The organism is Chryseobacterium sp. T16E-39, assembly GCF_002216065.1.
GTDB lineage: Bacteria > Bacteroidota > Bacteroidia > Flavobacteriales > Weeksellaceae > Chryseobacterium.
Map to the genome: position 1 here is coordinate 4,151,533 of NZ_CP022282.1, position 115,343 is coordinate 4,266,875.

General features: G+C 35.8%; 118 protein-coding genes, 1 tRNA gene and 1 riboswitch (2 of these 120 only partly in view). Of the genes, 44 read left to right on the forward strand and 75 right to left on the reverse strand.

Annotated elements, in window-relative coordinates:
- Positions 1–23: the 3' portion of a hypothetical protein gene (locus CEY12_RS18855; protein ID WP_089029142.1), read on the forward strand. Its footprint begins 310 nt before the window's first position; 23 of the gene's 333 nt are visible here — the last part of the coding sequence; the start codon falls outside the window, past its left edge; it ends in the stop codon at positions 21–23.
- 184 nt (positions 24–207) lie between these two features.
- Here CEY12_RS18855 and CEY12_RS18860 read toward each other — a convergent pair.
- Both CEY12_RS18860 and CEY12_RS18865 read right to left on the reverse strand, forming a co-directional pair.
- Positions 208–294 (reverse strand) — tRNA-Ser (locus tag CEY12_RS18860).
- Between the two features lie 55 nt (positions 295–349).
- A complete protein-coding gene (locus tag CEY12_RS18865) occupies positions 350–1,366 on the reverse strand; it encodes an asparaginase (protein ID WP_089029143.1) in 1,017 nt (338 codons plus the stop codon).
- Positions 1,367–1,534: 168 nt separating this feature from the next.
- Here CEY12_RS18865 and CEY12_RS18870 point away from each other — a divergent pair, with 168 nt between their 5' ends.
- Positions 1,535–2,191 carry a TrmH family RNA methyltransferase gene (locus CEY12_RS18870; RefSeq protein ID WP_089029929.1) on the forward strand — a complete coding sequence of 219 codons (657 nt, stop codon included), beginning with the start codon at positions 1,535–1,537 and terminating at the stop codon, positions 2,189–2,191.
- Positions 2,192–2,214: 23 nt separating this feature from the next.
- On the opposite strand, the gene CEY12_RS18875 is transcribed toward CEY12_RS18870, so the two are convergent.
- Genes CEY12_RS18875 through tsaD form a run of 3 tightly spaced genes read right to left on the reverse strand, consistent with a single transcriptional unit; the run spans position 2,215 to position 4,394 of the window.
- Positions 2,215–2,913: an RsmE family RNA methyltransferase gene (locus tag CEY12_RS18875; protein WP_089029144.1), complete on the reverse strand. Its 699-nt coding sequence runs from the start codon at positions 2,911–2,913 to the stop codon at positions 2,215–2,217.
- A 53-nt stretch (positions 2,914–2,966) separates the two neighbouring features.
- On the reverse strand, positions 2,967–3,332 hold the full coding sequence (locus CEY12_RS18880) for a four helix bundle protein (RefSeq protein WP_089029145.1): 366 nt from the start codon (positions 3,330–3,332) through the stop codon (positions 2,967–2,969).
- A gap of 45 nt (positions 3,333–3,377) precedes the next feature.
- The gene (tsaD, locus tag CEY12_RS18885; protein WP_089029146.1) at positions 3,378–4,394 is read right to left on the reverse strand and encodes a tRNA (adenosine(37)-N6)-threonylcarbamoyltransferase complex transferase subunit TsaD; all 1,017 of its coding nucleotides are present in this window, start codon (positions 4,392–4,394) and stop codon (positions 3,378–3,380) included.
- Positions 4,395–4,398: 4 nt separating this feature from the next.
- Between tsaD and CEY12_RS18890 the strand changes: the two genes are divergently transcribed.
- The 5 genes from CEY12_RS18890 to CEY12_RS18910 all read left to right on the forward strand — a co-directional run bounded on the left by CEY12_RS18890 (position 4,399) and on the right by CEY12_RS18910 (position 11,302).
- The gene (locus CEY12_RS18890) at positions 4,399–9,201 is read left to right on the forward strand and encodes a translocation/assembly module TamB (protein WP_089029147.1); all 4,803 of its coding nucleotides are present in this window, start codon (positions 4,399–4,401) and stop codon (positions 9,199–9,201) included.
- 134 nt (positions 9,202–9,335) lie between these two features.
- Positions 9,336–9,806 (forward strand): Lrp/AsnC family transcriptional regulator, encoded by a 471-nt coding sequence (locus CEY12_RS18895; protein ID WP_089029148.1) that lies wholly within the window; start codon positions 9,336–9,338, stop codon positions 9,804–9,806.
- A 68-nt stretch (positions 9,807–9,874) separates the two neighbouring features.
- Positions 9,875–10,252 (forward strand): hypothetical protein, encoded by a 378-nt coding sequence (locus CEY12_RS18900; RefSeq protein ID WP_089029149.1) that lies wholly within the window; start codon positions 9,875–9,877, stop codon positions 10,250–10,252.
- Between the two features lie 109 nt (positions 10,253–10,361).
- Positions 10,362–10,886: a TetR/AcrR family transcriptional regulator gene (locus tag CEY12_RS18905; RefSeq protein ID WP_089029150.1), complete on the forward strand. Its 525-nt coding sequence runs from the start codon at positions 10,362–10,364 to the stop codon at positions 10,884–10,886.
- A gap of 2 nt (positions 10,887–10,888) precedes the next feature.
- On the forward strand, positions 10,889–11,302 hold the full coding sequence (locus CEY12_RS18910) for a nuclear transport factor 2 family protein (protein WP_089029151.1): 414 nt from the start codon (positions 10,889–10,891) through the stop codon (positions 11,300–11,302).
- Between the two features lie 76 nt (positions 11,303–11,378).
- On the opposite strand, the gene CEY12_RS18915 is transcribed toward CEY12_RS18910, so the two are convergent.
- The 18 genes from CEY12_RS18915 to CEY12_RS19000 all read right to left on the reverse strand — a co-directional run bounded on the left by CEY12_RS18915 (position 11,379) and on the right by CEY12_RS19000 (position 28,818).
- Positions 11,379–12,326 (reverse strand): transketolase family protein, encoded by a 948-nt coding sequence (locus tag CEY12_RS18915; RefSeq protein ID WP_089029152.1) that lies wholly within the window; start codon positions 12,324–12,326, stop codon positions 11,379–11,381.
- 10 nt (positions 12,327–12,336) lie between these two features.
- Complete coding sequence (locus CEY12_RS18920; RefSeq protein ID WP_157676854.1) at positions 12,337–13,506, reverse strand: hypothetical protein; 1,170 nt, start codon at positions 13,504–13,506, stop codon at positions 12,337–12,339.
- Positions 13,507–13,538: 32 nt separating this feature from the next.
- The gene (locus tag CEY12_RS18925) at positions 13,539–14,393 is read right to left on the reverse strand and encodes a transketolase (protein WP_410493971.1); all 855 of its coding nucleotides are present in this window, start codon (positions 14,391–14,393) and stop codon (positions 13,539–13,541) included.
- Positions 14,394–14,498: 105 nt separating this feature from the next.
- The gene (locus CEY12_RS18930) at positions 14,499–15,020 is read right to left on the reverse strand and encodes a hypothetical protein (protein WP_089029155.1); all 522 of its coding nucleotides are present in this window, start codon (positions 15,018–15,020) and stop codon (positions 14,499–14,501) included.
- A 33-nt stretch (positions 15,021–15,053) separates the two neighbouring features.
- Entirely contained in the window at positions 15,054–16,553 is a 1,500-nt protein-coding gene (locus CEY12_RS18935) for a sodium:solute symporter (RefSeq protein ID WP_089029156.1), read from the reverse strand.
- Between the two features lie 109 nt (positions 16,554–16,662).
- Positions 16,663–16,947, reverse strand: coding sequence for a GNAT family N-acetyltransferase (locus tag CEY12_RS18940; RefSeq protein ID WP_172821049.1), 285 nt, complete (start codon positions 16,945–16,947; stop codon positions 16,663–16,665).
- Between the two features lies 1 nt (position 16,948).
- Positions 16,949–17,347: an OsmC family protein gene (locus CEY12_RS18945; protein ID WP_089029157.1), complete on the reverse strand. Its 399-nt coding sequence runs from the start codon at positions 17,345–17,347 to the stop codon at positions 16,949–16,951.
- Complete coding sequence (locus CEY12_RS18950) at positions 17,347–17,565, reverse strand: (4Fe-4S)-binding protein (protein ID WP_089029158.1); 219 nt, start codon at positions 17,563–17,565, stop codon at positions 17,347–17,349. Before CEY12_RS18950 ends, CEY12_RS18945 begins: the two co-directional genes overlap by 1 nt.
- A 1-nt stretch (position 17,566) precedes the next feature.
- Complete coding sequence (locus CEY12_RS18955) at positions 17,567–18,145, reverse strand: TMEM175 family protein (protein ID WP_089029159.1); 579 nt, start codon at positions 18,143–18,145, stop codon at positions 17,567–17,569.
- A complete protein-coding gene (locus tag CEY12_RS18960; protein ID WP_089029160.1) occupies positions 18,145–18,678 on the reverse strand; it encodes an NADPH-dependent FMN reductase in 534 nt (177 codons plus the stop codon). The genes CEY12_RS18955 and CEY12_RS18960 overlap by 1 nt, the downstream gene beginning before the upstream one ends.
- A 33-nt stretch (positions 18,679–18,711) precedes the next feature.
- Positions 18,712–19,611, reverse strand: coding sequence for a pirin family protein (locus tag CEY12_RS18965; protein ID WP_089029161.1), 900 nt, complete (start codon positions 19,609–19,611; stop codon positions 18,712–18,714).
- A gap of 62 nt (positions 19,612–19,673) precedes the next feature.
- Complete coding sequence (locus CEY12_RS18970) at positions 19,674–19,991, reverse strand: GNAT family N-acetyltransferase (RefSeq protein WP_089029162.1); 318 nt, start codon at positions 19,989–19,991, stop codon at positions 19,674–19,676.
- A gap of 112 nt (positions 19,992–20,103) precedes the next feature.
- A complete protein-coding gene (locus tag CEY12_RS18975; RefSeq protein ID WP_089029163.1) occupies positions 20,104–20,979 on the reverse strand; it encodes a pirin family protein in 876 nt (291 codons plus the stop codon).
- A 119-nt stretch (positions 20,980–21,098) separates the two neighbouring features.
- Positions 21,099–22,499 carry an MFS transporter gene (locus tag CEY12_RS18980; RefSeq protein ID WP_089029164.1) on the reverse strand — a complete coding sequence of 467 codons (1,401 nt, stop codon included), beginning with the start codon at positions 22,497–22,499 and terminating at the stop codon, positions 21,099–21,101.
- 182 nt (positions 22,500–22,681) lie between these two features.
- The gene (locus tag CEY12_RS18985) at positions 22,682–23,491 is read right to left on the reverse strand and encodes a hypothetical protein (protein ID WP_089029165.1); all 810 of its coding nucleotides are present in this window, start codon (positions 23,489–23,491) and stop codon (positions 22,682–22,684) included.
- Positions 23,492–23,719: 228 nt separating this feature from the next.
- Positions 23,720–25,393, reverse strand: coding sequence for an asparagine synthase B (asnB, locus tag CEY12_RS18990; protein ID WP_089029166.1), 1,674 nt, complete (start codon positions 25,391–25,393; stop codon positions 23,720–23,722).
- Positions 25,394–25,714: 321 nt separating this feature from the next.
- Entirely contained in the window at positions 25,715–27,379 is a 1,665-nt protein-coding gene (locus CEY12_RS18995) for a GLPGLI family protein (RefSeq protein WP_089029167.1), read from the reverse strand.
- 233 nt (positions 27,380–27,612) lie between these two features.
- On the reverse strand, positions 27,613–28,818 hold the full coding sequence (locus tag CEY12_RS19000; RefSeq protein ID WP_089029168.1) for an RsmB/NOP family class I SAM-dependent RNA methyltransferase: 1,206 nt from the start codon (positions 28,816–28,818) through the stop codon (positions 27,613–27,615).
- Positions 28,819–29,113: 295 nt separating this feature from the next.
- Between CEY12_RS19000 and CEY12_RS19005 the strand changes: the two genes are divergently transcribed.
- The gene (locus CEY12_RS19005; RefSeq protein ID WP_089029169.1) at positions 29,114–29,458 is read left to right on the forward strand and encodes a zinc ribbon domain-containing protein YjdM; all 345 of its coding nucleotides are present in this window, start codon (positions 29,114–29,116) and stop codon (positions 29,456–29,458) included.
- Between the two features lie 418 nt (positions 29,459–29,876).
- Here CEY12_RS19005 and CEY12_RS19015 read toward each other — a convergent pair whose 3' ends face one another.
- Positions 29,877–30,812, reverse strand: coding sequence for a sulfate/molybdate ABC transporter ATP-binding protein (locus CEY12_RS19015; RefSeq protein WP_089029171.1), 936 nt, complete (start codon positions 30,810–30,812; stop codon positions 29,877–29,879).
- A gap of 75 nt (positions 30,813–30,887) precedes the next feature.
- Between CEY12_RS19015 and CEY12_RS19020 the strand changes: the two genes are divergently transcribed.
- Together CEY12_RS19020 and pheS are read left to right on the forward strand one after the other, a co-directional pair.
- A complete protein-coding gene (locus CEY12_RS19020; protein WP_089029172.1) occupies positions 30,888–31,547 on the forward strand; it encodes a YceI family protein in 660 nt (219 codons plus the stop codon).
- Positions 31,548–31,678: 131 nt separating this feature from the next.
- Complete coding sequence (gene pheS, locus CEY12_RS19025) at positions 31,679–32,689, forward strand: phenylalanine--tRNA ligase subunit alpha (protein WP_089029173.1); 1,011 nt, start codon at positions 31,679–31,681, stop codon at positions 32,687–32,689.
- A gap of 64 nt (positions 32,690–32,753) precedes the next feature.
- Here pheS and CEY12_RS19030 read toward each other — a convergent pair whose 3' ends face one another.
- A complete protein-coding gene (locus CEY12_RS19030; protein WP_089029174.1) occupies positions 32,754–33,524 on the reverse strand; it encodes a DUF3108 domain-containing protein in 771 nt (256 codons plus the stop codon).
- Positions 33,525–33,674: 150 nt separating this feature from the next.
- On the opposite strand from CEY12_RS19030, the gene CEY12_RS19035 reads away from it, so the two are divergent.
- Together CEY12_RS19035 and CEY12_RS19040 are read left to right on the forward strand one after the other, a co-directional pair.
- On the forward strand, positions 33,675–34,730 hold the full coding sequence (locus CEY12_RS19035) for an NAD(P)/FAD-dependent oxidoreductase (protein ID WP_089029175.1): 1,056 nt from the start codon (positions 33,675–33,677) through the stop codon (positions 34,728–34,730).
- A 12-nt stretch (positions 34,731–34,742) separates the two neighbouring features.
- Complete coding sequence (locus CEY12_RS19040; RefSeq protein ID WP_089029176.1) at positions 34,743–35,072, forward strand: 2Fe-2S iron-sulfur cluster-binding protein; 330 nt, start codon at positions 34,743–34,745, stop codon at positions 35,070–35,072.
- An 81-nt stretch (positions 35,073–35,153) separates the two neighbouring features.
- On the opposite strand, the gene CEY12_RS22770 is transcribed toward CEY12_RS19040, so the two are convergent.
- The 5 genes from CEY12_RS22770 to CEY12_RS19060 form a co-directional block, all read right to left on the reverse strand.
- The gene (locus CEY12_RS22770; protein WP_262484857.1) at positions 35,154–35,429 is read right to left on the reverse strand and encodes a prolyl oligopeptidase family serine peptidase; all 276 of its coding nucleotides are present in this window, start codon (positions 35,427–35,429) and stop codon (positions 35,154–35,156) included.
- A 5-nt stretch (positions 35,430–35,434) separates the two neighbouring features.
- A complete protein-coding gene (locus CEY12_RS19045; RefSeq protein ID WP_262484858.1) occupies positions 35,435–37,300 on the reverse strand; it encodes a prolyl oligopeptidase family serine peptidase in 1,866 nt (621 codons plus the stop codon).
- A 225-nt stretch (positions 37,301–37,525) separates the two neighbouring features.
- A complete protein-coding gene (locus CEY12_RS19050; protein WP_089029177.1) occupies positions 37,526–38,971 on the reverse strand; it encodes an aminoacyl-histidine dipeptidase in 1,446 nt (481 codons plus the stop codon).
- Positions 38,972–39,184: 213 nt separating this feature from the next.
- Positions 39,185–39,673, reverse strand: a complete 489-nt coding sequence (locus CEY12_RS19055) for a hypothetical protein (protein WP_089029178.1) — start codon at positions 39,671–39,673, stop codon at positions 39,185–39,187.
- A 19-nt stretch (positions 39,674–39,692) separates the two neighbouring features.
- Positions 39,693–40,298 (reverse strand): hypothetical protein, encoded by a 606-nt coding sequence (locus CEY12_RS19060; protein ID WP_089029179.1) that lies wholly within the window; start codon positions 40,296–40,298, stop codon positions 39,693–39,695.
- A 111-nt stretch (positions 40,299–40,409) separates the two neighbouring features.
- On the opposite strand from CEY12_RS19060, the gene recR reads away from it, so the two are divergent.
- Complete coding sequence (recR, locus tag CEY12_RS19065) at positions 40,410–41,021, forward strand: recombination mediator RecR (protein WP_089029180.1); 612 nt, start codon at positions 40,410–40,412, stop codon at positions 41,019–41,021.
- Between the two features lies 1 nt (position 41,022).
- Entirely contained in the window at positions 41,023–41,862 is an 840-nt protein-coding gene (locus tag CEY12_RS19070) for a glycosyltransferase family 2 protein (RefSeq protein ID WP_089029181.1), read from the forward strand.
- A gap of 54 nt (positions 41,863–41,916) precedes the next feature.
- Here the strand turns inward: CEY12_RS19070 and secG are convergent, their stop codons facing one another.
- From secG to CEY12_RS22375, 5 genes are all read right to left on the reverse strand, one after another.
- Positions 41,917–42,264, reverse strand: coding sequence for a preprotein translocase subunit SecG (gene secG / locus CEY12_RS19075; protein ID WP_089029931.1), 348 nt, complete (start codon positions 42,262–42,264; stop codon positions 41,917–41,919).
- Positions 42,265–42,386: 122 nt separating this feature from the next.
- A complete protein-coding gene (locus CEY12_RS19080; RefSeq protein WP_089029182.1) occupies positions 42,387–44,405 on the reverse strand; it encodes a M16 family metallopeptidase in 2,019 nt (672 codons plus the stop codon).
- Positions 44,406–44,456: 51 nt separating this feature from the next.
- Entirely contained in the window at positions 44,457–45,770 is a 1,314-nt protein-coding gene (locus CEY12_RS19085) for a M16 family metallopeptidase (protein WP_089029183.1), read from the reverse strand.
- 159 nt (positions 45,771–45,929) lie between these two features.
- Positions 45,930–46,082 carry a bacteriocin-like protein gene (locus CEY12_RS22895; protein WP_410493868.1) on the reverse strand — a complete coding sequence of 51 codons (153 nt, stop codon included), beginning with the start codon at positions 46,080–46,082 and terminating at the stop codon, positions 45,930–45,932.
- A 50-nt stretch (positions 46,083–46,132) separates the two neighbouring features.
- Positions 46,133–46,297 carry a hypothetical protein gene (locus CEY12_RS22375; RefSeq protein ID WP_157676855.1) on the reverse strand — a complete coding sequence of 55 codons (165 nt, stop codon included), beginning with the start codon at positions 46,295–46,297 and terminating at the stop codon, positions 46,133–46,135.
- Positions 46,298–46,554: 257 nt separating this feature from the next.
- On the opposite strand from CEY12_RS22375, the gene CEY12_RS19090 reads away from it, so the two are divergent.
- The gene (locus tag CEY12_RS19090) at positions 46,555–48,885 is read left to right on the forward strand and encodes an ATP-dependent helicase (RefSeq protein WP_089029184.1); all 2,331 of its coding nucleotides are present in this window, start codon (positions 46,555–46,557) and stop codon (positions 48,883–48,885) included.
- A 120-nt stretch (positions 48,886–49,005) separates the two neighbouring features.
- Complete coding sequence (locus tag CEY12_RS19095) at positions 49,006–51,738, forward strand: TonB-dependent receptor plug domain-containing protein (protein ID WP_089029932.1); 2,733 nt, start codon at positions 49,006–49,008, stop codon at positions 51,736–51,738.
- A gap of 10 nt (positions 51,739–51,748) precedes the next feature.
- Here CEY12_RS19095 and hxpB read toward each other — a convergent pair whose 3' ends face one another.
- The 9 genes from hxpB to CEY12_RS19140 all read right to left on the reverse strand — a co-directional run bounded on the left by hxpB (position 51,749) and on the right by CEY12_RS19140 (position 59,784).
- Entirely contained in the window at positions 51,749–52,402 is a 654-nt protein-coding gene (gene hxpB / locus CEY12_RS19100; protein ID WP_089029185.1) for a hexitol phosphatase HxpB, read from the reverse strand.
- The gene (gene tenA / locus CEY12_RS19105; protein WP_089029186.1) at positions 52,393–53,043 is read right to left on the reverse strand and encodes a thiaminase II; all 651 of its coding nucleotides are present in this window, start codon (positions 53,041–53,043) and stop codon (positions 52,393–52,395) included. Before tenA ends, hxpB begins: the two co-directional genes overlap by 10 nt.
- Entirely contained in the window at positions 53,030–53,863 is an 834-nt protein-coding gene (gene thiD / locus CEY12_RS19110) for a bifunctional hydroxymethylpyrimidine kinase/phosphomethylpyrimidine kinase (RefSeq protein ID WP_089029187.1), read from the reverse strand. The genes tenA and thiD overlap by 14 nt, the downstream gene beginning before the upstream one ends.
- Entirely contained in the window at positions 53,860–54,495 is a 636-nt protein-coding gene (thiE, locus tag CEY12_RS19115) for a thiamine phosphate synthase (protein WP_089029188.1), read from the reverse strand. Before thiE ends, thiD begins: the two co-directional genes overlap by 4 nt.
- Complete coding sequence (gene thiM / locus CEY12_RS19120) at positions 54,492–55,289, reverse strand: hydroxyethylthiazole kinase (protein WP_172821050.1); 798 nt, start codon at positions 55,287–55,289, stop codon at positions 54,492–54,494. Before thiM ends, thiE begins: the two co-directional genes overlap by 4 nt.
- Positions 55,290–55,349: 60 nt before the next feature.
- Positions 55,350–55,443: riboswitch (TPP riboswitch) on the reverse strand.
- 60 nt (positions 55,444–55,503) lie between these two features.
- Positions 55,504–57,345, reverse strand: a complete 1,842-nt coding sequence (locus CEY12_RS19125; protein WP_172821051.1) for a carbon starvation protein A — start codon at positions 57,343–57,345, stop codon at positions 55,504–55,506.
- A gap of 254 nt (positions 57,346–57,599) precedes the next feature.
- Positions 57,600–58,619 (reverse strand): alpha/beta hydrolase, encoded by a 1,020-nt coding sequence (locus CEY12_RS19130; protein ID WP_089029190.1) that lies wholly within the window; start codon positions 58,617–58,619, stop codon positions 57,600–57,602.
- A 21-nt stretch (positions 58,620–58,640) separates the two neighbouring features.
- Positions 58,641–59,024 carry a DUF3037 domain-containing protein gene (locus tag CEY12_RS19135; protein WP_089029191.1) on the reverse strand — a complete coding sequence of 128 codons (384 nt, stop codon included), beginning with the start codon at positions 59,022–59,024 and terminating at the stop codon, positions 58,641–58,643.
- Positions 59,011–59,784: a HipA family kinase gene (locus CEY12_RS19140; RefSeq protein ID WP_089029192.1), complete on the reverse strand. Its 774-nt coding sequence runs from the start codon at positions 59,782–59,784 to the stop codon at positions 59,011–59,013. The genes CEY12_RS19135 and CEY12_RS19140 overlap by 14 nt, the downstream gene beginning before the upstream one ends.
- 129 nt (positions 59,785–59,913) lie before the next feature.
- Between CEY12_RS19140 and CEY12_RS19145 the strand changes: the two genes are divergently transcribed.
- The 4 genes from CEY12_RS19145 (at position 59,914) to CEY12_RS19160 (ending at position 63,253) form a co-directional block, all read left to right on the forward strand.
- Positions 59,914–60,756, forward strand: coding sequence for an alpha/beta hydrolase family protein (locus tag CEY12_RS19145; protein WP_089029193.1), 843 nt, complete (start codon positions 59,914–59,916; stop codon positions 60,754–60,756).
- Between the two features lie 22 nt (positions 60,757–60,778).
- The gene (locus tag CEY12_RS19150) at positions 60,779–61,675 is read left to right on the forward strand and encodes a helix-turn-helix domain-containing protein (RefSeq protein WP_089029194.1); all 897 of its coding nucleotides are present in this window, start codon (positions 60,779–60,781) and stop codon (positions 61,673–61,675) included.
- A 67-nt stretch (positions 61,676–61,742) separates the two neighbouring features.
- A complete protein-coding gene (locus CEY12_RS19155) occupies positions 61,743–62,405 on the forward strand; it encodes a hypothetical protein (RefSeq protein ID WP_228409732.1) in 663 nt (220 codons plus the stop codon).
- Between the two features lie 23 nt (positions 62,406–62,428).
- On the forward strand, positions 62,429–63,253 hold the full coding sequence (locus CEY12_RS19160) for an arylamine N-acetyltransferase family protein (RefSeq protein WP_089029195.1): 825 nt from the start codon (positions 62,429–62,431) through the stop codon (positions 63,251–63,253).
- A 65-nt stretch (positions 63,254–63,318) separates the two neighbouring features.
- Here CEY12_RS19160 and CEY12_RS19165 read toward each other — a convergent pair whose 3' ends face one another.
- The 8 genes from CEY12_RS19165 to CEY12_RS19200 form a co-directional block, all read right to left on the reverse strand.
- A complete protein-coding gene (locus tag CEY12_RS19165) occupies positions 63,319–64,140 on the reverse strand; it encodes a flavin reductase family protein (protein ID WP_089029196.1) in 822 nt (273 codons plus the stop codon).
- A gap of 66 nt (positions 64,141–64,206) precedes the next feature.
- Complete coding sequence (locus CEY12_RS19170; protein WP_089029197.1) at positions 64,207–64,614, reverse strand: GxxExxY protein; 408 nt, start codon at positions 64,612–64,614, stop codon at positions 64,207–64,209.
- 30 nt (positions 64,615–64,644) lie between these two features.
- Positions 64,645–65,892, reverse strand: coding sequence for a fumarylacetoacetase (gene fahA / locus CEY12_RS19175; RefSeq protein WP_089029198.1), 1,248 nt, complete (start codon positions 65,890–65,892; stop codon positions 64,645–64,647).
- Positions 65,893–66,117: 225 nt separating this feature from the next.
- On the reverse strand, positions 66,118–66,573 hold the full coding sequence (locus tag CEY12_RS19180) for a hypothetical protein (protein ID WP_089029199.1): 456 nt from the start codon (positions 66,571–66,573) through the stop codon (positions 66,118–66,120).
- A 70-nt stretch (positions 66,574–66,643) separates the two neighbouring features.
- On the reverse strand, positions 66,644–67,774 hold the full coding sequence (hppD, locus tag CEY12_RS19185; RefSeq protein WP_089029200.1) for a 4-hydroxyphenylpyruvate dioxygenase: 1,131 nt from the start codon (positions 67,772–67,774) through the stop codon (positions 66,644–66,646).
- A gap of 229 nt (positions 67,775–68,003) precedes the next feature.
- Positions 68,004–68,783: a hypothetical protein gene (locus CEY12_RS19190; RefSeq protein WP_089029201.1), complete on the reverse strand. Its 780-nt coding sequence runs from the start codon at positions 68,781–68,783 to the stop codon at positions 68,004–68,006.
- Positions 68,784–68,893: 110 nt separating this feature from the next.
- A complete protein-coding gene (locus CEY12_RS19195) occupies positions 68,894–70,168 on the reverse strand; it encodes an acetyl-CoA hydrolase/transferase family protein (protein ID WP_089029202.1) in 1,275 nt (424 codons plus the stop codon).
- 64 nt (positions 70,169–70,232) lie between these two features.
- Positions 70,233–71,384, reverse strand: coding sequence for a homogentisate 1,2-dioxygenase (locus CEY12_RS19200; protein ID WP_089029203.1), 1,152 nt, complete (start codon positions 71,382–71,384; stop codon positions 70,233–70,235).
- Between the two features lie 117 nt (positions 71,385–71,501).
- Here CEY12_RS19200 and CEY12_RS19205 point away from each other — a divergent pair, with 117 nt between their 5' ends.
- Positions 71,502–73,571 carry a TonB-dependent receptor plug domain-containing protein gene (locus CEY12_RS19205; protein ID WP_089029204.1) on the forward strand — a complete coding sequence of 690 codons (2,070 nt, stop codon included), beginning with the start codon at positions 71,502–71,504 and terminating at the stop codon, positions 73,569–73,571.
- Positions 73,572–73,627: 56 nt separating this feature from the next.
- Positions 73,628–74,041, forward strand: coding sequence for a thiol:disulfide interchange protein (locus CEY12_RS19210; RefSeq protein WP_228409733.1), 414 nt, complete (start codon positions 73,628–73,630; stop codon positions 74,039–74,041).
- 94 nt (positions 74,042–74,135) lie between these two features.
- Here the strand turns inward: CEY12_RS19210 and CEY12_RS19215 are convergent, their stop codons facing one another.
- Positions 74,136–74,609: a cupin domain-containing protein gene (locus CEY12_RS19215; RefSeq protein WP_089029206.1), complete on the reverse strand. Its 474-nt coding sequence runs from the start codon at positions 74,607–74,609 to the stop codon at positions 74,136–74,138.
- A 2-nt stretch (positions 74,610–74,611) separates the two neighbouring features.
- Positions 74,612–75,601 (reverse strand): zinc-binding alcohol dehydrogenase family protein, encoded by a 990-nt coding sequence (locus tag CEY12_RS19220; protein WP_089029207.1) that lies wholly within the window; start codon positions 75,599–75,601, stop codon positions 74,612–74,614.
- Between the two features lie 92 nt (positions 75,602–75,693).
- Here CEY12_RS19220 and CEY12_RS19225 point away from each other — a divergent pair, with 92 nt between their 5' ends.
- Complete coding sequence (locus CEY12_RS19225; protein ID WP_089029208.1) at positions 75,694–76,089, forward strand: winged helix-turn-helix transcriptional regulator; 396 nt, start codon at positions 75,694–75,696, stop codon at positions 76,087–76,089.
- Positions 76,090–76,210: 121 nt separating this feature from the next.
- Here the strand turns inward: CEY12_RS19225 and CEY12_RS19230 are convergent, their stop codons facing one another.
- Positions 76,211–76,576, reverse strand: coding sequence for a DUF1304 domain-containing protein (locus CEY12_RS19230; protein ID WP_089029209.1), 366 nt, complete (start codon positions 76,574–76,576; stop codon positions 76,211–76,213).
- 65 nt (positions 76,577–76,641) lie between these two features.
- Here CEY12_RS19230 and CEY12_RS19235 point away from each other — a divergent pair, with 65 nt between their 5' ends.
- From CEY12_RS19235 to CEY12_RS19245, 3 genes are all read left to right on the forward strand, one after another.
- Entirely contained in the window at positions 76,642–77,214 is a 573-nt protein-coding gene (locus CEY12_RS19235) for a Crp/Fnr family transcriptional regulator (protein WP_089029210.1), read from the forward strand.
- Positions 77,215–77,277: 63 nt separating this feature from the next.
- Complete coding sequence (locus CEY12_RS19240; protein ID WP_228409734.1) at positions 77,278–77,709, forward strand: DoxX family protein; 432 nt, start codon at positions 77,278–77,280, stop codon at positions 77,707–77,709.
- Positions 77,710–77,713: 4 nt separating this feature from the next.
- Positions 77,714–78,157: a carboxymuconolactone decarboxylase family protein gene (locus CEY12_RS19245; protein WP_089029212.1), complete on the forward strand. Its 444-nt coding sequence runs from the start codon at positions 77,714–77,716 to the stop codon at positions 78,155–78,157.
- 104 nt (positions 78,158–78,261) lie between these two features.
- On the opposite strand, the gene CEY12_RS19250 is transcribed toward CEY12_RS19245, so the two are convergent.
- The 6 genes from CEY12_RS19250 to CEY12_RS19275 all read right to left on the reverse strand — a co-directional run bounded on the left by CEY12_RS19250 (position 78,262) and on the right by CEY12_RS19275 (position 83,010).
- Entirely contained in the window at positions 78,262–79,233 is a 972-nt protein-coding gene (locus tag CEY12_RS19250; RefSeq protein WP_089029213.1) for a cyclase family protein, read from the reverse strand.
- 218 nt (positions 79,234–79,451) lie between these two features.
- Positions 79,452–80,435 carry an aldo/keto reductase gene (locus CEY12_RS19255; protein ID WP_089029214.1) on the reverse strand — a complete coding sequence of 328 codons (984 nt, stop codon included), beginning with the start codon at positions 80,433–80,435 and terminating at the stop codon, positions 79,452–79,454.
- A 21-nt stretch (positions 80,436–80,456) separates the two neighbouring features.
- Positions 80,457–81,131: a type 1 glutamine amidotransferase domain-containing protein gene (locus CEY12_RS19260; protein WP_089029935.1), complete on the reverse strand. Its 675-nt coding sequence runs from the start codon at positions 81,129–81,131 to the stop codon at positions 80,457–80,459.
- Between the two features lie 80 nt (positions 81,132–81,211).
- Positions 81,212–81,499, reverse strand: coding sequence for a putative quinol monooxygenase (locus CEY12_RS19265; RefSeq protein WP_089029215.1), 288 nt, complete (start codon positions 81,497–81,499; stop codon positions 81,212–81,214).
- A 12-nt stretch (positions 81,500–81,511) separates the two neighbouring features.
- Positions 81,512–82,396 (reverse strand): NAD-dependent epimerase/dehydratase family protein, encoded by an 885-nt coding sequence (locus CEY12_RS19270; RefSeq protein ID WP_089029216.1) that lies wholly within the window; start codon positions 82,394–82,396, stop codon positions 81,512–81,514.
- Complete coding sequence (locus tag CEY12_RS19275) at positions 82,396–83,010, reverse strand: NAD(P)H-dependent oxidoreductase (RefSeq protein WP_089029217.1); 615 nt, start codon at positions 83,008–83,010, stop codon at positions 82,396–82,398. Before CEY12_RS19275 ends, CEY12_RS19270 begins: the two co-directional genes overlap by 1 nt.
- Positions 83,011–83,202: 192 nt before the next feature.
- Between CEY12_RS19275 and CEY12_RS19280 the strand changes: the two genes are divergently transcribed.
- Positions 83,203–83,952: a metallophosphoesterase family protein gene (locus tag CEY12_RS19280; RefSeq protein ID WP_089029218.1), complete on the forward strand. Its 750-nt coding sequence runs from the start codon at positions 83,203–83,205 to the stop codon at positions 83,950–83,952.
- 84 nt (positions 83,953–84,036) lie between these two features.
- Here the strand turns inward: CEY12_RS19280 and CEY12_RS19285 are convergent, their stop codons facing one another.
- The 3 genes from CEY12_RS19285 to CEY12_RS19295 form a co-directional block, all read right to left on the reverse strand.
- Positions 84,037–84,822 (reverse strand): alpha/beta hydrolase, encoded by a 786-nt coding sequence (locus CEY12_RS19285; protein WP_089029936.1) that lies wholly within the window; start codon positions 84,820–84,822, stop codon positions 84,037–84,039.
- A 214-nt stretch (positions 84,823–85,036) separates the two neighbouring features.
- Positions 85,037–85,903, reverse strand: coding sequence for a helix-turn-helix domain-containing protein (locus tag CEY12_RS19290; RefSeq protein ID WP_089029219.1), 867 nt, complete (start codon positions 85,901–85,903; stop codon positions 85,037–85,039).
- 77 nt (positions 85,904–85,980) lie between these two features.
- Positions 85,981–86,565 carry a Crp/Fnr family transcriptional regulator gene (locus CEY12_RS19295; protein WP_089029220.1) on the reverse strand — a complete coding sequence of 195 codons (585 nt, stop codon included), beginning with the start codon at positions 86,563–86,565 and terminating at the stop codon, positions 85,981–85,983.
- 118 nt (positions 86,566–86,683) lie between these two features.
- Between CEY12_RS19295 and CEY12_RS19300 the strand changes: the two genes are divergently transcribed.
- Entirely contained in the window at positions 86,684–87,580 is an 897-nt protein-coding gene (locus tag CEY12_RS19300; RefSeq protein ID WP_089029221.1) for a LysR family transcriptional regulator, read from the forward strand.
- On the opposite strand, the gene CEY12_RS19305 is transcribed toward CEY12_RS19300, so the two are convergent.
- Both CEY12_RS19305 and CEY12_RS19310 read right to left on the reverse strand, forming a co-directional pair.
- Positions 87,557–88,030 carry a GNAT family N-acetyltransferase gene (locus CEY12_RS19305; protein ID WP_089029222.1) on the reverse strand — a complete coding sequence of 158 codons (474 nt, stop codon included), beginning with the start codon at positions 88,028–88,030 and terminating at the stop codon, positions 87,557–87,559. The two genes, CEY12_RS19300 and CEY12_RS19305, sit on opposite strands and share 24 nt — an antisense overlap.
- Positions 88,030–88,464: a GNAT family N-acetyltransferase gene (locus tag CEY12_RS19310; RefSeq protein WP_089029223.1), complete on the reverse strand. Its 435-nt coding sequence runs from the start codon at positions 88,462–88,464 to the stop codon at positions 88,030–88,032. Before CEY12_RS19310 ends, CEY12_RS19305 begins: the two co-directional genes overlap by 1 nt.
- A 126-nt stretch (positions 88,465–88,590) precedes the next feature.
- On the opposite strand from CEY12_RS19310, the gene CEY12_RS19315 reads away from it, so the two are divergent.
- Positions 88,591–89,466, forward strand: coding sequence for an aldo/keto reductase (locus tag CEY12_RS19315; protein WP_089029224.1), 876 nt, complete (start codon positions 88,591–88,593; stop codon positions 89,464–89,466).
- 176 nt (positions 89,467–89,642) lie between these two features.
- Positions 89,643–90,707: an NAD(P)H-dependent flavin oxidoreductase gene (locus tag CEY12_RS19320; protein ID WP_089029225.1), complete on the forward strand. Its 1,065-nt coding sequence runs from the start codon at positions 89,643–89,645 to the stop codon at positions 90,705–90,707.
- 77 nt (positions 90,708–90,784) lie between these two features.
- On the opposite strand, the gene CEY12_RS19325 is transcribed toward CEY12_RS19320, so the two are convergent.
- The 9 genes from CEY12_RS19325 to CEY12_RS19365 form a co-directional block, all read right to left on the reverse strand.
- Positions 90,785–91,567 (reverse strand): C-type lectin domain-containing protein, encoded by a 783-nt coding sequence (locus CEY12_RS19325; RefSeq protein WP_157676856.1) that lies wholly within the window; start codon positions 91,565–91,567, stop codon positions 90,785–90,787.
- 364 nt (positions 91,568–91,931) lie between these two features.
- A complete protein-coding gene (locus CEY12_RS19330) occupies positions 91,932–93,269 on the reverse strand; it encodes a UDP-N-acetylmuramate--L-alanine ligase (RefSeq protein WP_089029227.1) in 1,338 nt (445 codons plus the stop codon).
- Between the two features lie 2 nt (positions 93,270–93,271).
- Complete coding sequence (locus CEY12_RS19335) at positions 93,272–93,712, reverse strand: hypothetical protein (protein ID WP_089029228.1); 441 nt, start codon at positions 93,710–93,712, stop codon at positions 93,272–93,274.
- A 16-nt stretch (positions 93,713–93,728) separates the two neighbouring features.
- A complete protein-coding gene (locus CEY12_RS19340) occupies positions 93,729–94,535 on the reverse strand; it encodes a lysophospholipid acyltransferase family protein (RefSeq protein ID WP_089029229.1) in 807 nt (268 codons plus the stop codon).
- A gap of 27 nt (positions 94,536–94,562) precedes the next feature.
- Positions 94,563–95,192, reverse strand: coding sequence for an NUDIX hydrolase (locus CEY12_RS19345; RefSeq protein ID WP_089029230.1), 630 nt, complete (start codon positions 95,190–95,192; stop codon positions 94,563–94,565).
- Positions 95,193–95,367: 175 nt separating this feature from the next.
- A complete protein-coding gene (locus tag CEY12_RS19350; RefSeq protein WP_089029231.1) occupies positions 95,368–95,844 on the reverse strand; it encodes an OsmC family protein in 477 nt (158 codons plus the stop codon).
- Positions 95,845–95,930: 86 nt separating this feature from the next.
- On the reverse strand, positions 95,931–97,490 hold the full coding sequence (locus CEY12_RS19355) for an Rne/Rng family ribonuclease (RefSeq protein ID WP_089029232.1): 1,560 nt from the start codon (positions 97,488–97,490) through the stop codon (positions 95,931–95,933).
- Between the two features lie 362 nt (positions 97,491–97,852).
- A complete protein-coding gene (locus CEY12_RS19360; protein WP_002984212.1) occupies positions 97,853–98,143 on the reverse strand; it encodes an HU family DNA-binding protein in 291 nt (96 codons plus the stop codon).
- A 138-nt stretch (positions 98,144–98,281) separates the two neighbouring features.
- Positions 98,282–98,953 carry a response regulator transcription factor gene (locus tag CEY12_RS19365; RefSeq protein WP_089029233.1) on the reverse strand — a complete coding sequence of 224 codons (672 nt, stop codon included), beginning with the start codon at positions 98,951–98,953 and terminating at the stop codon, positions 98,282–98,284.
- Between the two features lie 186 nt (positions 98,954–99,139).
- Here CEY12_RS19365 and tssO (CEY12_RS19370) point away from each other — a divergent pair, with 186 nt between their 5' ends.
- From tssO (CEY12_RS19370) to CEY12_RS19435, 14 genes are all read left to right on the forward strand, one after another.
- Complete coding sequence (gene tssO, locus CEY12_RS19370) at positions 99,140–99,670, forward strand: type VI secretion system TssO (protein ID WP_089029234.1); 531 nt, start codon at positions 99,140–99,142, stop codon at positions 99,668–99,670.
- A gap of 3 nt (positions 99,671–99,673) precedes the next feature.
- Complete coding sequence (gene tssO / locus CEY12_RS19375; protein ID WP_089029235.1) at positions 99,674–100,195, forward strand: type VI secretion system TssO; 522 nt, start codon at positions 99,674–99,676, stop codon at positions 100,193–100,195.
- Positions 100,196–100,238: 43 nt separating this feature from the next.
- A complete protein-coding gene (locus CEY12_RS19380) occupies positions 100,239–101,150 on the forward strand; it encodes a PKD domain-containing protein (protein ID WP_089029236.1) in 912 nt (303 codons plus the stop codon).
- A 48-nt stretch (positions 101,151–101,198) separates the two neighbouring features.
- Positions 101,199–103,598 carry a type VI secretion system protein TssR domain-containing protein gene (gene tssR / locus CEY12_RS19385; RefSeq protein ID WP_089029237.1) on the forward strand — a complete coding sequence of 800 codons (2,400 nt, stop codon included), beginning with the start codon at positions 101,199–101,201 and terminating at the stop codon, positions 103,596–103,598.
- Between the two features lie 313 nt (positions 103,599–103,911).
- Positions 103,912–104,313, forward strand: coding sequence for a type VI secretion system tube protein TssD (gene tssD, locus CEY12_RS19390; protein WP_172821052.1), 402 nt, complete (start codon positions 103,912–103,914; stop codon positions 104,311–104,313).
- 427 nt (positions 104,314–104,740) lie between these two features.
- Complete coding sequence (locus tag CEY12_RS19395) at positions 104,741–107,236, forward strand: ATP-dependent Clp protease ATP-binding subunit (RefSeq protein ID WP_089029239.1); 2,496 nt, start codon at positions 104,741–104,743, stop codon at positions 107,234–107,236.
- 42 nt (positions 107,237–107,278) lie between these two features.
- Positions 107,279–108,145, forward strand: a complete 867-nt coding sequence (locus tag CEY12_RS19400; RefSeq protein ID WP_089029240.1) for a lytic transglycosylase domain-containing protein — start codon at positions 107,279–107,281, stop codon at positions 108,143–108,145.
- 454 nt (positions 108,146–108,599) lie between these two features.
- A complete protein-coding gene (gene tssD, locus CEY12_RS19405) occupies positions 108,600–109,013 on the forward strand; it encodes a type VI secretion system tube protein TssD (protein WP_172821053.1) in 414 nt (137 codons plus the stop codon).
- A gap of 226 nt (positions 109,014–109,239) precedes the next feature.
- Positions 109,240–111,432: a type VI secretion system Vgr family protein gene (locus tag CEY12_RS19410; RefSeq protein WP_089029937.1), complete on the forward strand. Its 2,193-nt coding sequence runs from the start codon at positions 109,240–109,242 to the stop codon at positions 111,430–111,432.
- A gap of 8 nt (positions 111,433–111,440) precedes the next feature.
- Entirely contained in the window at positions 111,441–112,331 is an 891-nt protein-coding gene (locus CEY12_RS19415) for a hypothetical protein (RefSeq protein ID WP_089029242.1), read from the forward strand.
- Entirely contained in the window at positions 112,306–112,563 is a 258-nt protein-coding gene (locus CEY12_RS19420; RefSeq protein ID WP_089029243.1) for a hypothetical protein, read from the forward strand. Before CEY12_RS19415 ends, CEY12_RS19420 begins: the two co-directional genes overlap by 26 nt.
- 1 nt (position 112,564) lies before the next feature.
- Entirely contained in the window at positions 112,565–114,166 is a 1,602-nt protein-coding gene (locus CEY12_RS19425; protein WP_089029244.1) for a hypothetical protein, read from the forward strand.
- Between the two features lie 7 nt (positions 114,167–114,173).
- Positions 114,174–114,569: a hypothetical protein gene (locus tag CEY12_RS19430; protein ID WP_089029245.1), complete on the forward strand. Its 396-nt coding sequence runs from the start codon at positions 114,174–114,176 to the stop codon at positions 114,567–114,569.
- A 44-nt stretch (positions 114,570–114,613) separates the two neighbouring features.
- Positions 114,614–115,343 carry the 5' end (the start) of a hypothetical protein gene (locus CEY12_RS19435; protein WP_089029246.1) on the forward strand. 851 nt of this gene lie beyond the right edge of the window, so only the first 730 of its 1,581 coding nucleotides appear in the window; it begins with the start codon at positions 114,614–114,616; its stop codon lies off the right edge, out of view.

The window sequence follows — 115,343 nt, forward strand, 5'->3', positions numbered from 1 at the left end:
TAAAAGCAGATTTAAAAAAATAATTTTCAGAAAAATATCTAAAACGACTTCAACTACAGAAGTCGTTTTTTTATTTCATTATGTATCGGGCAGCTTTATTTAAAGTTCTTCCAATTGGAATTGTATAGAAAAATATTTGAAAACGAAGCATAAAAAAACACCCAACTTGTTGGGTGTAAATGTTTTAATTGATTACAATTATTTTTGCAGAGAGGAAGGGATTCGAACCCTCGATACAGTTACCCGTATACTACCTTTCCAGGGTAGCTCCTTCAACCACTCGGACACCTCTCTATTTCGAGATTGCAAAAGTAATCTATTTTCTTGAATTAACAAATATTTAGAGCAATTAGTCTGTAATTTCTCCACAAAGACTTTTAGAGAAGTTATCAGCAAAATTCCCAGAGTAGTTTGGGTTATCCACTAAATGCATTGCTTTTGTTATCGCAGTTTCTGCCGTCATATCTTTGCCACTGATCGCTCCGATTCTGGAGAAAATATTACTGTTTTCATATTTCCCAAACGAAATACCGCCTGATATACACTGACTTACCACTACGATTTCAGTTCCGTTATTTCGGATTTCTTCCAGAGTTTGTTGGGTTTTTTCGCTGCTGAAAATGGTTCCCGAACCAAAAACCTGGAGAATAAGAACTTTCATTTTAGGGATTTCTTTAAAATAGCTAAGATGCATTCCCGGAAAAATTCTCCAGAATAAGATATCTTCTGAAATGTGATCATCAACATGAAATTCTACGTTGGGATCACAACGATATAGATTATCTTTTATAATATTCAGATGTACTCCCGATTGTCCGAGGATAGGATAGTTCGGACTCGAATACGCATCGAAATATTCAGCAGAATATTTCAAAGTTCTGTTTCCTCTTAGTAATTTATATTCGAAATAGATGGCAACCTCCTGAATAACCGCTTCGTCATTTTCGTACAGACTGGCATAATATAAACTTGTGAGAAGATTTTCTTTTGCATCCGTCCTCAAATCACCTATTGGCAGTTGGGAACCTGTAAAAATAACGGGTTTCTTTAGCCCTTTTAACATGAAACTTAAAGCAGAAGCGGTATAAGACATAGTATCTGTTCCGTGAAGAACCAAAAAGCCGTCATAATTATCGTAATTTTTATGAATGTAATGGGCGATAATTTTCCATTCTTCTGGCCCCATATCTGAAGAATCAAGTGGTTTGGCAAAAGGATGAACAAAAACTTCACATTCCATTAGTTTCATTTCGGGCATTTTTTCAAAGATATTTCCAAAATCAAACGCACGAAGGCTTCCGGTTTCATAATCTTTCTCCATACCAATAGTACCACCAGTATATATCAACAGAACTTTTCGTTTCATGTATTACTTTTTATTAAGAAGTTGAACCCTGTTCAGGTTTATAAACTCAAAATTACGTTAATTTGCAAAGATTTGAAAATGAATGAACGTTTATGGAAGAATTTTATAAAAATAAAGTTATTATTCCAGGCGTTATATTGGGCCATCGAAAAAAATAACTGAATGCAGATGAAAGATTTAGGACAAACTTTTGAATATTTAAAACAGTTCTTAACGGATGAAAGATTAAGGAAAATAGAACATTTTTCTCAGGATAGCTCTGATTTTGTACTTCCAGTCATGGAAGATATTTATCAGTTTAGGAATGCTGCGGCGATTGTAAGGTCAGTAGAAGCATGTGGATTCCATAAAGTAGTGGCTATGGAAGAGGAAAATATTTTTAACCCTAATCTTACCGTTACAAAAGGGGCCGAAACATGGGTAGAGGTAAAAAAGATGCCTAAAAATATCTCTTCCCTTCAGGAAATTAAAAATAGCGGGTATAAGATCCTTGCCGTTTCACCGGAAAAGAATGCGGTGATGCTTCCGGATTATCAGATCACAGAGCCTATTGCTTTAGTTTTTGGAACTGAGCTGGAGGGAGTTTCAGAAGAAGTTTTGGATTTTGCTGATGAAACATTGGCCATTCCCATGTATGGCTTCACGAAAAGTTTTAATGTATCGGTAGCTGCAGGAATCTGCATGTATGAGCTGAAACAGAAACTTCTTAAATCCGGTATTGAATATAAGCTTACTGAAGAAAAGCTCTTACAAATGAAAATACGTTGGGCAGTAAACTCCATCAGAAGTGGAAGTGAAATTCTGGAACATTATTTAAAGGCCTGATCCTGTTTTAATAATATATAATATTATGTTGTTAAATGGAGATAATTCCATGATGCTACAAATATCCCTGCCGTTTCTGTTCTGAGTCTTTGATTTCCCAGGGAAACCGCTCTTACTTTGTGGTCTGCCAGATATTGAATTTCTTTTTCAGAAAAATCTCCTTCGGGGCCAATTAAAAATGTGTACTGATCTGATTGGGGAATTTTTGTAAGCTCAATTCTTTCCAGGTTTTCATGACAATGGGCTACAAAAGTATTTTCAGGATTTATAACTTTAATAAAATCTGAAAATTTTACAGAATCATTGATCTTAGGAAAATGAAATCTTAAGCTCTGCTTGGAGGCTGCAATGCTCTGTTTTCTTATTTTTTCAATATTGGTATTTTTTCGCTCCGTTTTTTCTGTCACTAATAGTGTAATCTCCGAAACACCCATTTCTACAGCTTTCTCTACAAAAAATTCTATTCTATCTATGTTTTTCGTAGGAGCAATAGCAATGTGGAGTTTTGGATTGAAGTCGGCAATACCTGTTTTAATCTCCGAAACATCAAGGCTCGCCTTTTTTCCTTCTAAAATCAGTTTTCCGGAAGCAAGATTACCATTACCATCAGTTACATGAATTTCTTCTCCATTCCTCATTCGAAGAACTTTAACAATATGTTGCTGCTCTTCATCATTAATAGTAACTGTGTTATCTTCTATGTGTCCGTAAAATAATTTCATTTTTTTGTTAAATTGTTAAATTGTGGATTCGTTAAACTGCAACGAAAATAAATTTAAGATTCAGTATTTATAGTCTTGTACAATGAATTGATCTGATTTGAAATATGTTCTGATTTTTCTCTTAAACTTTTGTAGTCTGTGTCATTCAAAAAACTGAGATCGTTTAAAAGGATCAGGAAATTAATTACCTCTATTGTTGAACCAAAAGCAACATTTAAAAAACGGGATTTATCTTTATTTGATTTTCTTGATAAACCTTCTGCGATATTTGCTGTGATACTTGTGCTTGCTCTTCTTATCTGATTAGTAATACCAAACTTTTCGTTTTCAGGAAAAGATTGTGTGATAAGATAAACTTCTTTAACCAATTTTCTGGCATTTTGCCATACTTCTAATTTTTCAAAATAAAACTGATACACCTTTTACGATTTTTCAAATTTGCAGTTTTACAATTTAGCAAAAAATCACAAATCATATTTCGATGTTGCACTCGTTCTTAAATCTGTAAACTCTCCTCTTTCAAATTTTAATTGTGCCACCATAGCGATCATTGCGGCATTATCGGTTGTATATTCAAATTTTGGAATGTAAATATTCCAGCCCAACTTTTTATGGTTAGCCTGCATTACATTTCTTAATTCAGAATTGGCTGAAACTCCACCTGCAATAGCGACTTCTGTGATATTAAGTTCACTTGCTGCCTTTTCCAGCTTATCCATCAATATCTCAATAATCGTTTTTTGTACCGATGCACAGAGGTCATTAAGGTTTTCTTTGATAAAATCAGGGTTCTTTTTCACTTCTTTCTGAATGAAATACAATACAGAAGTTTTTATCCCACTGAAAGAATAATTATACCCTTCCATTTTGGGTTTATTGAATTTAAAAGCATCAGGATTTCCTTCTTTTGACAGTCTGTCAATAATAGGTCCGGCAGGGTAATCGAGATCAAAGATTTTTCCAATTTTATCAAATGCTTCTCCGGCTGCATCATCAATAGTTTTTCCAATTATTTCCATGTCAAAATAATCTTTTACCAAAACGATCATGGTATGACCACCACTTACGGTAAGGCATAAAAAAGGAAAGTTAGGCGGCATAGGATTTGCATCGTCAATAAAATGGGCTAAAATGTGGGCCTGGAGATGATTTACTTCAATTAAAGGAACATCCAGGCTCATAGCCAGAGATTTAGCAAAAGACGTCCCTACAAGAAGTGAACCTAAAAGTCCCGGTCCGCGAGTAAATCCTATCGCCGAAATAGCATTTTGTTGTATATTTGCTTTGGTGAAGGATTTTTCAACAACAGGGATAATGTTTTGCTGGTGGGCTCTTGATGCCAACTCAGGAACTACACCTCCATATTCTTTATGAATTGCTTGATTTGCAGCAATATTGGAAAGAATGGTGTTTCCCTTGATGATAGCTGCTGATGTGTCGTCACAAGACGATTCGATACCTAAAATTATAGACTCGCTCATAATAATGGCAAAGTTAGAGAATAATAACGAAAATGAGAATAAAAAATCTGTAACTGAAAACTTAAGTGATCAGGTACATAAAACCGTAGAGAATGTAGAGGAAAAGGTAAAGGAAACAGTAAAGGAAGCATCTGAACTTGCTTCGGATGCAGTGCATCACCCTGTAGAAACTGTTCAGGAATTTGGAAAGCAGGCTGCTAAAGATGTAACCAGCTATTCCTGGTGGGCAAGACTTTTATTGATCTTATTCTGGCTCGGTTTTTCACTTATTGTGGCAATCATAGTTATTGTTAATCTTCCCGTTACTAAACAATGGGCTGCCGATCAGGCGTTACAAATTGTTAATAAAGACTTCAAAGCAGATATGTCCACAGAAAGTGTGGAAGTGAATTATTTCGGAAATGTTACCATAAAAGGCTTAAGAGTTAAAGATTATAAAGGACTTGAATTTATTAAAGCACGTGAATTCCGTGCAAATTCTGACTGGTTATCCCTGGCGAGTGGAGCGATTTCAGGAAAGAGCAATTCCCTGAGCTTTAATTCACTTACAATGGTCAATGCTGATGTTAAAGTAATTACTTACAAAGGCGACAGTATTTCTAACTTCATACGGTTTACTCAATTGTTTGATAATGGAAAGAAAAGAGACCCTAAAAAGCCTGCTTTTCAATTGAATTCAAGAGTACAGATCATTGATTCCAAAGTTTCGATTGTTAATCAAAATTCACCTGGAGAAGCCGGCAAATGGCTGACCGCTACGAAATTTAATTTAAAGGCGCCTAACCTTAAAGTTAATGGGCCAGATGTCTCAGCACTGATCAACAATTTATCATTTGTAACCACAAGATGGGGGAAGTCTCATTTTGTAGATACCTTTTCCACAGAATTATCTCTTACTCATAAACATCTTTCGCTTAAAGATCTTACGTTAAATACTGACCATACACTCTTACAGGGAGACATTAAATTTAATCTCAATAATGGGTCATGGGCAGGTTTTGAAGATAAAGTACGCTGGGATATGAATCTTCAGCAAGGAAGTCAACTGAGTGGGTATGATATCAGCTATTTTGTAACGAACTGGGATAATTTTAAACCATTTAATGTTTCAGGAAAAATGACTGGCCCATTAAATAAATTTTATCTGGAGAATTTTCTTATCAGAAATCCTGATGTGAATATTGCTACGAAAACGATGAAAGTGAATAACCTTTTAAAGGGTAAATTCCTTATTGAAACCAATAACCTTTCTACTGATTTCACGTATAAAGATCTGAAAGCAATGATGCCTTCATTCATTTCTAGAAAAATGAAGAACTTTGCTGATGATTTTGGAAAACTAAAATATAATGGCGCTGCAAGGGTTAATCCGGATCAGATTTTTATTCCTAATGGAAGTTTGATAACAGGGATTGGACAGGCTAAAATTTCTAAACTTTCTCTTACCGGGTACAGTACGGCAATGCCAAAATACTCAGGATATGTGGAAGCAACTGATTTAAATGTTTCTGTCATTACGAAAAATAAATCGGTAGGTTTAATTTCAGGAAAATTTGATCTTGACGGACAGAGTTTTGATGTGAATACCATGCGGCTAACTACAAAATCTCAAATTTCAAGTGTTGAGATTATGAATAAAGAGATTAACAATCTTTATCTTGATGGCTTACTGGATCATAAAAAATATAATGGGATCATTACAGTAAATGATGAACAGGCAAAAGCCACTGTGAAAGGGCTTATTGACTTCAGTACTTCAAGAATTACTATGGATGTCAATGCTGATGTTGGTTACCTGAACATGAATTACTTCACCAATAAACCTGGAAATCAAATTGTCAGTGGTCAGGTAAATGGGAAAATGGCGATGTCATCTATTAACGACTTAACCTTAGATGTTGAAGCTAATAATGTGAACTTTGCGACAGCCACTCAAAAATATATTATTCCCAATGCGAAGCTGAAAACTTTTGTGGAATCCGGAAACCGGGTTATTTCTGTAGATGCACCTGGTGCCGCCAATGGAAAGATATCAGGGAAATATAGTTTGGCCGATTTAGCTGGAATGGTAGAGAATGGAATAGGGAAAATTCTGGTAGGTCCACCACCAAGAAAGTTATATCGCGGTCAGAACTTTACGATGAATTTTGATGTTCAACAGGGATTGGTAAGTTATTTTCTTCCTGACTTGAAACTGCCTCAGGGTGCTGTAGTAGAAGGGCAATATGACGGAGATGCAAATAATCTTATTCTGAATGTTGATGCAGCTTCGTTGAAGTATATGATGACCAAAGAAGTTGAGATCACAGAAGCGGACAAGGCATTAGCAGAAGCGAATCCTGCTTATAAAATTAATGACAGGGAGAATATGTCGAGAGATAGTGCAATGGTTGATAGTGTCATGGTGAGGATAAACACTGCCAATCTTGAACAACAGCTGTATGCCAAAATAAATAAAGTACAGTATAATAAAAATATTATTAAGGATATTACGCTTAGTGGAAAGAATGAAAATAATACGGTTCTGCATCTGGCTACCCAGTTCAAGTATGGAAGCCCTGAAGATGAACTCGAAGATAAGCTAAAAGAATATGCGATCAATGTAAGTCAATCTACAAATGCTTCCGGAGATTTTGTGTTCAAATTCGATCCTACTGAGGTAAAGTTTAATGATGTCGTTTGGGCTATTGACACCAGTCCGGAACTTGATCATTCTATTACCTACAGGAAAAATACAAGTGACTTTGAAATAAGAAACCTTAAGATCTTTTCTGATAAAAGTGTTTTATTTATCAAGGAATCAACATTTAAATCGGCTAAAGATTTTTATGTAGATGCAGATATTACCGACTTTTCTATTGAAAAACTTCTGGAAATGCAGTCCGGTGGAAATTCTATGGATATCACAGGACTTGCGAACGGAAGTGTAAAGATAAAAATGGATAAAAGTACCTTGCAGCCTTTGGTTGATTTAACGGTAGATGATATTCAGATGAACGGAACCGATATGGGGGATCTTACCATATCTGCCACCAATGGTTTCTCCCTTAATGTTTATGACATTGATGTAAAGGTTACTTCTGCGGGAGTTCTTGGAAATAATAATTTAAATCTAACCGGAACTGTTAATAATAATACTCCTTCTCCAACTATTGATCTTGTCGCAGAAATGCGTGATTTTAATATCTCGTTTGCGCAGCAGTTTGTACGGACTATATTTGGAAATTTAAGAGGGAAAGCAACAGGAGATCTCAAAATAACCGGAACCCTAAAAAATCTGGATTACAGTGGTGATATTGCCTTAAAAGAATTTGGATTAAAGCTTTTATTTACGGGAGTGGATTATTCTTTTGATGATACTGTAATTCCATTATCAAAAGGCTTGGCCATTTTGAATAATATTGAAGTTCACGATGGAAGATCAAATTCTAAAGGTAACATATCAGGGGCGATCCAGTTTGAAACACTTTCTTCGATGGGGGTCAACCTGGTAATGAGGGCAGATAATTTGTTGGTATTAAACAGTACACAAAAAGATCTCGATTTGTTTTGGGGTAGAGTGTACGGACAGGGTGATTTGTATATCGATGGTCCCGTTTCTGGCTTAAGCATCTCAACACCAAATATGAAGGCCCTTTCCGGAAGTACTTTTACTTTTAATTCGAGTTCGACTTCCAATGTTGAGGAATTTAAAATGTTGAGGTTCCTGAAAGAAGGTAAAGATGGATTGGTAACGCTTGAAGAAAAGAAAAAAACCGGAGCCAATATGAATATTGACTTCTCTCTTGATGTTGATAAAGGAACTACTGTGAATGTCCTGGTTGGAGATGATGTTGGGAATATTACGGTAAAAGGTGAGGCTAAAAATTTAAAATTTCTGATGAATAGGCAAGGAGCCATTGCCATGGGAGGAACATATAAAGTCGAAAATGGAACCTTTATTTCAAAAGCGATTCTTAATAAAACATTCCAGATAGAAAAAGGAAGCAGCATCCGTTGGGATGGGGACGCTATGAAACCAGCATTAAGTATTTCAGCCAATTATGTAAGGATGGTGTCTAATGCGGGGCAATATTTAAATATGGGTAATCTTCAGCCTATTAGTATTTTGCTGCAGGCCAATATTACGCAATCTCTTGTCGATCCAAAGATTGATTTGGATGTTTCTGCTCTGGATGTTTCAAGCCAGGTAAAAGAGACCCTGGCGGCTAAAATGAGTCAGGAAGGAGAGAAGGTTCTCCAGTTTGGTTCTATATTATTGCTGAATAGTTTTAATATTTCAAATACAGGAGGAGTAGGAGTAGATGTAGCTGGAGTAGCAGAATCTTCAGGATATAATATGCTTTTAAAGCAATTAGGGTCTGTTCTTAATACGATGAGTAATGAATTTCAGATCGACTTAAATTACGTTAAGGGAGATCAGAATTCGAATACAGGGGACAGGGCAAATGCCGGGGTAAGTTTTGCACTTTCTCCGAGGATAAAAGTGAAGACCGGTTTAGGTATTCCATTAACCAAAACTGAAAGTACTGAGGCAAATTATCTCTCCGGTGAGGGATCTATTGAATATGATATTTCTAAGAAAAATGACGGAAGTTTAGTTTTGAGGGGATACTCTAAACCTACGAATATCGGAATGGGAATGGCCGGTGCAGGGACTAACGGATCTGCAAATCAAGCCTATGGAGGCGGTGTTGTGTGGAGTAAAAGCTTTAATTCTTTATTTAAAAGAAGGAAAAAAGATAAAAAACAACCAGATGTAACAAAAGAAATAAAAACAGATTCCCTAAAAGCAGAGGGTAAATAATTTGAATATTTTAATGATTTTTATCATCTGTGTTAATTATTGTTAATTATTGTTATAATTTTTATAGTTAAATTATTTTTTATAGATTTGCAAAAAATACATAGATTTTTTAAGAAAATTGTAATTTAACTAATATGAACTATCAACTGGACGAAATAGACAAAAAGATTCTTGATTTCTTAGTAGAAAACACAAGAATGCCTTTTACTGAAATTGCTAAACAGATGGATGTGTCTGCGGGTACAATTCACGTAAGAGTGAAAAAAATGGAAGATGCAGGTATTATTTTGGGATCATCCCTTAATATCGATTATGGGAAATTGGATTATCACTTCACTGCCTTTATCGGGATCCTTTTAACTAAATCAAACCGTACTCAGGAAGTTTTAAAAGAGTTATCAACTCTTCCTAACGTAATTGAGGCAAGTGTGATTTCCGGAAAGTATAACATTTTCTGTAAAGTAAGAGCGAAGAATACTGAAGATGCGAAAAGAATTATCTATCAAATTGATGATATTCAGGACGTAATGAGAACAGAAAGTATGATTTCTATGGAAGAATACTTAAGTGATAAAAATAGATTGATCAACGCTATTTCTATTTAATCAAATTCTAAACGAATAATTATAGAAGAACTTATGAAATTACTCATAAGTTCTTTATTTTTGTACCTATGGAAGAATACAGTTATTTTGATGAGGATCCAAAGAAAGGATGGGGTTTTATTTTAGCATTTGCTTCTTTAATGTTGTTTACAATCATGGGATTGGGGATAGATGTTGATGAGTATTTGCAGCATGAATATCTTAATATTCCGAGGTGGTATTTCTATATTATCTTCTCATTAGATATTTTGATGATGGTGAGTCTTATTCTTATGTTTTTTTATAAAAAGATAGGGATCTTTACTTTTCCGGTACTGCTGGTATTGCATTTCTTTATGCATAATTATTATCTGTCTACTTTTCTATATACAGATGTTACCAATCTTTTCCTCTTTACAGGCTTTGGTATGCTTGCCATAATTCCGAAATGGAAATTCTTTAAATAATAAATATAAAGTCTTCTTCGCGAAGGCTTTTTTTATTTAAAATTTACAGACAGACTTGTCTGTATGTGATTAATTTTTTTTAAATTTGTTACGTAATAAATTTATTGCTATGAAATCTCCAAAAGACAGAATCGTCGCAACGACCATGAAATTATTTTCCATGCAGGGATACAACTCTACAGGAATCAATCAGATTATTTCGGAGGCAAATGTAGCCAAAGCCAGTTTCTATGTACATTTTAAATCTAAGGAAGATCTCTGTGTTGAATTTCTTAATGTGAGACATGAGTATTGGTTTAAGGAGTTAGAGGATTTTATCGCTTTGAAAAGTGGATATAAGGCCAAAGTAATTGCAGCATTTGATTTTCTGATTTATATGAATCAGAAAGAGAACTTCAGAGGGTGCAGCTTTCTCAATATTTTATCGGAGATTCCTATGGATAATATTAAAATATTGGATGTGATTCAACATCATAAATTGGACCTTCGAAATTATTTCCGGGAGCTTTTAAGTAAGAATGAAATAAGTGATCACATCTATATGCTTTTTGAAAGCTGTATCATAGAGAGCCAGCTATTTAAATCAAACGAACTAATAGAGAAGTCAAAAAAAATAATTACCAAATTAATATAAAAATGGAACAGAAACATCCGCTTCCGCCTTTCACTCTTGAAACGGCAAAAGAAAAAATCCAATTAGCAGAAGATGCCTGGAACAGTCAGGATCCTGAAAGAGTTTCCAAAGCTTATACCGAAGACAGTGAGTGGAGAAACAGGGACCGATTTGTGAATGGGAGAGAGGAGATCGTAGAATTTCTTCGTCAAAAGTGGGCAAAAGAACTTAATTACAAACTTAAGAAAGAATATTGGGCACATGCGGACAATCGAATAGCAGTCCGTTTTGAATATGAGTATCAGACAAAAGATGGAGAATGGTTCAGGGCTTATGGCAATGAAAACTGGGAGTTTGATGAGAATGGGCTGATGAAGAAAAGATATGCAAGCATTAATGACTTGGCAATAAAAGAAGAAGAACGTAAATTCAGGTAATAGCCAATATTTTTCATAGTGGCTACAATGATAAAAGCATCCCATTGGGATGCTTTTACAATATATTGTAAGAAAATTACTTGTCTAAAATTCTTTTTACTGCCTCTTTTACTGCTGCAGAATCAATCTTATATTTCTTCATAAGCTCAGCCGGAGTAGCAGATTCTCCGAAAGTATCGTTTACGGCAACAAACTCTTGTCTTGTTGGTCTTTTTCTTGCCAGCATTCCTGCAACAGATTCTCCTAAACCTCCTAAATAGTTGTGCTCTTCAGCAGTTACAATTTTACCAGTTTTCTCTACTGATTTTAAGATGATTTCTTCGTCTAACGGCTTAATAGTATGGATATTGATCACTTCGCAAGAGATCCCCTCTTTTTCAAGCTCATCTGCAGCTACAAGAGATTCCCAAACCAGGTGTCCTGTTGCAACAATGGTTACATCTGTTCCTTCTTGTAACATAATTCCTTTTCCAATTTCGAAAGGCATGTCTTCAGGAATGAATACAGGAACCACAGGTCTTCCGAATCTTAAATATACCGGACCTTCAAAATCAGCAATAGCGAGAGTTGCTGCTTTTGTCTGATTGTAATCACAGGTGTTGATTACCGTCATTCCCGGTAGCATTTTCATCATACCGATATCTTCCAATACCTGGTGAGTCGCTCCATCTTCTCCTAATGTAAGACCAGCATGCGAAGCACAGATCTTTACATTTTTCCCTGAATAAGCTACGGACTGACGAATCTGATCATATACTCTTGAAGTAGAGAAATTCGCAAAAGTTCCTGTGAAAGGAATTTTTCCTGTGATACTAAGACCTGCAGCAATACCAATCATGTTGGCTTCTGCAATTCCTATCTGGAAGAATCTTTCCGGTGCTTTTTCAATGAATTTCTCCATTTTCAAAGAACCGATAAGGTCTGCGCAAAGCGCTACAACATTTGGATTTTTATCAGCAAGTTCAGCTAATCCGGCTCCGAATCCTGAACGTGTATCCTTTTTTTCTGTATATGTATATTTCATTTTTATTTTTTTAATCTAGATTTTTTAAATAATTATTTAATTTCTTTTTATCAGATTGATCGAGTTTTTCCTGAATGGTATTGAGATAAAGAACCTCACGTCTTATTTCGTCCAGGGTTAATTTAATGCCTACATTATGACCAGCGGATTGTGTAAGGTACATATCACACATCTGGCCTACATAATTTCGCAAATGTCCTCTTACTTCTTTAAGCTTAAAAATGGGAAGATCCTTTTCGAAATTTTTGCAGTGTTTAGGCAATCCTTTCCAAAGATTTTCACTGGGGATATTGGTAATTGCTAAACTGCCATCCTCGTCATGAGCTTTTTTATATTCAGAGGTATAATCCGGAATATAATAATAGGTTTGATCTGAATATGGATCTATAGCAGCTGTTGCTGCAGAATCGGCTACCACTGCTGTAGCATCGGTTGCTGCATATACAGAGTCATTTTTTGCATATTCCTCTTCCTGTTTTTTATAGGCAATCATGATAGAATCCTGTTTTCTTTGCTGGTCTGTCATTGCTTTTTTATGATCAAAAAATACCTGATCCTTGGAGTCTTTTATAGATTCCAGTATAAAATATTCTTTATCATAAGTTTTCTCGGGACCTGCTTTTAAAATAAGACCGCTTAAACCTGAGCTTTTCATTTTGATACCCGGAAGGTATTGATTCAAAAGTCCGCTAAATACAAACATATTATTAATTGATGAGCGATCATCAATACACAGCTTCAAATCCTCATTTTCCTTTTTTGTGCCATCTTTTGACCGGTAATTGATCATGTAATGAGAACATGGAATGCCTAGAATGGTTTCTTTTGTATCCAGTTTTTTTGCCTCAAGGGTATACTCTTCCTTTTCTCCATACCCGCCATAGCTATTATAGCCCAAATACATTAATGCGCTCAAACCTGAACCGGCAAGACGGCTGTTCATTTCTAATGAAACAGCTGTTGTTCCTAATGCATCAGTATAGTAATACATTGGAACATCCTTGATGTTCAAACGGGTAAGAAATTCATTATTGTTACTTGCAAACATCTTCAAAGTAAGCAAAGGAGCTTTCTTATCAATCATTTGATAATTAAATACTTTAGCAAATGAAATTTTCTTTTCCTGTGCAGTACCTAAAACAAAAAATGTTAGTAAGCAGATTAAGATGAATTTTTTCATGAAAAACTTAATAAATGTGATCATCTAAGATATTAGTAATCTGCAGGAGCTTCCAAATAAAGTTGTTTGAATGCTGTTTCCAACTGCTCATCATTAGGAGCTTTACCATGCCAAGCGTGGCTTCCCATCATATAATCTACTCCGGCACCCATTTCGGTATGAAGCATTATTGCAACTGGTTTTCCTTTACCTGTTTCAGCTTTTGCTCTCTCTAAAATAGCAATTACAGCTTCAAGATCGTTTCCGTTTTTCTCTTCTAATACAGTCCATCCAAATGCTTCTAATTTAGCATGTAGATCACCTAAGCTTAATACATCATCAGTATCACCATCGATCTGACGACCATTATAGTCTATCGTAGAAATGATATTGTCTACTTTTTTAGCTGCAGCGAACATTAAAGCTTCCCAGATTTGTCCTTCCTGTAATTCACCATCTCCATGAAGCGAATAAACCAAAGATTTGTCACCATCTAATTTTTTACCTAAAGCAGCACCTAAAGCTACAGAAAGTCCTTGTCCTAAAGATCCGGAAGCAACACGGATTCCAGGTAATCCCTCATGAGTAGTCGGGTGACCCTGTAATCTTGAATTTAGCTTTCTGAAAGTTTTCAATTCCTCAACCGGGAAAAATCCAAATCTAGCTAATGTAGAGTAGAAAACCGGTGAAATGTGACCATTTGAAAGATAGAAATGATCCTCATTTTTACCTTCCATAGTGAAAGGAAGATGATAGTTCAGTACTTTTCCATAAAGCGCTGTGAAGAATTCTGTACATCCTAAACTTCCGCCTGGGTGTCCTGAATTAACATCATGAACCATTCTTAAAATGTCTCTTCTGATTTGTGTAGCAAGAGATTTTAACTCTTCAATACTTTTACTCATTATATCTGATTTATTTGCACGCGAATTTACGATTTTTTAATGGCTTATAAAAATGTAAAAATCCGGATATAAGACCCGGATTTTGAATTATTTAAACAATTAAACCTTTTAACAACCTTCGTTAAGGGATACTGAGATTTCTATCACAATATTATTAATCATTTTAAAAGATAATATTGTGGATGCATCTGTATCATTCAGTACAAAGTAACTTTCATTTTTTACAGGCTTGCCTTTATCGTCCCATCCGGTGTATGCACTGTAACTCGGATAATTTTTATAGGCATTGATGATATCATCTTTTGTGCTTCCCACTCCAATACCACTTTTGGTTTTAAATTTTTTACTGGTGGTAGAGATGCCGTATATGCTATAACCATTGGTTTCCTTTCCGTTATTGTCATATTCCTGAGTGGTACTGATCATAATGGTTTCGCCGTTATACTTTACGGAATTCTTATATTCCCCATTCGTTAGCCTTAATCTTTCTCCGGAAAATTTTTCAATCTCCGAACTTTTCATAAATACCTTATAAGGCCCTATTCTTAACGTTGAAACTTCGAAGTTATCCTGTGCAGATAGAAAACTGAAAGCTAACAACCCGAATAAAAGTTGAATAATTTTTTTCATGTTTATTATATTTTGTTTTTGATGTGAGTTAAATTATTTCTTTCTGATCAGCCATAATCCGAGGAATGTCAGCAATCCATTGATGATTAATAATTCCAAACCTATTTTGAAATTCCCGAAAATAGTTGCCTGATATTTATCGATGAAATAAGATATGATGGGTGCTGCAATACAGACGTAAGGAACAAGTTTGTCTTCAACTTTATATTTTGTAAAAATACCAAAAGCGAAAAGCCCCAAAAGTGGTCCATAAGTAAATCCTGCAAGTTTTAAGATCAAACCAATCATGGAATTGTCATTAATCATTTTAAAAATAACGACCATGACAAGGAAGGAAAATGCTACGATAAGATGTATGTTTTTACGGAATTTTTCCTTCTTCTGTTCCGTCCAATCCTTCTTTTCTTTCATCCCAAAAATATCGATGCATAAAGAAGAAGTAAGGGCTGTCATAGCTCCATCTGCACTTGGGAATAATGCCGAAATTAATGCGATAATGAATATGATGGAGATAAAGCCCGGCATGTGATTCAGTGCGACTTCAGGAAAGATTTTATCTCCAAAAATATCCTTACCATTCAGAAGAAATTCTTTTTTAGGAATTCCATCCTGGATGATTTCGGTAAGGTGTCCTCCCTGGCTTTCTCCAAACAGATACAGAAGTCCTCCCATATAAAGGAATAATGAAATTACCCCCAACAAGATGAATCCAAGGGTAACCATATTCTTCTGGGAATCTTTAAGTTTAGTCACGGAAAGACTTTTTTGCATCATTTCCTGATCAATTCCGGTCATTGTAATGGTAATAAATGCCCCTGCAAGAATCTGTTTTACAAAAAAACCGGGAGAATTAAAATCCATTTCAAATATCTTGGTATAGCCTTTATCACTCATTGCTGTTAAGCTTTGCCCTACGCTTAAATCTAAATGATTCAGCATGTAGACTGTACAAATGATCAACCCTAAAAGCATACATGACGTTTGTAAAGTATCTGTCCATACAATAGTTTTCACCCCTCCTTCGTATGTGTAAAGGATAATCATGGCAAGAATAATCAAAGTGGTAACAATAAACGGAACGCCTAAACTGTCCAATATGGTAACCTGCAGGATATTGACCACCAAGTATAATCTGGCTGTTGCACCTACTAATCTAGAAACGATGAATATCCATGCTCCTGATTTATAGGACAGCTGACCCATCCTCTGTTGAAGATAGCCGTAGATAGAGGTAAGTTTAAGGCGGTAATAGAGCGGCAGTAAAACGTATGCAACAGTAATATAACCAATAAGGTAACCCAGAGTAATTTGTAAATAGGAAAAGCTGTCTTTTCCAACTGCTCCGGGAACACTTACAAAAGTTACGCCTGAAAGGGAAGTCCCAATCATTCCAAAAGCAACAAGCATCCAATTACTTTTTCTGTTTCCGATAAAGAAACTTTCATTATCACTTCCTTTACCTGTTTTATAAGCTACCCAAAGAAGCAGTGCGAAGTATACAACGATAATGGACAATAATATAATTGGAGACATATTTTCTGTAATTAAAATTTTACAAATATAGTTTTTTTATGTTCTGATAAAAAAGAAAAACCTTTCAGGATAGATCCCTGAAAGGTTTGTAAAATATATTTTTCATTGGCTAGACTACGACGTCCTGCAGATCTTCGTTTTTCTGGAAAGTAGCTTTCGCAAAAGGACAAAGGGCAATTATTTTTTTGCCTTGCTTTCTTGCGAAATCTACCGCCGCTAAAACCATTTCCTTACCAACGCCTTTGCCGTTGTAATCTTCTTCTACTTCTGTGTGATCAATAATGAATCTTTCTTCTCCAGCCCAGGTATAGGTCATAAGTCCTGCGCGGTTTCCGTCTATGAAAGCCTCAAAACTTCCGTGTTTTTCGTCGTTGTTTTGTTTTACCTCTATCATATTATGAGAATTTGGTTAGTATTTCTATATCGTTAGTTAGTATTTTATGTATCGGACAGGCATCAGCAATCGTATGAAGCCTTTTCAACTGTTCTTCATCCAGATTAGTTCCTTCAAAGCTAATGTTTCTTTGAAAGACAGCCCTTTTGGTAAGCGGATAGTTTTCAAGATCAACTTCTACATTGATTTTCTCCACATCCCATTCTTTTCGGTCAATATACATTCTTAAAGTAGCAGCGGTACAGCTTGCCAGTGAAGTAGCCAGAATTTCAAAAGGGTTAAAACCCTTATTTTGTCCACCTTTATCAATGGGTTCGTCTGTAATGATCGTGTTTTCGCCGGCTATTACTTCCGTATAATATTTTGTTTTTCCTAAACTTGCTTTTACGGTTACGCCCATTATTTTTCAGTATTGAATTTGTAACTTAATGCTCCTGAAGGGCATTGTTCTATTTGATCTATAAGTTCCTGTGTAGTTGCATTTTCTACTTTTATCCAAGGTCGGTCTTTTGGATTGTAAACTTTAGGCAACAGTTTTACACACATGGTGGAATGGATACATTTTTTCGGCATCCATATCACTGCGAGATCGCCGTTGTTATATTCGTGTGTTTCCATATTATTCTTCTTTTAGTAATTTTTCGATTCTTCTGTCCGGAATCAGCCATATAAGAGCAACAATGTAATAAAAACAGATAGCAATATAAGGATAAAAAAATGAAGTGGCTATTCCGGTTACGTAGAATAAAATTGAAATATATTCTTTAAATTTAGAATGTATTGCTTCTTTTAACTTTGAATTTTCTCCTTCACACCGGACAATTAAATTTTCCATGATCGTATATGCTATAGCGCACATGATCAATCCGATGCCATAAGCAGCAACCGGATTTTTAGCAAAGTGTGTATTGCCAATCCATTCTGTTGCAATAGGCATTAGTGAAAGCCAGAAAAGCAGATGTAAATTGGCCCAAAGTATGGTTCCGTTAATCTTTTTTGCAGCCTGAAACAGATGATGGTGATTATTCCAGTAAATTCCTACATAAATAAAGCTGAAGATATAGGCTAAAAGCTTCGGTATGATAGGTTTCAGACTCGCCCAGCTATCACCTTCCGGTACCTTAAGTTCGAGTACCATAATGGTAATGATAATAGCGAGTACGCCATCACTGAATGCTTCCAGTCTTCCCTTAGTCATCAGTTTTTAATCTGGTTTTTGAAATTTTCAATTTTCTCAGTCAGCTCTTTAAGCATGTCAGGATTGATGACACCACTTTCCAGATCAAAGTTTTCATAAAACTTAGGTAATGAAAAGGTATCTTTAATATCTGCTGCAAATTGCGGGAAGAAGGTTTTTGCGGTATTCATTACATTTCCGCCTCCATAGCCACCAGGGGAAGTGCTCATCAGAAACATGGGCTTGTTCTGGAAAACCTTAACGTTGATTCTTGAGGCCCAATCAAAAACATTTTTAAATGCAGAGCTGTATGATCTGTTGTGTTCTGCAAGGGAACATACAATAACATCACAGTCTTCGATTCTTTGCAAAAACTGATGTGCCTCATCCGGGAAACCTTTTTTCTCCAGATCTACAGAGAAAACGGGCATGGTATAATCATTAAGATCAATTAAATTGATTTCTTCATTTTGAAAATCTTTCAAAACAAACTTTACCAGTTCTCTGTTGATGGAGGTGGAAGAAGTACTTCCTGCAAATGCTAATATTTTCATGGGTTGCTTTAAATTATTGGCTCTGATCCTTACTTATTTTCTATTCAGGACTGCTTTTGGAAGTGGAACAAATTCCTTTTCATCTCCAGGGACCAAAGGAAATGCATCATGGTTCTGATCATTCCAGTTCACTTTTGCCTGGTCTATTAATTCCTTATCCGAATTTACAAAATTCCAAAATATAAACCGTTCATCTTCAAAAGGTTCACCTCCGAAAAGATACACGGTAGCATTTTCGCTCATTTCGAATTCGCAAAGTTTAGTGTCCTTAGCTATTAACAATTGTTTTGAACCATAAGTATTTCCTTCAATATTTACTGTTCCGTCCAAAACATACATGGCAGCTTCACCATATAGATCTTTTCCAATACTTATTTTCTGAGCTGTTTTAGTTTTAATTTCAATGAAAAATAACTTGCTGTGAACGGGAACCGGAGATTTCTTTCCGAAGGCTTCTCCTGCAATGAGTTTATAATGAATTTCACCATCTTCCCAAACCGGGAGCTCATCTGCTTCTGTGTGATGAAAAGTAGGCTCACTCTGTTCCAGATGCTTTGGAAGCCCCACCCAGATCTGAAAGCCATGCAATCTTTTATCTGTATCTCTTAAATATTCAGGAGTTCTTTCAGAATGAACAACACCTTTTCCTGCAGTCATCCAGTTAACAGCTCCGGGTTTTATTTCCATTGCACTTCCAATGCTGTCACGATGGAAAATAGATCCTTCAAGCAAATACGTTAATGTTGATAGTCCGATATGAGGATGCGGGGGAACGTCAAGATTTTGATAATCTTTTAACTCTGAAGGTCCCATGTGATCAATAAATACAAAGGGGCCAACTGCTCTTTTTTCACGGAAAGGTAAAAGTCTTCCGACTAAGAAATTTCCTATATCTGCAGCTTTCTCTTCTATAATAAGTCCAATATTTGACATAAATAATGTGTTCTTTTAGGATTGATGTTCTTTAATTAAATTTTTTATTGTTTTTTCAGATATTAAAGCTGGTCATATCTTTCAAACTCTTTGTCAACGATACGTTTCCATTCAGGGTGTTTTTTGATGTAAGCAAAAACATAGGGGCAGAATGGAAGTAATTTTTTGGTGCTGTCTTCAATATAACTTAATGTTTTCTCTACAACTGCCACGGCGGCTCCGGTTCCTGCTAATTCTGGTTCCGTTTCAGTGTGAACTAAAATGATCTGATTTTCTGTTTCGCGATAATCAATAAATGCGAAGTGCCCGTTCACTTCTATTTCAAATCTGTTCTTGGATTCGTTTTTTACAACGGGAATATTTTCAAACTCTGGCTTCATCGTCTAAATTTTGGGTTCTACTTTAAAAAGTATAATGTTAAAGGTAATAAAAAGCAATAATTAAATAACCTGCTACAGATTAAGATTATTTAATTATTGCTTAACAGTTGATTTAATCTTCTAAATATCCAAACTTTCCGGTATTGAAATCCTCGAAAGCCTGCATGATCTCTTCTCTGTTATTCATTACAAAAGGGCCGTGAGGAAATATCGGTTCATTGATAGGTTCTCCACTGATGATCAATACAATTGCATCTTCACTCGCCTCAATAACGAATGCTTCCCCATGATTTTCAAATAACACCAAATGATCCGTTTTTGCTTTTTCATTTCCGTTTACGATAATGCTTCCCTCAATCACAAGAGCTGCAGTATTGTAGTTGGCAGGAAAATGAAATTCGGCTTTTCCACCAGTTTTTAATTTGGCATTCATCATATGTACAGGAGTGAAAGTAGAGGCAGGACCTGTATTTCCATTATATTCTCCTGCGATCACTTCGATCAATCCATTTTCGCCAAGGTCTACTATCTTCATATCAGAACTTTTAATAGCCTGATATTTTGGTTTACTCATTTTATCTTTAGCGGGTAGGTTGACCCAAAGCTGTACCATCTGAAAAATTCCTCCGGTTTTAGACCATTCTCTTTCATGGTATTCTTTATGGAGAACTCCTCTTGCTGCGGTCATCCATTGAACATCTCCCTGTCCGATCACACCCCCTCCGCCTGAGCTGTCGTGGTGTTCCACTTTCCCCTGGTAAGCTATTGTTACGGTTTCAAAACCTCGATGTGGGTGTACACCTACACCTCTTGGTATTTCTGATCCGTTGAAATGAAATTTTGAATTATAGTCGAGCATAATGAAAGGATCCATTCTTTTCATATCCAATCCTGATGCTCCTGGTATAAAGTTGTGCACTCTAAAGCCATCACCTACAAAATGAGCAGGTTTTGGTGATACCACCATTTCTACTTTTTTAGTTGTCATCATAATGTTGATTTTTTATATGAACAAAAATAGAGCAGATTAAGATCAATTGCATTGACCTGTGATAAGTTCGGACGAGGGTAAGTGGTGTTAAGTATTAATTACTGAATATAAATAAGTTACTCTTTAGATTGCATATTTTTTCCATCTGAAATATGAAGTCTTCTGAAAACTAAACCTGATAATATTGTCAGGATACCAACTGTGAGGAATGTGTAACGGAATGCATTATGTATTTCTCCTTTGATGAGGTCTGTGCTTTCAAATATTTTTAATACAATAAGACCAAAAGCAATCCCAAAACCTATCGCAAGCTGTTGATTGACGGATATCAGAGAATTTCCACTACTGGTCTGGAAGTTTCGTAAGTCAGCGATGGAAATCGTATTCATCGAGGTAAATTGAATGGAATTGAAAAATCCTAAAACAGCAATGATCGGAATAAACCAAAATAAGGAAGTATGAATGTTCGGAATAGCAAGCAGGCAGATCAATGTTCCGATAATAAAGGTGTTGACCATTAATGTCTGGCGGTAACCGAATTTATCTAAAATTTTGATAACTGAAGATTTGCCAAATATGGCTGTTAATGCCATTGGTGCAACAATCCAACCCGAAGTAACTGCAGATTGTTTGTAGGCAATTTGTATCATTAAGGGAAGTAATAGAGGTACGGCACTTATCCCCAGCCGGGTGGCAAGGTTTCCAACAATTCCGACACGGAAAGTTCTAACCTGAAATAAATTTAATGGAAAAATAGGATTTCCACCTCTTTTTGCGTGTCTATAGTAATAATAAAGAAACAAAAATCCCAGAATGAAAACCAAAAGCACGGGAGTCGTATTTTGCAGATCTCCGAAAAGCTCCAGTGAAATAGAAAGCAGAAGTGAGGCTGCAGCGAAAATCATAAATCCTTTTAAATCAAAATCTACATCACTTGATTTGTAGTTGGGCATAAATTTAATCCCCAAAATAATTCCAAGGATTCCAATAGGAATATTAATAAGAAATATCCAGTGCCAGGAGAGGTAATCTACCATATAACCTCCTACGAGAGGCCCCAATACAGGTCCGATAAGTGCGGGGATAATGGCAAAATTCATTGCTTTTAATAATTCATTTTTATCAAAAGTTTTAATTAATGCTAATTTTCCAACCGGAGTCATTAAACTTCCTCCAACTCCCTGGATCACTCGTGAAATAACGAGATGGGTAAGATTTTGGGATAATGCACAAAATAAAGAACCCAAACTAAAAAGGACCAGCGAAAAAATAAAAACTCTCTTTGTTCCAAATCGGTCAGCCAAAAAACCACTTGCAGGCATAAAAACAGCTAATGTTAAAACATAACTGATAATCGCATTCTGCATATTGAGAGGTGATTCTTTAAGATCTTTTGCTATGGAAGGCAGGGAGGTGTTTAGAATCGTTGAATCCAGCATCTGCATGAAAATAGCGGTAGCAAGAATCAGGGGAAGGATTTTCTTAATTGACGTTATGGATGAATTGGTCTCAGACATTTTATAGCAGCTAGGATCTTTATACAACTGAATCCATTAATAATAAGTATATGATAACTTCCGGTTGATTTGAAGGGGGACAGGAAAATTTATATATTAAAATTGAATAGAATCTGTTCTTTAGATAAAGAAATATCTATAAAATTAAAAAAGTCCTGTGAGATTTCACAGGACTTTTTCATTTATTTTCTGGTTTTTTCTACTCCTTTCCATTCATCCCCGGCTTTTCGGTACTGGCTTAGAATAAAAGTTTTGAAATCTGTGGTCTTATATTCAATGTTATCAGTGTTTTGTTCAAAAGGCATAATGTAATAAAAATCAACATCTGTTTTATCTGTCTTATTTCCTTTTTTTACAGAAGGAACATATTTTGAAAACTTGTAGTTGGGAAGGTATTGTTTTAAAGAAGCATAGAATTTCTTGTCATCCTCTTTTGGAATAATATCTACAATATTAAAATCATCCTTTTTCTTATCTATCCAAAGGTAGTAGGTAACCTCTTCCTGAGTTTTTCTGTTTAAAGAATTGAAGGCAAATAATTCTTTTGGTACCAGTTCTTTGATTTTTTCAGGATCTACTTTTGTAAAATATTCACCTTGAGAAGGATCTACATACGTTTCAAGATTGTACATTAATACTGCATTGTTTTCGAAATTTTTATTTTTGAAATACTGATTTAAAGATAATTCTGCAGTTTCTCTTAATTCTTTACCTCTTGCATCTAATTTTTTTGTTGGATTCTGAGGATTTACTTTCTTTACAAACTCATATAAAACAACTGGTTTTATATCCTTAAGGTGTGGATATGTTTTTAATTGTTCAGCTTTTGCTAACCAGTAATATTGTTGATAGTAGTTTTCTTTTTCGTTATCCTTTACAGTCTTATAAGTTAAGGCAAGTTTTTTTGAGTTAAGGTATTTACCAAATTTCCCTTGGCCGAAAGCAAAATTTATGGATAATAAAGCAAAAAAGATAGTAATGATTCTTCTCATTTTATAAAATTGATTTTTTCGTTTTCCAAATATAATTATTTATTAGATACTATTTTTGATTGTCGGTTAAAATCTGCTGATATTATTGCTGTTTATTCAAAAGAAAATCCTGTATTGCTACAGGATTAATAAATTTTTAAATTTAGATGGCCAATCGGGGAGCTGAGAATTAGACCTGAATATTGTATTTTGACGATTAAAAAATCAAATGAGGGAGTCTTAATTTATTTATTCCCTATAAGAAGTTTCGTGTACTTTTACAGCTCTGCCGCTTGGGTCGTTCATCTTTTTAAATGCTTCATCCCATTCCAGGGCAATAGGCGTTGAACATGCTACTGATGGGACCGAAGGAACCGTTGCCGCTGCTGTTTCACTTGGAAAATGTTCTTCAAAAATAGTACGGTATCGGTATTCTTCTTTGTTTTGTGGGGTATTCAGCGGGAATCTGAATTTTGCATTGACCATCATTTCATCTGTGACCTCTTTTTCAGCAACCTCTCGTAAAGTGTCGATCCATGAATATCCAACACCATCTGAAAACTGTTCTTTTTGTCTCCAGACAATAGATTCCGGAAGGAGGTCTTCAAATGCTTTTCTAAGGATCCATTTTTCAATTTTCCCCTCGACAGTGTTGATCATCTTATCTTTTGGGTTTATCGTCATGGCTATATCCATGAACTCTTTATCCAGAAAAGGAACACGACCTTCAATTCCCCAGCTCATTAATGCTTTGTTGGCTCTTAAACAATCGTAAAGATGGAGTTTTCCTAATTTCCTTACGGTTTCATCATGGAATTCTTTTGCATTAGGTGCTTTATGGAAATATAGATATCCGCCAAACAACTCGTCAGAACCTTCTCCGGACAGTACCATTTTAATTCCCATAGATTTAATCACTCTGGCTAGGAGATACATAGGAGTGGAAGCTCGTACGGTTGTTACATCATACGTTTCAAGATGGTAAATGACATCACGGATAGCATCCAATCCTTCCTGAACCGTAAAGTTAACCTCATGGTGAACTGATCCAATGTGGTCAGCTGCTTTTTTAGCGGCTACAAGATCAGGTGAACCTACTAAACCTACTGCAAAGCTATGTAATCTGGGATACCATGCTTCCTGGGTATCGCCACTTTCGATTCTCTGTCTGGCGTATTTTGCTGTGATGGCCGAAATTACTGAAGAATCTAAACCTCCAGATAATAATACACCATAAGGAACATCACTCATCAACTGCCTGTGGACAGCCTCTTCCAGACCTTGTCTGATCTTTTTAATGTCGCTTTCGTTATCTTTTACATCGTTAAATTCTGTCCAGTCTCTTGTGTACCACTGTTGGAGTTCATTTCCTTCTATGCTGTAGATCAGGTGGCCGGGCAGAAAGGGTTCTATTGTTTTACATACCCCTTCCAGAGCTTTTAGTTCAGAAGCAACATAGTAGTTTCCATTTCTGTCCCACCCTTGATAAAGAGGGCAGATTCCCATATGATCGCGGGCGATAAGGTAAACATCATTTTTGATGTCATAGAGTGAGAAGGCAAAAATACCATTTAGTTTTTCAAGAAAATCTTTTCCGTACTTTTCATAAAGGGCCAGTATAACTTCGCAATCTGATTGCGTTTGAAACTCATAATCGGGAAATTCTTCTTTTAATTCTCTATGATTATAGATTTCTCCATTTACAGCCAAAACGATATTTCCATCTTTGGAAAATAATGGCTGCTTTCCTGAAGTAGGATCTACAATGGCAAGTCTTTCATGGGAGAATACTACTTTCTCATTTTGAAAAACACCGCTCCAGTCCGGACCTCTATGACGGATTTTTTTTGACATTTCTAAGACCTGCGGTCTTAATATTTCGGTTTTTTGTTTTGCATCAAACAAACATACGATTCCACACATTTTTTATCATTTATTTAGAAGCAAAAGTAGAATTGTAATTTAAAAAAGAAAACATAAATTAGATATAAGTTAATATTTTTAATCAATTAGTTTTATTTGGTTAAAAATATTAATTATTTCAAATGATAAGCGTGATTTTGATTGATATTTTTCACAAGAAAAAATAGTGGTGAATTACATACGAAATTAAAATGGGATATTTATTAATATATGGTAATTAATTATATGAATTTTTACTTTTACTTTGTGGCTCGAAATAATTTTTTTTCATCATTTGTGTTTTTACCTTCTTGTGATTAATATCACGAGAAGGTTTTGTTTTTATTGAATCCCTAATAAAACTCCCGAAACGTTCCATGAACTGAAACTCGTCCCTTCGGTAGGTCCCTGAGGAATTTTTATCTGAATGGTATGTTTACCTGCTTTTAGATCTCCCAAAGGAATAAATTCAGGATTGGTGACTGTTCCCGGGCACCAGTTCGATCTGCTTAAATCTGACGATGAAAGTCCGTCTGGAAAATTTCCTGAAGCAGGGTTGTACAGTCTATAGGATCCGCAGTCAGTCCTCCAGGGTATAAAAGAGAATGTCATTTTTCCATCCAGGAATATAGAGTTTAGTTTTGGTACAAATTCATCTCCATTTTCCCATCCGCCATGACCTGTTGTAATATATCTTAATTGTGCATTTTTCACCTCTTTTTTCAGGGTGAATTCCACTAAAAGTCCTTTGTCTTTATCAAACATGGTAGAGTAGTCCTGGCCTGCCATTTCCATAATATTTACAGAATTGAATAGGGGAAGAGCAATATTATTTTTATTAATGGTCTGATCACTTTTATGAAGAGTGATTTCAAGGCTCACTTTATGTCCGCCCTTGTCATAGTTGCCTATAAAAGTGCCGATCCAGAGCTCCTTTTCTGATAAAGAGGGTTTAAGATCCGTAATATCCTGACGGAACGGGCTGATTGTTTGCCAGTCTTTTCCTTTTAGCTGGATATGATTAAACTTCTGAATCCCAAAGGCCGTAAAAAAACGCATCATTTCAATACTGGGATCGTAGTTTTCAGTAGAAGTGATGCCATAGTATTGTTTTCCATTTCCATTTTCATAAACCGGAAGTGTCTTTGCTCCTTTTTCCAGGCCATCAAAAAAAGATTGAGACTTATCCTGTGGAATGAAAAATACAGTTCCTGTCCTGTCATAAGCATCTCCATTGGATTGTTGTTTTAATTCAACGAAAATGTTTTCACCATCTGATATCTTAGGGAATTTTACTTTTTTTAGAATGATGGTTCCATTGGCAAATCTCCTTATTTTTTCATCTGATTTTGATTCATCCGAAAAATTAATCGTTTCATTTTCAAAGATTTTCAATGTTGTAAATCTGCTTTTCCACAGAAGGTCTTTATATCCTAGAATATCAGTATCCTGGATAGCTCCTTTTATGATATTCTCAATATTTGTTTTTTTTACTTTTTTAATAGAAGTTGCAGTAATCAATGAATTTTTATTTCTTTCGGTTTCTAAAACCAGTCCTAAGTTTTGTCCCAATGTTGAGGGACCACCACTTATTTTCAGATCATTGGTATACCACACCTCAATGGTGTTGGAATTTATTTTAGTGATCGCTTTTTTACAAGTGTAGCCCAGTATTTTTTTAGTTTCATTGGTCAGTTCAAAAGTCTGTTTGCTTACCGATTCTTTGTCCGATGTAGAAATAGTTTCACCGGGATTTAAAAAAGCGTAAGAAACAACTGTATTGGATGGTTTTTCCACTTGGGTGATCTCAAACGGAAAATTACTTTTTTGTTCTCTGATTGAGTTATTGAGTATGAAGTTTTCTTTTTCATTCACCCAGATAAAAGTAGGTGATTGTTCGGTCTGTATTTTTCCATTATAAGAGCTTGTGTATTGGATTTCGTAGGTCTGCGCATACGTAATACAAAACAGGAAAGAAAAGAAACCGAATAAAATTCTTTTATACATAGAGATCGTGGTTTATCACAAAGATAGATTTTAGTGTCAATATCTACCTGTTAATAAAAAAAAAGACTTTGTCTGAATATGTGTCACAGAATAGTGAGAATGTTACAGGAAAACAAAAATATTTTTTAATGAAAAAACTTTTCTCTTAAAAATATTCTGAAATTAAGGATTGATTTAAAAAAAACTACTCCAGCAGGTGGAGTAGTTTTTATAATTTATATTAGGATGTACCTTTAAGCCAGTCTTTCAATCAAAGCCATATAGAATCCGTCGTAACCTTCGCTAGGCATTACTTTTTCATCTTTAATCAGTTTGAAGTCAGGATTGTTTTTAAGAAATTCCTTAACCTGTCCTGTATTTTCTGATGGTAAAATAGAACATGTAGCATATACCATTTTTCCACCTTTTTTTACTATTTTGGAATAATCCTGAAGGATTTGTTGTTGTTCGATTTTAATTCTGTCAATGAAGTCCTGGTCAATTTTCCATTTGCTGTCCGGATTTCTTTTTAGAACTCCTAAACCTGAACATGGAGCATCGATCAGAAGTCTGTCAGCTTTTTCATGAAGACGTTTGATTACTTTATTATCAGAGATCATACGGGTTTCAATATTGTGTGCTCCCGCTCTTTTTGCGCGACGCTTCAATTCGGCCAGCTTCCATTCAAAAATGTCCAACGCGATGATTTGTCCTTTATTTTCCATTAAAGCAGCAAGGTGAAGTGTTTTTCCACCAGCTCCGGCACAGGCATCAACGACACGCTGTCCTTCTTTTACATCAAGAAAGTATCCTATTTTTTGTGAAGAAGCGTCCTGTACTTCAAACAATCCTTCTTTGAAAGCAGTAGTTAAGAAAACATTCTTTTTTTCTTCCAATTGTACAGCGTCCTGATAATTTCTTACCGTAAAAGAAACTACACCTTCGTCAGATAAATCTGAAATCAGTTCTTTTGGTGTTGTTTTTAGAGAATTTGCTCTTAAAACAGTTGGAGCCTGCTCGTTTAAAGCTCTCATTTCTTTTTCCCAGCCAGAACCTAATTCTTTTTCCAGAGTTTCAGCTAACCATTCGGGAATAGAATGTTCAATCGCTTTAGTTGGAACGGTATCTTTTTTCAGCTTAGTAATAATATCAGCGATCTTTATCCCTTCGAATTCTTCAAATCTTTTGTAATTTGTTTTACTCCAAAGTAAATAGGCAATAATGAGTTTGTAAATGTTGTTAGGCTTTACACCTTCTCCCATATAGTATTCCAAACGTTTCTTCCAACGGATGATATTATAAAAAATCTCAGAAACGACAGCTCTGTCCTGACTTCCCCATTTTCTATGTGCCTTCAAAAGTCTTTCAATTACTTTATCGGCGTATTTGTTTTTTTCAAAAAATGTTTCCTGTAGGGCATCGTGAATTCCGATTGCTAAGTTTCTGTGAATAAGTTCCATAATTGCTTCTCCTGTTTTCAATCTGCAAAAGTACAAATTATAGTGGAGAGATGAAAATGGGAGTTGAAAATGGAAAGTTGAAAGTTGAAAATGGAAAGTGGAGAGGATGATGGATAAGCAGTGATGGACATAGGACAAAGAATATAAACATAGAATAAAGAATAATGAGAAATAATAAATTTCGCAACATTCTTTCCACTTTTCCACTTTCACTTTTCCATTTTCAACTTTCCACTTTTAATTTCCCTCTTGATTCCATCATTCAAAAAGCCCTACCTTTGTAAAAAAATAAGATATGAGTGATGTTGTTCTTTGTCCAAAGTGTGGTTCTGAATTTACTTATCCCAGTGATAATATGACGGTTTGTTCTCAGTGTTTCTATGAATGGAATGCTGAAGAAGCGGCTTCAGAATCTGCCAATGCAGGGAAAATATTTGATTCCAATGGAAATGAATTGCAGGACGGTGATTCCGTAGTAGTGATTAAAGATCTACCGGTAAAAGGGGCTCCAAAACCAGTAAAGGCGGGGACTAAAGTAAAAAATATACGCTTAAGACCTGATAGTGATCACAATATCGACTGTAAGATTGACGGTTTTGGATCAATGGCTCTGAAATCAGAGTTTGTAAAGAAAGCGTAGAAAAATTTTGATTATATATATTATGAATGCGTCTTAAGACGCATTTTTTATTTACAGAGCATAAAAAAAGGAAAAGATTGGACAGTGTAATCTTTCAAAGACTAGATTGCAGGAATCTGCTAATGTTTGTCCTGGAGGCAGAAAGAGAATTAACCAAAAGTTTCCTTATGCTGTGGAAACACAAATGTAAGGAAAAGTTTTCAGAGCGAATTTAAGGGATGGGGAATTTTATCCACAAATTAACAATAAGTGTCATAAAATGTGTTAATTAAGAGGAGGGTGAAAAGGCAAAATGGCTGAAAAGCGAAACTGCTAATTTGTAAAACTGTAAAATTGGTTGTTGTTGAACGATTCATTGGCAAATTAACGATTCTGCAATTTTGCGATTTTGCCTTTCAGCCATTTTACATTTTACCCATTAACCAAAAGTGATCCTAACAGGGTTTTCCAGCTTATCACTACTATAAACAATAAGCTCCCTATTGTTAGCATTGATTTTATTCCAATAGTGGTTTCCGGCAAATCTGCTTTCGAGTACTTCAGCATCAAAACCACTTTCAGAAACTTTTATTTCATGGGGGTAATAAGAGAATTTAGGAATGCCAAAATCTTTCATTTCATTTTCAGTGAAAATATTGACCTCTCCAAAAAGTTTGGCAACGTAAGCATTATAAGGATCTTTATAGGTTTCTTCAGGACTTGTATTCTGAATTAATCTTCCGTTTTGGAGAATTACAATCTGATCCACCCAAGGCATAATATCCTGAAGTTCGTGGGTAGAAATAATTAAAGAAATTTTGTGTTGTTTTACATATCTGAAGAGCCTTTCACGAAGTTCTATTTTTCTGGGAAAATCGATGTTGCTGAAAGGTTCATCCAGGATAAGGAGTTTAGGCAGAACCGAAAGGGCTCTTGCAATAGCAACTCTCTGCTGTTGGCCTCCACTGAGGTTTTTTGGGAAAACCTGAGCATATTCTTCCAGTCCTACTACTTCCAGTAGCTCAGTTACGATTTCGCTTTTCTTAGACAGGTTAATATTTGAAATAAACTTTCCTACGTTATCAGCAACTGTAGAATAGGGCATAAGATCGAAATTCTGAGCGACAAATTTCATTTCAGGCTCTCCGGGAACAAGATTTCCTTTTGGCCCTAAAAGCGGGATATTGTCAAAGATGATCTCTCCTTTTTCCCAATCTAAAAGTCCATAAATTAAATTGAGTAATGTAGATTTCCCACATCCGCTTTCGCCTGCCAATGCTATGATTTTACCTTCTTCAAATCTCATATTGAGGTTTTGAAACAGGGGCTGATCTTTACGATGGGAAAAATATAAATTGTTTATCTCTAATAGCATAGTACAAATGTAGTATTTTTATAAAAGAATTATTTTTTTTATTATCTTAGCGAACGTAATAAATAAATATCAAAGATGAGAAAAAAACTGTTTTATTTCGTTATCCCTGCCGTTTTTGCTACCGCTGTGGTTGTTTCTTGTAAAAAAGATAAACCGCTTACAAGTGAGAGTAATGACGTTGCAACAACAAAAGATGGTGCCCAATATGTATTGGATACTTTAAATAGTAAAATAGAATGGAAAGGATATAAGGTTTTTAAATCTGAAAGTACAAGCCACTTTGGAACAATTAAGTTTGAAAGTGGTGATCTTACGGTTAAAGATGGAAAACTTGAAAGTGGAAAATTCGTTGCTGATATGAATTCTCTGACGTCAGTAGACTTGAAAGATGATGCTGATCAGTTAGGAAAACTAAACGGACATTTGAAGAGCGGTGATTTTTTTGAAGTTGAAAAATTCCCAACAGCTTCTTATGAGATCACTAAAGTAACACCAGCTGCTGAAGGTGATTATAATACTTTGTTAGATGGTAACCTGACGATCAAAGGAATTACAAAACCTCTTCAGCTTAAGGCTAATGTTTCTGTAAAAGAAGGAGAGATCAGCGTGGCAACTGAGCCAAAAGATATTAAAAGAGAAGAGTTTGGGGTGAAATTCCAGGCTCCTGCTGAAAACGGGGTCATTAAAGATGAGGTAACTCTTCAGATCAACGTTAAAGCTTTAGAAAAGAAATAATTTTTTTATTTAAGTGAAATAAGTGATTGAAGTCTGCCTCTGAATAAGGGGCAGATTTTTTTATGATAAAATAAGAAAGTTTTTAAACTGAAAAATCGTATTTTTGCAAAACATTTTGAAAGGGTAAAATAATGATAGAAAAGATAGAAGAACTACTCATTGAAGTAAACAGCTTCAATACTACATCTAAAGAGGAAATCGAAAATTTCCGAATCAAGTATAATGGTAAAAAGGGAGTTCTAAACGATTTTTACGAAACATTAAAAGAAGTTCCTAATGATCAGAAGAAAGAATTCGGGCAAAAGGTTAATTCTTTAAAGCAGGCTATTGCTGTAAAATTAGAAGACTTGAAAAGTGCTTCTGCATCTTCTATTATAGTAGAAAAAGATGATCTTACAAAACCTGCTTTTCCCTTGGAGCTTGGATCAAGACATCCTATCAACCTTGTAAAGAACAGAATTATTGAGATTTTTAAATCCATTGGATTTGCTGTAGCAGATGGACCTGAAATTGAAGATGACTGGCATAACTTTACAGCACTTAATCTTCCAGAATATCATCCGGCAAGAGATATGCAGGATACTTTCTTTATTGAACAGAATCCGGATATTCTATTGAGAACTCATACTTCTTCTGTACAGATCCGATACATGGAAGAAAACCAACCGCCAATTAGAATTTTATCTCCTGGAAGAGTTTTCAGAAATGAGGCAATTTCTTCACGTTCTCACTGTATTTTCCATCAGATAGAAGGATTGTATATTGACGAGAATGTGAGCTTTGCAGATTTAAAGCAAACAATCCAGTTCTTCACTACTGAGCTTTTTGGAAAATCTAAAATCAGAATGAGACCTTCATTCTTCCCTTTCACTGAGCCAAGTGCTGAGATTGATGTGTATTGGGGATTAAATTCTGAAACAGATTACAGAATCACGAAAGGTACAGGATGGCTGGAAATTATGGGATGTGGAATGGTAGACCCTGCCGTACTAAAAAATGTAAATATCGATTCTGAAAAATATTCAGGATATGCATTCGGAATGGGAATTGAAAGAATCACAATGCTTCTTTACCAGATGAGTGATATCAGAATGTTCTTTGAAAATGATATCAGAACTTTAGAACAGTTTAAAACTTTATAATATAAAAAGCCTCCGGTTAAATCGGAGGCTTTTTTTTATTTTCTAATCCTATTTTCTCGATTTTTTACTTAGAAAATTTTAAAGGATACTTTACATTTTTAAAATCATCAATACTTGCTTTTAAAGAACCTACTGCCAGTTCTGCTTTCAATAGCATAGGAACGTGATTAGCGTCATTGGAAACCCACATAGTCACGCCTTCTTTTTCTTTAAATACTCTTCCACTAATTACTGATGGGATTATTTTTAAGCAGTTAATGACTCCGAATTTTGTCTTAAGATTTTCTGTTCCTACCACCTTCAGCTGAAAAGGAAACATTTCATCATCAATCCATACATTCATGTTAATTACGGTTCCTACTTTTAATTCACTCTGGCTTTGACTTCTTAGGTAATAAAAACAGGAAAGCATATCCTGTACTCCTTTTACTGATTTGATTATTTTAGAACCATTGGCAGGAGTTTTCTTATCTGTTAGGATGAGGGTGTTATTATCATGGTTGAAGACCGTTTCAAAATGTTGACGGTAGCTTCCTTCTTTTACATTTCGTACATAAAAACTAGGAAGGCCTGTTTCTGTATTGATAAAGCTTTCATACAAATCATCTACCTTGAAAAAAGCTTTAACAGCACCTGAAGTTTGCCCTGTTCCCTTTACATAAAGATGTGGAATACCTTTGTAAGTAGTTTTTTGCGTTGTTAATGTTGCGTTTCCAGCAGTTAAAATTCCGTAATGGATTCTAAAAGTAATGGATTCACCATCTGCAATGTTATCGATCTGGGCAAAACCTAGATAGAATGCGAATAACGCAATAATAGTAAGGATTTTCTTCATGTTATGGTTTTTACAAAAACGCTGCCAAAATTTAAAAAATTCTGTTTTTCCCGTTATTTGATAAATCTCAGGTTTTTATTTAGACTCAATTAAATCAGCTTCGCGTTAAAATTAGTAAATTTGCAGTTATATGTAAAATTAAATTTTGTTATGATTACTACCGATATATTGATTATAGGAGCCGGACCCACTGGACTTTTTGCAGTATTTGAAGCAGGTTTGCTTAAAATGAAATGTCATATTATAGATGCTCTTCCTCAGCCAGGAGGGCAGCTTGCTGAACTTTATCCTAAAAAACCTATTTTCGATATTCCGGGTTACCCTTCGGTAAATGCTGGAGAATTGGTAGATAATTTAATGGAACAGATCAAGCAGTTTCAGCCAGGATTTACATTGGGTGAGACGGCGGTTTCTTATACCAAAGTAGATGACGAATGGTTTGAAGTGATTACAAACAAAGGAACAGTACACAGAGCTAAAGCAATTGCTATTGCTGGAGGTTTAGGGACTTTCGAGCCTAGAAAGCCTGCGATGGATAATATTGCTGACTATGAAGAAAAAGGTCTGGAATATTTCATCAAGGAGCCTGAACATTTCAGAAATAAAAAAGTAGTGATTGCCGGTGGTGGTGATTCTGCATTGGACTGGAGTATTTTCTTGTCAAATGTAGCCAGTGAGGTTACTTTAATCCACAGAAGAAATGAGTTCAGAGGTGCTTTGGATTCTGTAGAAAAAGTACAGGATCTTAAGAATGAAGGTAAAATAAAATTGATCACTCCGGCTGAAGTTACAGCAATCAAGGGTGATGGAAAGGTTGAAGCGATTACGATTGTAAAAGATGGAGAAGAAGCTTATGATCTTGAAACTGATTATTTTATTCCATTATTCGGACTGACACCGAAATTAGGAGAGATTGCTAACTGGGGATTGAATATTGAGAAAAATGCTATTGTTGTAAACAATGCTTTAGACTATCAGACCAATCTTGAAGGGATTTATGCAATTGGGGATATCAATACCTATCCGGGAAAATTGAAATTGATCCTATGTGGTTTCCATGAGGCGACACTGATGTGCCAAAGTGTTTACAACAGACTGAATCCAGGTAAAAAATACGTTTTAAAATATACCACCGTAAGTGGAGTAGATGGTTTTGACGGAAGCCGAAAAGAAGCAGAGAAGGCAGTTGTGAAAAAAATTGACTAATTTTGCAAAATTATGTCAGATATCAATATAAAAATCACCGATAGGGAGGGGGTCGCTCATGATGTTGTAGCGCCAACGGATATGTCCATGAACTTAATGGAAATTATCCGTTCCTATGAATTAGCAGAAGAAGGAACAATTGGTGTTTGTGGAGGAATGGCGATGTGTGCTTCTTGCCAGGTATACGTGATCAATGATCCGGGACTGGTAGAAATGGGAGATGAAGAAGATGCAATGCTTGCAGAAGCTTTCCATGTGAAAGAGAACAGCAGACTGGGATGCCAGCTGCATATGGTGGAAGAAATGGAAGGACTTGAAGTGGAGATTGCTCCGTACCCTTAAGAAATTTTTTAATCTAAAATAATAAAACTCACGAAAATTTTTCGTGAGTTTTTATTTTCAATATCGCTAAAAATACGGTTGCTATTTTGTGGGCTGGAACTTTGGATGCCCTATCTGCCATAAGGCGAAAGCATACATATTGGAATACTCACGGAAGGTAACATCAAGATCTCCGGTAAAATGTCCATTTTCATAATTTACATCAAACAATACCGGTTTGCCGGAAGTTGTACTGTTTTGTAATGCTGCTGCAAATTTAGCAGGCATCCACGGTACAATTCTCGAATCATTCATACCCGTACGCACTAAAACAGCCTGATATTTTACTCCTTTTTTTACTTTTGTCTGAGCATCCATTTCTATCAAGGCTTGTATATCTTCCTTTTTTGTATGGTTCCTACTTCTGGAATCTGATTAGGTCCGTTTGCGGTTGTTTCATTACGAAGGATATTGGTCATTCCTACTTCCACAAGGGCTACAGCAAAAAGATCAGGTCTTTCAGTAATGGCTCTGCCTATTAATATACCGCCCATACTCATTCCATTACCAATTAGTTTTGATGGAGAAGTATATTTTTGATTTACTAAATATTCAGAACAGGCAATAAAATCCTTCCAGGTATTGGGTTTTTTGGTTTTCATCCCTGATTCATGCCAGCTTTCGCCTTTTTCACCCCCACCTCTTACGTGGGCAATTGCGATGACTACTCCTTGTTCAAGTAGCACTGATAACCGGGTAGAGAACTGTGGGACATAAGATATAGAATACCCTCCGTAGCCTGTTATATAAGTAGGGGTGCTTCCATCCATTTTCATATTTTTAGGATAAATGATGGATAGTGGTACCATTACGCCATCATGGCTTTTAACCTCTACTTCTTTAACTTCATATAAGCTTTTGTAGTCCGGATAACTGCCACTGACATCAAATTTTTTGCTTTTTGAGACAATCCCTTGGGAAGGGTTGTATTCATAAATATTATAAGGACTAAGCCAGCCAAAATTATAGCATAGGATATCATCGCTTTGTCTGCGGTTTAAAGATCCCGAAGTATTAACCCCATCAGGTAAAGGGATTTTTTTGATATCAAAAGTTCTAAGGTCAATCTGATTCTTTTCCTGGCTGATGCCATCACTCAATGCATAGAAAAGATAATTTTTCGAATGATGAATTCCTGTAATGACTTTACCGCTTTCCGGAACAATAATTTTAGCATTATTATAATCTGGATTTTTAAGATCTGTAACTCCTAATTTGTAGTTGGGAGCGCCTTTATGAGTAAGGAAGAAAAGCTGATCACCAGCAAAGTGATATTCTGTAATTTCGTCGGAAGGCTTCATCAGGAGCTTCCAGTTTATTTTTTTATCCTTTATGGAGGAATAAGGAGCATAAAAAACAGGATTTTCAGATTTTGTTGAGGTAATTCTTAAGATAATATATTTGTAATCATCAGAAAAAGAAACATCACTGAATTGCTCAGGTAGGATGTTCAGCTCAGGATATTGCTCTCTCGAAGCAAGTACAATGTCTTTATCTGTACTCGTTCCTATCTGGTGAAGCATCGCTTTCATATTTTTTAATAGGTCGGTGCTATTGAGATCTCCCGTACTCATTTTTGTATAGATCAATGCTTTACCATCTGCTGTAAATTCATAACTAAATTCACTCCAGATAGGACTCAATGAATCATTAAGCAGCTTTTTTGTCGTAAGATCTAATATTCTAAGTTCACATACTTCGGCTCCTGACTTGGAGAATAGGATTGCTATTTTTTTGCCTTCCGGATCTACGGAGAAACTTGTTATCTGAGTATTTTTTCCAAGGGTCTCAGGGTCAAAAATGAGCGTTTCAGTTCCGGTAGTTGCGTCTTTTGAATAGAGCTTGGAAAGTTTTGCATTTTTTACCACTTTGCTATAAAAGAAAGTGTTTCCGTTTTGAGTAATATTTCGATAGGAATCACCTCCCATTTCCTGTACCTCCTTCATTCTTTTGAAAAGTCCGTCGCGGTTAGGTATTTTATCTATGACAGAATTAGTATAGTCGGACTGGGCTTTAAACCATGTTTGAACCTCAGGATTTTTAATGTCTTCCAGCCATTGGTAGTTATCAGTAATTTTAGTTCCGAAATAATCATTGACTACAGGATGTTCTGCTGTCGCTGGATAATGATATTGAGCACTACACAGCTGAGAGAGAAAAGTGCCCATTAACAGGATTGTATATTTCATTTTTGTGGGATATTTAAAAAGATAAAGATAAAATATAATTTGCATAAATAATTGTAAAATTTGGAAGAGTCTTTATGACATTAAATATAGAAGAGAAGTAATAAATACGACTTCTCTTATTATCCGGTAACGTTTTCGTAATATGTAGTGGTATACATTGTTTCTAAAAAAGAAAGTGTCTAAAATTTAGAAATTTTAGACACTTTGCAGTTTTGATTGTATTTTTTATTTCTGAGGGATATTCGCTAAAATCTCTTTTAGGAAAGTCCAGAATTTCTGTGCTGAAGGGATATTTGCTTTTTCATCCGGAGAGTGAGCCCCTCTGATGGTAGGTCCGAAGCTTACCATTTCCATTTCAGGATAATTAGCTCCAATGATGCCACATTCTAAACCTGCGTGACAAGCTACAACATGAGGTTTTTCTGTGAATTTTTGAATATAAATCTTTTCCATGAGCTGAACGATCTCAGAACCTGGTTTTGGCTTCCATCCCGGATAAGAACCACCAAATTCTATTTCCATTCCTGCTAATTCAGCAACAGACTTTAATTGTTCAGCAACTGCGTATTTTGTAGAATCTACTGATGATCTTGAAAGGTTTAATATTCTTAAATTTCCACCCTTTAATTCTACTCTGGCTACGTTGTTTGATGTTTCTACGAGATCCTTTACGTCAGGACTCATTCTATAAACACCATTATGAAGAGATTTTAGAACTAAAATGATCTTTTTGGAATCTTCTTCTGAAATTGCTTTATCTGAACTTGTTGAATTTTCAATATTGATCTGAAGGCCTGGTTCAACAGTAGCAAATTCTTCTAAAATTTCCTTTTTAAGACCGTTGGTTAGTTCTTCTATGAATTCATTGGCATTTCTTACAGAGATAGTAGCCACAGCTTCTCTTGGAATAGCATTTCTTAATCCACCTCCGTCAATTGAAATTAACTGTATATTTTCTTTAGCTAAGCCGTTGTATAGTAATCTGCCTAAAATAATATTAGAATTTCCGAAACCTTTATGGATATCCATTCCTGAATGACCACCCTGTAATCCTTTAATTTCAATTCTTACAATTTGTCCTTTAGCAGCCTCTACTTCATAGTTTTGAGTAATGGTAACATCGATTCCTCCGGCACAACCGATATCGATCTCGTCATCTTCTTCCGTATCAAGATTTAATAAAATCTGCCCGGTAAGCTGTCCAGGTTTTAATCCCAGGGCTCCCGTCATTCCAGTTTCTTCATCAATAGTGAAAAGAGCTTCCAAATCAGGATGTGGAATATCAGAACTTTCTAAAATAGACATAATAGTAGCTACCCCTAAGCCATTATCAGCTCCCAGTGTAGTTCCTTTGGCTTTCACCCAGTCTCCGTCAATTTCCATTTTAATTCCTTCCGTATCGAAATCAAAATTTACATCACTGTTTTTCTGACATACCATGTCAAGATGGGATTGCAGTACGATTGACTTGCGATTTTCCATTCCTGCAGTAGCAGGCTTTTTAATAATAACGTTTCCTACTTCATCTACCGTCGTTGGTAATCCTAAACTCTCACCAAATCCTTTAATAAATGCGATTACTTTTTCTTCTTTTTTTGAAGGTCTTGGAACAGCATTTAATTTGGAGAAATTTTTCCAGATAATTTGCGGTTCTATATTGGATAATTCCATAAAATTTATTTTTATCAAAATTACGAAATAAAAAGTGCTCCTGTAAGTTCAGGAGCAGTCTTTTTTATTTATAAATCTTTTAGAGGCAAAATAGCAAAATAGCGAAAAAGCAAAAAAGCAAAATCGTGAAATTGCTAATTTGTAAAACCGTGAATAGTTCAATAGTGCAACATATTGACGATTTTACGGTTTGGCTATTCTGCAGTTCAGCCTTTAGCACCCACACTCTCCGTAAATAGGGGAGGTAACTACAGTGCCATCAGGTTTTTCAATGGTGATCGTTCCTTCAAACAATAAAGCTTCTTCACCTTTTATTTTTTTTCCTTTTACAGATATTTTATAATCTCCGCTTTCAATTTCTTTTGTTAACAGTTCATCAGCCTCCATGTCACTGGATGAGATAAGATTCATGGTGAGTCTCTTTCCATCCAATTTCATATAGGCTGTTTTTCCGGCATCATCGGCATAGATATATTTTTCTTCCTCAAAGTCAGCTTTGTTTTTTGCAAAATAACACGAACATTCTTTAATTTCCTTAGGGAATGTGATGGTTTCAATTAAAATGCTTCCGGAGGTCTCTATTTTTGCAGAATCCTGAACATGGTTCATTGAGTCCTGATTGGTAGTGACGGAAATGGTTTCTTTGTCTTTTTTACAAGCAATTACTAAGAACGCTGAAAAGAAAATAATTAGGTATTTCATTGTTTGTGGTTTATTGTGTTTATCCTCTGGCTCTTTCGAGTAGAACCATCATTAATAGAGAAAGAACGACTAAGCTTTCGTCTTCATCATCAATATCAATCATTCGGTCAAGCTGAAATCTTCTGCCAAAAAATGATGGCATTTTTTTCAGTTTAAAATATTCCTTTCCATCAACTCCTTTTACAGTATAAGCGGGGTTAAGAAAATATCCGGTAAACATTCCAATAATAGGAATCTCACTTACCATTCCGTCAAAGAACTTTGTCCATGCATTATCCTCTGATACGGTGAATTTCGGCTGGTCATTTGAATCCAGAATATTATAGGTGGATTTCCATAGGGAACGCATTCCTTTTCTTGCCAGTCTTCCAAAGTTCTTTTGATCAACAAGATCATTTAAAGAGTAGGATGCATTAAAGTCAATCCATTTATTAGCCTGTATTCTGAAGAGTTCTTTGGATTTGCTTTCATCATTAAAAACAATCACATCTTCTTTTAGTTTGAACATTTTCTGACGAACATAGGCAACATAGTTTCCGTTTTTGTCTGTGATGTTAAAATCACTTGCTAATGTTGTGATTTTAAATTTAAAATCTAGTGGATAATTAAGGTTTTTAAGTACCATTTAGTTTATTTTTTTCATATATTTTCCAAAGATAGATTTTTATTTGGAAAGGTGATGATTTAAGCCTTATAAACCCGTAAATACTCATCTTTTTATATTATTTTTGTATCTATGGATTACCCAAGTAAAGTTTTGGCAAAAGCTGTCGACGAAATTTCCGGACTTCCGGGAATTGGTAGGAAAACAGCCTTGCGTTTAGCACTTCACTTATTGAAACAGCCTAGTTCCAGAGCAATGGGATTAGGAAACTCTCTTATCAATCTGGTTAATGAAATAAAATACTGTAAAGAATGTCATAATTTTTCCGATTTCGATATTTGTGAAATATGCAGCAGCCCTAAAAGAAGTGATGAAGTGATTTGTATTGTAGAGGATGTCCGGGATGTGATTGCTATCGAAAATACAGGAAAATATACAGGAAAATATCTGATTTTGGGTGGAAAGATCTCTCCAATGGAAGGAGTAGGGCCAGGCCAGTTAAATATTCCAAGTATTGAAAGAAAATTAAATACGGGAGTCGTAAAAGAATTTATTTTTGCTTTGAGTGCAACAATGGAAGGGGATACTACTGCTTACTATATTTATAAAAAGTTCAAACATTTTGAGGTGAATTTTTCCAGTATTGCCAGAGGTATATCAGTTGGGGATGAGCTTGAATATGCAGATGAGATCTCTTTAGGCAGATCAATTATCAATAGACTTCCTTATAACGAAAAGGACTAAAATGAACACAAAGCTATCAATTATAATTGTTAACTATAACGTTACCCAATTACTTAGAAACTGTCTTTTATCTATTCAGAAGTATATAAAAGGAGTAGCATATGAAGTAGTGGTTATTGATAATGCTTCTACAGATGTTTCATGGAAAGATCTTATTAGGGAATTCCCGGATTTTCATTTTATCGCTTCTGAAAATAATGATGGTTTTGCGAAAGCTAATAATGCTGCTATAAAAACAGCAAAGGGAGAATATATTCTTATTCTAAATCCTGATACAGAGCTGGAGGGATTTTATATGGATGATATTTTAAACTTTGCGGACTCTCATTCTGAATTTGGATGTTTAGGAGTAAGAATGCATGATGCTAAAGGCCAATTTTTACCTGAAAGTAAACGTTCTGTTCCTGATATGTTCAATTCCTTTGAAAAGCTGTTTGTTAAATTTAAAAACAATGATTCGAAGTCTTATTACCGGAACGATATTGAAGAAAATGAAATTAGTGAGGTAGAAGTTATAACAGGAGCTTTCCTTCTTGTTAAAAAAGAGGTTTACGAAAAAGTTGGAGGTTTGGACGAAGCATATTTCATGTATGGTGAGGATATTGATTTGTGTTATACTTTGCTAAGAGAAGGGCTTAAAAATTATTACTACGGTAAAGCTTCCATATTACATCATAAAGGAGAAAGTACAGTAAAAGATGAGCTTTATCTGAAGCGGTTTTATGGAGCGATGCATATTTTTATCAGTAAATATTACAAGGAATCAAAACCTCTGCAGTATTCATTTTTAAAAGCGGGGCTAAAGCTTCGGCATAAAATAGAGAAAATCAAGTTAAAATAAAAAAAGCAGCTCAATTTGAGTTGCTTTTTTTAAGTATATAAAAATATTATTTGCTTATTTAGCAGGAACCGTTGTCTTAGCAGGTGTGCTAGTTTGAGAAGCAGGTGCATCTTGTTTTGCTGGAGCTTCTTTTTTAGCAGGTTGCTGAACCGGAGCTGTTTGTGATGGCTTTCCTGTAATTACAACACTTATAAGAATAAGAACAATGATCGTTCCTCCTAAAGTCCATGTTGCTTTTTCCATGAAGTCATTGGTTCTCTGTACCCCAAATTGAGCTGATGAAGCACCTCCGAAAGTACTGGAAAGGCCTCCACCTTTAGGGTTTTGAGCCATAACAATAATTACCAGTAAAATGCTAGCAATCATAACAAGAACCATCAATAGTATAAATATAGAATCCATTAATTTGATATCTTTTTGAATGGGCAAATTTAATCTTTTTTTACCGAATAGCAAAATAAGATTTTAGTAAAAAGCAAAAACAACAACATTTGTTGCTGTTTTCACTTTTAAGTAAGTTGTTCTTATTTAAAATCAGCATCTTTTGCCTGATTGATCTGATATGATTTTACCGTTAAGTTGATATCCATACCACCCATATTGTTAAGAATGCTGAATGGGAGTTTTACACCGGAAACATCTTTATAGTCTGAATAAGTGGTAGGGCTGGTTCCTTTCAGTTCACCATTCTTCAATCCTGTTTTCACACTGTAATAGTAAGTGTTTTTAGCACCTTTTACCACATAAGAATCATCATTATTGTATTTCTCAATTCCTGCTAATTTATATTCAGGAGATTTTGCAAATGATAATTCCGGGAAAAGCTCTTCTTTTGCCATGTCAGCTTTTTCAGTTTCGGGTAATGGCATTTTTTTTCCTTGAACCTCCATATAGCCATCTTTTCCGTCGAATACAATTTTTTGTAATGTATTTCCCATTGCCGAAATATTCATTGCCATTTTTCCATTATTCCCCTGAATCATTTTCATTGTCATGTCCATTCCCTGTACTTTTGTAGTGGCCTCTATAGAAATAGAACTGATCTTTTGAACAGCAGCCAAACCTCCAATTGCATTGATATATTTGTCTGCAACGGATCCAATAGTAACACTGGCGTCAACTTTCTGTGCTGTAGGTTTTGTAACAGGATTAGCTTCCTTGTCGAAATATTTTACAGGATACCCTAATTTTTCTAAACCTTCAGAAATATCAGATGCTTTACCTGCGATAAAAATTCTGCTTTGATTAGGAAGGATGGTCGTTTTTACTGCGTTAGCAACATCCGCTGCAGTTACTTTATCGATAGATTTTAAATAGTTGGTATAAAAATCTGAAGGAAGATCCTGGACTTTTTGGTTTAAAGCAAATTTTGCAATAGTTTCAGGCTTTTCCAAAGACATGATGAAGCTTCCTTTTAATTTAGCTTTCGCATTTTCCAGTTCTTCAGGTTTTACGGTTGAGATTGCATTAAGCTCATTCATGAATTCCTTTACAGCTTTGTCTGTAACCTCGTTTCTTACACTTGCTTCAGCAGAAAAGTCCGGAGAATATTTACTGGCATTCATGCTTGAATAAGCTCCATATGTAAATCCATTTTTCTCTCTAAGGTTCATGAAAAGTCTTGCTTCTCCACCACCTCCAAGAATGTAGTTGGCTATCGTTGCCGGGAAGTAATTGGCATCCTTCATTTTCAGTGTGTTCAGGTTACCTACAGAAACTACAGACTGTACTGCGGAAGGTACATCAACAACGTTAATTTCCGTTTTTGCAACATTGGATGCCGGCTCTAAAGCTGTAAATGCAGTGTTTGATTTCTTCCATCCGTTAAATGCCTTTTCGATCAAAGGTTTTACCTGATCGTACTTAACGTCTCCAACGATCACTAAATAAGCATTGTCAGGGGCATAATATTTTTTGTAAACATTCTGAACGTCTGCCAACTGAATTTTATTGATCGATTCAATAGTTTCAAATTCCCCTCTGGCTGTATTTTTTCCGTATTGTAAAGCGTTAGAAACTCTTGATGCAATAGATGATGCATTTTTCTCTTCAGACTTTAAACCCTCAATTGTTCTTTCTTTAGAATTTTGAATTTCTTCAGCAGAGAATTTAGGGTTGATAATAGCGTCAGCCATTAAGTTTAATACCTCAGGGAAATATTTTGAAAGAGAATTTGCAAAAGCTCCTCCTGATGAGAAGCTAAGGTTAGCCCCTAAGAAATCAATTTTTTTATTGAATTCATCTTTGGAGATATTGGTTGTTCCGTTTTCGAGCTGTTCTGCCATAATCTCGCTTACCCCGGTCACGTTCCCTTCGTAATATGGAGGTCTGTCCATAGAAAGGTTGGCATTTACTCTAGGTAATTTGTTGTTTTCAACGACCATTACTGTAAGACCGTTGCTCAGTTGAAACGTTTTTGGCTTTGCAATGTTGATGGCAGGAGTAGGTCCTGGTTTAGGCATTGCATTAAGATCTATTTTTTGTGCGGAAAGCATTCCTGTAAATAAAAATGCTACTGCTATATATGTTAATTGCTTTTTCATTTGTAAATAATTGTTTGTTATAATCACTGTTAAACCTAAAGTACTCTGGGATTATTTTTTTTCAGGTACGTAATTAATGATTATTCTTTGATTAGGATTCAGGTACTTTTTAGCAGCATTTTGAAGATCTTCTCTTGTGATTGATCTGTAAATGTCTATTTCTTTATTGATTAAGTTGGTGTTACCCATCAATACGTGGTTTGTTGCCAGTGAAGCAGCAATTCCCTGAATGCTTGAATTTTGATTTACAAACTGATTTTCAAACTGGTTTTGGATTTTTTGATAATCTTCCTGAGAGATTAAGGTAGTCTGAAGTTTTTTGATCTCAGCATCGATGTCTGACTGTAAAGTCTGCTTTGTGGTCTGTCCCATCGGGATGGCGAAAAAGGCAAAAATACTATAGTCCTCAAGCCCCTGGTTGAAAGCTGCTACCTGAAGTGCTTTTTTCTCCTGATCTACCAGTTTCTTGTATAATACTGAAGATTTTCCGTTGCTAAGATAAGTTGAAAGCATATCTAAAACATATGCATCTTTCTCCTTATTAGCAGGTGTTCTGTAGGCAAAAATATAGGCAGGAAGCTGAATGTTAGGATCCGTAGCGGTAACTTCTTTTTCCTGTGTTATAGGAGCATCTTTCGGGAAATTTTTAGGAGTAACAGTTCCTTTTTGAATCCCACCATAGTATTCTTCAATCCATTTTTTTGTCTGGTCTGGTTTGATATCTCCTGCAACGACTAATGTAGCATTGTTAGGAACATAATATTTTTTATAGAATGCCTGGAATTCCTCCAGTTTTGCGGAGTTAAGATCTTCCATAGATCCGATAGTCGGCCAGTTATACGGATGATTGGTGAAAAGATTCTTTTGAATGGTGGAGAATAGATTTCCATAAGGCTGGTTATCCATTCTTAACCTTTTTTCTTCTTTCACAACCTCTCTCTGAGTGTCTACACCTACCTGATTGATTACAGCGTGACGCATTCTTTCAGCTTCCATCCAAAGTCCTAATTGCTCATTGTTGGAAGGGAAAGTTTCGTAGTAATAGGTTCTGTCATTGGTTGTATTGGCATTGTTTTGCCCTCCGTTGGAAGAAACAATTTTAAACCAGTCTCCTCTTTTGATATTAGGGGTTCCTTCAAATAAAAGATGTTCAAAAAAGTGTGCGAAGCCGGTTCTTCCTTTTACTTCATCTTTAGCGCCTACATGATACATTACTCCTGTGGTAACTACTGGTGCTGTATTGTCCTGATGAAGAATCACGTGTAAACCGTTTGGTAAATCATACTCTTCGAATTTGATTTGTTGTGCATTCAGCATCATTCCAAAGAAAGCTACAGCAGCAACAGAAAGAAGTCGTTTTTTCATAAAGTCGGAATTGTTTGCCAATAAGTCCCATAAATGCTCTAATTGTTACAGTTCAGCTTGTTTTTCTTTGTTATGTTAAATAGGATTTTACATTTTTTTGATTAAAAAAAATTACCCCTGTAGGTTACAGAGGTAATTTTTATATCAATTAACGTGATATTATTCTTGACAAAAAGGATGGCTTAGAGGTCGGCAGCTGTTTTTGGCACAGCACCAGCCTGTTCCGCATGGTGGTAAGTCTTCACCGCATTGCTTAAGTCCTCCCTTAATGGTTTTTAAACTTTGTCTTGAAATTAATTTTAAGTTTTTCATATCGTTTTAATTTAGTTTTAAACTTGGTGATCACCAGAAAAGCTATTGTTCTACTCTTCTATAGGTGGAAATGAACAGTAAGAAGAATTGATTGGTCGGCAAGCGCTTCCATCACAACACCATCCAGTTCCACATGGCGTACCATCACCGCAATATTTAAGTCCACCTTTGATCATTTTTAAATTTTGTCTTGAAATTGACTTTAAGTTTTTCATATGATTTTAATTTTTAGTTAGTTACTAAGATATATAAATAATTTTAAAGTTGATTATTTTAAGTTTGATTATCTGAATTTTAAATGTAAGTTGATTCCCTTTGCTGAGATAAACTGTACTTTATTGATCAGGATATTGCAACGGAAAAAAATATTTTAGGGGTATTACCACGGGTTGAACTTAAAATCTATAGATGTTATATATAGTTTGAATTCTCCTTTTAATACATTATTTTTGTATTCCCAAATTTTTTGCAGATGGATTACCTGAAAGGATTAAATGAATCACAATACGAAGCCGTTACCACTTTACAAGGACCTTTAATGGTACTTGCAGGAGCTGGTTCGGGAAAAACACGTGTATTGACTATGCGTATCGCCCATTTGATTACAAATGGGATCGATCCTTTCAATATATTATCGCTTACCTTTACCAACAAGGCGGCAAAAGAAATGAAAGAGCGTATTGCAAAAGTGGTAGGACCAGGAAATGCAAGAAGTCTTTGGATGGGAACTTTTCACTCGGTTTTTGCCAGGATTTTAAGAAGCGAGGCTCATTATTTGGGGTATCCTTCCAATTTTACCATCTACGACCAGCAGGATGCTTTGAATGTGATCAGAAAGGTACTGAAAGATATGAATATCGATGCTGATCTTTACAAACCCAAAAAAGTTCAGGCAAGAATTTCCAATTATAAAAATAACCTGATCACGGTAAAAGCCTATTTTAATAATCCGGAATTAATGGAAGCGGATGAAAAGGCAAATATGAAATTTATCGGCAAGATCTATGAGAAATATGTAGAAGCTTGTTTTAAAAACGGAGCGATGGATTTCGATGATTTGTTGTTGAAAACAAATGAACTGCTTACCCGTTTCCCGGAAGTTTTAGCGAAATATCAGGATCGATTCAGATATATTCTGGTAGATGAGTACCAGGATACTAACCATTCACAGTATCTTATTGTAAAAGCACTCGCTTCAAAATTTGAAAATATATGTGTAGTGGGTGATGATGCACAATCAATCTATTCATTCCGTGGTGCCAATATCTACAATATCCTAAATTTTAAAAAGGACTATCCTGATGCGGTAACGGTTTCCCTGGAACAGAATTACCGTTCTACACAAACGATTGTAAATGCAGCGAATGTGGTGATTGCTAAAAACCTGCAGCAGTTTAAAAAGAATGTATTCAGTGAAAATGAGGAGGGAGATAAAATAAAAATCTACCGTTCCCTTTCCGATGCTGATGAAGCTAATTTTGTGGCTGGAAATATCTGGGAGCTTCGTAACAGGGATCAGAGGAAATATAATGATTTCGCTATTTTATACAGAACCAACTCTCAGACGCGTGCTTTTGAAGATGCACTGAGACGTAAAAATATTCCTTACAAAGTATATGGTGGTTTATCTTTCTACCAGAGGAAAGAAGTAAAAGATCTGATTGCTTATTTGCGACTATTGATCAACGAAAATGATTCAGAGGCGCTAATGAGGATTATCAATTATCCTACAAGAGGAATTGGAGAAACAACTCAAAATAAACTGGTTGTTTTTGCAGATGCTCAAAATGTGTCTGTTTCAAAAGTATTGGATAATCTTCCGATGTATTCTCAGCACTTGGGATTCAATAATGGAGTTCTTAATAAGCTGAGCGATTTTTGGTCAATGATCAAGGCTTTCAAAGTATTGTTAAAGACTGAAACAGCTTACAGTGTAGCTATGGAAGTGGCTAAACGAAGCGGTTTGATTAAATTCCTGAAAGATGACGGAACACCTGAAGGAATTTCAAGGGTTGAAAACGTTCAGGAATTGATGAACTCGATGCAGGGTTTTATTGAAGAGCAGATGCAGCTGGAAGATGGAGATCCAAGCTTATCTAATTTCCTGGAAAATATTGCACTTTCTGCAGATACTCAGGCTAAAGAAGAGGAAGACGATATGGTTTCCCTGATGACCATTCACCTTTCTAAAGGATTGGAATTCCCTGTCGTACACCTTGTAGGGATGGAGGAAAATCTTTTCCCTAGTTTTATGAGTTCTGCAACCAGAGAAGATCTGGAAGAAGAAAGGCGTTTGTTTTATGTGGCTTTAACAAGGGCTGAAAAGCAGGCTTTTTTCTCCTATGCCATTTCCCGTTTCCAATGGGGAAAAATTACAGATGCGGAACCTTCAAGATTTTTGAGTGAGGTAGATGAAGAGTATCTGGAATTCATTAATCCGGCTATGGAAAAACGATTCATTAATCAGAGCGGGCTTAAATCCAATATTTTTGATGAGCATCCTTCAGAAATGAAGAGCTTTAAAAGGGTGGAGAAGAAAACAATTGAGAAGAGTGATAATTCAAAGCCTATTGCTGAGCCACGAAAATTGAAACCTGTAAGTACGGCTAAAATTATTAATCCAAGTGGAGCTTCTTCCCAGGATATTGAAATTGGTGATAAAGTAAGACATGACAGATTTGGAATTGGTGAGGTTACGTTTTTAGACGGAACAGATCCTCAGAATATTAAAGCAAAAGTTATTTTCATGCATGAAGGTGAGAAAAATCTTATTCTCAAATACGCCAAACTAACTAAAATTTAAAAAAAATAGACATCAGCTATTAACATTTTTTATAAATTATAAGTCTACTTATTTTGTAGACTTATAAATATGACATACATTTGCTCCTCAAAAAAGTTAAAAAAATTTAACATAGAATGTATGAAAAATAGAAAGACCATTTTTTCCACTTCTGTTTTATTTTTCTTGGGAACGACATATGCCTACGCACAGGAAAAAGATACAGTAAAAACTGCTAATGTAGAAGAGGTCGTTATTTTAGGTTCCCGAAGCGGAGCGAGATCTAAAGTAGACAGCCCGGTTCCTGTGGATGTATTTAATATAAAAGAATCTTCACTGGTTCTGCCTCAAACCAATATTTCCCAGATTTTAAATGCTATAGCGCCTTCTTTTACTTCGACGGTTCAGACAAATTCTGATGGTACAGACCATTTAGATCCGGCTCAGCTTAGAGGACTTGGTCCTGATCAGGTTTTGGTTTTGGTAAATGGTAAAAGAAGACATACTTCAGCATTGGTAAATGTAAATGGAACTCCGGGAAGGGGAACCGTAGGAACCGATCTTAATGCAATTCCTTCTTTTGCAATCAATAGAATTGAAGTTTTAAGGGATGGCGCTTCTGCACAATACGGGTCGGATGCTATTGCCGGAGTCATCAATTTAGGTTTAAAAAGAGATACCGGGAAACTAACCGGACAATTTACATATGGCGGAAATCTTACCCCTGCTGCCAACGACCATACCGGAAACTTTGACGGACAAAATTTTCAGGTGGATCTAAATTACGGGAATAAAATAGGCAAGAAAGGAGGTTTTTATAACATCACATGGACTTCACAATTTAGAAATCCTACCTATAGAGCGGGAACAGAAAGTGGTGCCATATACAATGCTTATAACGCTATTGAAAAAAGAGCTTTGAATGACGGAGTTAATCTTTCTTCGTTGTTTACTGACATCAATAACACCCCCAATTCGCAACAAATTGTAAATTACATTCATCAATATTCTCAGAATGTAGGCTATTTTTCTCAAAACTTTCAAAACCAAATCCAGGGAGCTAATACAATTGGAGCATTACAAGGGTTATTGGGTGCTGATGTAACCAATCAGGAATTGGCTTATAGGGGATTAGACAGGAAAGATTTCAATATGCAGGTGGGGCAGTCCAAGCTGAATAACCACCAACTTTTTGCCAACATAGAAGTCCCAATTAATGACAGTTGGAAAGTCTACACTTTTGGCGGCTATAGCTTTAGACACGGTACTTCTGGAGGCTTTTTCAGAAGACCTAATCAAAGCAGGACTTTTACGGGGCTTTATCCGGATGGATATTTACCGCAGATTGCAACAGACATTCAGGATTTATCTCTTTCTGCAGGAATTAAAGGCGACTGGGATGGATGGAATATTGATTTCAGTAATACCTATGGACAAAATTCCTTTGACTACAATATTCAGAATACAGGAAATACTTCTCTAAGATTTAATTCCCCAAATGAATTTAGTGCAGGAGGATTGAGGTTTTCTCAAAATACGATCAATCTTGATTTTTCAAAAAAATATGATGTTTGGCAGGGAATCAATATCGCATTTGGAGCGGAGCACCGTTATGAAAATTTTAAAATAACAGCAGGCGAGGAAGCTTCTTATGCAACCTACGATGTAAATGGAAATGTATGGAATGGTACTACTTCCAGACCAACTGATTTCTTTGGAAATGGAACTCAATTTCTTCCCGGAGGTTCACAAGTATTTAGCGGTTTCAGACCGGAAAATGCAGTCAATAAAAATAGACAGTCAGTGGCGGGCTATGCCGATTTTGAGTTCAATTTTACCAATTGGCTGTTGGTAGATGCTGCTGCGAGATATGAAAATTATTCAGATTTTGGATCTACCTTTAATTATAAAATTGCATCAAGAGTTAAGATTGATAAAAATTTAAATCTTAGATTGGCAGGATCTACAGGGTTTAGGGCGCCTTCTATCCATCAGATCTATTATAATGTGACCTCTACTTTATTTACAAATGGTCAACTTTTAGATGTGGGAACGTTCAGTAATGATTCTCCGATTGCGGGATTATTAGGTATACCAAAATTAAAACAGGAAACATCCCAATCTGCTAGTGTAGGATTTACGTACAAAATCCCATCGGTTAATCTAACCTTAACTGCAGATGGATATTTTACTAAAATTAAAAACAGAATTATTCTTACGGATCAATTCCTGAAAAAAGATGTTCCATTAGAAGCACAAAATGTCTATTCTAAATTAGGAGTTAACGCAGCTCAGTTCTTTACGAATGCCATCGATACAGAAACTAAAGGTCTTGATGTTGTGATCACTCATAATGCAAGATTTTCTGAGGTGAAACTCGATAATAGTTTTGCGGTTAATCTTAATCAGACCAAAAAAGTAGGAAATGTTCATTCATCAGGTTTGTTGGAATCTGCTAATCTTGAAAATACTTATTTTTCTGAAAAATCAAGGATATATCTTGAAGAGGCTGTTCCAAGAGTGAAAGCGACTTTATCCCATAGTGTTTCCTGGAGAAATGCAAGTTTCTATCTTAGAAATACCTATTTTGGAAAGGTGACGGGAGCAGATGTTTTAGATGCAAACGGAGATGGTATTATTGCATTTGATGAGCATCAGAAAATTGCAGATAAAGTGATTACCGATGTTTCTGTAGCATATCAGTTCACAAAAAATGTAGGCTTAACATTAGGGGTAAATAATATTTTTGATATTTATCCTACTAAAAACCTCCCTGCCTCCACGAATAACGACCAATTTATCTACTCCCGTTCTACATCGCAATTCGGACAGAATGGTAGATATGTATTTACAAGATTGAATTTTAATTTTTAAAAACGAACAGCTAGTTGAAAATTAAAGGTAAGGGATCTTCAAAACTCATGATCTTATCATCTGCAAGGTCAAAATCAATTTCTGTATTTTGATTGGTGAAAGCAATAACAGTCATTCCTGCATTTTTGCCAGCAAGAATACCCGAATGACTGTCTTCAATAACAAAGCAATATTGTGGCTCAATATTCAGGTTTTTTGCTGAAGTAAGATAGACAGCTGGATGAGGTTTCCCCTGTTCTTCAAACTCTGCAGAAGTAATATGATCAAATAAATGAGCGATCTCCAGTTTATCTAAAACGATTTGAATAATCCTGTAAGGAGAGTTGGTGGCTAGGCCTATTTGATACTGCTTTAATTTTAAATCTTCTATAAACTTTTTTATACCAACAACGGAACAATCTTCTGTTTGTATCAATTCAATGACCCTTGAGATGACTTGCTGTTCAACAACATCTAAAGCAATGTTTTTCCAAGGGTATTTTGTATACCAGAACCGGGTGACTTCCTTGGTCGTCATCGATTGGGTATATTGTGTAAGATCATCCGTAATGATTGCGCCGAGTGAACCAAACACTTCTTTTTCCGCTTGTTTCCAGAATTTTTCACTATCGATAAGAACGCCATCCATATCAAAAATGACAGCTCTTGCTGGTTTTATTTCCATATTTTTAATTCATAAGCAGCTTCCCAAAAATGATATTCCATTCGGGTTGACATAATAAAAGCTTCTGTCATTTTATTTCTGGTTTCTTCCGTTGCCTTTTCAGCAATAGTATCACAAATGGCAATAGCCTGGTCTACAGCGATAGAAAATTCTTCTCCTCCATAGGTTTCGATCCATTTGTGGTAAGGATTGTTTATAGCGTTTTGATGCTTATAGATATAATCTCCCACCTCCCTATAGATCCAGAAGCACGGTAATACAGCCGCTACAGCCACTTCGACTGCCTCTAAAGCGGCAGTACTTCTTAGAAAGTGAGTATAATGGTGGCAGGCAGGCTGTAGTGTTCCTTTATCAGTAACGCCAAAATCGGTAAAGTATAGCTCATGTAATGCATTTTCTACAACGATAGCATTTTCAGCAAATCTCATAAAGGTAAGTACATGCTGAAGGTCAGGAATCTTTGCTGCAATAAGAGAAAGCGTTCTTCCAAAATGCTCAAGATACAGGGAATCCTGAGCCATATAAAATTTAAACTTCTCAAGCGGTAAAGTACCATCTGATAATTCTTTGATAAAAGACATTTCCAGAATAGACTGGTATTTTGGTTCAATAGCTTGCCAGGTGTGTTCAGACCATTTCATTTTTGATCAGTTTTTGAGGGTTAAAAAAGTGGTTAAGCGGACCATTTCCAAGTCCAATTTTGACATCTTTCCCATTCTCTATGGCCTGATAAACGTAATTTTGTCCAAGAGAAACGGAGTCATATAAAGTTTTCCCCTGCGCCAGATAGGCAGCTATCGCAGAAGAGAGGGTGCAGCCGGAGCCATGGGTATTATTAGTACTAAATTTTAATGTTTCAAATGAATGGTAATTTTCATACTCATCATAAAATAGGGAAGTGATCGTTGAGGTTTCCTGGTGGCCACCTTTCAGGAGAATACTTTTACACCCTAATTGTTTTATATATTTCCCTGCTGTATAAAGGTCTTCAAGAGTTTCTACTTTCATGTTAGCTAAAATTGCAGCTTCATCCATATTGGGAGTGATAACATCAGCAATAGGGAAAAGCTTTTCTATAATAGCAGTAATAGTATCTTCTTCAATCAATCTATGTCCGCTGGTGGCAACCATTACAGGGTCAAATACGATAGGGATCTTTTTGTACCTGCTCAGCGTTGAGACAATGGTTTCAACCAGTTGAGGAGTGTGAACCATTCCAATTTTAATAGCGTCAGGGAAAATATCATCTAAAATCGCTTCAATCTGATCGGCAACAGCTTCTACAGGAATAGGATATATCTTTCTCACTCCCTGTGTATTCTGTACAGGTAATGCCGTTAATACTGATGTAGAAAAACAGCCTAATGCTGATGTAGTTTTAATATCAGCCTGAATACCTGCGCCTCCACTTCCGTCAAATCCAGCGATCGTTAATACGGATGGATATGTGTATTTTTTCATTTTACAATTTCATTTTTTAATTCGTAGGCTGCTTTCTGAGGATCATGAGCGCTGCATATGGCTGAAACCACAGCAATACAATCTGCGCCGGCATTTATGATATCCTTCGCATTCGTTAGGTTTACATTGCCAATAGCAACCAAAGGTTTTTCTGTGAGCTGTCTGATTTTTTTTATTCCTTCAAGACCCCATTCTGTTACCGTATCAGATTTTGTGTTGGTTCTGAATACAGGGCTTATTCCAAGATAATCGGATACTTTGGTTTGTTCATTTTCAAGTTGCTCAAGATATTCAATAGAGTAGCCAATTATCTTATTCTGAATAAAAGGCTGCTGTCTCAAATAGACAGGGCTGGCATCGCTATTTCCTACATGAATACCTGCGGTATTTGCTTTCTCAACAACATCGATATTGTCATTAATGATAAGAGGAATGTTATGCTTATCTGTAATTTCGATGAGTTGTTGGGCTTTTCTGATAAAGTCATTTGTTGGGCTATTTTTTTCTCTTAGCTGAATGATATCCACACCTCCAAGAATAGCTTGTTCGGCTACTTTCAAAAAATTTCTTCCGATGCAATCTGCCTCAGAAATAACCAGATAAAGTTGATAAGGGAAAGAATGGAAATTCATAGTCTTTCTATCTTTAAATGACTAATAAATTCTTCCTCTGTCATATTGTAAAGCTTATCAATAAGATTTACCTGCAGGGTCCCGGGACCTTTGCTTTCTGAAACAGCAATTTCGCCTGCAATACCTATTAACGCCATCGCAGCAGCAACGGCCTCGGTTATGTTTTCTGTGATTCCGATGAACGCTCCGATAAGGGCCGTGGCTGAACACCCAAGACCAGTTACTTTGGTCATCATTGAATGCCCGTTATTGATGAAAATGGTTTGTTGGGTATCTATAATGATATCTGTTTCCCCCGAGATACAAACTACTGTATTATATTGCTCTGCAAGAAATTGTGCGGCCTCTGAAGCCTCACTGCTTTTTGCGGTGCTGTCAACTCCTTTTGTCGTTGTTGTATTCGCTTTCGCCAATGCAATAATTTCAGAAGCATTACCTCTGATGACGGTAGGGTGGTACTGTAATAGTTTATTTAAAGTGCGATCACGAAAAGAGGTTGCTCCAGCACCCACAGGATCCAATACCCAGGGTTTCTTTGCTGAATGTGCGGCTTCTGCTGCCATTAACATAGATTCAGACCAATATTCATCAAGAGTACCTATATTGATAACTACTGAATGAGCAATATTAACCATTTCATGGATTTCAGATTTTGCATGAGCCATGATCGGTGAGGCTCCGACAGCTAAAAGAGCATTAGCTGTATTATTCATCACCACATAATTCGTGATGTTATGCACCAGAGGAGAATGTTGTTTTACAAACTGTACCTTTTCCCAAAGATTTTTGTCCATTGTTATTATTTAAATAAAAATAGCTTTAGGAAAAAATCCAAAACAAAAGTACATTGTAAAGAATGTCTTTTTGCTTTTCCCTACGTCGGTGTAAGCCGTATCAGGTTCAAAGGGACTCTCTCAATTCTTTTTCAGAATACCCCTAAAGCAAGACAAATGTATGAAAAATATAAGATACAACCCCATAAACCAGCAACCAATAACTAGCAGCTTCTTACCTTTCCACAAGCTCTTTTACCGTTTCTCCATAAAAATCAGTTTCCGATGTAGTGATTTTTAAAAGCTCATACCATTTTCTAAACGCTCCGATAAATACGATAAGCATGAGAACCATAGCAACTACTGCTAATGTGGCGAGAAGATATTGTCCTTTGGGAAGGTAGATGTCTGTCACCTGAATGTAACCTGCCCAAAATGTGATAATGGCCATGAAAACACCAGGAATAGCAGAACAGAGCGCATACTTCCCTCTATTCAGGCGGATGAGCATCGTTGTGCAAACAATAAGTCCACACGCTGCTAAAAGCTGATTGCTGATTCCGAATAACGGCCAAATACTGCTTACATTTCCTGTAAAGACGAGGTATCCCCATGCGAAAGTAAAGAGGAGACTGCTGATGATAATTCCAGGAGTCCAGTTCTTGTCATTAAATTTTGGAATGACGGACCCCAGCATTTCCTGTAAAAAGAAACGCCCCACTCTTGTTCCTGCATCGATAGCGGTAAGAATGAATACAGCTTCAAACATGATCGCGAAGTTGTACCAGTACGCCATCAATTGATCCATATATGGGATTTTATTGAAAATATGAGCCATTCCTACGGCCAGAGATACTGCACCTCCGGTTCTTCCATGCAGGTCAATTCCTATCTTTTGAGAAAAATAATCAATGTCTACTCCATGTAGTGCTGGATGTGCAGCAAGGAAAGCATCATAAGATTCTTTCGGAGTATTAATCGCGAAATAATCGCCTGGCATTAAAGTACATGCAGCAATTAAAGCCATAAGAGCTACGAATCCTTCAACAAGCATCGCTCCATATCCTACAAAAAGAATTTCTCTTTCTTTATTTAGCATTTTAGGGGTAGTTCCGGTCGCGATCACAGCATGGAATCCGGAAATAGCTCCACAGGCAATAACTATAAAAATAAAAGGAAGAACAGGTCCTCCTATTACAGGTCCTCCACCATTCACAAATTGACTGATTGCTGGCATTTGTACCGTTGGGTGAATCGCAATAACACCAATGGCAAGCATCACGATGGTTCCGATTTTTAAATAGGTAGAAAGATAATCTCTCGGTACCAACAATAACCAAACAGGTAAAACAGATGCTAAAAAGCCATATAAAGGTATTGCTATGGAAATAGTTGTAATATCCCATGAGAATAAACTATTCATGGTTTCATTTTGCATAAGATTGTGCCCACCAATGATACCTGCTATTAAAAGTACTCCACCCAGTATACTTGCAAAAGTGACACTGTTTTTTCTATAACGCATAATTAATCCCATGATGATAGCAATAGGCATTGTAATCACTACCGTAAATAAAGACCATGATGCCTCATGCATTGCATTGATACAGGCCAATGATAAACCTGCCAATGTAAGAATCAAGATGAATAAAATGGCAAAACCAGCTACGGTTCCTGTTGTCTTTCCAATTTCTTTAGAGGCAATCGTGGCTAAACTTTGTCCCTTGTGCCGTACAGATGCAAATAACACCACCATATCATGCACTCCTCCTCCTAAAACACATCCTATCAGAATCCATAAAGCTCCGGGGAGATATCCGAATTGTGCAGCAAGAACAGGTCCTACTAATGGCCCTGCCGCTGCAATAGCTGCAAAATGATGCCCGAAAAGAACATTTTTATTCGTAGCAACATAATCTTTACCATCGGCAAATTCAAGTGCTGGGGTCGTATTTTTATCATTGAGACGCAATACCTTATTGGCAAGAAAAATCCCATAAATACGATATGCTATTGCGAAAATAAGGAGCGAGGTGAAAACTAAAGTTAAAGCATTAATGTTATTTAGGAAATCCATATCATCTTAGTTTTTTATAAATAAATAATTAAATTTTTTGTTTATTTTATTTTGAATAATTTAAACAATGGCCAAGTTAATTAATTTATGAATAAAAAATATGAATATGTATATCAATCTAGCAAATTAATAAATTATGTGATGTTTTTGTTTTGTAAATATTTATGAATCAATAAGTAGTAATCTGAATTGGTTTTAGAACTATATATTGTAAGTTTCTATATATGAAAGTAAACAGCAGATAATTTATTTTTCTACTTTTTCTGAGATACGATATAGGTTACCATCTCGTCAACCAGTTGGTTAAGATAAGCTTTATCTGTTGTCCCAAAACCATGTATACCTCCGTCCACGATAGTCAGATTGTTTTTCACCTTCTTTTTATTAAGGTCCTGTTCTAATATTTCTGATTGTTTTAAAGGAACAATTTTATCTTTATTCCCTTGTAGAATAAGAGTAGGCGTTGCATTATCAACATAATTGACAGGAGATAGCGTGTCAAAATAATTGATCACTTTACGCTTATCTTTTTTAATATCATACCCGGAGATTCCTAAAATCAGTTTTTCTCTGAGGTCAACAATTTTCTTTGAAAACAGACTGACAAAAAAAGCACCTACTTTTCCTATACGGGTATGGAGGAGTTTATTAAGATCCGTTGGGCCATAATTGTTTACAACATAATTTACTTTGGCAGAATAGTTCGATAACCCAGGATCTCCGGTGAATTCATTATCCTGGGTATATGCTGCCAATAATGAAAGATGGGCTCCGGCAGATACTCCGAAAAGGCCGATATTATTGGTGTCAAAATGATATTGATCTGCATTTTTTCTCACCCATCGGATGGCATCTTTAGTATCCTGAATGGGAAGAGGGAAGTGAACATCTTTGTTTACCAGTGTATAGTTGATGCTTATCACTATATACTCTTTTTCTACCAGTTTTAAAATCATGTTCTCGATATAGGTATCTGCGTGTACTATTTTATCACCACCAACCCAGCCTCCGCCATGTACATAAATGAGGACGGGATACTTTTTATCAGAAATGTTTTTGGGGCTATAAATATCCAGGGCCATTGAGCCTTCTTTATTTGTTTTGTAAAAGATATTTTCTGAAGAGAGAGTTTTTTCCGGCAAAAGAGTACTCTTTTCACCTTTTGGCAGAGCCAGGTTCTGGGAAAAACTTAAATTAAATACAACTAAAAATAAAATAAAAAACAGGTTTAATAAAAACCTGTGTGCTATTGTATTGTTTTTGAATGATTTCATATGATATGTTTGAGCGATTGGTTATTTAACTAATTCCTCAAAAAGTTTACCAAAAGTCTTTTCCAGATCCTTAGATTTTCCGGGATGAGGTCTGGAGGTCTGTATCACAGAACTTCGGACAGCGGTTAACCAACGGAAGCGCTCAGGGATTTCGAGTAAAGCGATAGGTCCGCCACCCTTATCCCCATTGGCAATTTTTTTAAAGCTTTCCAGATTCTGTATAATATCCTCATAGTCCAGTTTACTGTGCATCAGCTTAAATTTATCAGGACACAGATAAAAATCAGAACGGATGAACTTTTCTTTTTTTGAAAACATCACGAGTCCAATATTGAAAAATTCTTCTCTTTCAACTTTCGGGACCAAACGGATCACAGCGTATTCGTATATTTTATCCTCTTGCATTTTTCGCTTCGTTTAAAAAGATTTGTGAATTCTCCAGTCTTGTTTTCATAAATTGGAAATATACCTCACGGATCTCATCCGGAGTTTCCTCAGCATCATCCCAGTGTAACCAATCTTCAGGAATTAAATTAACAATGTCTCTGAATACAGTGTCATTGAGAACTTCATGTGCCCATCGGTCTGCTTCATCCAGCATTTTAGCTTTAGGAAGCAAAACATGATCTTTCACATATTTAAATGGTGTTTTTGCTGCAGTGTCAAAATTCTGCCATGAATGATGGAAATAGAAAGATGCTCCATTATCAATCACCCAAAGTTCCTTATTCCACATCAATAAGTTAGTGTTTTTATAAGTACGGTCAATATTGGTGATGAACGCATCCAGCCAGACAATTTTTGAAGCAAGAAGAGGATCAATAACGACTCCCGGGTCATAAGTGATTGATCCGGAAAGGTAATGAAGTCCAAGGTTTAATCCTTCAGAAAATTTTAATAAATCCTGAATTTCCTCATCCGCCTCAGTTCTTCCGAAATCGACATCAAGATGTACGAAGACCAATTCAGGAATTTTCAATCCTAAAACTTCCGTTATTTTGCCCCCTAAAAGTTCTGAGATCAACATTTTTACTCCATGGCCTGCACCACGGAATTTAAGCACATATTTAAAATCATCATCTGCTTCTGCCAAAGCCGGAAGTGATCCACCTTCTCTTAACGGCAGGATATAACGTGTAACGGTTACTGTTCTTAAATCCAACATACAGCAAAAATAAGATTTTACTTTGTGTTTGTTTCTATTTTTAATATTTTTAAGTGAAAATAAGTCGATCGCAAAGACGCATTAGGATTATCTGGTTTTGCTTTTGGGATTAACTATAACAAACAAAATATGGGAATCATTAAAAAACAGAATATTATTATTTCAAATCCTGAAACGAAGGATTTTCTTGCAGATGCATACTATCCTGAAACCAACGGGAAACTGCCATTAGTGATTTTCGTTCACGGCTATAAAGGCTATAAAGATTGGGGTGCCTGGAACCTGATGGCTGAAAAATTTGCGAAGGCAGGTTTTTTCTTTGTTAAATTTAATTCTTCTCATAATGGAACAACTGTAGAGGATCCTCATAATTTTGGCGATTTGGAAGCTTTTGGAAATAATAATTATTCCAAAGAACTTTCAGACCTTGGAGCTGTAATCGATTATTTCACTGCAAATGATAAAGTAGATGACCAAAAGGTGGTTTTAATCGGGCACAGTAGAGGAGGAGGAATTTCGATTATAAAAACTTTTGAAGATGAAAGGATTAACGGATTGATCACCTTAGCAAGTGTAGATACGTTAGAACGTTTTCCCAAGGACAAAGATCTTGAAAACTGGAAAAAAGAAGGCGTTTATTATGTATTGAACGGAAGAACGAAACAAGAGATGCCTCATTACTATCAATTTTATCAGGATTTTGAAAAAGATGTGCATCGTTTTGATGTTGAAAGATCGATGGAGATGGCAAAAGCTCACGTTCTGATCATTCACGGGACGGACGATGAAAGTGTTGCAGTAAAAGAGGCTGAACATCTCCATATTTTAAATCCTAATTCTGAGTTGTTTTTAATAGAAAATGCCAACCACACTTTTGGAGCAAAAGAGCCGTGGACCGAGCCTGGTCTTCCAAAAGATTTGAATACGGTTACCGAGAAATGTATTGATTTTATTAATCTGAAAATGCTATAGACGAGATAATACCTTCTAAGATATGACACTCATTCCACAATATAATCCGGAAGGTTTTAAAGCAGCTGTAAAAAGTGGTTCTGAGAAATCTGTTCATAAAGAGCCATCCGATTTTTACATTGTTGACCTGTCTGTTCAGAAAGATCAGCTGAATTTACCATTTCTTCCTCATCGTCTTACAATGAATGATTTTGTTTTTGTGAAAAAAGGGGAACTGGTAAAAACAGTATGCTCAGATTCTTATTCTATTCCGGGGTGTACTTTGATGATTTTACCTGCCTATAAGATAAGGACGATGGAAACTTTTTCTGAAGATATAGAAGGCTATTACTGCCATTTTCCTGACGAATTGCTTTCAAGAGACAATGGTTTTAAAAGTTTGCAGGAGATACTTAATTATCTGGATCTGAAAAATGATCATCGTATCACAATACCAGATGCTATGAAAGAAAATCTTTTGTTTATCCTGAAGAGAATGAAGGAATCTTATATACAAAATGATAATGATTTAATAAGTTCCTATTTGCAAACTTTTTTAGCAGAAATAAAATCTATCATACAGGATCTTCCACCCATTATTCTCACAACTAATGAAACAACTGCTTTTCATTTTAGAAAGGCAATCACACAATATATCAATTCAGTTCACAGTATCCAGGAATATGCGGATATGCTTCATGTTTCTCCTAATCATTTAAATAAATCGGTTAAAATGGCCACAGGAAAAACTGCTTCCTCAATCATTAATGAAACCCTGACCATGGAGGCCAGATCTTTACTTTCAAATACTCAATTGAGTATTGCAGATATTGCCTTTTCTCTAGGAATCGAAGACCCCTCTTATTTTACCCGTTTTTTTAAGAAGCATTCCGGAGTTTCTCCCAATCAGTACAGAAAAAGGATTGGTTTGTCCTATTAATTGCTTTGTTTGTTCTATGTTCGGACTTGTTATCCTGCTGAAATTTGCAGTATAATAGTTTGATAATATGAATTTTAAAATTTTAGTGCTGCTTTCCTTTGGATATGCTGTTTTCGTTCAAGGCCAATCAAATGATGCAAAGCAAGATATAAATCCTCCTGTAGTTTTTGAAATACTCACCGGAAATGTAGGGATTGCTTCACAATTAAACATCAGTAAAAATTTTAAAGACATACCAGGTTTATCTTTTTTCAGTGTCAGTAATATTTCCTCAAAATGGAATGAAAAGAATGCTAAAGATGCGATGTCTCAGTTTAATCTGGCATATGAATTTGTAAAGGGTTTTCGGGTGTTCGGTGGTATTCATTATACACCATCAACGGGCTTGCGACCCAGTGTTATGATGCTGTATTCATATGTGGGGGATGAAATTACAGTTGTCATTGGACCCAGAATTGACTTAGCGGATAACAGTAATCTGGAAGGTTTTGGAATGGTGGAGTACAAGCCTAAGTTAAATGATCATTGGAAAGTATATTCAAGATTGCAGGGTTTATATGCACAATCTTTAAAGGGCGGAATCCATGCAAGAAGCTACCTAATGGTAAGAGCAGGGATGAGTTATAAAGACTATAGTTTTGGACTTGGAGCCAACTTTGATGCTTATGGTCCGGAAAGGATGATAAAAAATAATGTTGGAGTTTTTGTTGCGGCAAGACTTTTCAAATAAAATGAATTAAAAAATAATATACAATGGAAAATACAGAATTGAAAAAATATTTCGACAGAATACATTATTCTAAAAATGCAGAACTTACTATTGAAACTTTAAAAGATATTCACGCTCTGCAACCACAATACATTACCTTTGAGAATATTGATACGTATACAGATCATGTTCCAAGGGTAGATTGGAGATCTGTGTTCAATAAACTGGTGATTGGAGGTAGAGGTGGATACTGCTATGAGCAAAATGTTTTGTTGAAAAATGTGCTGGAAACAATTGGCTTTGCTGTCACAAGTCATCTGGGAAGAGTTTTGTGGGGTGGAGAAAAGGAAAATAAGCCTCCCAGAACTCATATGCTGCTTATCGTATCTCTTGATGAAAAAAAATACCTTGTTGATTCAGGATTTGGTACAGTAACGCTCACTTCACCATTGGTTTTGGACTCTGAAGAGGAACAGATAACACCTAATGGAATTTTTAAGCTATCAAAAGAGAATAATCTGTATACTCTGACCTTAATAGCTGAAGATAAAATGCCAATCTATGAGTTTTCTCTGGAACCTGTAGAACAATCTGATGTTGTAGTTGCCAATTGGTATATTGCGACCAATCCCTCTTCAATATTCAGAGAAAACCTGATCGTGACTAAAGTTGATGGAATAGCCCGGTATACTTTGAATAATACATCACTTCATATGCGCTACAATAATGGGGTAAGAGAGAATATTGATATTAATAACCCAGAAGAATTATTTATTCTGCTTGAAAATGTATTCAATATCAATATTAAAAATATAGATGATAAAGAATTACTTATGAAAAAAATAATAAAGAAATGTAGGCTGAAATAAAAAGGGATGACTTGTAATTAAGTCATCCTATATATTTAATTTTATCCACTTTAGATTTTAACGTATTAAAGTACTAAAATTCTCCAGGCTTCTTCAATGTTATTATTCAATAAAAACTCCTGGGCTTTTTTATGGATATCTTCATCTGCATGGCAGTTTTCTGATGGTAAAACCTCAATGTTAGCGAGCATTCCCAGATCATTTCCAGTAAAGATTTTACTTAATTTTATTGCATCAGGAAGTAGATCAAAACCAATTCCTTTTGTTACGAGAGGCTTGGGAACTTCAAAAAGATTATCCCCATTATTTCTGGAATACCAGTTTCCACCCAAACGGGCTACCATATCCAGTTTTGCCTGATCAAGATTTCCTTGTTCATTCAAATATTCTTCTCTGATATGAATTTTTTGAACTTCACAGATGACAAGATTTCCAGCACCTCCCTGATCTCCCAAAGATTTAATCTCTAAAACTTTGCATTCAAAATTAACCGGGCACTCCTCTATGAGTTTTGGTTGCACCAGGTCTGCATCCTTCATCGTAAGTCCGGATTTGATAAATTCATTTACTCCACCTTCATATTCCGTTGAAGCTAAAGAGATCTGCTGTACTATTGGAAAGTTAACGGTTCCAATCACGACTTCCGGGACTTCTAAAACATTTTCCAGGGTATGTTTTGTGGTATTGTCACGAACTCTTCTTGATGGTGAAAAAATCAGGATAGGAGGAACCGTACTGAACATATTAAAAAAGCTGAATGGTGATAAATTAATAACCCCATTTTTATCTACTGTTGAAGCCAACGCAATTGGTCGGGGTGCAACAGCAGTCTGCATGATTGTTTGTAATTGAACGGCGGTTATTTCTGATGGTATAACTGTTTTCATATTTTTTATTAACCACAAAAGTCACAAAAGTTAATTTTAAAGAAATTTAGTGTAGATCATTTAAGTTCAAAAAAGCATGCTGTAATATTGGTTTACAAACGTTTCCTGACCTTCGTGGTACAAATTTTTTACATTAAAATTAACTAATATGCCTTTGGGTTTTTTCATTAAATTAATATAGTTAAGAATTTGAGCACGATGAATATCATTTAACTCAGCAACTGCTTTTAATTCTACAACAATGAGATCTTCAATCAAAAAGTCGCAGAAGAATTCACATTCCAGCTCTTTGCCTTTGTATATTACAGGGATTTTTAGCTGGGTCTTGAAACGGATATTTCGTAATTGCAATTCCTCTTCTAAGCATTTATGATATACACTTTCCAATAAACCGGGACCCAATATTTTGTGAACTTCTATGCAAGCTCCATTTACTTTATAAGTCAAATCGGTTAAGTAAGATTGCGTAATCATAAAATCTTTTGTGACTTTTGTGGTTAAGCTTTATAACGTTGGAATTATTTTTCCTGAAACTTCACCAAAGCCTACTCTTACACCGTCTTTTTCAGCCCAGGCTTTCATGGTAACAGTGTCGTTATCTTCAATGAATTTTCTTTCCTGACCATTGTTTAACTGGATAGGATTTTGCCCCTTCCATGATAATTCAAGCATAGAGCCAAATGATTTTGGATCACTTCCTGAAATAGTACCACTTGCATACAGGTCACCAACTTCCAGGTTACAGCCGTTGATGGTATGGTGAGCCAGTTGCTGCGTCATATTCCAATACATAAACTTATAATTACTCTCACAGATTAGATTTTCTTCTCCGTTCTCAGGCTGTAAGTAAACTTCAAGATTGATATCATAGTTTTTGTCACCTTCAAATTTTAAATAATCTAAAACTTCAGGGTCCTGTGCAGGGGAGGTAGTTCTGAAAGGAGCCAGGGCTTCTAAAGTAACAACCCATGGAGAAATAGATGAACCAAAGTTTTTACCTAAAAATGGTCCTAGTGGAACATATTCCCAAGCCTGAATATCTCTTGCAGACCAGTCATTGAAAATAACCATCCCGAATATAGCGTCTTCTGCCTCTTTTGTGGAAACACTTTCGCCCATATCGGTATTTTTATTGATGATAAAAGCCATTTCTAATTCAAAGTCCAGTTGTTTGGAAGCTCCAAAGATTGGTTTCTCTGCATCTGCGGGTTTTGTCTGTCCTTTTGGTCGGTTGATATCTGTTCCTGAAATAACGATGGACGATGCTCTACCGTGGTAGCCCACCGGTAAATGTTTCCAGTTAGGTAGTAAGGCGTTGGCAGGATCACGGAACATTTTTCCAACATTGGTTGCGTGTTCTATACTGCTGTAGAAATCCGTATAATTTGGAATGTGGATCGGCATGATCATTCTTACTTTGTCCAGATCATAAAAAGCATCTTCTATTGTTTTCTGATCTTTTGATAAAGTGGAGCCTTCCTGTAATAATTCCTGAATTTTAGCACGAACGGCATTGGTAACCGGTTTTCCCAGTTCGATAAATTCGTTTAAGGTATAAGCTTCAAAGACATTGTCTTCAAGTCCTGTGATGTCTTCAAAATAGCCCAGATCATATAAACTGGCAAGATCCACAACCTGATCTCCGATTCTTGTGCAACATCCAATATATTCTTTATTGAAAACGGCTACTCCAAAAGGAATATTATGTATAGAAAAGTCTGAATTTGAGGAGTACTCTACAAATGATTTCATAAGATTGTAATTTAATTGAGATTAATAAATCTGTTAAAATTTGGGTTCCAATATCTCAAGTGGCCGTAGCAGAAAAGCAAAGTTTTCCAGCTAAATATTCTTAAAACTCATTAGTACTGTAAGATTAAAATCAATATCGTAAGTACTAACTCAATGTTGAGATATTAAATAAATTACCTTCTCACTACGCTCTTCGCAAAAACGAGCGCCCTCAAGATATTTGTATTATTTTTTTGAATAAGAGGCTTCATCAATCCACCTGTCTTTTGTATTAACGTCGATCAGGTAAAGGATATTATCCTGTCTGGTTAATAATAAAGTTTTGGTCACGGGGATAGGAACTTTTTTACCTTCAAGAATGTTGGCTCTTAGAGAAAGAATATTTTTCTTCCTGATGATATCTCCTGTAAAAACATTGGAACTGCTTTCACCGGTAGCTTTATCATCGAAAACCTCTACATAGGTTGCATTATTTCCTTTAATGATAATAAAATCCCTTTCTGTGTGATCATCAGCATCTTTAATAAAGACAAACTTTTTGTCGTCTACATTTACATTTTCCAGATGTTGATTAATGCCTTTTCTTTCTTCAAGTCTGTTTAGAATTTCATTAAGTGTTCCGTACTGAGCTTTTACGCCTAAGGCACTGAAAAATAAAATTCCGAATACAATTTTTTTCATAATAAGTGTTTTAAAAAAAAGTTTTGTCAAGACTTTGTATCCTGACAAAACTTAGTATGATATCTGGAAATTATAGATTTCCTCTTTTATCCTGTTCTCTTTCTAATGCTTCAAATAATGCTTTGAAATTACCAGCTCCGAAGCTTTGTGCACCATGTCTTTCAATAATTTCAAAGAAAAGGGTAGGACGGTCTTCTACCGGCTTAGTGAAGATTTGTAAAAGATATCCTTCTTCATCATGATCAATAAGTATACCTAAATCCTGTAATTTTTTAAGATCCTCATCGATGTGACCTACTCTTTCAGGAACCATATCGTAATAGGCTTCTGGTGGAGCAGAAAGGAATTCTACCCCTCTTTTTTTAAGTTCTGTTACAGTGTGGATAATGTCTCTTGTCGCAACCGCGATATGCTGAACACCTTCACCTTCATAGAAATCAAGATATTCCTCTACCTGAGATTTTTTCTTTCCTTCCGCTGGTTCGTTGATAGGGAATTTAGCGAATCCGTTTCCGTTCGACATTACCTTAGACATCAACGCTGAATATTCCGTATTGATCTGTTTGTCATCAAAAGAAAGGATATTTACAAATCCCATTACTTTTTCATACCATTCTACAGTCGGAAGCATTCTGTTCCAATCTACATTTCCTACACAATGGTCTACATACAATAATCCCGCATCTTCAGGTTGATATGCACTTTCCCATTTTTCATAACCAGGCATAAATGGACCTGTATAATTTTTTCTTTCTACAAACATGTGAACAGTCTCTCCGTACGTATAGATTCCGGACATTCTTACCTCACCATGTTCGTCAGTTAAGGTTACAGGCTCTAGATAAGGTTTACCCCCTCTTTTTGTAGTTTCCTCAAAAGCTTTGTAAGCGTCATCCACCCAAAGTGCTAAAACCTTTACTCCATCTCCGTGTTTTTTTACATGCTCATTGATTGGTGATTCAGAAGAGAGTCCTGTCGTTAAGATTAATCTTATTTTTCCCTGTTGAAGAACATAAGAAGCACGATCTCTTACTCCTGTTTCAGGACCAGCGTATGCTACAGACTGAAAACCAAAAGCGGTTTTATAAAAATGAGCAGCCTGTTTAGCATTTCCTACATAAAACTCAATGTAATCTGTGCCATTAATTGGCAAAAAATTCTCTGCTTGAGCGATTTTTTCGGCAAATGTAAGTGTTGACATATTTTCTTTTTACTTTTATTTTTATAGGTATGCAAATTACAAAAATCTTAGATATGGCAAAAGTATTAATGGGAAATCCTTAAATAGGGTTAACATAATCTTAAAGAAGAGTTCATTTAAGTAATTTTAAGTTTAATATCTTCCAATTTGGTTAATTACATTTGTATTACAAAGACAAGTGAAAGAAAGATATTTTCGAAAATTTGAAAGCCGTAGATTTCTACGGCTTTCATTTTTTATTGTTTAATCTACCTGCATCAGGATTATAATTATCCCATATCTTCCAGACGTTATCTATTTTTCTGATAAAGTAGATCTGCGTATTAAGTTGATTAACAAAATTTTCTTCACCTGTTTCCCCTACTTTAAATAACAAATTCCAAAATTCCTGCGTTTCTAATATTTTTTTATCAGGTTCATCAGTAACCATATGGATATCGAAAACTTCAAAGTTGGAACGGTTATTTTTTGTGACAAGCTGAAACTCTCTTTCACATAATTCTTTACTAAACTGGGAAGCTCTTTCAAGAAAAGGGGAGTCATCGAAAACAAGCTCTTTGAAAAGGTGAGTATTATGCTCGGGAAATTTTTTGTAGAATTCAAATGCTGTTGAGCAGTATTTGTATACAATATCGCTGAAAAAAGCTTCATCACCGGATTCCGTTTCCTGTTTCTTTTCTCTTACAAACTGGATGTAGGCATTCAGATCTTTGAAACCCAGGAAGATACAGATCTTATCAAGGGTTTTTAAAAAACGGAGGTCATTGTGGGTTTTATCCTGATAATCATTTTCAAAAAACCGCTGCAAAGTAACATGGGAAATGGTATTTCCTATTTCGAATTTTTTCCCTCCTTTTAGTTCTTCCGATTCCGACAGTTCATCTTTGATAATTTCGGAAAGAATGATATAATGACTTCTCTTCCAGTCTTTAACATTTCCTAAGACTGAATTTTTTATTTTAGAATGTTTTACTATTTCCTCTCTTATTGAGTTATATATGGTTTTCAATTTCCTTACTTTAGAAGGGTTTTATCAAAAATACTGCCAAAGCCTCAGATTGCTTTTTTATCGATCCCTTTTTGTTCAGTGCACAGCTGTTTAGGAAAAGTGAAGATTATTTAATGTTTAAACCTCTCGAAAGCAGCTTGTTCCAGCATTTCCCTATCGTCGGGATGGGCGATACTGATTAGTTCCTGGGCTCTTTGACGAAGGTTTTTTCCGTACAAATAAGCGGTTCCGTATTCAGTAACCACATAATGGATATGTCCTCTGGTGGTTACAACACCGGCTCCCTGTTTCAAATAGGGAACGATCCTTGAAATCCCTTTTTTGGTTCTGGAAGTAATGGCAATAATTGGTTTTCCTCCTTCACTTAAAGCAGCTCCTCTCATAAAATCCATTTGTCCACCAATACCACTGTATTGTAAGGTTCCTATGGAATCTGCGCAAACCTGTCCTGTTAAATCAATTTCAATAGCAGAATTAATAGCAACCATTTTTTTGTTTCGCATGATATTGATCGGGAAGTTGACATCACTTACATCTTTAAATGCAAAAACAGTATTATCATCTACATAGTCGTAGAGCTTTCTGGTCCCAAAACAAAAACTGGTAATTGTTTTATTATCGTTATAGCCCTTATATTTATTGTTGATGACGTCGTTTTGAATAAGATCTATCACCCCGTCACTTAACATCTCGGTGTGGATGCCTAAATCTTTATGGTTTCCCAAACACTTCAAAACAGCATCCGGGATTGTTCCGATACCCATTTGGATGGTGGATTTATCGTCAATAAGTTCAGCTACATTTTTTCCAACCAACATTTCCTCAGGGCCAACTTTTGATCCATAATCTACTGTTGGTAATTCTTCTTCATGCCATACCAGTTTATTGATCCTGCTGATGTGGATCATTCCATCTCCATGGGTTCTTGGCATTAATGGATTTACGATGGCAACAATTATTTTTGCGGTATCCACAGCAGCCCTGGCAACATCTACGGAGGTTCCTAATGTACAGAAACCATGTCTATCCGGAGGGGAAACAGTAATAAGTGCTACGTCCAGCGGCAAAATATTATTTCTGAATAGAATGGGGATCTCACTTAAAAATACAGGCACAAAATCTCCTCTTTCTGAATTTACCGCATCCCGTACAGGAGTGGAAACAAACAGGGAATTAACAAAGAAACTGTCTTTATATTGAGGTTTTGCAATCTCAACATTGCCCTGCTGGGTAATGGACACCATTTCCACATTTTCTAATCTGTGAGATTGTCTCGCTAACTCATCGATCAGATAATTAGGAGTACATGCACTTCCATGAAAGAATACTCGATTTCCGCTTTTTACAGTATATACGGCTTCCTCTGCACTAATGTAATTGTACATAATATTTTTTTTGAAATAACATTTATACCGACTGCTCTTTGCAGTCATTTGTGTTTTTTTACATTTATTCCAACCAGGATGTTTTATAAGTCGGATCTTCCACTTTCATAGCCTCTTCGGTTATTTTTAGTGGACGGAATGGATCTACCATTACGGCATATTCTTCAGTGAATTTCTTACCAATGCTTCTTTCCATTGCTCCGGGGTGTGGTCCGTGAACAATTCCTCCCGGGTGTAAACTGAAATCCATAAGATCTACGTGATTACGACTCATAAAATCCCCTTCGGTATAGAATAATACCTCATCGGAATCTATATTGGAGTGATTGTAAGGGGCAGGAATAGCCAATGGATGGTAGTCATACATTCTTGCACAGAAAGAGCAGACTACAAAGTTATGCCCTTCAAAATTCTGGTGAATTGGTGGCGGTTGGTGTATTCTACCTGTAATAGGTTCGAAATTTTTGATATTAAATTTATAAGGATAGAAGTAACCGTCCCAGCCCACAACATCAAAAGGGTGTGTTGCATAAATGAAATCAGTGATCTGATTTTCTTTTTTTACTTTAATTAAAAACTCTCCTTTTTCATCTTTTGGTTCAACGAATGTTGGTGCGATGATATCTCTTTCACAAAACGGAGAATGCTCTAATAATTGTCCGAATTCATTTCTGTATCGTTTTGGTGTATAAATTGGAGAATGACTTTCCAATACAAAAAATACAGTATCATCAGAATGAAGTTCTACCTGATAAATGGTTCCCCTTGGTATGATCAGATAATCACCTGTTGAAAAATCGAGATTTCCGACAAAGGTTTTTAAGATTCCTTTTCCCTGATGAACAAACAAAAGTTCATCACATTCCGCATTTTTGTAGAAATAGTCAGTGGATTTTCTAGGTTTTGATAATCCCATTTTAAGGTCATTGTTCACCAAAAGGAACTTTCTGCTATCCAGAAAATCATCTTCCGGAGTCACCTGCATTCCCTTAAACATTCTGGGAGTTACATTTTTTTCAACCGCAATTTTGGGAGTAACGTCTTTTGCCGTTCCTATAGATTTGATCTGCGTAGGGCGGTGAATATGATAAAGTAAAGAAGAGATGCCATGAAAACCTTCCGTTCCGAAAAGTTGTTCATAGTAGAATTTATCTTCAGGAGATTTAAAAATCGTATGTCTTTTCTGTGGGATGTTCCCGGAATGGTTATATCGCATTTTACCTTTATATTTTCTCAAATTTAATAATTTTTGACGAATTATTTTAAAGGATATTTATCATGAAGTTTTTTGTTTCGAAAATAATTGTTAGATTTGCCTAACAATTATTATTTCATGAAGCGAATATTATTTTCTGTTGTACTTTTATCCTCGTATTGTTTCTCTCAGGAAAAGGACAGCTTAAGTTTAAATCAAAACCATATGTCAGATTCCATTACCGTTGCAAAAAAGGAAATCAAAACAAAACTGATAGATGATGTGGTCGTTACCGGAACCATAAAACCAATGAGTAGATCTAAAAGCCCGGTAGCGGTGGAAATTTACAGTCAGAAATTTTTCCAAAAGAATCCGACTCCTAATATTTTTGAAGCCATCTCTATGGTCAATGGCGTGCGTCCTCAGTTGAACTGTTCTGTATGTAATACAGGAGATATTCATATTAATGGTCTCGAAGGACCTTACACCATGATCCTGATTGATGGGATGCCTATTGTAAGTTCATTATCTACAGTGTATGGATTAAGTGGAATCCCAAATAGTCTCGTGGATAGGATAGAAGTCGTGAAGGGACCGGCTTCATCTATTTATGGTTCGGAAGCGATGGGGGGCGTAATTAATATCATTACTAAAAATGCATTAACGGCTCCTAAATTAAGTCTGGATCTGATGACCAGTACCTGGAGTGAGGATAATATCGATTTATCTACCAAATTTAATGTAGGAAAAAAAGCAGCTTCTTTGTTAAGTCTGAATTACTTCAATTTTACAAAAAGAATAGATCAGAACAAAGATAACTTTACAGATGCAACTCTTCAGAACAGGATTTCTGTTTTTAATAAATGGAATTTCCAGAGAAAGGAAAACAGATTAGCCAGTTTAGCGCTAAGGTATTTATATGAGGACCGTTTTGGGGGCGAAATGCAGTGGACAAAAGAAAACAGGGGAGGTGATAAAATATATGGTGAAAGTATTTATACCAACAGAGTGGAAGCTTTGGGAGTATACCAATGGCCTTTGAAAGAACAGATAATTACTCAATTCTCTTATAATTACCACAACCAGAATTCCTTTTATGGGACCAATCCTTATGATGCCAAGCAGAAAGTAGCTTTCGTGCAGACGTATTGGGATAGAAAATTCGGAAACCATGATCTGATACTGGGGGTTACCTATAAGAGAACATTTTATGATGATAACACCCCGGGAACTTCGTCGGCAGACGGTCTGATCAATGAGCCTATGAAGTCTCCAATTTTAGGAGCTTTTATACAAGATCAATGGGAAATCGGTTCTAAAAACACAATATTGCTAGGGTACAGATATGATTACGATAGAATCCATCATTCAGTACATTCACCAAGATTCGCATGGAAATTTTCGCCTAATCCTTATCACACGCTCCGTTTTAACTTTGGAACAGGGTTTAGGGTTGTGAATTTATTTACAGAAGACCACGCAGCCTTGACGGGTTCCCGGGAAGTGGTTATCAAATCTGATCTGAAACCTGAAAAATCTATCAATGGAAATTTAAATTACATCTGGAAGATTCCAGTGGGCAATCGCCTGATCAATCTTGACGCTTCAGCATTTTATACCTATTTCAGTAATAAGATCGTAGGGGATTTTGATACGGATCCTGATAAAATTATTTATGACAATCTTCATGGGTACGGGATCTCTAAAGGAGCTTCGATGAATGTAGACTTTACTTTTAGTTTTCCTTTGAGTGTCAATCTGGGGGTAACTTATCTTGAAGTATTTCAGAAGTTGGATGGTGAAAATGCTAAGGTTCAGCAACTGCATGCTCCGAAATGGAGTGGAACTTACAGTCTGACGTATAAGTTCCCGAATGCTTTAACTGTGGATTTTACAGGTCAGTTTTATGGACCGATGAGATTGCCGGTTTTACCGGATGACTTCCGACCTGAGTATTCTCCATTTTATTCATTGGCTAATATTCAGGTTTCAAAAGCCTTTAATTCTGGATTTGAAGTTTATTGTGGAATTAAAAATCTCCTGAATTTTAGACCTAAAGATCCTTTAATGAGACCTTTTGATCCGTTTGATCAACATGTAAATGATCCTATTAATAATCCAAATAATTACAAATTTGATACTGCTTACGGATATGCGCCAATGCAGGGGATACGTGGATTTTTTGGAGTAAGATATACTTTGAAATGAAAATATTTTTGATTTTATTTTTAATGTTAGTGCCTCTCTTTTGTCTTTCTCAAAAGATGAGAGAGGGCACTTTTTCTGAACTTGAAAATTTGCATAATCAACACCCCAAGCCTATTATCATTCATTTATACACAGGTTGGTGTGCAATTTGTAAAATTGAGTCTTTTAATCTGAATAAAGATAAAGATTTGGTCAACCTGATTAATGATCACTTTTATTTTATCAATTTTGAAGCGGAAAAAACTAAAGAAAAGATCCGTTTTGAAGGTAAAGAATTCAGCTATTTACCCAATGGGAATTCAGGGATTCATGAACTGGCTTTAGCATTATCTAAAAATAAAAGTCAGCCGGTTTATCCACTATGGATCATATTGGACGCTAATCAGAATCTGCTGTATTATCATGAAGGGGAGTTTAAACCTGAACTGATGAAACAAAAGCTTGCAGAAATTTCGACTGTATATAATTAATAATTTCTCTCGCAGATTTTAATACTAAAATTGTTGAATCTGTGTACAACAAGAGGTCATTTCAAACTTTAAATAATTTAAATCCTTCAATATTTCAGTCACCTCCACTATCAATCAATACAGCCAGTTGAATACAAGGCTGCTCAGAACGATTGCTCCATGCATGGTTTGTTCCCCGCTGAATAACGATATCTCCAGCTTTAAGAAGAGTCTCACCTTCCTCCATAATCAGATAAAGCTCCCCGGAAAGAATAATGATATAATCTAAAGTTTCTGTCTGATGCATCATTGGGTGGGGTTCTCCAGCTTTGAATTCAACTCCCAGATCTTTATCGGGTGGAATAACTACATAACGAAAGTAAGTTCCGTTTTTTGGAGTTTGTGGAAATCCTGTGTTGGGAATTCTGGTTTCAACGTCGAGGCTTGCCGGAGTTTTCTGAGTATTCCATATATCCGAAATGATAAGACCTGGCAGATGTTCTACGACATTGTTTACTTGCTGATCTTCAACAATAGCCGATTTTCCGTTTTGTATTCCTGTTACGATGCGTCTTGGTATTTTGTTCATAATTAATGGGTCATGATCAATTTATTTCCCTGAGTAAGATTGTTTTTAAGCATTTGATGGGCCGTAAGGACTGTTTCCAAAGAAAGAGTTCCAAGGACTTTATATTTTGGAGGAACAATAATTTTTTCTTCAATAAGATTAGAAATTCTTGTTAAGCTACTTTTATAATAATCATAATTCTTTGTCATGCTATGGGTATAGTTGGAAATGTTCATGATGATATTTCCTTTATTAAATAGGATTTCTTTAGCATCTTTACTAATCAGTGCTGTTACGTCAACGTACATTCCATGTACTTTCAATACTTCAGCAGTTATTTCAGACATATAATTTCCTACGAGATCCACTCCGAAATCAAAATACTGATTGCCGTTTGCTTTAATTAATTTTTCTTTCAAATGATCTTCCTTATAATTGATGATCTGGTCTTTTTTTAAGCCCATCTCAAGCAATAAGGTTCTGTTTTCTTCTGATCCTACCGTCGCAACGATATTATTGAAGTGATCAGCTAGCAATAGTTTTATTAAAAAAGATCCAACGCCACCAGTGGCACCTGTAATTAAAATGCTGTCGCCTGGTTTTAAAGGGATGCGGTCAAAGGTTTGTAAGGCAGTCATTCCAACAGATGGGATGGCCGCAGCCTGTTCAAAAGAGATATTTTTAGGTTTCAAAACCACGATAGCTTCCGGAACGGTAATAAATTCAGCGTAAGAGCCATTACTTCCCATGGAACCGCTGCCACAAGTTACTTCATCACCAATATTAAACTGAGAAGCATCTTCTCCTTTGCCCACAATAACTCCGGAGAGTTCACGCCCTAAAACCGGGGAGCTGACCAATCGTCGTTCAAGTTCATTTTCAATCATCTGATAATCGATGGGATTAAAACCACTGGCTTTTATCTGAATTAAAACCTCATTGTTTTTAGGCTGAGGTTTTTCAATAATGCCGTCTTCTAACTGAAAGTTTTTATTAAGGATTACTGTTTTCATTATCAAAAATTTATAAGACAAATGTAAAACCAGAATAGTTTATATTTGCTACTAGTTAACTATTGGTAACTAGTAACTTTAAGGATACTATTATGTCAAAAATTATAGAAAACGGAATCGAACGTGAAGCAACGTGCACGGAAGAATTATTTGCCATGCGCGATAGCCTGGATGTTCTAGGAGGGAAATGGAAGCTGATGATTCTGCGTTATTTAACGAACCGTACAGATCTGCTGATTCATTTTAAAAAACTTCAAAGAGGGATTGATGGGATTTCCGCAAAAATGCTGAGTAAGGAATTAAAGGAACTTGAAATGAATTTGCTCATTACACGTACGATCCAGGATACGAAACCCATTACCGTAACCTATGCGGTGACTGAATATGGAAAGTCAGTGCTTCCGGTTACAGAAACCTTAGTGAACTGGGGGATTATCCATCGCGAAAAGATCAGGCAGTCGATGGGAGTTGGTGATTTAAAGATTTAAGAATTTAAATTATTGAAAAATTTAAAAATTAGAAGACTCTCGCAGATTTTGCAGATGATTGCGTTAAAAAATCTGCGAGGGAATAATTCTTTGCATTTTTATATGGATCAAAAAAGAGATATTATTTCAAAAGTACAGCGATGATCGCTAAAATAGCAGGTAAAGCCTGGACGAAAAAGATTTTTTTTGTGGCAGAAATAGCTCCATAAATTCCGGCAACTGCTACACATCCGAGAAAGAAGAGTGCAATATTCGTTTGCCATTCTACATCCTTGATAAAAAAAGACCAGATCAGCCCGGCAGCAAGAAAACCATTATAAAGCCCCTGGTTGGCTGCTAATCCTTTTGTTGGCTTAAACATCTCAGCGGGTAGGGCGGCTTTGAAAACTTCTTTCCCTTTGGTTTCCCAGGCAAACATTTCCATCCAGAGAATATAAATGTGTTCTAATGCGACTACTGCTATCAAAATTTTAGCAACGATTTCCATGATTAATTATTTTTGTGATTGTAAAACTAAAAAAATAAAGTTAAGTTTGATTATTAAATTGCAAAATGGATACTTTTAAAACCCATCTGGATAAATTCATTACGATCTCGGAAGAGGAGTATGTTTCTGTGCTGTCTTTTTTTGAGGTTGTAGAAGTGAAAAAAAAGCAGACCCTACTTTTTGACGGTGAGGTTTGTAAATCCATGTACTTTGTTTCAAAGGGATGTCTGAGAAAATTTTTCGTTAATGAAAAAGGGGTTGAACAAACCACTGAATTTGCAGTTGAAAATTGGTGGATCACAGATACATTTGCTTACGAAAGACAAATAAAAACTGAATTTAATATTCAATCAGTAGAACGTTCCTCTCTTTTGGTCATTGATCTTGAAACTCAGGAATTGTTGTTAAAAAAGCATCCGGTAATGGAGCGCTATTTCCGAATGATTTATCAGAGGGCCTATGCCGCTTCTGAAAGAAGAATCCGCTATTTATATGAAATGAGCAGAGAAGAGCTGTACGTTCATTTCAGTACACAATATCCTTGGTTTATCCAACGGATCCCACAATATCTAATTGCTTCTTTTCTCGGTTTTACTCCCGAGTATCTTAGTGAAATACGGGCGAAATTACGTTCTTAAACCAGTTTAAGATTTTTAAGATTTAAAAGTCGCAATTTTGTCATGTTATTAAAAGCTAACACAATGACTCATAAAAAAATACAATTTCCACAATTATTTTTAAGAATTGCAATCGCGGTCAGTATGCTTTCTGCGGTAGCAGATCGTTTCGGTTTCTGGGGCAAAAATGCAGCATGGGGAAACTGGGAGAATTTTGAAAAATATACCCGGCAGCTAACCTTTTTCCTTCCGGAAAGTTTAAGTCAATTTTCAGCATATATGGCGACATTCTTTGAAATTGCTATTCCGCTACTCTTGCTTTTGGGCTTTAAAACTAGAATAGCAGCTTATGGCGCAGGATTTTTACTGCTGATTTTTGCACTGTCCATGACAATTGCTCTGGGAGTAAAGGCTCCTCTTGATTATTCTGTCTGGGTAGGAAGTGCAGCAGGATTTCTATTAGCGGGTCAACAACAGTTTTCATTGAGTTTAGATCAATTAACCAAAAAAATATAATATTATGAGTACTAGAATCAATATTGCAAAAACAGATGCAGCGGCTTATAAAGCAATGATGGGATTAGAAGGGTATCTTCAGACTATTTCTTTAAACCCTATTCAAAAAGAATTAATTAAAATCAGAGCTTCACAGATCAACGGTTGTGCTTTTTGTTTGGATATGCATACAAAAGACGCTATGAAATATGGTGAAACGCCTCAAAGGATATACCTTTTAAATGCATGGAGAGAAGCTTTGGAATTGTTTACAGAAGAAGAGCAGATCTTACTGGCAATGACGGAAGAGATTACACTGATTAGCCACAAAGGATTAACTGAAGAAACGTATCAAAAAGCAACGTCATTTTTTGATGACAATCAGATTGCACAGATCATTATGGCGATTATAACGATTAATGCATGGAATAGAATTGCTATAAGCACGCATTTACCCATTATGAAGTAATTTTTTAAAATTGTTTATTAACAGCAAGAGCTTTTCATTTTTGAAAAGCTCTTTTTTGATTTAAATCGTTCCAAGGATTGATTAATAAAATGGAATGTCCTGTTTTAATAAATAGCAACAGGGTTGATATTCACCTGTGTAGATCCTTTATACAACGGTTGTCCTAAAACGAAAAGAAATTCCCAGATTTTTTCTTTCACCAAAGGTCGGCTGTCAATGAGTTCCAGATTATAAATTCCTTTCTTAGCAAGCATAAACTGATTGATCGGAAATTCTTCTTTACTCTTAGGGTTTGGATATACCTCTGAAGCCCAGGTATCTCCGCCAAAAGCGACTATTCCCTGATCAGCAAGCCATTGTGCAGCCTCCATCCCAATGCCGGGTTCAACTTCCAAAAACTGTTTATTGTCTTTGCCGATAAGTTCAAGCCATCCCGTATTAAAAAGAACAACATCTCCTTTTCTTAAAGTAATTCCCTGTTTTTTCAATACAGTCTTAATATCGGACACTGTAAATTCTGTTCCTCCGGGAATAACAGATTTTCCGTAATGTGCTGTCATATCCAGGACAACACCGCGGGTTACAAATGGTGGAACTTTTTCAATACCCAGCTTCTTAACTCCTTCTACAGTTACAAAGTCAGCAGCTTTGTTACCATTATAGTAGATATTGTTGATGCCGATATGTCCAATTCCGTTAAGTTGTGTTCCGACACCAGTCCATCCATTTACCAATTCATCATTGAATGTGAATTTATTGGGACCGATACTTTGACCAGCCTGTTCTCCTGGCTGGATATTATATAAATTAAAACTTCTGTGACGGAAAGCAGGAAGATTTTTATCAATAGCAACTGCTAAGGGTAATGTTTTGCCTTGTTTTACCAATGTAATTGCTCCTTTTACTACTTCAGGAGTTAATAAATTAGCAGCTCCTATTACATCATGAGCCCCGTATGAAGAAGGATACCATGACTGATCTTCAGGATTGACATACAGATTTTGAGCTTTTACAGATATCGTATTGAAAGCCAATAAGACTCCCAACCCGAACATTGTGATCAGATTATTTTTCATTTTCTATGATTTAGGGTTAAAAAGAGAAGTTAGAAAAAGTTGAAAATGGAAAGAGGAAAGAGGAAAGTTGAAAGTACTGTAAAGTTAATAATAAAAAAGAGCAGCTATTTTATTAAAAATTATAAAGTTTAATGGATTCAACTCTATAGTTAAATATCATTTATTCAAACAGGCTTTAATAACTTTCAATTTTCAATTTTCCTCTTTCAATTTTTTTATTAAATTCCTTTCAGTGCAGAATTGATGATGTTTAATTCTTCCTGAGAAAGGTCTACAGACATTGCCTGTGCATTTTCAATGGCCTGCTGTGCATTACGAGCTCCTGCTAATACTACGCTTATTGCGGGTTGTAGTGCTGTCCAACGTAAAACCAACTGTGAAACGGTAGCGTTTTTCTCTTGTGCTATACCTTCCAGAGTTTCTAAGAAAGTTTTTACTTTTTCAAGATCAAATTGAGCAAAATACCCATTACGATGGTCATCAGCTTTTAATTGAGCCTGCTTGAAATACTTTCCTGTTAATAATCCTCTTTCCATAGGGCTATAAACGATAATTCCAGTGTTGTTTTCTAAAGAATAAGGGACAAGATCTTTTTCGATTGCACGGTTCAGCATGCTGTAAGAAACCTGATTGCTTGCCAGTTGAATTGTTTCAGATGCTTCTTCCATCTGCTCTACAAGATAATTGCTTACTCCTGCTGCTCTGATTTTCCCTTGTTGAATCAATAGTTCTAACGCTTCCATTGTTTCGCTAATCGGCGTAGAGTTATCCGGCCAGTGCAACTGTAAAAGATCAATATAATCTGTTCCCAGGCGTTGCAGACTTTCCTCAACTTCTTTAATAATGTTTTCTTTAGAAGCGAATTTATATACCGGAAGGGTTTTTCCATTATCTTCTGCATTAAAAAAGAATTCACCTTTACCCTGATTACTTCCATCCCAAACCAAACCGAATTTGGTTAAAAGCTGGATTTTCGAACGGTCTTTTCCTTTAATAGCTTCACCAATCATTTCTTCACTTAATCCGAAACCATAAAAAGGTGCCGTATCAATGGATGTCACTCCGTTATCTAAAGAAGCATGGATAGAGTTGATGGAATCTTGTTTTTCATTTCCACCCCACATGTTTCCACCGATGGCAAAAGCACCGTGTGTAATCACTGATAATTCAAGATCGGTATTGCCTAATTTTCTATATTCCATTTTGTTTTAAAATTTTTGAAATTATTTGTTTAATTCTTTTAAGATAGCCTCACCTACTGCTTTTGCAGATTGAGGGTTCTGTCCTGTGATCACTCTTTGATCTGTCACCACATGAGTTTGCCAAAGCCCTGATTTTTCAAATTTTGCTCCTCTGGCCTTAAGCTGTTCTTCTAAAAGGAAAGGAACAACATTCGTAAGCTTTACTTCAGCTTCTTCTTCATTGGTGAAAGCATTGATCTTTTTCCCATCCACCAGGTATTTCCCATCGTTCAGTTTAATATTAACCAGGCCTGCAGGTCCATGACAAACTCCTGCTACAATTCCTCCGTTTTCATAAATTTTTGAAGCGATAGATGCTAATTCTGTATTATCAGCAAAATCCCACATGGCACCATGTCCTCCGGCGTAGAAGATTGCTGAATAATCAGCGGGTTTCACTTCAGAAGGTTGTAGCGAATGATCGATTTTATTTTTATATTCTTTATTTTCCCAGAATTCTTTGTTTACAGGATCTTTAAGATCAAATCCATCTACAGGAGGTGTTCCTCCTTTTGGACTTACAAAATCGATATCATATCCCGCATGGTGAAGAACTTCCCAGGGATGAGAGACTTCTCCCAAATAATATCCGGTGTTTTCTCCGGTATCTCCTTTTTTGTCATGACTTGTCACGACGAATAAAATTTTCTTTTTCATTTTAATTGATTTTTTGGTTTGTGAATTGGCAAATCCCATCATAAATAAACTGAGAACTAAAAGCGCAAGTTTTTTCATGATTACAGAATATTGGTTTTATAAATTTGAGGGATTTCCTGCAGTTTTTCATCAATCAATGCTCCAAATGCCTGGATGTATGGTTGTTGATTGTGTTGATCAAGTCCTGCTTCATCTTTCCATATTTCGTAGAAGATAAATTCATTTTTATCCTCTATTCCCTGATGAAGGCTGTAAAGCTCACAAGCCTCTTCTTTGCGTGTTTCTTTTACCATATTTTGAAGGACTTCCAATACTTCAGCCTGATGTTCTTCTTTTGCTTTGATGATTGCTGTAAGATATATTTTCATAATAATTTTTATTTAAATAAATTTTTCGATTGAGTTATATTGAGGATTCCAGCCAAGCTCTCTTTTTGCTTTGTCAGCATTACACAAACTATTAGAAGCAAATCCGAAATATCCTCCAGCGGGACTAAATCTATTCACAGCCTCCTGAACACTTAAAGATTGTGCAGGGAGCAAGGTGTATTTTTCGCTGATATTTTCTGCTATATTCTTTATTGTCGATGAGCCATTTTCTGCATAGTATAGAGTGCCTGCTTTTGCATTTTCCAGAGCAAGTACATATAAATCAGCCAGATCTTCAATATGAACGTTTGACCATATATTTTCGCCTTTTCCGAAATACACTCCAAAACCCTTTTCTTTCGAAAATTGGATTAATGCAGGAACCTGGATGCTATCTTTTTTTAATCCTAAACCTTGCCCATATACCATTGTGGGTACAATAACAATGCTTCTGATATTCTTTTGAGCAGACTGCAAAACATAATTGTTGATCAGTACTCTTGAAGCCATTTCCAGCCGTGGACTTAACGGAATGTCTTCAGTGAAAATAAAATCACTTTTCTCTCCATTTTCTTTTCCTCCCAGAATAGCTGATCCTGATGTGAAAATTAAAGTCTTGCCACTTCCTTCCAAAGCATTAATAATACTGTCTACAGCATAAGCGTCATCAGCAGAATCGGCATTGTGAATAATTGCATCAGCCTCATCAATGGCAGATTGTAAAACCGATTCATCATGTATGCTTCCCATAATGGATTCTATTCCTAATGATTCCAATTCTTTTATGTGGTCTTCATTACGGACTAAGCCGGTGACATGATAGTTTTTCTCCAGTAATTTCTTGGCGATTGTCCCACCAATATAACCGGTAATTCCTGTGATGAGTACTTTTTTCATTATACTAATTGTGGTTTTAATTCTTTTTCAAAAACATTTTTAACGTGATCCTGGTATAGCTTCATGTCACGCTCTATGTTTGCATTTTTCTCTACATCATGGAAGTGGAAGCTATCCATTTTTTGTAAAGAGACGAAGGCATTCATTCTGTGAAATCCGAATAACGGTCCATTATCTACACTTGTTTCACTAAAAAATTCTCCGGGAAGGGTAAAGGCTGTTTCCGGGGCATTCCAGCTGGTTGTTACCATGTATTTTCTTCCTCCGAGCATTCCTCCTGTTCCATAATTGATTTTAGGATTCTCTGCGGTTCTTCCATCACTGAGATAAATACCTTTGGCATGTCCTGCCGTGAAAACTTCGTCGATATATTTTTTAAACCCGTTAGGAAGTTGAAACCACCAGATCGGAGTGTGATAAATAATATAATCTGCCCAAACGAATTTTTGAACCTCTTCATTTTTATCATATCCTTCAGATATATTAGTTACTTTAACTTCTACATTTTCAAAGCTCTTCAATGCTTCAAGGGTGTTATCTGCAACTGTTGTATTATATTTTCCTCCGGAATGTCCAAAGTTTTGACCACCATTAATTATTAATACTTTTTTCATTGTTTTATGATTGTTTAAAATTGATAGTGCAAAGTTAGGCGGAGTTATGCTATGATAAAAATAATATAAATTATAGTTTAATATCAGAAAAATGATACATTAAATTTAATGAATTATGGTTAAATATCATTCCTGTCTTCTGTTTTATTTTCATTTTTGTCCTGTACCTTTGTTTGGAAAATTGAATGAAGTATGATACAGATAGCTGTTTTTAGCGATGTACACGGGAATCTTCCTGCTTTGGAAATCGTGTTGAATGATATAAAGAAAAGAGGAATTTCACAGAAATTCTGTTTGGGAGATTTGGTGGATTTTGCTCCCTGGGGGAATGAAGTCATTGAGAAGATCAGAGAAGAGAACATCCTTTGTTTGTTGGGAAATCATGATGAAAGAATTGCCTTTGATCTGTCAGTCATTCCATTAAGCAAGCATTCGGAAGAAGAAACAGAGGCAAGATTTGTAGCTATTGACCATTCAAAGAAAAATATTACAGAAGAAAATAAGTCTTTTTTAGCACAGTTGCCTTTTCACTTAAAATTAAATTATAAGATAGGAAAGAAACATTGGAAGCTTCAGCTGGTACATTCGGGTCTGGATAGTAATGATACGTATCTGTATGAATCTGAAGACGATGAGGTTTTTAGTGAAATGCTGAATGTTTCCCAATCAGATGTTGTATTGATGGGACATACTCATCTTTCTTTTAAAAAGAAAATTGGTGAAAAATGGGCCATTAATACGGGTTCGGTAGGACGGTCAAAAGAAGAGAACAGGCTAGCTTCTTATTTGATTCTTACGCTGAATGAAGAAGAGATCATTCCTGAGATTGTTCAGCTCGCTTATCCCGTTGAGGAAGTCGCAAAACAGATTGAAATAAGTGAGATCCCCAATTATTACGCTGCTTTTTTAAGAAATGAAAAGGAAATAAAAGTTTTAGAGTAAGGGAAGTTCAAAAGAAATAAATTCATAAAAAAAGCTGTTTCAAATTAATGAAGCAGCTTTTTTAATGATGGAATGCAGTGTGGATTATTTTACTTCCTTTGAAGCTCTGATTATAACATCAGCAACTTCCTGAGGATGAGAAATAAATACTACGTGGCTTCCTTTTATTTCTGTAATTTTCGAATTCCCATTTTTGTACATTTTGCGTTGGATGGAAGGGAGAATTGCTTCATCCTGAGTGGCTACAATACCATAAGATGGTTTTGTTTTCCAAGGAGCTTTTGTAACTTTTGCAGCTAGCGCGGCAGCAGAGAAACGTCCCTGTGATGCATACATGAAATCAGCCTGTTCTTTAGGAAGATCTGCACAGAAACCTTCATGGAATTTAGCTTTATCATAGTAAAGAAATCCTTTTTCGTCTGGAGGTAAAATTCCACTTTTTGGCGATGCGGGTTCTGTTTTTGCCCAGTCAATAGCAGATTCTCCTTCATTAAGTTGGAAAGCAGCTACATATACTAAAGCGGCTACGTTAGGATGGTCTCCTGCTTCTGTAATAACCGTCCCTCCATAAGAATGTCCCACAAGAATGGCTGGCCCATCCTGTTTATCAAGGGCATCCTTTGTTGCCCGTACATCATCAGCTAATGAAGTTAACGGGTTTTGTACAACAGTCACATTGTATCCTTTTTTGGAAAGAATATCATAAACCCCTTTATAACCTGAACCATCTACAAATGCTCCATGTACGAGTACTACATTTTTGATGACTTTGGATTGGGCTGAAAAAGACGAAAGGCCACTAATCAGTACGAATAAAATTGCTAAGAAAGATACTGACCCGAATGATTTTAAAAATGATGATTTTTTCATTGTAATATATTTTAAGATTAATATTTGCATGGACATACAAATGGTTGGCATAGGGAATCTGAAATGTTAAGATGACTGAACATTTGGCTTAAAATCGGAAGGAAATACTTCGTCTTTTTGTGATTGCCCTAATGAATTTTCCATGTTGTATATTTTTTTAACATGGCAAAGATAGGGTAGGTGGAGAGGCGATAAAAGATTAAAAAGTGGATATTTATTGTACTTTTTCCGTTTTGTGGTTGTTTTTCTTAAAAAATGCAGGAGTGAGTCCTGTTTTACTGGTGAAAAGTCTGTTAAAATAGGCTGGATCTTCATAGCCCAGATGGTAAGCTATCTCTTTGATATTGTATTTTGAATAGCAGAGCAAACGTTTTGCTTCAAGGACAATCCTGTCTTTGATAATTTCATTTGGCGAGGCGAGGTTGAGGCGGTTAAATTTTGCTGATAAAGTCTTGGGAGCCATATTCAATAAGTCGGCATAATCTGCAACCCCATGTTTTTTTCTGAAATGTATTTCTACCAGTCTGCTGAAATCGCGGAAAAATTCCATTTCCTTTGCCGGTTCATCGTTTAGTTTTCCCAGCTGTTGTTTTTTCCAGGCACGTGTGGCTCTGATGATAAGCTGTTTAAGGTAAGTCCGGATCATCTCTTCCTGCGAGGATTCTTTTGCTATAAGCTCTTCTTTAATTTGAACATAAAGGTTTTCAGCAAAAAGAGATTCATTATCTGAGAGGAGTGTACGGGGAAGGTTATAAATATTATTAAAGAGGATCCCATCACAGGCAACTTCTGCATCATGGATCTGTATACAGTAGAAATCACGGTTGTAATAGATGAAATGTGCATCCTGTTGATCCGCTTCCCTAATTCGTACTTTTTGATGGGGCCCTACAAAAAATAAAGCAGGACCATCATTGTTATATTCATCAAAATCTACAGTAACCTGAGAGGCTTTCGGAAAGAAGAGTATTCTTATATATTCATTGTATTCGTCGGTATTAATATCCTGTAAAGATTGATCATCAATAATAAGATAACCAAACATTTTATGATTGTACTCGTAATAATTAATGAATTTCATGATAGCGATAGGGGCCCTTTTGATTTATAGTCTGTAAAATTAGGTAATAATCTTATTGGTAATGATTTATTGCGTGATTAAAAATCAATATTTCTTCTGATTCTGCTCAAAGATTGTTGGGTGACTCCCAGGTAAGAGGCAATATCACTTAAAGGAACCCGTTGCATGAGGTCTGGATGTTCGGAAATGAATTTTTGATAGCGTATTGAAGCTTCTTCTCCCATCAGATAATTTCTTCCTTTAATTTTTTCCATTAAGGTTTTCTGAGTAATACTTTCAATAAGGTTTTTAAAATGAGGTAACCGTTCAAAAAGCTCATTCAGTTTTCTCTTTGAGAATACTAGTATTTGAGCGTGAGTCACTGCTATAATTTCTTCATTGGAGATAACTTCTTCGTCGAAACTATAAAGGATGGTACAAAACTTATTTTCTTTAATAAAGAACTGGATCACCTCATTGCCCTTTTCATTAGTGGAAACGATTTTCAAAATACCCTCTAATACAAAAAACAATTCCCTGGCAATCTTACCTTCATGCAGAAGAATACCGCCGGATGCAATTTCCCTTATCTCTACATATTGCCATATAAGACTGAAATCTTCAGTAGAAAATTGTTCGACAGAATTTAGAAAATGATGAAATGCCTGCATATTGTTTTTCATAATGGTAATAAGCCTTTATACAAAGGTATTACAATTATTAATCCCAGGAATAGTTATCTTCTATCTATTAATATTCTGATTATTTTGTAATTTCGTATCATAATTTAAATACTAAAATATGGTTAATTTAGAATGGTACCGTACTTTTAAAGAGATCTACAAGACCGGGACTTTAACCGGCGCTGCTGAAAGCTTATTCATTTCCCAACCGGGAGTGAGCTTGCATTTAAGTTCTTTGGAAGCGTATGTAGGATATAAATTATTTGACCGTACAGGAAGGAAAATGATCCCTACAGAACGAGGGAAGGTTCTTTATAATGCCGTTTTTGAGCCACTTCTGAAACTTGAAAATGTCGAGAAAAATTTCCAGAAATCTACAGAAAAACATACCCCAACGATCAGCGTAGGAATGTGTTTTGAAACTTTTCAAACTACTTTGGAACAGTATGTCTCTACGTTGCCATTTAATTTAATTATCAGTTTTGGAGAGTATCCGGAAATGATCGACCAACTGGATAAAGGGATCTTAGATCTTATTATTACACCCAAAAAAGGATCATCACTGAATATAGAACACGAAGCTTTTTCGTCCGAACAAATTATTTTGGTAGGAGGGAAGGATGTGGATACGGATAGCTTTAAAAAAGTACTTAAAACGAAAGATTTTGATCAGATAGAAGATTGGCTTAAGCAGGAAAAATGGTATGGAACCACAGGAGATATGGAGCACCTTTTTCAATTCTGGATTCTGAATTTTGGACATAAACCTAATTTCCGTCCAAATTATATTGTTCCTAATCTCAATTCAATTATCCGTTGCCTGAAAGGAGGAACAGGTCTTGCTGTGGTACCTGATTTTTTATGTAAAAATGAAATTGAGAATGGGGATGTTAAGCTGATCTGGGAAGGAGATAAAAAGCTTGAAAATACGTTATATTTTGGTTGCCGCAAGAAAACAAGTTATCAATCGGAGATCGGTCATATCAAAAAACTATTCAGGGAAGTTATGAGTTAAAAACTCTAAAACGATCATATCCCGCATCTGAAGGTCATTTTCAAAGATAGGAGCAGGGTAGTTTTCGATAAAGAAATCTTTACGTATCGTTTTTTTAACAAATCCGTTTTTCTCATAAAATCTGATTTGCTGAAACCCCGTATCAGAAGTTCCTACAAGCAAAGAGGAATAATGATTCTGTTTGGCTATCTTTTTTGCATTACGGATTAAAATACCACCGATGCCCTTATTCTGATAGGGGTCGGCTACTGCGATATTTTTAATTTCCAACTCTGTATCACTACTCCTGAAAAGCGCCATTACAGCAATGCTTTGTTGGCCTTTTTTGAGAACATATACATCACACCTGAAAATATATTGATGAATCGCTTCTATTGTTTCATCTGCCAATAGAAGCAATTCATAAGGGATTTCTTCATCGGTTTCGATCTGATGAAATGTAAACTCCATTATATGCTCATATGAATTATTGGATAATCTTTTCCAGAGCTATCTTTTTCTGATCTTCCCACCTTTTTAAACCCCATTTTTTCGTAAAACCCGACTGCCTGCGGATTTTGTTCATTCACATCCAGTTTGGTGAAGCCTATCTGGTCTTTCATAAACTGATATAGCTTCTTACCATATCCCTGTCCACGAAAATCATCATGAATAAATAGCATTTCCAAAGTGTCTTCAGCTACGGAAGCAAAACCTTTTGCGTTATTATTATCCGTTATCAGATAAACATCCAAATGAGGGAGGTAATCTCTCGGAATTACTTGTTGAAAATAATTAAAATCCTCTTCTGCAAGAAAATCGTGAGTTGCTTTCACTGATGATGCCCAGATTTCCATGATTCGGGGATAATCTTCTGATGTTGCTTTAATAATCTGACTGGTCATTGTTTTATATTCTCATGCAAAAATAAATAAATTTTAAATTTCATAAAGCGAGGATTTAAGACATAAAATTTCAATTTTTTATTGCAAATTTGTTAGACTTTATATTAAAAATTAAAATAAAGAATTATGCAGAAAAAAACGTACACCGGGCAGCCTGTTGTTACTTTGAATAACGGAATTGATATCCCGGCATTAGGATTTGGTGTTTGGCAGATTGATAATTTGAAAGTTTGTGAAGAAGCAGTAATCAAAGCAATTCACTCAGGATATAGAATGATAGATACAGCGTCTATTTATCTTAATGAAAAAGCTGTCGGAAGTGCTGTGAAAAATAGTGGTGTAAACAGAGATGATTTGTTTATCACTTCAAAGCTATGGGTACAGGATCATGGATATGAAAAAGCAAAAGCTGCATTTCAGAGAACCTTAGACAGATTGCAACTGGATTATCTGGATATGTATCTTATTCACTGGCCGTATGGTGATTTTTTAGGTGCCTGGAAAGCACTGGAAGAATTATACCATGAAGGTAAAATCAAAGCCATTGGAGTCTGTAATTTTACGGTAGAGAAATTAGATGAACTGAAAGCAAACTCCACTGTTCTTCCGGTGATCAATCAGATCGAGTTACATCCGATTTTCCAACAAAAAGAAATGCAGGCATATGACCGTGCAAATAACATTGTTACCCAGCCGTGGAGCCCTTTAGGAAATGGTAATGCTGAACTTTTACAAAATCCTGAGCTGAAATCAATTGCTGAAAAGTATGGCAAAACTGTTGCACAGGTTATTTTGAGATGGCATCTGCAGGAAGGCTTTGTTATTATTCCAAAATCTATTACACCCTCAAGAATTGAAGAGAACTTTAATGTATTTGATTTTGAATTAACAGAAGATGAAATGAATGTAGTGCGTTCATTGGATACTGGTAAAAGATTGTTCTTTGATCCAAAAGATCCGGAATGGGAGGTGAAGATGCTCAATTCTATAGCAGATATTTAATCATAAAATTGTATCAAAAGCGGACTTTAGTCCGCTTTTTTCTTTCAGAGGTTTCGTAGAGAGAATCTGGTGCAGGTAAGAAATAAAATAGCAACTGATATTTATCAAGCTATTTTATAGAATGTTCCCTGTAATTCTTTGTGTTTTTTCGTAAATTTTAAATCAAAAATAACGTTATGATCTGGCCCAATACATTAATTGAAAAACTAGGCGTAAAATATCCTATTATTCAGGCTCCGATGTTTGGGGTGAGCACTCCCCAAATGGTAGCAGCATCCGCAAAGGCTGGTTGTCTGGGAACTTTGGCTCTGGCTGATCTGTCTGCGGCCCAATCAGCTCAATTGATTCAAGAAACAAAAAGATTAACTGATCAAGCCTTCGCGGTCAATATTTTTGCTCATCATATTCCTGAAATTACAGATGATCTGCGACAGAAATTTGTAAAAACAAAACGATTCATCGAAGAACTGGCGAAAGAAAATCATTTGGAGATTAATCTTCCAGATCTTGAACATATCAAGGTCAACAGTTATCATGAGCAAGTTGATGTGATTATCGAACATGGGTGTAAGATAGTGAGCTTTACGTTTGGGAATCTGGATGCTGAAAGCATCAGGAAATTGAAGGAACATAATATTACCCTCATCGGAAGTTGTACATCTGTAGAAGAGGCTTTGATGCTGGAAGAGTCAGGGATTGATATCATTTGTGTACAAGGAATTGAAGCAGGAGGTCATCGGGGAACTTTTGATCCAGAAAACATTCCGGAAATTGGTGGCTTTTCTTTATTATCCCAGGTATTTGACTCTGTAAAGGTTCCGCTGTTATATGCAGGTGGTATTTATAATGCAAGAACATTATGGGCGTCAAAAGAGTTAGGGGCACAGGGATTTCAGGTAGGCAGTATTTTATTGGCTTCTCAGGAAAGCGCCCTCCAGCCATTTGAGAAAGAAAGGCTTCAAAGAGTAACTGAAAATGAAGTGGTTCTAACCCGGAGTTTTTCAGGAAGATTTGCAAGAGGAATCAGAAATCAATTTACAAAAGCATTGGATGAGACAGATTATATTCTGCCTTATCCATATCAGAATAAGTTAACCGGTGAATTACGGAAAGTAGCGAAGGCGATGAATAATGCAGATTTTGTAAATATATGGGTGGGACAGTCGATCCATACTTACAGTGAGAGCTCTGCTACAGATATTTTAAAAGAGCTTATACTTGAGGTGGAAAAGATATTTTAAAGAATAACAATAGATGGTTTAAACAAAAACTCCTTTCAATTTGAAAGGAGTTTTATGTGGAAAAATGGATGTTATATTTATTCGTTAAACTCAATAATAAGCTGATTCATTGGGCTGCTGTTAGAGCTTGTAACTGTTCCGGCGAGATCATTCCACCTTCTTTCACCACCTACCAGTATGTGGGTCGCTCCTTCGTTTCCTCCTGCATTGTTGGGTTCTCCGGCAGCAAACCAGTTTTCCGTGGTCGCGGGGTTAGTAGACCAGTTGATTCTAAATTCTTCTCCCGTAATCCATTGAAGCTGATCAGGATTTCCCGGTCTTCTGATTTTATTAAAACCAATCCATATATTATTAGCTAAGTTATAACCGGTTCCGGATGCTACAATATTCGTGTTAACCCAGGCTCTCTCAGCGTCACTCGGCATGGTTACTAAATAGCCTCCCATCTGCTTACCAAAATTAAATGCGTTGAACCAGTTGATGGATTGTGAAATTTGATAGGCACAATAGGTATGGTTGTTGACAGCCCATTTTTTACAGCCAAATTCTGTAGCTGTTCCTCCACCAGGAACCGGACCTGGAGGTTGCTGCCTGTTGGCAACAGGTTTCGGATCATAGCCTAAAATAGTGGAATTAAAGCCCGATGAACCACCTCCGTTTAACTCATCTCTGGAAATTTTCCTTACATTTCCATTACCGTCTGCTGATAAAATGACATCATTGTCTGCACCCTGATTCAATGTTCTGATTCTCAGCTCACCATTGATATCCAGAGTTTTTGTAGGTTGTGTTGTGTTAATACCTACCTGCGCACTCATACTCGATGATATGATCACTAGTAAGAATAAAATTTTCTTCATTTTTATAATGTTTTAATAGTATAAAAATAATTAAAATATTTAATCTGAAGGAAGAATATTGAACTTTAACATATTGATTATCATAGATATATGTTATTTCGTTTTGACTTTTATGAAGAATAAAATTAATTATTTAGATTTAATTCTATCATATTTTATATATGGGTAAATTATTTAATTGGATAATAGTAATTTTAAAACGATTCTTCAGTTATTATTTTTTAGATTAATTAATTGTTACCTAGCATTTATTTTCTCATTTAGATCATTTTTATGTTTTTTGAAAGCTAAAATAGTCACCCTTTTTTAAATAAAAAGCTCCCTTCTTTTTAAAGAAGGGAGCATCGATAGACATGGCTGTCATTTATTTTGTTAGGTCTAAGCCACCAAAATTACCGGAACTCATCATCAGAAAGACTCCTTGAGTCTTGTCTAAAATATCCCAATAGGCATGAAGTTCCTCGGCGTTGGTAAAGACTTTTAAATTCTGATTTTTAAATTTTTCCTTGATCAAATCGGAGGAGATAGGCTCCATTCTTTTAATTTTTAAAGCATCTTCAGAATAGAATACTATTGCTTCATCTAAGCCATCCATTGCATGGTCATATTGCTCTAAAAAAGCAGGGTTTAGACTTGAATAGGTATGTAGCTCAAGAAAGCCATATTTCTTCTCTTTTTTAAACTGCTCATTAAAAGCTTTAACTACCGCTTTTACTTTGCTTGGAGCATGTGCAAAATCTTTATAAAGTGTACCCCCATCTTCTCTTTCTACTTTTTCAAGACGTTTTGAAGCTCCTTTAAAACTCATAATAGCCTCATAGAAATCTTCATCCATAATACCCAGATGTCTGCAAATATTTCTGGCTCCTTCCAGATTCAATAAATTGTGGGCACCAAAAACAGAAAGTGGAATGTCTCCTATTTCGGTTTTCAGTAATACTTTACCGTTACTGATCTCATATTCAGGGGTTTTGTAAGGTATTCTTCTGAAGAAATTTTCCGCATTATCCACTACTTTTACAACTTCCGCATCTTCTTCATTATATACCAAAACACCACCAGGAGTAATGCTTGCAACAAACTTTCTGAATTGTTCAATATAATCATCAAATGTTTTGAAAACATTGATATGATCCCACGCAATCCCACTTAATAAAGCGATATTAGGCTGATATAGCAAAAACTTCGAACGCAAATCGATTGGAGACGAAAGATATTCGTCACCTTCCAATACCATAAAATCATTATCTGGAGTCAGCTTGACCATACAGTCAAAACCCTCTAATTGAGCTCCCACCATAAAATCCACATCTTTTTGGTGGAAATTCAGGACATGAAGGATCATGGAAGTGATTGTTGTTTTTCCATGCGATCCTGCGATAACGACCCTGGTTTTGTTTTTTGACTGCTCGTAAAGAAATTCAGGATATGAGTATATTTTTAAACCTAATTCTTTTGCTTTGGCCAGTTCAGGATTATCCTGATGAGCATGCATTCCTAAAATAACTGCATCAATATCGGATGTGATCTTTTCTGGAAACCAACCCAATTCGTTGGGCAGAATTCCTTTATTATCAAGCCTGGTTTTTGAAGGTTCGAAAATAGCATCATCAGAGCCTGTCACCTGATATCCTTTATCTTTTAGCGCAATGGCAAGATTATGCATGGCACTTCCGCCGATAGCAATGAAATGGGTTTTCAATTTTATTTAGTGTTTTTTACATTATTATTAATAATCTCATGGAAGGCATTGATAATATTTGCCCAGTTGGTCTTGAAATTTGGCATAACCAGACTGGCGTCTGTTTTACTGCCCTCATTAGGTCCTTTTTTTATATTGATAGAAGTAGTTACGTTATCATACAATTTTTTATGATCTTCCTGTATTCTTCTAAAATTATTTTGAGAAAGAACGGTATTGAGTTTTTTCAGATCTTCATCTGATACTTTAAAATCTTGTTTGATCTTTTTTCCTTCGCCTTCAAAAGAATAGTGAGCACTATTATCTTTGATAAGTAAGTTTTCATAAACGGGAGCATAACCTCCGCTTTTAGAGTAGCTTATATCAAAATCTGAATATACTTTTTGGCTATTGCATGAAACTAATACTATAAGTGCGAATAAGATTCCTATTATCCTTTTCATATTAATTTACCTTTTTTTAATTATCTGAATCCTTTTGTTCTAATTTTTTAGCTTTTAGTTCTTCATCATATTGGTGTAGTAAATTGAAATCCTCAGTTTGCTCTATAGCAGTCATGATCTTCAAAAGAATCTGATGAGCATTTTCTTTATCATAATCAATATCCAGAGGTGCTTTGAACTCCATGGTGGGTTTTACGCCTGTTACTTTTACCCGTAATCCTTTTTTGTCAAATGCTCTTCTGAAGCCATTGATTTTAATAGGAATTACAATAGGGCGCTGGTTTTTAACCAATTTGGCAGTACCCCTGCGTCCTTGAGCGAAAGCTGAAGTAGTACCTTGAGGGAAAGTTGCTACCCAGCCGTTATCAAGAGCTTTCATTATATTATCAACCTCAGTAAGGTCTACCATTCTGTTTACATTTTTACCTTCAGCCCGCCAGGTTCTTTTTACAGTTACAGCTCCGGCAATTTTAAAAATTTTAGGAAGAATACCCTTATTCATGGTTTCCTCTGCTGCTACGTAATAAAAGTCGATCTTCGGATTAAGAAGATAGATGGGGTTTTTAATGGTATTTAAATAGCCATTGTTTACTGCACAGAATGCATGATACATGGCTGCAACATCTGCAAAATAAGTCTGATGGTTAGATACAAACAACACATTAGAATCAGGGAGATCCACAAGGTGTTCAGTACCGGTTATTTTTAATTTATTAAAGCCATTGAATCTTCTGTAAGACACAAAGCCCAAAATAAAAATAATTAACCTTTTCAAAAAGTAAGGTGTTCCGAATGCATCGGTGAAAATATTTTTCTTCGCCATTTCTCAATTAAACACGGTTGTGCAAAGTTACATTTTTTTCAGCAACTGACTGAATTCACTTAATATCATTGCTGTAGCCCCCCAGATAATATACCCATTAAAATTGATGACGGGAACTTCATGGCCTCCGGCACTCTCTAGAGCCATAATTTCAGGCTGATCAGGAAGATTTAAAAACGAAGTGATCGGAAACTCAATGGTTTCTACTGCTTCACTTTGTTGCAGAACAAAAGTTGGATTTTTTTTGGTGTACGAAATATAGGTGTAGACGTAGAAATTACTTGGTGGGATATAAATAGGAGACATCTCTCTTATGATCCTTACATAGTGTTTATCTATTCCTATCTCTTCTGAAGTTTCCCGGACAGCAGTGTCTGCGAAATCCCGATCCATTTCCTCACGTTTTCCGCCTGGTAAAGATATTTGCCCGCTATGCCGGTCGTGCTCGTTAATGGTTCTCTGAATTAATGGGAAATACCATTCATCATTTTTTAAATAGAGAACAATATTTACAGCGGCAAATTTTGGATTCTTTTCTAGAATTTCATCATGATTGAACACAGGACGATAAGGTGGAGAAAATACACCATGAGCATTTTCCCCTGGCAATTCCACATTTTTAATTTTTCTTAATAAATCTTTTCCAAAACTTTCCATAGCTCAAATTTAGTAATATATCTCGAAGAATTGAATAGCCATTAACATTAATTAACCATTTCTAAAGGGCGAAATTGCTAAAAAGCAGAATGCTGAAATTGCTGAATCGTTCATTTGTAAAATTGTAAAACTGTGAAATTGCGAATCTGTACAGTTGTAAAAAGTTATCGAAATATTAAAGAGGTTTAACGAGTACAGTCGAGAGGTGTTTGACAGGAAAATTAACGGAATTGGCGATAAAACAAAATTCATTAGCCTTCGCATGAAGTTCTTTTGCTCTTTCTACCATTGACTCTTCTGTAACAGAGATCGTAGGATTCAATGTAACTTCTTTAAAATGACCACTGCCATTAGCCGTTTCTACCATAATTCCTGTTGCAACGTCAGTGTAATCAGTCACAATAATTCCAGCTTCTGAGCAAAAATGAAGATACCAAAGCATGTGACAGGAGGATAAAGATGAAAGGAGCAGATCTTCGGGATTATGCTTGGTCTTATCACCACGAAATGCCGGATCGGAAGATCCTTCAATGGTCGTTTTATTTTCTACGGAAATCGTGTGGCTTCTTTCATAATTACGGTAATTACTTGTCCCTGATCCTTTGTTTCCAGTCCACTGGATCACGCTTTTGTAGTGGTGCTCTTTACTCATTGTTTTCTGATGTGTTGAAATGACGAAATTGATATAGCTAATTTAAATAAAAAAACCTCTAGAAAACTAGAGGTTATAATGTCGTATTAATTGGAATATCCTGATACTTCTTCTTTTTTAGAATTGTAAATTTTGTATTCCAAATATTTAAAAGAATCCCTTGGGATGATGGTTACCCATTTTTTATATTTTACAAACCATTTTACCTGGATACTTTTAATACCTTTCGTAAGGTAAGCTTCCACGAATGGGTGTACATGCAGATAAAGTTTTCCTTTATCTTTTTGCATGATATTTCTGATGGTTTCTTCCATCCTTTCTACAATAACAATAGGAGCTACAATTTCTCCGTCTTTGTTAGGGTTTTCTTCTTTGGTTTCGATTTGCTTTTCCGGACGATTTCTCTGTCTGGTAATCTGTATAAGTCCAAATTTACTTGGAGGTAAAATTTTGTGGCGAGCTTTGTCGCGTTTCATTTCTTCTTTCAGATGTTCATACAAATCTCTTCTGTGATCGGCGTTTGGCATATCGATAAAATCGATTACGATAATCCCGCCCATATCACGGAGACGCAATTGTCTTGCAATTTCTGTTGCTGCCATTTTATTCACGTTAAGCGCGTGTTCTTTATTGGCTGCATTTCCGGTCGTAATGTTATTTCCGGAGTTCACGTCGACTACGTGTAAAGCTTCTGTGTGTTCGATAACAAGGTAAGCTCCTTTTGAACTTGGAATGTTGACGTGTTTTCCAAAGCTTTGTTTAAGCTGTTTTTCAACGTTGTAATATTCCAGAAGAGGAATGTGAGAATTGTAAAACTGAACAATATTCTTTCTTTCGGGAGCAATGACCTCCACATAGTTTTTCATTTCTTCTACCATTTGTTCATCATCACAAATGATACTTACGAAGTCCTGATTGAAATTGTCCCTTAATATAGCTGAAGCTTTATCTTCTTCACTTAAGACTTTAGATGGAACTTTGTTTTTCTGGATGTTTTTAAAAGTACCTTCCCACTTTTGAATCAGTTGATTCATATCGTTGTGGAGATCCGCTACTTTTTTTCCTTCGGCAACAGTTCTTATGATAACACCAAAACCTTCAGGCTTGATACTTTCAATAAGTGTTCTTAATCTTTCTTTTTCCTCAAAACTTCTTATTTTTTTGGAAATAGAAACTTTATTGTCAAAAGGGATTAAAACCAAAAAACGACCCGTTAAAGAAACCTGTGTTGAAATTCTCGGTCCTTTAGTCGATATGGGTTCTTTAGTAATCTGCAGTAGAACAATATCATCTTTTACAATGACCTTATCTACAGTTCCGTTTTTGTCTATTTCGGGTTGTATCTCGAAATTCTTTAAGCTTGAGGAGCTTTGTTTTTTAGAAATCGTGTCTTTTAAAAACTTTTTATACGTAAGATATTGTGGGCCAAGATCCTGATAATGCAAAAAAGCATCTTTATCATAGCCAATATTTACGAAGGCAGCATTTAGGTTGGGTGCCAGTTTTTTTACTCTTCCTATGAATAAGTCTCCAACTATAAAATCACTTTTGTCCTCTTCCTCATGAAGTTCACATAGTCTTCCGTCTTCCAGTAATGCAATCTTTGTAAGTTCATCCTCATGCGAAACTATTAGTTCTTTCTTCATTTTGTTATAAGATAAAATTGTTTAGATTATAGGAAATAGGCATGACTTTTTGTAAATAAATATTTTTAAATTTAAGAATTTGTAATTAAAGTTATGCTATTTATTTTCATAAATAAAATCAATACTGATCCCTAAGAATCCTATAGTTACAAATAAAAATATAGTCGGTGTAAATAAAAATATTAAAAACACCAACTATATTATTATATGATAAATCTCAAAAAAAGAGATTATTTTTTCTTATGTCTGTTTGCTCTTCTTCTTTTCTTTCTTTTGTGAGTTGCAACCTTGTGTCTTTTTCTTTTCTTTCCGCTTGGCATAATTTTAAATTTTTTAGTAACTAGTTAATATTCAGTTAATTTTTATTTTACTGCAACTTTAGTTTTTACTTTCTCAACAAAAGATTTTGATGGTTTGAAAGCAGGGATATTGTGAGCAGGAATCTCGATTGCAGTGTTCTTAGAAATGTTTCTTCCTGTTTTAGCAGCCCTTGTTTTAATTATAAAAGAACCGAAACCTCTTAGATAAACGTTATCTCCATTATACATAGAAGTCCTGATCTCCTGCATAAAAGCTTCTACAACTTTCTGTGTTTCATTCTTTTCTGTTCCCAACTTATTTGAGATGGTGTTTACCAATTCTGCCTTTGTCATTTCCTTTTTTAATTTTAAATTTTAGGTGTGCAAATTTAGTTAAAAAAATTGAATACTAGCAAATTAGTGGCAAAAAAATTTCGGTAACGGGTTGAGGTTTTTATGTTTACTCTATATGAATATTATATTAAGATGCATTTACATGCTTGAATTGTAATATCCGTTTTCAACACAGAATCGAATAAGATGAAGTTTCGTCTTGAGTCCTAATTTCTCTGTAAGTCTATTGATATAGGTGTCAATAGTCCTTGTGCTGAGATTTAATTTTTCTCCGATTTCCTTATTGCTAAAGCCTTCATAGCAGAATTTCATTAGTTGTATTTCTGTAGAAGAAAGCTCTTCCTGGCTCTTTTTTTGTCGGTCCATATACTCCATAACAGCAAGAGGCTGCTGTTCCCATTCTTTAGAATAGGCTTCATAATCGAATGTATTTGAGGCGACCTGTCCTTTTATAATATCTCTGATAATATTGCTTTTTTTCTCACAATAAAAAATATTGGGGATCTTGGAGAGTATTTCTGCCATATCTTCCTGGTAGGTTCCGGAATACGTAATGATTGGTGTTTCAGAATTGCTCTTTCGGATATACTTTATGGCTTCAATTCCGCTTAGTACGGGCATGAAAAGTTCAATGACAAAGACATCTTCCTGTCTTCTGTAGATTCTATTCACGAGTTCATGCCCATTGTTACAGTCATTAAGGAGCATGTAAAAAGGGTTTTCTAAAAGCGTTTTGACAAGTATCTTTTTAAAATAAAAATCGCTGTCGGCAATAGAGAATCGTACAGTATTGGTTAAAATTTTATTCACTTTAATATTTAATATCTATTTGGCTTATGATAATTAAATTTAGGGTTCTAAATTAATAAAAACTTATGAATGGTAAAATTAATCTTAATTTAAATGAAAAACAGTCCGTTATATCACGGAAAAGTTAGATATTGTGCAGGATAATTTTTTTTTATACTTTCACAGACCCAAAACAAATCACAAAGTATGTCTTCAAATAGAGAGAAAAAATTAAATAAGTCGGACGTCAGAGTAGGCATTTGGAAATTTGTTCTATCCTTTGTCGTTTTAGCCGCTGTTTCTTTTACCAGCGTGTTTTTCTTTTTCAAAAGTTATGATGCGCAAACAGACGGCGTTAGCCGCGATGCTGAGGCCTATAGAGAATTATTGGGCCGCAGTGATATCCTCAGAGTACAGGTTGATACCATCTTTAGCAGAATGAGCAGGCTCAATAGGGTCGAAAATGATATCTTCCTCAGGAATGATATTATTGATAATGTTAATAATGCTAAAAACATTATGGGAAAAGATAGTGCTGATAATTTCAAGCATTATTCTGTTTTAATGAAACAGATAAGCCCGATGTTGACTTTGAAAAATCATATTGTAGAAGTTTCCAATAAGAAAAAGATCGCAATAAGAGACGTAAATGGGTGTATGGGAAGAGTAGGCAGTATGGAAAATGTACTGAAAGAAGACCCTACAAGAAAATTCACAGGTAGTCGAAGAAAAAGATAAGCTATGCAAGGACACATTACATTATCTAAAAAAGAAAAGCAATATCAATTTTTCTATTTGATTTTAATGCTTTTAGCAGCACTCATATTTTTAGGAATTATTTTTTTAAAAAGATTTAAATCGCCCTTTTCCGAGGATGATATTATAGCCATTCAGAAACTTGAACAGAAGGCAAAGTTTGATCAGCAACGAAAGCTAACCCAGCGTTTGCAGGACAGCACATTCGTTCAGATCAGCAGGCTTACAGATGAAACTACAGAACCTTTCGTAGAGAATTCTATTCAAACAGGGATCAATGATATTAATAATACTTTTGGCCCTGATTTTATTGATATCAGAAAAGATGCGTATCCTCAGATCGCACAATTTTATAAAATGTATTTTGAGGACAAAAAAATTATCTCCAGAACAACAGAAGATATCAAACTCTTTCAGAAGCAATATCAGGATTGCCTGATTGGCCTTCGGGAAACTAAAGACCGTGTCTTTCAAAGACAGAATGCATTAAAAGCGAGAACTCAGTAGGCAAAAAATTAATACTCAATCAAAACACATCACAATTATAACTATGAATTATTTTCAAAAAAACAAAAAGAACATTATTATCGGTGTTATTGCAACATTGCTAATTGCGGCTCTTGTTGCATTATGGTTGCAGAAAAAGGTCATTCATTCTGCAGATGATATTGTAGGGGTAGTATATCCATCTACTTTAAGCGTAGGTGATACACTTGTATTTGAAGATAAAACTCAATTTGCAAAAAGCAAAAAATGGAACTTCGGAGACGGGTCTACTTCTGAAAAGAGTAGTGGTATTCACTTTTACAGTAAGCCAGGATATTATCCTGTGACACTTATTATCGACAATAAATACTCAAAATCCTTTCCTGTATTGGTTTCTGCGAGAGCGCTCCAGAAGGCAAAAGATACGGCATTGGCGAAAACAACGATAGAAGCACCGTTGCAGGCTATGCAATTCGAAAATGTACAATTCCGTGCTGTTTCCGATGCAAAGCAGTTTAGCTGGAAATTTGGAGAAAGTGGAACTACTGATTCCAAAGATAAACTGGCAATCTATTCCTATAAGGAACCAGGGGATTATATTGTTACCTTGTATACGGATGAGAGTATTGAGCCCATCATACACAGAATCAAAATTAATCCTTCTTATGATGCCTTAAATGATCAGGATGTAAGTGTAGAAGATGCCTATGCTAAAATTGATGATGATTTTAAACGTCATTTGCAGCAAATAGCAAATGGAAACAATTTCAATTCACATTATAATTACTTACTTCAAAAATATCTTTGTAATAACGAAAATACTGTTGTAAAAGTAAACGATAGCAAAGCCAATAACTTTTACATGTATTGTGCAGGACTTCAGTTTGATAAAAATACTGTTATCCAGACTGTGAAGGTAAATTTTGATGATGCACAAAACTGTGTAACCAAGGTTGATATCAATCAAAGTAAATAAACTATTCCCCAATTATTGGGCATACCAAATCATAAAAGATAAAATAGGATGAGAAATAAATTTCCTCTAGCAGCATATTACATAGGAGTTTCGGTTTTACTAATCAGTTGTCAAGTGAAATTGCCTTCGAAAAAAACTCCTGAACCGTCACAATACGGACAAATCGATAATTCTACAGTTATCAATGGATATCCAAAGAAATCGGCTCCATGGATTGCGATTTCAGACCGGTCAAGAAATACAGCTTATCTTGATAAAAATGATGAAAAATCATATAAAGAAGTTAAGTTCTTAGAACCTTTAATGGTTCTAAAACATAGAGATGGCATGGTAAAGGTAGCGGAGTATATTCCCGATGCTTTAATGAAAAAAGTGTCTTCAAAGTCTATTAAAACATATGGCTGGATTCCCGAATCTGAGCTTCTTCTTTGGAACAGTTCTTTAAAAGATGAAAGAACCGGCTACCCGGTAAGGGTTGCAGTAGTGCCAAGCAATAGTGATGTAATCAGAAGTGCAGAAAGATACTACAAAAACGATTCTATTATGGTTTTCAATTCCCCAAGTTTAATTGAAAATGCCAACGTAAAGATTCCTAACGGACAAATTGTTTATGTCTATAAACAGGCTGAAAATAATAAAAGATTTTTAGTAGGTAAAAAACCTAGTTTAGATATTGATAGCATCAGTAAAGGTTTGTATGGCTGGGTAAGCTCTAATGTGATTTCAGCATGGGGTGAGCGTTCAGCTGTAAAAATGAAAAATAATACTGAAGTTAAAGAAACTACTTTAGGTTTACATGAAGGTTCTCCAGGAGGGAATGATGCGGTAAACAGAACGGCAGTACTTCTTACAGACGTCAATAGAAGAACACCTCTTGAAAATATTTATCCTGTTAAGCTCGCTTTAAAAGATGCTCCAACTCCGGATTCGAAAACTAAATATTTTACAAATATCTTAGATTACAGTAAAAATTATGTTTTCAATGTATTAGGGGAGCCTATTTACTTTGATCGTTATCGTGAGATTACAGAAAGAAATAAAAAAATAAATATTGTTTTTGCTTTGGATGTAAGTGCGCCTAATATCCCTTACGCTCCAATAGTAAAATCTTTATTACAGGATTTACAACTTAGATTTGAAAAACCTTCTTATTTCAATGCCGTAAAATATGGGGTTGTTTTGTATAAAAACAATTCATGTGGCGAGAATGTGATGGTGTCTAATTTAAGCCAGGATTACAGTAAAATTACTACGTTTATTGATCAGAAGATCAATGAAATGAACTGTCCTACGAATAGTGGATACCAACCCGTTGGTGAGGGGTTAATGGCAGCAGGAAATCTTCTTTCAACTGTTCCTGATGAAACCAATCTGGTTATTACAGTGGGTACTTCTGCAAATCAGAGTGGTAATATGTTTGGAGTTATTAACTCTCTTACGCAGGCACAGGCCAGACTGATTATGTTCCAAACGAGTGCGAGATCTTCAGACACCTATAACGACTTTGTTTTACTTGCTGAAAATATCGTTACCAATACAGCGAAAAATATTGCTGAACTCAAAAAACAAAAAATCATTAACCAAAATGATGTTTTAACAAGAAATAATTTCAGTCTTGTAGAAGGAGATGAAGGCTTCTTCTCGTTAGATTATCCGAAGCAGAGTATGTCTGAGGGGTTTGTAATTTTCCCTAAAAAAGGGGATGTTGCAACACCGGGTTATTTGAAAAAATCAGTTGATAGTTTGATCACCCAGGTTACTCTGGATAATACAACGATCGATAATTCTCTTAATGCTTATTTCCATTCTTCAGTGGGGGCGGGAAGAACTGATGTGGATTTGAAATACAAATACCTGTATCCTGGTCTTACCAACCCTGTTCCTGCAGGAATTGCAGCTCAGCTGATCAATTACGGAAGTCCGTTTTTAGTAAAAGGATATATTCCAAAAGAACTGAAAGACTATCAGCCAGGACTTGAAAAAGGTATTTTGATTTCTGAAACTGAATATGATAATCTTAAAGCTTTTTATAAAGAGGTTTATGAAAAAACAGGTGCAGAAAGATCTGATTTTAATCAGTCTAAAGCAGTAAAAGAATATGTTCGACTTCTTAAAAAGTATAATCCAACGACTAAATTTTTAGACAAAGGAGATTTGTATGAGCAGCCTATGTCGTATGCGGTTGGATTGACTACAGGTTTTGATAATTCTGAAGAGGAATTAATGTCGAAATATAAGCTTAAAGGCTGGAAGAAATCTAAAATTGTTTTAAATGCAACGGTAAGAACGTATTTCCTTAACTATAAGAATTTAGCCGAAAGATTACTGACCCATAGAAATGATCCTGCTGTGAAAATTCAGCAAAACGGACAGACATTCTATTGGCTGAACGAATACTTTATGCCAACAATGCTTCCTGTAGAGGCACCAGAATATACGAAACATTAATTATTATAATTAGATATGGGCAAGAGGCGGAAATTTATTTCCGCCTCTTTTTTGGGCATACATGATCGTATTTCTTAATTCCATGAATCTGTTTAATATTTGATTTTTAAAGGAATATAAAAAACTATTTGCAGAAGATGGTGTGACTAGGTCGATATCCTTTTTTTCCCGGATTAAAAACCTCGAATCGTAGAACTACTACAAAAATTTAAAAATACATTGAAAAGCTTTTAAGAAAAGAAGAGGCATATTATCTTTGTTTTAGCATTCACTGAGTCACAAAATACTTATTAACGATTAAAAATTTACAATAATGGCAGCAAATTCTAGAGGAATTTTAAAATTCAACGGTGGCGAAGGTCAAAAATTATTGAAACTGAACTACAGCGTTTCAAGATCAACAGATGTATCGGGACGTGTGGCTTCAGATCCTTCGAACGCTTTAATAAAGCTAACAGTAGAAGCTACAGACAAATCAGATATTCTTGAGAGTTTACTGAACGGAAAATACAAGCCAACTAGTGGAGAGGTTACGTTCAACAAATCTCACGAGGAAGGAACATTAATTACTTTAAAGTGGGAAAACGGATATGTAATCCAGCATGAAGTAGACTTTAATGCAGTAGATGAAAACAGTATGCTGATCAGCTTTGTGGTAAGTGCAGAGACCATTAACTATGGCCTTGCTGCATATGAAGGTTTATGGCCGAGCTAATCCAAAAACGACACATTTAATCCACATTCATAGAAAAAGACTGTCCATCAAAAGACAGTCTTTTTTGCCTGAGGTTATTTCAGCATATGGGGCATCGGAATGATGCGGCCTTTTATAGAAGAATACTTTCGCTAAAGGGAAATGGGATTGGATATTTTTTTTTACCTTTAAACCTCACCACAATCATCAATTATGTTAATCATATCTGAGAAGCTGCATAGAATATTTTTTGGATCATCAGACCTATATAATGAGGTCTTTTGGAACCTTTTGATCGCGGATGATTATGGTGCAGTGGTCTGATATAATTATTTTAAGTGAAGTTTCAGTTTTTCCTGTTTAATAACAGCTGCTTGTGACTTTATTTAGGGAATAAATAACCAAATTATTACATACAACACAACATATATTAATAAGAAAATTATCAATGGGAGTACTAGTAACCAACGAAACAGTAAAACAGCTTTTTCATATTGCACAATCAATAGCAAGAGAAAATTATAATGCTACCTATGGGGGAGCACATCTTTTACAAGCTTTGATGCATAAAGATATCGGACTTAATGAATTTTTAAAGAATATTGATAAAGATCCGGGCTATTTTTATGAATGGGCAGATGTACGTATTGAAGATTATCCTAAAACAACCCATCTTCCCGATGAAGTCGGACAGGATGAAAATGTAAATCAAATTACTGAAGAAGCAGATGATATCAGATTAAAGCTGGGACTTGATGAAATTACCCCAATCTGCATCCTTACTGCGATCGTAAAACCTCAGGTTGCATTTTCATTGCAACAGCTGAAATCTTTACCGCTTAGAGAACATGAAATCTTAAATTTATATAGAAAAGACACTCCATTTGCAGTCTCTGAAAATGGTGAATTTTCCTCACTTTTTTCCAATACATCAGGTTTTTCGGACTCCTCTTTTCCTTCGATTAAAAATTATTGTGTAGACAGAACTGCGGAAGCCAGACAAGGAACTCTGGAAAATATCATTGGTAGAGATAAAGAGTTAAGAATGCTCGTTGAAATTCTTTGCCGTAGAAGCAAACCGAATGTCATTATCATTGGGGAACCCGGTGTTGGTAAAACAGCACTTGTTGAAGGTTTTGCTATTGAAATTACAAAAGGAAATGTTCCGGAAATGCTTAAAAACGGAACTCTTTTAGAATTGGACACAGGAGCATTATTAGCAGGAACTTCTTATAAAGGCGAGATTGAAGACCGACTTAAAAAGGTAATCAATGAATGTAAAAAAATAGAAAAAGCTATTTTGTTTATTGATGAAATTCATACGCTTCTTGATCCTAAGGGAAGTATAGGAAATGTTGCCAATCTTCTGAAACCGGAATTGGCAAGAGGTGAGATCACCGTTATCGGGGCAACTACTCAGGAGGAATACCGAAAGATCATTGAGCCGGAACAGGCTTTCAACAGACGCTTTGAGGTGCTTACAGTGAATGAACCTGATGAGCAGACCTGCGTAAAAATGATTGATGTCCTTCTTGAAGGTTATAAAAAACACCATAACATTGAAGTTGAGAAAACAGCTATTCCTGAATGTGTGCGTTTGGCAAAACGTTATGCAAAAGGTAAAAAATTACCAGATGCAGCAATTGATCTTTTAGACAGAACAATGGCGGCTATAAAAATGCTCGACGAACTTTCAGAAAAAGAATTGGAAAGCTGGAAAGAAAGCTATGAAGCAATTGTAAAAGAAGAATATCTTAATGCCAAGGATCAGGCAGATGAATTGATCTGGACCTACAATTTATTGAGAGATAAAATCAGCCCTATTTTATGGGGATCTTTAAGTGAGCAGCCTGCTATTGACAATTCAATGCCGGTAGATCAGATCAAAAAGATCATTGATGATACCTATGCTGAACTTCTTCAGCATGCTTCAAAGAAAAGAGAGAAAGTAGACAGGCTGGAACTGGCTGCTGTAATGGCTGCAAAAACAAATATTCCAATTGGTAAAATTCAGGCTCAGGAAAAAGAAAAGCTTCTGAATATGGAGTCTCTGTTACTGAATCGTGTAGTGGGGCAGGATCATGCCTTGAAAATACTTTCAGATGCTATTGTTGAAAACAGAAGTGGACTTAACAAACCTGGACAGCCGATAGGATCTTTCTTTCTTCTCGGACCTACAGGAACCGGAAAAACAGAACTTGCAAAATCAATGGCAGAGCTTCTTTTCAATGACGAAAAGGCTATGGTTCGTTTTGATATGTCAGAATTTAAAGAAGAACATTCAGCTGCATTATTGTATGGAGCGCCTCCAGGATATGTAGGATATGAAGAAGGTGGAATGTTGGTTAATAAAATCAGACAACAGCCTTATACAGTCGTTTTATTTGATGAAATTGAAAAAGCGCACCATTCTGTTTTTGATGTATTTCTTCAGATTATGGATGAAGGAAAGGTTCATGATAAACTGGGAAAAGAAGGAGACTTTAGTAATGCCCTGATATTATTTACATCCAATATTGGAAGTGAGGAAATTGTAAAACAGTTTGAAGAAGGTAAAATTCCAGAATCCAATTCATTAATGCAGATTATGTCTGGTTCCGGAAGATTCAGACCCGAGTTTTTAGCCAGGATCACAGAAATTATTCCATTTGCACCTATTACAGAGTCTATTGCGGAAAGGATCTTTAATATTCAGTTGAAATCTCTGCATACGTCATTAACAAGATTGGGAATGACGCTTACAATAAGCGGAGAGGCTGTGAAAAATCTTGCTCTTGGAGGATTTAGCAGTAAATATGGAGCAAGACAGATTTCTGGTGTTATACGTTCCCAGCTGGCAAGACCTATTTCAAAAATGATCGTTCGCGAAGAAGTGAAATCAGGACAGGCCATCCATGTAGACTGGAATAATGAGGAGGAAAAGCTAATATGGAAAGTCGTGTAATGTCTTATTGTATACCAAGAATGTAAATAATTAAATATTAGAATGAATTTTAATTTCAAACATACTGTAACAGGTCTATTATTGATATTATCTGCGCAAGTTGTAAGCGGGCAGTTTCTTTCTGCTTCAGATACTTCCGAAAACAGTGTGAAAAAATATAAAAGTATCATTAATTCAAATAAAGAAATTGTTGAATTTATAGAATATTCCCTGTCTCAAAAAGGGCTACCCAAGCATTTGAGAAATTTAGCATTGATTGAATCGGGTTTCGATCGAAAGCAGATATCAGGTGCCGGAGCAGCTGGTGTATGGCAGTTTATGACCGCTCATGCGAATCAGTATGGTCTTTCTGAACAGAGCCGGTCTGATTTGTACAGAAGTACAAAAACAGCGATGATCTCATTGGCCCAACTGTATAAAAAATACAATAACTGGGTGACGGTAGTTGCGGCATATAACTGTGGAGAGGGAAATATTTCCAGGGCAATGGATGCTGCAGGATCTTCACAATATCATATTTTCAGCAAGTATTTGCCATTAGAGACGATTAATCATGTTAAGAAATACCTGAATGCATGCTATGCAACAGGGGAATTAACGGGAGTATTGAATGATTATAACAATTCCCGGATGAATATGGTATTCCAAAATGGGGCAAGACCTAATACGGACGGCCCTTCCTTAGCAGAAACAGATATTAATGCAGGTTTTGACTTAAGTATTGTAGCCGATGAACTTGACGTAGATGTTGATAAAATATTAGCTTGGAATCCGGGAATAATGGATGAGCTTCAGCAGAGTGGTGAAAGTATATTTTACCTGCCTATTGATTTAATGCCTGATTTCCTGTTGAAGAAAAACAAGATCCTTAGCCGCTCTATTAAAGAGGGAAATAAAATTGTGAAATAATAGCAGCATCATAAAAGAAAGTTTTGCTTTAGTGTAATGAAAATAAAATCTGCGAGTAGCTCTCAGTCACTCTTTTAAAAGACTAATGATATTTCTAAAAAAACTGTGATTTTCCACAGTTTTTTTTATTGCTTATCCTTGGAATTGTAAAATTTAATTGATTATTTAAGTTATAATAGTTATTAATTTGTCTTAAATATTTGTTAATATTTCTCATCCTAGTGTTAAAATTAAGAGTCATCATGAGCTTGTTTTTAATTTCAATATTTTGATTTTCAATTATTTATATGAAAAATTATTTCTATTGTCGTAGAATTACTACACCAAATCGTAGAATTACTACAAATATTCAGATTGGTGTTTAAAAACTTTTAAGTTTAGAATAAAGAATATAGATTTGCTTCATCAATCAAACACCACATCACAAAATATTAACGATTAAAATTTACAAATCATGGCATCAAATTCAAGAGGAATCTTAAAATTCAACGGAAGCGAAGGACAGAAATTACTAAAGCTTAACTACAGCGTATCAAGATCTACAGACGTTTCAGGACGTGTAGCATCAGATCCTTCCAATGCTATCATTAAATTAACGATTGAGGCAACAGAGAAATCTGAAATCCTTGAAAGCTTACTTAATGGAAAATACAAGCCTACAACCGGAGAAATTACATTCAACAAATCTCACGAAGAAGGAACATTGATTACTTTAACTTGGGAGAATGGATATGTAATTCAGCATGAAGTTGACTTCGACGCTGTTGACGAAAACAGCATGTTGATCAGCTTTATCGTAAGTGCAGAGAAAATTAATTATGGTAATTCTGCTTACGAAGGTATATGGCCTGGTGCAAGCGATAATTAATTAAAAACATCCTAGTAAAAATAAAATTGTTACAGAATAGTTTACTCACCAGAGTTTACTATTCTGTTTTTTCATTTTGAAACCCATTAATCTAATATATTATCATATATGCTTATTAATTAAGTGTTTATGATTTTTGCTTTAGATGAAATAAGGAAAATTATCCAGGCGATAGCCTGATAATTGAATTCATTATATCAAGTTTATCAAATCAAATACTATGGCTATGTTTAAGGATGATAAATCGCCGAAAATATCGGCTCCTAAAAATATAAAGAATCCTGGAGAACAGTTAGGGGATACAGTTAAGAACCAGGCTGTACAGAAAACTACAGAAAAACTACAGGAAAAAACAAGTGGGAAAGTTCAGAAAGTAACCCAGAAACTTGCCCAGGCGCAAGCTTATTCAGGGATGGCTCAAAATGCATCCAGCCTTTTCATGAATCAGGTGGTACAGCCCAACACTCCTTCGGTTATAGAAGATAAAGTGTGGTCGAAACAGCCCACCTCTAAAATACTTAATGCGAATGCTATTCCCGAAAGTCAGATAATGGGTATTAACCGGGTGGTTAAACTCGAAATCATCATTGAAGGGAAAATTGTAAAGCATTTCAAACATTTCAAACTCAAACAGAGTGCTACCAAGCATCATGAATTCGATTTAATGCTGGCTCACGATACGCTTGGAAATCCTGAAAACCATAATCTCGAAGAAGCTCAAAACTTCCTTGGAAAAAGAATTACAGTAGTCTTCAAATACAAAGATGTTGAGGCCGGGCCGGAAAGAAGCTTTGTAGGTGTTATTACCGAAGTCGGTTTTAGTCAGGAAAAAGGCAGCCTTGGAAACGTTGTTCTTACTGGATCAAGTCCCACAGTATTATTGGATGCAGCTCCACATATTCAGAGTTTTGGAGGAGCTCAGGAAATAAGCCTGAACAGTATTGCCGATCAGATTATCAAAGAGGGATTGGGTCAGAATAAATTTGATTTCAGAGTTGATTCACAACATGGAAATGTCTCCTATAGTTCCCAATACGAAGAAACGCATTACAATTATCTGGCAAGAATGGCTGAAGCGTATGGAGAACAATTCTATTACGACGGTGAAGTTTTACATTTCGGAAAATTACCTCCGCAGGAAAAACCTATTAAGCTTACCTATGGAAGCAGTGTTCAGGATGTGAAGATAAAGATGAAAGCACAACACGTTAATCCTACATTTTATGGTTATAACAGCAGTAAAAATGAAAAATTAACAACCGGAAATTCGAAAATTTCTCATACTTCTGACATTGCAAAACGTGCGTATGAAATATCAGAAAAAACTTTTACAACGCCATCCTTAAGAGTAGCTCCGATTAAGGCCTCTTCATTTATGGATATTGATGCCTCTCAAAAAGGAACAGCAGGAAGTAAAGCATCAAGTGTTTTCATTACTTCGGGAACAACTACCGTTCCTTTCTTGTATCCGGGATGTACAGCTGATATCGAGATGCGCAAAACTGACAGCAATCAAACTTCGTATTTTACGAAATTAATGATCATTGAAGTGAATCATGAAGTTGATGCGAGAGGATATTATACCGGAACATTTGATGCTATTGCTTCTGATACCGGATTTATTCCGCGTCCTGAATTTGAAACTCCAAAGGCTGAAGCCCAATTTGCAAAAGTAATCTCTAATACCGATCCAAAGAATCAGGGACGTGTACAGGTACAGTTCGATTGGCAAAATGGATCTACGACCACAGAATTTATCCGGGTAATGACCCCTGACGCTGGTGGCAGTGAAAAAGTAAGTAAAAACCGAGGATTCATGGCTATTCCTGAAGTTGGAGATCAGGTGATCGTCAATTTCGTCCATCAGCATCCGGACCGTCCTTTTGTAATGGGAGGAATGTTTCACGGTGGTGTAGGCGGCGGAGGCGGTGCAGGAAACAATATCAAAAGTTTAAGCAGTAGAAGTGGAAATAAACTGGAATTGGATGATGGTGCAGGTTCAGTCTACTTAACAGATCAGGGCGGTGCTAATATGAAATTTGATGGTGCAGGAAATGTTACAACCAATGCGAATAATGATAAAACCGTTAAAATTGGAAATAATAATACAGTAAACACGGGTAGTAAAAACGTTATTAATGTTGGAAGTAAGGATGGCGGGGGTGCCAATTCTGTAATGTCTATGGACAATGCCGGTAATATTTCTTTAGAATGTGATACCAACGTTACTATTAAGACAGGCGCCAGTTCAATTACTCTAAAATCTGATGGGACGATTATTCTTAGTGGAAAAATAATTGGTATTAGCGGTGAGGGAATCGGGGTTGTAGGTTCAAAAGGAATCGATCTGTCTTCTCCTGCCAATCATCTTGGTGGTGGGCAAACTAAAATCGACGGTGGGGATGCCTTTATTAATTAAACATATCTATGAGTGATTCATTTAACATAAAAAATACATTTTCTGAACAATATACTTTAATCATAGATTCAGATATTAAAGCGGTGAACGTGCACATGATTTCCCGTTCACAGTTGAGGTGGGATTTTACAGTTTTAGAAGTCGGTGGAGATTATATCAAAGTGAAAATAATTGTACTCGACCATATTTTACTGGAAGCGAATAATCCTTTGATTAAAGAAATAGCAGCTTTAACTAACGCTTTTTCCAGACTGTATAACGAACTGTATTTAAAAATAAATACAGAAGGAAAAGTGGTTGAGGTAAGCAATATGGATGTTATTCGCTCCAAGTGGCAGCAGACGAGAGTTGAGATGGAAAAGATTGCAGAAAATAATCCTGAAATAAAAAATGCTATTGTTTTGAATGATAATGTTTTTCAGGATGAGAAGAAATTAATAGAAGGGATTCAGAATAATGAGTTTTTCCTGATGTATTTTAATAAAATTTATGGAAGGAAAATTCCCGGAAATTATAAAGAAAATGCCTTAAACTTTTTTAATTCTGCAACGGTTCATTGGAGCTTTGATCTTAAAAATATCAGTAACCCTCTGCTATCTTCAGATGAGGTTATTGTAGAACTTTTGGGAGAACCATCCATATTACTGAATATAGGATTTTACAATCGTGCCTACATTCAGTTTGCCAATCAGATTGATGTTTCAAAATTAGAAACTTCGCTGAAAGAAAAAGGGATATACCGGTCAGAGCAGTCTACAGGAAGAATTATAGAAGCTTCCTTAACGAGAGAAGAGATCGCAGATCCTGACAACCTGTATGCGAAATTGAAATATACATTTTATAGCGACGAAATTTTAAAATATAAAATGTCGAATGAATACAATACAGCAAGTTCCTGATGTAAAGTCTTATATTAAAAGTATTTCTATAAGAAACTATCATTTCGAGTTTAATTTAAAATTCGATAAGAAAAACTGTATTAAAAGCTTTTTCCTGTTCATTGAAAAAGAATATGAAAAAGACCATGAAAAATTTATCAGAAAGACGGGGTATGGGATAGAACATCACCGGATTAATGATAAAAATAGAATTAAAGCCCATACTAGAAAACAACTTTTAAAAAAGCAGTGATATGGGACATAAAATTATCACAGAAAAAGATTTTTGGATGTGCTCGAGTGGAGCTATGCCTGCCCAGTTACAGGGAACCAGAAAAAGCAATAAAAAAAGTTCTGGTGATGTGTATATTACTGTTGCAGATACTGCAACAAGCAGTTGGATAGACTTCGGATGTACTAAAAATATGCTGTGGGCTGCGCTCTTAACCGCCGTTGCGGTTGTTGTCGTTGTCGCATTAATTGTTGGTACTGGCGGAGTTGCGGCTATTGGCCTCATCGGAATGATGGCCATTGGAGCAGCAGCTGGAGTAGCCGGAGGCGTCATTGCAGCAGTTGATGGGGCATTGAAATGCGGACAGAAAAATGCCACAGCCAGAACCTGGGACGCCAGTAAAGAGAATCTTCTTCTTACCGGAACTCCGGGTATTACCGGAGACCGCACGATGACCTGTTCTATAGGTGGGGTAGTGAAATTTGCCCCGGAGATCAAAAGCTGGACTCATGCCATTGCTCTGGGCGGATTTAATTATATTACCCAATTAGCAGGTTGTGCATTAGGAGGTGCAGCTGTTGGAGCCGGAGGTTTTCTGGCTTCAGGATTGGCAGGTGGATCATTAGCGGTTGCAGCACCCACATTTTCTAGTGTCCTATCAAACGTAGCCGGGAGTTTTACGGGTATTTGGGGTGGTAGCAGGGCATTATTCGGACTCAACTCTTTAGCCAATGAGCATGCATATGGAAATGTTCAGAATGCCGGTGATGCAGGAGCTGCTTTAGTAAATGGAGGAGTACCTGAGATTGGTATGGGGAAGCGTATTTTTACAGGACAAGGACATCCTTCGGACTACCTTCTTTTCTTATATTTGTTAAACATACGGGCAAAAGGACCTACTCCTATTGAAGAACCTAATGCCGGAGGGGATAAAGATGGAAATACACCTTCTGATAAAGACGGAAATACCAATAATAAGGAAGAAGGACAGGCCAAAGAAGAAAATAAAAAGACACCCGATGAAGAGGGTACGCCGGCACCTAAGAGTGAAGCAGAGCAGCCCCAACCTAAAAAAGACGGGAAAGGAGATGCTTTTGCAGAGTCTGATGGCAAAAGTATTCCAGCGAAAAAGCCTAAAGCTTCCAAACCAGAGGCTGGCTCACCGGAACATAAAGCGGCAAGATGGGAAGCTTATCAGAATAATCCGAAGGTTAAAAATAAAAAATCATACGAAGAGTGGAGCAATCGCTATGAAGCGAATATGAAGAATGCGAAGAAAGGAAACAAATCCGCAGATGAATATCAACAGGAAATCGGATGGGGTGACAGGGAAGTTCCGATGAAGATCGATGAGAACGGTAATCCTGTTAAAGTAAAAAAAGGACAGGAGACGAGAAATCTGGATATTGGGGATGTTCCAAACAAAAAAGCAGTAGAAGTAAAAGATTATTCCAGCAAAAAAGTTCCTTACGATAAAGATATTAAGGCAGAGGTAGATTTTGATAAAAAGCTTGCAGAACAAGGATGGGATGTAGAATGGGTGTTTAAAGATAAAGGACCTTCCAAAGCTCTGGAAGAAGCATTGAAGAGCCCGCCGCCTATTAAAATAAAAATTATAAATTAAAAAGATCATGGATTTCGAAGATTTAGAAAAAGAGTTACAATCTGAAGTGGAAAGAGGAGAAGAAGTAGCAATTGAATATATTCAGAGTGGTGTTCAGTTTTCTCCGTTTATTTATTTTGGTGAGAAAAATATTAAGAAACTTGTTGCTGATTCTTTGGATGAAGCATTAGAAATGGCGGAAGAAGAAATAGAGGATATCGGTGAAGAGACGGTAGTTTTGATCTACAAAAATAAAATTACCCTTAATGATGGCAGTTTTGATGCCATTGTTTCTCAGGTCTATAATGTAGATGAAGAATCCGGGTACTCTTTCGGATTGGTTTATAAAATAGAGGATAATAAAATGAAATTTCTTAATAAGAGGGTGTTCCTTGGAAATGTAAGGAATTGTCTTATTTTTTAATTAAAAATATAAACCCATATAAATATAAACCGTAGGATCTGGTTATGGGAAATAAGATTATTACAGAAAAAGATTTCTGGATGTGCTCAAGTGGAGCCATGCCCGCCCAGCTGCAGGGAACCAGAAAAAGCAATAAAAAAAGCTCAGGTGAAGTCTATATCACCGTTGCAGATACGGCAACAAGCAGCTGGATAGACTTCGGCTGTACAAAAAACATGCTCTGGGCTGCACTCTTAACCGCTGTTGCGGTTGTCGTTGTTGTGGCATTAATCGTAGGCACCGGTGGAGTTGCAGCCATTGGCCTCATTGGAATGATGGCTATTGGGGCGGCAGCGGGAGTAGCCGGAGGAGTCATTGCAGCAGTTGACGGGGCACTGAAATGTGGACAAAAAAATGCTACTGCAAGAACCTGGGACTCCAGTAAAAGCGATCTTCTTCTTACCGGAACTCCTGGTATTACTGGAAATAGAACAATGACCTGCTCTATTGGCGGGGTGGTAAAATTTGCCCCTGAGATCAAAAGCTGGAGCCATGCCATCGCCCTGGGTGGATTTAACTACGTTACTCAATTGGCAAGCTGTGCATTAGGAGGTGCAGCTGTCGGAGCCGGAGGTTTTCTGGTTTCAGGATTGGCAGGTGGATCTTTAGCAGTTGCAGCACCTACATTTTCGAGCGTTTTATCGAATGTGGCAGGAAGCTTTACAGGAATTTGGGGCGGAAGCCGTGCTCTCTTTGGACTCAACTCTTTAGCCAATGAGCATGCATATGGAAATG

Excerpts from the sequence above, each read along its gene's own strand:
- CEY12_RS19080 (WP_089029182.1), bottom strand. The coding sequence starts at position 44,405 with ATGAAAAAGCAATTAACATATATAGCAGTAGCATTTTTATTTACAGGA.
- CEY12_RS19415 (WP_089029242.1), top strand. The coding sequence starts at position 111,441 with ATGAGTGATTCATTTAACATAAAAAATACATTTTCTGAACAATATACT.
- CEY12_RS18985 (WP_089029165.1), bottom strand. The coding sequence starts at position 23,491 with ATGAGAAGAATCATTACTATCTTTTTTGCTTTATTATCCATAAATTTT.
- CEY12_RS19160 (WP_089029195.1), top strand. The coding sequence starts at position 62,429 with ATGGAAAATACAGAATTGAAAAAATATTTCGACAGAATACATTATTCT.
- CEY12_RS19135 (WP_089029191.1), bottom strand. The coding sequence starts at position 59,024 with ATGCAAGAGGATAAAATATACGAATACGCTGTGATCCGTTTGGTCCCG.
- hxpB (WP_089029185.1), bottom strand. The coding sequence starts at position 52,402 with ATGGAAATAAAACCAGCAAGAGCTGTCATTTTTGATATGGATGGCGTT.
- CEY12_RS19200 (WP_089029203.1), bottom strand. The coding sequence starts at position 71,384 with ATGCGATATAACCATTCCGGGAACATCCCACAGAAAAGACATACGATT.
- CEY12_RS19265 (WP_089029215.1), bottom strand. The coding sequence starts at position 81,499 with ATGAAAATATATCTTACAGCAATCATCAAAGCAAAAGAAGAACATCAG.
- tsaD (WP_089029146.1), bottom strand. The coding sequence starts at position 4,394 with ATGAGCGAGTCTATAATTTTAGGTATCGAATCGTCTTGTGACGACACA.
- tenA (WP_089029186.1), bottom strand. The coding sequence starts at position 53,043 with ATGAAATGGTCTGAACACACCTGGCAAGCTATTGAACCAAAATACCAG.
- CEY12_RS18980 (WP_089029164.1), bottom strand. The coding sequence starts at position 22,499 with ATGTCTGAGACCAATTCATCCATAACGTCAATTAAGAAAATCCTTCCC.
- CEY12_RS19040 (WP_089029176.1), top strand. The coding sequence starts at position 34,743 with ATGTCAGATATCAATATAAAAATCACCGATAGGGAGGGGGTCGCTCAT.
- tssO (WP_089029234.1), top strand. The coding sequence starts at position 99,140 with ATGTCTTCAAATAGAGAGAAAAAATTAAATAAGTCGGACGTCAGAGTA.
- CEY12_RS19085 (WP_089029183.1), bottom strand. The coding sequence starts at position 45,770 with ATGAAAAAACGACTTCTTTCTGTTGCTGCTGTAGCTTTCTTTGGAATG.
- CEY12_RS19225 (WP_089029208.1), top strand. The coding sequence starts at position 75,694 with ATGTCAAAAATTATAGAAAACGGAATCGAACGTGAAGCAACGTGCACG.
- CEY12_RS18950 (WP_089029158.1), bottom strand. The coding sequence starts at position 17,565 with ATGGAAACACACGAATATAACAACGGCGATCTCGCAGTGATATGGATG.
- CEY12_RS19255 (WP_089029214.1), bottom strand. The coding sequence starts at position 80,435 with ATGGAATATAGAAAATTAGGCAATACCGATCTTGAATTATCAGTGATT.
- CEY12_RS19035 (WP_089029175.1), top strand. The coding sequence starts at position 33,675 with ATGATTACTACCGATATATTGATTATAGGAGCCGGACCCACTGGACTT.
- CEY12_RS19250 (WP_089029213.1), bottom strand. The coding sequence starts at position 79,233 with ATGAAAAATAATCTGATCACAATGTTCGGGTTGGGAGTCTTATTGGCT.
- CEY12_RS19310 (WP_089029223.1), bottom strand. The coding sequence starts at position 88,464 with ATGACCAGTCAGATTATTAAAGCAACATCAGAAGATTATCCCCGAATC.
- CEY12_RS19350 (WP_089029231.1), bottom strand. The coding sequence starts at position 95,844 with ATGAGTAAAGAGCACCACTACAAAAGCGTGATCCAGTGGACTGGAAAC.
- CEY12_RS19020 (WP_089029172.1), top strand. The coding sequence starts at position 30,888 with ATGAGAAAAAAACTGTTTTATTTCGTTATCCCTGCCGTTTTTGCTACC.
- CEY12_RS19215 (WP_089029206.1), bottom strand. The coding sequence starts at position 74,609 with ATGAACAAAATACCAAGACGCATCGTAACAGGAATACAAAACGGAAAA.
- CEY12_RS18915 (WP_089029152.1), bottom strand. The coding sequence starts at position 12,326 with ATGAAATATACATATACAGAAAAAAAGGATACACGTTCAGGATTCGGA.
- CEY12_RS22895 (WP_410493868.1), bottom strand. The coding sequence starts at position 46,082 with ATGAAAAACTTAAAATTAATTTCAAGACAAAGTTTAAAAACCATTAAG.
- CEY12_RS18965 (WP_089029161.1), bottom strand. The coding sequence starts at position 19,611 with ATGTCAAATATTGGACTTATTATAGAAGAGAAAGCTGCAGATATAGGA.
- tssD (WP_172821053.1), top strand. The coding sequence starts at position 108,600 with ATGGCATCAAATTCAAGAGGAATCTTAAAATTCAACGGAAGCGAAGGA.
- CEY12_RS19240 (WP_228409734.1), top strand. The coding sequence starts at position 77,278 with ATGACTCATAAAAAAATACAATTTCCACAATTATTTTTAAGAATTGCA.
- CEY12_RS19195 (WP_089029202.1), bottom strand. The coding sequence starts at position 70,168 with ATGTACAATTACATTAGTGCAGAGGAAGCCGTATATACTGTAAAAAGC.
- asnB (WP_089029166.1), bottom strand. The coding sequence starts at position 25,393 with ATGTGTGGAATCGTATGTTTGTTTGATGCAAAACAAAAAACCGAAATA.
- CEY12_RS22770 (WP_262484857.1), bottom strand. The coding sequence starts at position 35,429 with ATGGATGCTCAGACAAAAGTAAAAAAAGGAGTAAAATATCAGGCTGTT.
- CEY12_RS19315 (WP_089029224.1), top strand. The coding sequence starts at position 88,591 with ATGCAGAAAAAAACGTACACCGGGCAGCCTGTTGTTACTTTGAATAAC.
- CEY12_RS19305 (WP_089029222.1), bottom strand. The coding sequence starts at position 88,030 with ATGGAGTTTACATTTCATCAGATCGAAACCGATGAAGAAATCCCTTAT.
- CEY12_RS18955 (WP_089029159.1), bottom strand. The coding sequence starts at position 18,145 with ATGACTAAGGGAAGACTGGAAGCATTCAGTGATGGCGTACTCGCTATT.
- CEY12_RS22375 (WP_157676855.1), bottom strand. The coding sequence starts at position 46,297 with ATGAAAAACTTAAAGTCAATTTCAAGACAAAATTTAAAAATGATCAAA.
- CEY12_RS18875 (WP_089029144.1), bottom strand. The coding sequence starts at position 2,913 with ATGAAATTATTTTACGGACACATAGAAGATAACACAGTTACTATTAAT.
- CEY12_RS19205 (WP_089029204.1), top strand. The coding sequence starts at position 71,502 with ATGAAGCGAATATTATTTTCTGTTGTACTTTTATCCTCGTATTGTTTC.
- CEY12_RS19425 (WP_089029244.1), top strand. The coding sequence starts at position 112,565 with ATGGGACATAAAATTATCACAGAAAAAGATTTTTGGATGTGCTCGAGT.
- tssD (WP_172821052.1), top strand. The coding sequence starts at position 103,912 with ATGGCAGCAAATTCTAGAGGAATTTTAAAATTCAACGGTGGCGAAGGT.
- CEY12_RS19395 (WP_089029239.1), top strand. The coding sequence starts at position 104,741 with ATGGGAGTACTAGTAACCAACGAAACAGTAAAACAGCTTTTTCATATT.
- CEY12_RS19170 (WP_089029197.1), bottom strand. The coding sequence starts at position 64,614 with ATGATTACGCAATCTTACTTAACCGATTTGACTTATAAAGTAAATGGA.
- CEY12_RS18865 (WP_089029143.1), bottom strand. The coding sequence starts at position 1,366 with ATGAAACGAAAAGTTCTGTTGATATATACTGGTGGTACTATTGGTATG.
- CEY12_RS19180 (WP_089029199.1), bottom strand. The coding sequence starts at position 66,573 with ATGAAAAAAATTGTATTCGGAATTTTATTTTTCAGTGCCTTAGGCGTA.
- CEY12_RS19400 (WP_089029240.1), top strand. The coding sequence starts at position 107,279 with ATGAATTTTAATTTCAAACATACTGTAACAGGTCTATTATTGATATTA.
- CEY12_RS19005 (WP_089029169.1), top strand. The coding sequence starts at position 29,114 with ATGAGTGATGTTGTTCTTTGTCCAAAGTGTGGTTCTGAATTTACTTAT.
- CEY12_RS19015 (WP_089029171.1), bottom strand. The coding sequence starts at position 30,812 with ATGCTATTAGAGATAAACAATTTATATTTTTCCCATCGTAAAGATCAG.
- CEY12_RS19325 (WP_157676856.1), bottom strand. The coding sequence starts at position 91,567 with ATGAAGAAAATTTTATTCTTACTAGTGATCATATCATCGAGTATGAGT.
- CEY12_RS18935 (WP_089029156.1), bottom strand. The coding sequence starts at position 16,553 with ATGTCTCCAATTATATTATTGTCCATTATCGTTGTATACTTCGCACTG.
- CEY12_RS19345 (WP_089029230.1), bottom strand. The coding sequence starts at position 95,192 with ATGGAAAGTTTTGGAAAAGATTTATTAAGAAAAATTAAAAATGTGGAA.
- CEY12_RS18930 (WP_089029155.1), bottom strand. The coding sequence starts at position 15,020 with ATGAAAAAAATTATTCAACTTTTATTCGGGTTGTTAGCTTTCAGTTTT.
- CEY12_RS18940 (WP_172821049.1), bottom strand. The coding sequence starts at position 16,947 with ATGATAGAGGTAAAACAAAACAACGACGAAAAACACGGAAGTTTTGAG.
- thiM (WP_172821050.1), bottom strand. The coding sequence starts at position 55,289 with ATGGACAAAAATCTTTGGGAAAAGGTACAGTTTGTAAAACAACATTCT.
- CEY12_RS19260 (WP_089029935.1), bottom strand. The coding sequence starts at position 81,131 with ATGAAAAAGAAAATTTTATTCGTCGTGACAAGTCATGACAAAAAAGGA.
- CEY12_RS19070 (WP_089029181.1), top strand. The coding sequence starts at position 41,023 with ATGAACACAAAGCTATCAATTATAATTGTTAACTATAACGTTACCCAA.
- CEY12_RS19285 (WP_089029936.1), bottom strand. The coding sequence starts at position 84,822 with ATGAAAAAATCATCATTTTTAAAATCATTCGGGTCAGTATCTTTCTTA.
- thiD (WP_089029187.1), bottom strand. The coding sequence starts at position 53,863 with ATGAAAAAATACACATATCCATCCGTATTAACGATCGCTGGATTTGAC.
- CEY12_RS18945 (WP_089029157.1), bottom strand. The coding sequence starts at position 17,347 with ATGGGCGTAACCGTAAAAGCAAGTTTAGGAAAAACAAAATATTATACG.
- CEY12_RS19095 (WP_089029932.1), top strand. The coding sequence starts at position 49,006 with ATGAAAAATAGAAAGACCATTTTTTCCACTTCTGTTTTATTTTTCTTG.
- CEY12_RS18920 (WP_157676854.1), bottom strand. The coding sequence starts at position 13,506 with ATGAAAAAATTCATCTTAATCTGCTTACTAACATTTTTTGTTTTAGGT.
- CEY12_RS19295 (WP_089029220.1), bottom strand. The coding sequence starts at position 86,565 with ATGAAAAACAATATGCAGGCATTTCATCATTTTCTAAATTCTGTCGAA.
- tssO (WP_089029235.1), top strand. The coding sequence starts at position 99,674 with ATGCAAGGACACATTACATTATCTAAAAAAGAAAAGCAATATCAATTT.
- CEY12_RS19335 (WP_089029228.1), bottom strand. The coding sequence starts at position 93,712 with ATGAAAAGGATAATAGGAATCTTATTCGCACTTATAGTATTAGTTTCA.
- recR (WP_089029180.1), top strand. The coding sequence starts at position 40,410 with ATGGATTACCCAAGTAAAGTTTTGGCAAAAGCTGTCGACGAAATTTCC.
- CEY12_RS19430 (WP_089029245.1), top strand. The coding sequence starts at position 114,174 with ATGGATTTCGAAGATTTAGAAAAAGAGTTACAATCTGAAGTGGAAAGA.
- CEY12_RS19320 (WP_089029225.1), top strand. The coding sequence starts at position 89,643 with ATGATCTGGCCCAATACATTAATTGAAAAACTAGGCGTAAAATATCCT.
- CEY12_RS18960 (WP_089029160.1), bottom strand. The coding sequence starts at position 18,678 with ATGAAAATATTAGCATTTGCAGGAAGTACTTCTTCCACCTCCATCAAC.
- CEY12_RS19000 (WP_089029168.1), bottom strand. The coding sequence starts at position 28,818 with ATGGAACTTATTCACAGAAACTTAGCAATCGGAATTCACGATGCCCTA.
- CEY12_RS19145 (WP_089029193.1), top strand. The coding sequence starts at position 59,914 with ATGGGAATCATTAAAAAACAGAATATTATTATTTCAAATCCTGAAACG.
- CEY12_RS19045 (WP_262484858.1), bottom strand. The coding sequence starts at position 37,300 with ATGAAATATACAATCCTGTTAATGGGCACTTTTCTCTCTCAGCTGTGT.
- CEY12_RS19155 (WP_228409732.1), top strand. The coding sequence starts at position 61,743 with ATGAATTTTAAAATTTTAGTGCTGCTTTCCTTTGGATATGCTGTTTTC.
- hppD (WP_089029200.1), bottom strand. The coding sequence starts at position 67,774 with ATGTCAACACTTACATTTGCCGAAAAAATCGCTCAAGCAGAGAATTTT.
- CEY12_RS19030 (WP_089029174.1), bottom strand. The coding sequence starts at position 33,524 with ATGAAGAAAATCCTTACTATTATTGCGTTATTCGCATTCTATCTAGGT.
- CEY12_RS18970 (WP_089029162.1), bottom strand. The coding sequence starts at position 19,991 with ATGAAGCCAGAGTTTGAAAATATTCCCGTTGTAAAAAACGAATCCAAG.
- CEY12_RS19300 (WP_089029221.1), top strand. The coding sequence starts at position 86,684 with ATGGTTAATTTAGAATGGTACCGTACTTTTAAAGAGATCTACAAGACC.
- CEY12_RS18895 (WP_089029148.1), top strand. The coding sequence starts at position 9,336 with ATGAACTATCAACTGGACGAAATAGACAAAAAGATTCTTGATTTCTTA.
- CEY12_RS19140 (WP_089029192.1), bottom strand. The coding sequence starts at position 59,784 with ATGTTGGATTTAAGAACAGTAACCGTTACACGTTATATCCTGCCGTTA.
- CEY12_RS19290 (WP_089029219.1), bottom strand. The coding sequence starts at position 85,903 with ATGAAATTCATTAATTATTACGAGTACAATCATAAAATGTTTGGTTAT.
- CEY12_RS19090 (WP_089029184.1), top strand. The coding sequence starts at position 46,555 with ATGGATTACCTGAAAGGATTAAATGAATCACAATACGAAGCCGTTACC.
- CEY12_RS19270 (WP_089029216.1), bottom strand. The coding sequence starts at position 82,396 with ATGAAAAAAGTACTCATCACAGGAATTACCGGTTATATTGGTGGGACA.
- CEY12_RS19380 (WP_089029236.1), top strand. The coding sequence starts at position 100,239 with ATGAATTATTTTCAAAAAAACAAAAAGAACATTATTATCGGTGTTATT.
- CEY12_RS19125 (WP_172821051.1), bottom strand. The coding sequence starts at position 57,345 with ATGGATTTCCTAAATAACATTAATGCTTTAACTTTAGTTTTCACCTCG.
- CEY12_RS18975 (WP_089029163.1), bottom strand. The coding sequence starts at position 20,979 with ATGACAACTAAAAAAGTAGAAATGGTGGTATCACCAAAACCTGCTCAT.
- CEY12_RS19410 (WP_089029937.1), top strand. The coding sequence starts at position 109,240 with ATGTTTAAGGATGATAAATCGCCGAAAATATCGGCTCCTAAAAATATA.
- CEY12_RS18900 (WP_089029149.1), top strand. The coding sequence starts at position 9,875 with ATGGAAGAATACAGTTATTTTGATGAGGATCCAAAGAAAGGATGGGGT.
- CEY12_RS19280 (WP_089029218.1), top strand. The coding sequence starts at position 83,203 with ATGATACAGATAGCTGTTTTTAGCGATGTACACGGGAATCTTCCTGCT.
- CEY12_RS19150 (WP_089029194.1), top strand. The coding sequence starts at position 60,779 with ATGACACTCATTCCACAATATAATCCGGAAGGTTTTAAAGCAGCTGTA.
- thiE (WP_089029188.1), bottom strand. The coding sequence starts at position 54,495 with ATGAATTTCCATTCTTTCCCTTATCAACTTTATCTGGTTATTTCTGAG.
- CEY12_RS19165 (WP_089029196.1), bottom strand. The coding sequence starts at position 64,140 with ATGAAAACAGTTATACCATCAGAAATAACCGCCGTTCAATTACAAACA.
- CEY12_RS18910 (WP_089029151.1), top strand. The coding sequence starts at position 10,889 with ATGGAACAGAAACATCCGCTTCCGCCTTTCACTCTTGAAACGGCAAAA.
- CEY12_RS19055 (WP_089029178.1), bottom strand. The coding sequence starts at position 39,673 with ATGAAATACCTAATTATTTTCTTTTCAGCGTTCTTAGTAATTGCTTGT.
- CEY12_RS19420 (WP_089029243.1), top strand. The coding sequence starts at position 112,306 with ATGAATACAATACAGCAAGTTCCTGATGTAAAGTCTTATATTAAAAGT.
- CEY12_RS19235 (WP_089029210.1), top strand. The coding sequence starts at position 76,642 with ATGGATACTTTTAAAACCCATCTGGATAAATTCATTACGATCTCGGAA.
- CEY12_RS19355 (WP_089029232.1), bottom strand. The coding sequence starts at position 97,490 with ATGAAGAAAGAACTAATAGTTTCGCATGAGGATGAACTTACAAAGATT.
- CEY12_RS19360 (WP_002984212.1), bottom strand. The coding sequence starts at position 98,143 with ATGACAAAGGCAGAATTGGTAAACACCATCTCAAATAAGTTGGGAACA.
- CEY12_RS19245 (WP_089029212.1), top strand. The coding sequence starts at position 77,714 with ATGAGTACTAGAATCAATATTGCAAAAACAGATGCAGCGGCTTATAAA.
- fahA (WP_089029198.1), bottom strand. The coding sequence starts at position 65,892 with ATGAAATCATTTGTAGAGTACTCCTCAAATTCAGACTTTTCTATACAT.
- CEY12_RS19130 (WP_089029190.1), bottom strand. The coding sequence starts at position 58,619 with ATGAAATCATTCAAAAACAATACAATAGCACACAGGTTTTTATTAAAC.
- CEY12_RS19210 (WP_228409733.1), top strand. The coding sequence starts at position 73,628 with ATGAGAGAGGGCACTTTTTCTGAACTTGAAAATTTGCATAATCAACAC.
- CEY12_RS19220 (WP_089029207.1), bottom strand. The coding sequence starts at position 75,601 with ATGAAAACAGTAATCCTTAATAAAAACTTTCAGTTAGAAGACGGCATT.
- CEY12_RS19275 (WP_089029217.1), bottom strand. The coding sequence starts at position 83,010 with ATGAAAAAAGTATTAATAATTAATGGTGGTCAAAACTTTGGACATTCC.
- CEY12_RS18890 (WP_089029147.1), top strand. The coding sequence starts at position 4,399 with ATGGCAAAGTTAGAGAATAATAACGAAAATGAGAATAAAAAATCTGTA.
- CEY12_RS19050 (WP_089029177.1), bottom strand. The coding sequence starts at position 38,971 with ATGGAATTATCCAATATAGAACCGCAAATTATCTGGAAAAATTTCTCC.
- CEY12_RS19230 (WP_089029209.1), bottom strand. The coding sequence starts at position 76,576 with ATGGAAATCGTTGCTAAAATTTTGATAGCAGTAGTCGCATTAGAACAC.
- tssR (WP_089029237.1), top strand. The coding sequence starts at position 101,199 with ATGAGAAATAAATTTCCTCTAGCAGCATATTACATAGGAGTTTCGGTT.
- CEY12_RS18870 (WP_089029929.1), top strand. The coding sequence starts at position 1,535 with ATGAAAGATTTAGGACAAACTTTTGAATATTTAAAACAGTTCTTAACG.
- CEY12_RS18905 (WP_089029150.1), top strand. The coding sequence starts at position 10,362 with ATGAAATCTCCAAAAGACAGAATCGTCGCAACGACCATGAAATTATTT.
- CEY12_RS18995 (WP_089029167.1), bottom strand. The coding sequence starts at position 27,379 with ATGTATAAAAGAATTTTATTCGGTTTCTTTTCTTTCCTGTTTTGTATT.
- pheS (WP_089029173.1), top strand. The coding sequence starts at position 31,679 with ATGATAGAAAAGATAGAAGAACTACTCATTGAAGTAAACAGCTTCAAT.
- CEY12_RS19060 (WP_089029179.1), bottom strand. The coding sequence starts at position 40,298 with ATGGTACTTAAAAACCTTAATTATCCACTAGATTTTAAATTTAAAATC.
- secG (WP_089029931.1), bottom strand. The coding sequence starts at position 42,264 with ATGGATTCTATATTTATACTATTGATGGTTCTTGTTATGATTGCTAGC.
- CEY12_RS19340 (WP_089029229.1), bottom strand. The coding sequence starts at position 94,535 with ATGGCGAAGAAAAATATTTTCACCGATGCATTCGGAACACCTTACTTT.